Source organism: Nocardioides sp. LHG3406-4, assembly GCF_049897745.1.
Classification (GTDB): domain Bacteria; phylum Actinomycetota; class Actinomycetes; order Propionibacteriales; family Nocardioidaceae; genus Nocardioides.
Genome location: NZ_JAFCWV010000005.1, coordinates 54,576 through 167,262 on the forward strand (window position 1 = coordinate 54,576; position 112,687 = coordinate 167,262).

Consider the following 112,687-nt stretch of genomic DNA (forward strand, 5'->3'; position numbering starts at 1 on the left):
GCTCCCGGCCGCGCACGGTCGTGCGAGATGGTGGCGAGCACGTCGGGATTCTGGGTCAGCTCGATCGTCGGCGACGACCCGTCGGCGGCCTTCTTGATCTTGTGGTCGCTCGTCGCCGTGGGCCGGAAGTCGGCCGGGGCGGCGGCCATCACGACCGCGTCGGCCGTGGCCGCGCCGGCGACCACCGCGTCGCGCAGCTCGGCGGTCGTCCCGACCCGGGTGACCGTGACGCCGGCGGGGTCGGGCAGCGAGACGTTGGCGCTGACCAGCGTGACCTCTGCCCCGCGCGCGGCCGCGGCCCGGGCGAGCGCGTAGCCCTGCAGGCCCGACGACCGGTTGCCCAGGAAGCGCACGGGGTCGAGGTACTCGCGGGTGCCGCCGGCGGACACCACGACGTGCCGGCCGGTCAGGTCGGGTGCTGCGGCGCCGCGGGCCAGCACGTGGACCGCCAGCTCGAAGATCTCGTCGGGATCGGGCAGCCGGCCCTTGCCGGTGTCCTTGCCGGTGAGGCGCCCCTCGGCGGGCTCGACGACCACCAGGCCGCGTGAGCGCAGGGTCGCGACGTTGGCGACGGTGGCGGGGTGCTCCCACATCTCGGTGTGCATGGCGGGCGCGAAGACGACCGGGCAGCGGGCCGTCAGCAGCGTGTTGGAGAGCAGGTCGTCGGCCAGCCCGTGGGCGGCCTTGGCCAGCAGGTCGGCGGTGGCGGGTACGACGACGACCAGGTCGGCGCTCTGACCGATGCGCACGTGCGGGACCTGGTGCACGTCGGTCCAGACGTCGGCGGAGACCGGCTTGCCGGACAGCGCCGCCCAGGTCGGCGCGCCCACGAACTCCAGGGCGGCGGCCGTCGGCACCACCGTGACGTCGTACCCGGACTCGGTGAAGCGCCGCAGCACCTCACAGGCCTTGTAGGCGGCGATGCCGCCGGAGACGCCCAGCACGACCCTTCGAGCGGGTTGCTGGGCCACCTGCTCAGGAGAAACGCGAGGCCGCGCCCCGTGCTGGGACGCGGCCTCGTCGTCGGAGCCGGGCGGTGTGCTCGTGCTCAACGCGGCGATCGACTCACTCGCTGGAGCCGAAGGGGTCGGCGGCGCGCGCCTCGTCACGGGCGGCCTTGGCGGCTGCCTCCTCGGCGGCGAGCTCGGCGGGGTCGACGTCCTCGCAGGTCAGCAGGTCGCCGGCGATCTCGCGGAGCGCGATCGACAGCGGCTTCTCCTGGACGTGCGTGTCGACCAGCGGGCCGACGTACTCGAGGAGGCCCTCACCGAGCTGGGAGTAGTAGGCGTTGATCTGCCGGGCACGCTTGGCGCTGTAGAGAACCAGCTTGTACTTGCTGTCGGTCTTGGTGAGCAGGTCGTCGATCGGGGGGTTGGTAACGCCCACCGCGGCGATGTTGGGTGAAGACACGCGTCAGCCTCGCAGATTGTCGGTAGATTCACGCTCGATCAATGGTCGAACGGGTGTTCGTCGTCGAGCACCATCAAGGCTACCAACTCCTCGGCTGCAGCGTGAACTTCGTGGTTGACGATGGTGACGTCGAACTCGTCCCGGGCGGCCAGCTCCTGCCGCGCGGTGTCGAGGCGCTGCTCCCTCTCCTCGTCGGTCTCGGTGCCGCGACCGACCAGTCGGCGGATCAGCTCGTCCCACGACGGCGGCATCAGGAACACGAACAGCGCGCCCGGCATCGTGTCGCGCACCTGCCGCGCACCCTGCAGGTCGATCTCGAGCAGCGCCGGCCAGCCCTGCGCCAGAGCCTCCTCGACCGGGCGCCGGGGCGTGCCGTAGCGGGCGCTCTTGTGCACCACCGCCCACTCGAGCAGCTCGCCGCGCTCGATCATCGTGTCGAACTCCGCGTCCGAGACGAACCAGTAGTGGACGCCGTGCCGCTCGCCGGGCCGCGGCGGCCGGGTGGTCGCCGAGACGGAGATCCAGACCTCCGGGTGGCGCTTGCGTACGTCGGCTGCCACCGTGCCCTTGCCGACGGCCGTGGGCCCGGCGAGGACGACGAGCCGCGACGGCTTGACGGACGCTTCGGGGACCGTGGGTCCGGGGTCGGTCACTCGCCCGGGGCGAACTCGCGCTCCAGCGCGGCTACCTGCTTGGTGCCGAGCCCACGCACCCGGCGGCTCTCGGCGATGCCGAGTCGCTCCATTGTCTGGCGTGCGCGCACCTTGCCCAGGCCGGGCATCGACTGGAGCAGGTCCACGACGCGCATCTTGCCGATCACGTCGTTCTTCTGGCCCTCGCTCAGGACGTCGGCGATGGAGGCGCCGGAGTTCTTCAGCCGGTTCTTGACCTCCGCGCGCTCCCGGCGGGAGGCGGCGGCCTTCTCCAGCGCCGCCTGGCGCTGTTCGGGTGTGAGCGGGGGCAGGGCCACTGGTGTCCTCGTTCTCTTCGGGGGCGCGCGCAAGGGGCGGCGGTCCGGGAGCCGCTCAATTTAGTCAGGGGCGAGGTCGACTAGCAACGGCGGGTGGCTATTGGGTGAGCGGCGTGTGGCACACGTCAAGTGCCTGCTGCTCGAGCTCGCCCATCGCCCCGACCGTCGTGTCGCTGCCCACCTCGCGTGCGGCTCCCTCGATCGCTGCGCGGTGGTCGGCGTCCAGCCCGGCGGGCGGACTGTCGGGGTCGTAGGTCTCCGGGTCGACGTCAGCGTCCTCGAGGGCCTCCTCGAGCGCCTCGAGCCGGCCGACGACCCGGTCCCACTCGTCCTCGATGTCATCGGGCGCCGCCGCCCGCAGGTCGCGGTAGGCCGCGAGCACCTTGAAGGAGGCACCCGGGCCACCCGCGGACGTGATGTCGGCCAGCTCGGTCTGGTGGTCCGCGACCACCTCGCAGTACGACGGGTGCGTGCGGTCCCAGACCACCCAGCCGGCGCCCACGACCATGCCGACCAGGACGCCGAGGACGAGGAGTCGGCGTCTGGTCACGCCGAGCCCAGGTCGGCGACCGCCTCGTTGCCGCGGAGGGCCGCGTCCCGCAGCGCCGCCGAGTCGGGCCCGGCGGCCAGCACCTCGCGCGACGACGACGGCAGCACGTGGCGGGCGGCCGAGCCGAAGATCCGGCGCAGGTCTGCCGGGGTGCCGCCCTGGGCGCCGTACCCCGGCGCGAGGATCGGCCCGTTGAACGCCAGGTCCTCGCCGGTCTCGCCGATGGTGGCGCCGATGACCGCACCCAGGTCACCGAGCGGCTCGGCATCGGCGTTCAGGCGGCGCAGGTGGCCGAGCACGGTGCCGGCCACGGTGGCCCCGCCGGTGCGGGCGTGCTGGACCTCGGCGCCCTCCTTGTTGGAGGTGAGGGCGAGCACGAAGACGCCCGCCCCGTGCCGGCGGGCGGTCTCGAGCATCGGGTCGAGCGAGCCGAACCCGAGGTAGGGGCTGGCGGTGATCGCGTCGCTGGCCAGCGGTGAGGAGGAGTCGAGGTAGGCGTCGGCGTAGGCCTGGCTGGTCGACCCGATGTCGCCGCGCTTGACGTCGAGGAGCACCAGCGCGCCGGCCGCCCTGGACTCCTGGATGACCCGTTCGAGGACGGCGACGCCACGACTGCCGAAGCGCTCGAAGAACGCGCTCTGGGGCTTCACCACGCCGACCACGGGCGCCACGGCCTCCACCACGGTCAGGGCGAAGCGCTCGAGCCCGGCGACGTCGTCGTCGAGCCCCCAGTCGCGCAGCAGCGCGACATGGGGGTCGATGCCCACGCAGAATCGGCCCCGCTCCTCGATGGCGCGGTGCAGGCGTCGGCCGAACGGCTCGAGCGGCGCTGGGTTCACTGGTCCTCCTGGAGGTCGGCCACCAGCCGGGTGGCGGTCGTGGGGTCTCGGAGCAGGGCGGTGCCGACCTGCACCGCGACGGCCCCCGCGCCCAGCAGGGCGCGCGCGCCGGCGGCCTCGGCGACGCCGCCACAGCCGATCACGGTGACGTCGGGGAGCCGGCCGCAGACCTCGCTCACGCAGCGCAGGGCGATGGGGGCGATCGCCGGGCCGGACAGGCCGGCCGGCCGCCCGTCGGGCATCGCCGCAGGCACCGCGTTGCCCACCACGACGGCGGTGGCGCCGGCCTCGACGACCGCGCGGGCCGCCTCGACCACCCGGCTGACGTCGGGTCGCAGCTTGGCCAGGACGGGCAGGTCGGACGGCGTCTCGCGGCGTACGGCGGCCACCGCGCTGGCCGCATGGAACGGCTCGCGGGCCTCGAAGATGCCGGCCCCGCCCGGGTCGGGCAACGACACGTTGACCTCGATGCCGGCGACCCCCGGGGCACGGCCGATGAGCCGGGCGAGCTCGGCGTACTCCCCCAGCGTCGCCCCGGCCACCGACACGAAGACCTGCGCGCCGGCACCGACCAGCCAGGGCAGCTCCTCGTCGAGGAAGTGTGCGAGCCCCGGGTTGTGCACGCCGAGGGTGTTGAGCAGGCCGCTGGGCGCCTCTGCCATCCGGGACGCGGTGGTGCCCACGCGCGGGTCCCGGCTCAGCGTGCGGGTGACGAAGGCGAAGCCGTCGAGGTCGAGGTACGGCGCGAGCTCGCGGCCGGTCCCGCCACAGCCCGAGGCGATCATCACCGGGTGGTTCAGGCGCAGGGTCACCGAGCATCCTCCATCAGGGAGTCCCAGTCGACCCGGTCGCCCGGCAGCACCGGACCCTCCATGCAGGCGCGCACCCGGTGGGGCTCGCCGTCGGCGTCCCGGACCGCGATGACGCAGCCCCGGCACAGGCCGGTGCCGCACGGGAGCGGCTGCTCGAGCGCGACCTGGCTCCGCACCCCCGCCTGCGCCGCCGCCCCGGCCACGGCACGCAGCGTCGCGGTCGGGCCGGCGGCGTACACCACGGCCGCCTCGGAGGACTCCATCGCGCCCAGGAGGACCGACAGCACGTCACCGCGGGTCCCGACCGAGCCGTCGGCGGTGACGACGTGCACGGCGCGGGACATCCGCCGGGCCTCGCGCGGCTCGAACAGGTGCGACTCGTCGGCCCCCGCGAGCACGAACGTCACGGCGGCCTGGCGCTCGCGCAGCCGCTCGGCCAGCGGGAAGAGCGCTGCGGCGGCATACCCCTCACCGACCAGCAGGCACGGCACCGGCTCGCGCGGGATGGTGAACGGCCGCCCCAGCGGTCCGGTGAGCTCGATGCGGGAGCCGACGGTCAGCTCGGCCAGCCAGCGGCCACCGACACCGCGCGGCTCGACCACCACGTCGAGCGTGGGCCCGAAGGCGCCGGTCGCCGAGACCCGGTGGATCCACAGGGCGCGGCGGGTCAGCTGCGTGCGCGCGACCGACGCTGCCACGAAGGTGCCGGGACGGAACCGCTCCGCGATGCCGCGCGCGGCCAGGGTGAGGTGCCGGTAGGCACCCGCCCTCCTGATGGCCAGCACCTCGGCCACGACGTGGCGCGGGTCGCGCTCACCCACGAGCCAGTCCGGCGACGATGCGCCGCGGCCAGGCCGGGCCCTCGTAGACGAACGCCGAGTAGCCCTGCAGCAGCGTCGCGCCGGAGTCGAGCCGGGCCCGCGCGTCGTCGACGGTGGTGATGCCGCCGACGCCGACCAGGGTCAGGTCGTCGCCCACGCGGCCCTTGAGCAGCCGGAGCACCTCGAGGGCGCGCGCGGTCAGCGGCCGGCCGGAGAGACCGCCGGCGCCGACGCCGGCCACGTCGCCCGCATCGGTGACCAGGCCGTCGCGACTGATGGTGGTGTTGGTCGCGGAGATGCCGTCGAGGCCGAGCGCCAGCGCCAGGTCGGCCACCGCGAGCACGTCGTCGTCGTCGAGGTCGGGGGCGATCTTGACCACGAGCGGCACCCGCCGGCCGGTGGTGGCGTCGGCCTCCTCACGCACCGCGCGCAGCAGGGGCTCGAGCTTCTCGACCGCCTGCAGGTTGCGGAGGCCCGGGGTGTTCGGGGAGGAGACGTTGACCACCAGGTAGTCGGCGTACGGCGTCAGCAGCCGGGTGCTGGTGCGGTAGTCCGCCTCGACGGCCGCCGCGTCGTCGTCGGGCACCACCTTCGACTTGCCGATGTTCACCCCGACGACGGTCCCGGAGCGCGCGCCCCTGGCCTGGCGCTGGGCGAGACGGAGCGCGACCACGGCGGCGCCGTCGTTGTTGAAGCCCATCCGGTTGACCACGGCGCCGTCGCCCGGCAGCCGGAAGAGCCGCGGCTTCGGGTTGCCGGGCTGCGGCCGCGCGGTCACGGTGCCGATCTCGACGTGGCCGAAGCCCAGGGCGGCGAGCGCGTCGATGCCGACGGCGTTCTTGTCGAAGCCGGCCGCCAGTCCCAGCGGGTGCCGGAACGTCAGCCCGAGCGCCTCGACCGGCAGGGCGACCTGCGGCGCCACGCGGCGGGCCACCGGCTCGACCCTGCGGATCGCGGTGAACGCCGCCTGGTGCGCCCTCTCCGCGTCGACGCGGGTGAGGGCGTGGTCGAAGAGCAGGCGGTAGGGCCTGGTCGTGCGGCGTGACATCAGGGCCGCACCTCCCCCGCCGCGGCAGCGGCCATAGCGTTCCACTCCTGGAGGCTGCGTACGCCGACCTCGCCCCTGCTGAGCGCCTCGATGCCCTGCACGGCCGCGCCGAGCCCGGGCACCGTCGTGATGCAGGGGATGTTGGCGAGCACCGCGGCGGTGCGGATCTCGTAGCCGTCGAGGCGGCCGGACTTCCCCGTGGAGTACGGCGTGTTGACGACCAGGTCGACGGCGCCGTCGTTGATCAGCTGGACGCTGGTGCGCTCGCCGTCGGGGCCCGCACCCTCGTGGTGCTTGCGCACCGTAGTGACCTTGATGCCGTTGCGGCGCAGCACCTCGGCGGTGCCCTGCGTGGCCATGATCTCGAAGCCACGCTCGGCCAGCACCTTGATCGGGAAGATCATGTTGCGCTTGTCGCGGTTGGCGACCGAGACGAAGATCCGGCCCGTGGTCGGCAACGACCCGTAGGCGGCCGTCTGGGCCTTGGCGAAGGCCGTGCCGAAGTCGGCGTCGAAGCCCATCACCTCCCCGGTCGACTTCATCTCCGGGCCCAGCACGGTGTCGACGTTGCGGCCGTCGGCCGTCTTGAAGCGGTTGAACGGCATCACCGCCTCCTTCACCGCGATGGGTGCGTCGGAGGGCAGCAGGCCGCCGTCGCCGGAGGCCGGCAGCACACCGGCGGTGCGCAGGTCGGCGATCGACTCGCCGAGCATCACTCGCGCCGCGGCCTTGGCCAGCGGTGTCGCGGTCGCCTTGGAGACGAACGGGACGGTGCGCGACGCGCGGGGGTTGGCCTCGAGCACGTAGAGGACGTCGGCGGCCAGGGCGAACTGGATGTTGAGGAGCCCGAGCACGCCCACTCCCCGGGCGATCGCCTCGGTGGCGTGCCGGATGCGGTCGATCTCGGAGGCGCCGAGAGTGATCGGCGGCAGCGCGCACGACGAGTCGCCCGAGTGCACCCCGGCCTCCTCGATGTGCTCCATCACGCCGCCGAGGAAGAGCTCCTCGCCGTCGAAGATGGCGTCCACGTCGATCTCGACCGCGTCGTCGATGAAGCGGTCGACGAGCACCGGGTGCTCGGGGCTGATCTCGGTGGCCCGGTCGATGTAGCCGCGCAGCGAGTCGTCGTCGTACACGATCTCCATGCCGCGCCCGCCCAGGACGTACGACGGTCGCACCAGCACGGGGTAGCCGATGCTCGCGGCGATGCGCCGGGCGTCGGCCCAGGAGGTGGCCATGCCGAACTTCGGCGCCGGCAGCCCGGCCTCCTGCAGCACCCGGCCGAAGGCGCCGCGGTCCTCGGCAAGGTCGATCGCCTCCGGCGCGGTGCCGACGATGGGCACGCCGGCCTCTTCCAGGCCGCGAGCCAGCCCGAGCGGCGTCTGCCCGCCGAGCTGGCAGATGACGCCCGCGACCGGTCCGGCCTGCTGCTCGGCGTGCACGACCTCGAGGACGTCCTCGAGGGTGAGCGGCTCGAAGTAGAGCCGGTCTGAGGTGTCGTAGTCGGTGGAGACGGTCTCGGGGTTGCAGTTGACCATGATCGTGTCGTAGCCGGCCTCGCTCAGTGCGAGCGACGCGTGCACGCACGAGTAGTCGAACTCGATGCCCTGCCCGATCCGGTTGGGGCCACTGCCCAGGATGATGACGGCCTCCCGCTTCCGCGGCGCGACCTCGGACTCCTCGTCGTAGGAGGAGTAGTGGTACGGCGTCGCCGCGGCGAACTCCGCCGCGCACGTGTCGACGGTCTTGAACACCGGGCGCAGGCCGAGCGCGTGGCGTACGCCGCGGACGACGTCCTCGCGCATGCCGCGGATGCGGCCGATCTGGGCGTCGGAGAAGCCGTGCCGCTTGGCCTGTCGGAGCGTCTCGCGGTCCAGCTGCGGGGCCGCCGCGATGTCGTCGGCGACCTCCTTGATGAGGAACAGCTGGTCGACGAACCAGGGGTCGATCCTGGTCGCGTCGTTGACCTGCTCGGGCGTGGCTCCGGCGAGGATGGAGTCCATCACGGTGCGGAGGCGGCCGTCGGTCGGGATCTTCGACTTCTCCAGGAGCGCCTCCAGGTCGAGGGGCGCACCGGGAGCGAAGTCGAACACCGACCCGTCGCTCTCCAGCGAGCGCAGCGCCTTCTGCAGGGCCTCGGTGAAGCTGCGCCCGATCGACATCGCCTCGCCGACCGACTTCATGTGCGTCGTCAGCGTCTGGTCGGCCCCCGGGAACTTCTCGAACGCGAACCGCGGCACCTTCACCACGACGTAGTCGAGGGTCGGCTCGAACGCCGCGGGCGTGCTCGACCCATCCTCCCGGATCGTGATGTCGTTGGGGATCTCGTCGAGGGTGTAGCCGATGGCCACCTTCGCCGCGATCTTCGCGATCGGGAAGCCCGTCGCCTTCGAGGCGAGCGCGCTGGAGCGCGACACCCGCGGGTTCATCTCGATGACGATCAGGCGGCCGTCGGCCGGGTTGACGGCGTACTGGATGTTGCAGCCGCCGGTGTCGACGCCGACCGAGCGGATGATGCCGATCGCCAGGTCGCGCATGGCCTGGTACTCACGGTCGGTGAGGGTCATCGCGGGCGCCACGGTGATCGAGTCACCGGTGTGCACGCCCATCGGGTCGAGGTTCTCGATGGAGCAGACGATCACCACGTTGTCCTTGGTGTCGCGCATGACCTCGAGCTCGTACTCCTTCCAGCCGATGATCGACTCCTCGAGGAGCACCTCCGTGGTGGGGCTGGCGGCCAGCCCGCTGCCGCCGATGCGGCGCAGGTCGGCCTCGTTGTAGGCCATGCCGGAGCCGGTGCCGCCCATGGTGAACGACGGCCGCACGACCATCGGGTAGCCGAGGTCGTCCGCGGCCGCGAGCAGGTCGTCGATCGAGTGGCAGATCACGCTGCGGGCGCACTCGCCGCCGAGCTCCTCGACGATCTTCTTGAAGACCTGACGGTTCTCGCCACGGTCGATCGCCTCGATGGAGGCGCCGATCAGCTCCACGCCGTACTTCTCGAGGACGCCGGAGGCCGCGAGCGACATCGCGGCGTTGAGGGCGGTCTGCCCGCCGAGAGTGGCCAGCAGCGCGTCGGGCCGCTCCTTGGCGATCACCTTCTCGACGTACTCGGGGGTGATCGGCTCGATGTAGGTCGCGTCCGCGAACTCGGGGTCGGTCATGATCGTGGCCGGGTTGGAGTTGACCAGGATGACGCGCAGCCCCTCGGCTCGCAGCACCCGGCACGCCTGGGTGCCGGAGTAGTCGAACTCGCAGGCCTGGCCGATGATGATCGGTCCGGAGCCGATGACCATGACGCTCTGGATGTCGGTGCGCTTGGGCATCAGGCGTCGTCCTCCAGGAGGGTGATGAACCGGTCGAAGAGGTACGCCGCATCGTGCGGTCCTGCTGCGGCCTCCGGGTGGTACTGCACCGAGAATGATTTCAGGGCGCCGTCGGGTGAGCGCAGCTCGAGCCCCTCGATCACGTCGTCGTTGAGGCAGATGTGGCTGGCGCTCGCCACGCCGTACGGCGTCTCGACGCTGTCGTCGAGCGGCACGCCGTCGGGCCAGGCCACGGCGAAGCCGTGGTTGTGGGAGGTGACCTCGACCTTGCCCGTGGTGCGGTCCAGCACGGGCTGGTTGATCCCGCGGTGGCCGTACTTCAGCTTGTAGGTGTCGAGGCCGAGAGCCCGGCCGAAGAGCTGGTTGCCGAAGCAGATGCCGAAGTACGGGATGCCCTGCTGCAGGGCCTCGCGCAGCAGCTCGACCTGCGCGGTGGTGGCCGCCGGGTCGCCCGGGCCGTTGGAGAAGAACAGGCCGTCGGGCTGCACGGCGAGCACATCGTCGATCGACGACGTCGCCGGCAGCACGTGCACGTCGATGCCGCGCTCGCTCAACATCCTCGGGGTGTTGGCCTTGATGCCCAGGTCGACCGCGGCCACCGTGAAGCGCCGCTCGCCGACCGCGGGCACGACGTAGGCCTCGGCCGTCGACACCGCCTCCGACAGGTTGGCGCCGACCATCTCACCGGACGCGCGGACCCGCTCGAGCAGGGCCTCGACGGTGGTGTCTGCCGAGGAGATGCCGACCCGCATGGCACCGCGCTCGCGCAGGTGGCGGGTCAGGGCACGGGTGTCGATGTCGCTGATGCCCACGACGCCCTGCTCGCGCAGCGCGTCGTCGAGGCTGCGCGCCGACCGCCAGCTGGACGGCACCCGGGCCGGGTCGCGGACGACGTAGCCGGACACCCAGATGCGGCGGGACTCCGGGTCCTCGTCGTTCATGCCGGTGTTGCCGACGTGCGGCGCGGTCATCACGACGACCTGCCGGTGGTAGCTGGGATCGGTGAGTGTCTCCTGGTAGCCGGTCATGCCGGTGGAGAACACCGCCTCGCCGAACGTCTCGCCCTCGGCGCCGTAGGACCTTCCGTGGAAGGACCGGCCGTCTTCGAGGACCAGGATCGCTGGGGGGACTGCGGATGCATGCCGCGGCACGCCGTACCTCCTTCTCCGCCTCACAGGACGGATCGTTAAAGGATGTTCGAGCGACGCCGAGCCTACCTCACGCGGGCGTCGTCTCCGGCACCTGTCCGGCGATGGGATCGTCGGAGATCGCCGCCGGGCACGGCTCACCGGGTAGCCCCCCTAGCCCGTGCCCGGCGGCGATCAGGTCCTCGACTCGGCTGCTCGGCCAGTCGGCTGCTCCACGGGCGATGTTCATGTGTCCCCCTCGTTGTTCCCCACGGCGAGAGTGACACCGGCGAGCCCGTCGCGCTACGACTCCCCGACATGCGGACAGGTGGATCAGACCACCTGCCACGGCGCGGCTGGGCCGGTGAGGCCCCGGCACGACGTCAGGCGAGGGCTCCGTCGCGGACGGTGAGGCGCCCGGCGTACACCGTGTGCATCACAGCGCCCGTCAGCGAACGGCCGTGCCACGGGTTGTTGCGCGAGAGCGAGACCGACGCGTCCCGGTCGACCGTGACGGTCGCGGCAGGGTCGACGAGGGTGATGTGTGCGGGCTCGCCGACGGCCAGCCCGCCCCCCTGAGCGGACAGTCCGGCGATGCGGGCCGGCGCCTGCGACATCACCCTGGCCAGGTCGGCCCAGGTGAAGGAGTCGTCCATGGCGGTGCGTACGACGGCCAGCGCGGACTCGAGGCCGAGCATGCCGAACGCCGCGTCGACGAACGCGTGCTCCTTGTCGTGGCGTGCGTGCGGAGCGTGGTCGGTGGCCACCGCGTCGATCGTGCCGTCGGCCAGGGCGGCGCGCAGCGCCGCGACGTCCTCGCTGGGCCGCAGTGGCGGGTTCACCTTGAACGTCGGGTCGTAGTCGGCGAGGAGGTCGGTGGTGAGCATCAGGTGGTGCGGGGTCACCTCGGCGGTGACGTCGATGCCCTGCTGCTTCGCCCAGCGGAGCACCTCGACCGACCCGGCCGTGCTGACGTGGGCGACGTGCACCCGAGAGCCGGTGTGCCGGGCCAGCATGACGTCGCGCGCCACGATGACCTCCTCGGCGATGCCCGGCCAGCCGGGCAGGCCGAGACGTCCGGAGAGCTCGCCCTCGTGGCAGCAGGCCGTCGGCCCCGCCAGGTCGGGGTCCTGGGCGTGCTGGCTGATGCGACCACCGAACGCCTTGACGTACTCCAGCGCTCGGCGCATCACCCGAGCGTCGTGCACGCACCTGCCGTCGTCGGAGAAGACGCGGACCCGGGCGCGGGAGCGCGCCATCAGGCCGAGCTCGGCGAGCTCCACGCCGTCCAGGCCCCGCGTCACGGCACCGACCGGCTGTACGTCGACCAGGCCCGCCGCGCGGCCGAGGTCGAGGACCCGCTCGGCGGCCTCGGCGGTGTCGGTGACCGGGCTGGTGTTGGCCATGGCCAAGATGGCGGTGAAGCCACCGACGGCCGCGGCGCGGGAGCCGGTGAGCACGGTCTCGGCGTCCTCGCGGCCCGGCTCGCGCAGATGGGTGTGCAGGTCGACGAGCCCGGGCAGGGCGACGAGGCCGTCGGCGTCGATGGTCTCGACGCCGCTCGACGCCGACACGGAGCCGACCTCCCGGACGACCCCATCCGCGACGAGCAGGTCGGCACGCTCGCCGCCCAGCAGCGCGGCGCCCCTGATCAGCAGGCTCACGTGATCACTCACCGGGTCATTCCCTGCGTCACTCACTGGGTCACTCACTGGGCTTCCTCTCCGGCGAGCAGGTGGTAGAGCAGCGACATCCGCACGGCCACGCCGGCCGACACCTGGTCGAGCACGACCGACTGGGCCGCGTCGGCGGCGTCGGCGGCGATCTCGAGCCCGCGGTTCATCGGGCCCGGGTGGCAGATGGGCGCGTCGGGCTTGAGGTGACCGAGCCGCTCGCGGGTGAGCCCGTAGCCGACGGTGTACTCGCGCGGGCTCGGGAAGTAGCCGCCGGCCATCCGTTCGCGCTGCACCCGCAGCATCATCACGGCGTCGGCGCCGGGCAGCACCTCGTCCAGGTCGTACGACGTGGCGAAGCCGGCCTCCTTGGACCAGGCGTCGATCCCGCTCGGCATCAGGGTGGGGGGCGCCACGACGGTGAGGCGGGCGCCCAGCCTCGTCAGGGACTTCACGTTGCTGCGGAAGACCCGGCTGTGGGTGAGGTCCCCGACCATCACGACGTGGCGGCCCTCGAGCGAGCCGAGCCGCTGGCGCAGCGTGTAGGCGTCGAGCAGGGCCTGGGAGGGGTGCTCGTGCGTGCCGTCGCCGGCGTTGATCACCACGGCGTCGACCCACTGCGAGACCTGCAGGGCCGCGCCGCTCGCGGAGTGGCGCATGACCAGCGCGTCGACCCCCATCGCGCAGATGGTGCGGACGGTGTCGCGGAGGCTCTCCCCCTTGGAGGCCGACGATCCCTTGCCGGTGATGTTGATGGTGTCGGCCGAGAGCCACTTCCCGGCGATCTCGAAGCTGGAGCGGGTGCGGGTGGAGTCCTCGAAGAAGAGGTTGATGACCGTGCGCCCACGCAACGCGGGGAGCTTCTTGACCTCACGCCGCTGCACGTCGTGCATCTCGGCGGCGGTCTCGAAGATGGTCGTCATCTCGTCGACCGTGAGGTCGTCTATCGACAGCAGGTGCTTCACGCGATCACCACCTCGTCGGTGCCGTCGATCTCGGCCAGGTGCACGCTGACCCGCTCGGCCAGTGCACTGGGCAGGTTCTTCCCGACGTGGTCGGCCCGGATCGGCAGCTCCCGGTGGCCCCGGTCGACGAGCACGGCCAGCCGCACGCTGGCGGGCCGGCCGAGGTCGTTGAGTGCGTCGAGGGCGGCCCGGATGGTGCGCCCGGAGAACAGCACGTCGTCGACGAGCACTACGACCTGGCCGTCGATCCCGCCGGGGACCGCCGTCTTGTGCGGGCTGCGGGTGGGGTGCGACCGCAGGTCGTCGCGGTACATCGTCACGTCGAGCGACCCGACGGGCACGTCGTGGCCCTCCACGGCGGCGATCTTCTCGCCGATCCGGTGTGCGAGGGGGACGCCGCGGGTGTGCAGCCCGAGCAGGTAGAGGTCCTGGCTGCCCTTGTTGCGCTCGAGGATCTCGTGCGAGATGCGGGTCAGCGCCCGGTTGATGTCACGGGCATCGAGAACAGTTCTTCCGGCGGCGGGGCGTCCGGGAACGGGTGGTCCGGTGGGAGACATGGGTCCCCGACCTCCTTCTCCGCCTCACGGGACGGCTCGTTAAAGGATGTCGATCGTGGGCGACCCTATCAGTCGCTACTGCTATCAGTCGCTAGCGCTTGAGGTGACGGGCGCGGGCGAAGCAGAAGAGTCCGTAGCAGCCGATGCCGACGGCGATGAGGCCGAGCAGGTACGGGCCGTAGTCCTGCCTGAGCACGGTGTGCAGGGCCTGGTCCAGCCCACCGCCCTTGTCGGCGTCGTGGGTGATCGCGGCGTACACGAAGAGACCGCCCACCAGGGCGACGGCGACGCCCTTGGCGATGTAGCCGAACTTGCCGAACATCCGGTACGCCGCCCCGTCGCGGCCCGAGCGGCCGTCGAAGTCGAGGTGCTCGAGGAACCTCTCGCTCCAGCCGCGCCACGCCGTGAAGCCGCCGTACCCGATGATCGCGACCCCGGCGAGGCCCACCAGCACCTGGCCGCCCGGCCAGCTCATCACCTTGGCGGTCATCGTGTCGGAGCCGCCACCGCCACCGCCGCCACCGGAGCCGAGGGCCACCTTGAGCGCGCTCACCGCGAGGGCGCCGTAGAGCACGGCCTTGAGCAGCGACATGACCTGCTTGCCGAGCTTCTCCTTGCCATCCTCCTGGCCGTGCCCGAAGGCGGCCTCGATGAGCCGCCACACGACGAGCAGCGCCAAGCCGACGGCAACGGCCCACAGCGCCGCTCCCCCGAAGGGCTGGCTGGCCAGCTCCTGCAGCGCGCCCGTGCTCGACGCCGACCGGCCGGTCTCACCGAAGGCGAGCTGGAGAGCGACCCAGGCGATCAGCAGGTGCACCACGCCGTAGGCCACCAGGCCGAACCGGACGACGTAGTCGAGCCACTCGCTGTTCTCGGCCTGGCGTCCGGCGCTCTTCAGTTCTCCCATGGGGCAGAGTCAACACGCTCGCGGGCACGCCCCGCCAACCGGTGTCACTTCTCAGGTCACTTCTCAGTGTCACGTCTCGGTGTCACTTCTCTAGGATCGCCACGACCCCCTGGCCGCCTGCGGCGCAGATCGAGATCAGGCCGCGGCCGGATCCCCTCTGGTCCAGCAGCTTGGCGAGCACCGGCAGGATCCGGCCGCCGGTGGCGGCGAACGGGTGGGCGGCTGCCAGCGACGAGCCGTTGACGTTCAGCTTGTCGCGGTCGATGGAGCCCAGCGGCGCGTCGAGGCCCAGCCGCTCCTTGCAGAACACCGGGTCCTCCCACGCCTTCAGGGTCGCGAGCACCTGCGAGGCGAAGGCCTCGTGGATCTCGTAGTAGTCGAAGTCCTGCAGCGTCAGTCCCTCGCGCTCGAGCATCCGCGCGACGGCGTACGCCGGGGCCATCAACAGGCCCTCGTGGCCGTGCACGTAGTCGACGGCCGCCGTCTCGTAGGCGGTGAGGTAGGCGAGCACCGGCAGCCCGCGTGCCGCGGCCCACTCCTCGGAGGCGAGCAGCACCGCGGACGCGCCGTCGGTCAGCGGCGTGGAGTTGCCGGCGGTCATCGTCGCCGCCTCCCCCTTGCCGAAGACCGGCTTGAGGGTGGCGAGCTTCTCGACGGTGGAGTCGGGCCGCAGGTTGGTGTCGCGCTCCACGCCGCGGAACGGCGTGACGAGGTCGTCGTGGAAGCCCTCGTCGTAGGAGCGGGCCAGGTTCTGGTGGGACCGGGCGGCCAGCGCGTCCTGCTCCTCGCGGCCGATCCGCCACTCCACCGCGGTCAGGGCGGCGTGCTCCCCCATCGACCTGCCGGTGCGCGGCTCGCTGTTCTGGGGTACGGCGAGCGAGATGTCGCCGGGACGGATCGCGGCGAGCGCGGCCAGCCGCCCTCTGGTGTCCTTCGCCTGACTGACCCTGATCAGCTTCTTGCGCAGCTTCTCGCCGACTGCCAGCGGAGCGTCGGACGTGGTGTCGGAGCCGCCGGCGATCCCGACCTCGATCTGCCCGAGCGCGATCTTGTTGCCGACCTGGATCGCGGCCTGGAGGCCGGTGCCGCACGCCTGCTGGATGTCGATGGCGGGGGTCTCGGCCGAGAGCCTCGACCCGAGCACGCACTCGCGGGTGAGGTTGAAGTCGCGGGAGTGCTTGAGCACCGCGCCGGCGACGACCTCTCCGAGCCGCTCGCCGTCGAGTCCGAACCGGGCCACGAGACCGTCGATGGCCGCGGTCAGCATCTCCTGGTTGGAGACGTCGCTGTACACGGAGTTGGAGCGGGCGAACGGGATCCGGTTGCCGCCGAGGATCGCGACCCTTCGAGTGTTCGAGTCCATGCTCCTATCCTTGCCGAGACCCCCTCGGCAGGGAATGCACTGAGGTTCACGTCACGAGAAGTGGACACCCAGTTACACAGGAAGTTACCTATCGACATGAGTGATCGCTACCAAGGCTTCGTGAGGTCCCCGCTCGGCAGGCTGCTGGTCAAGAACCTGGGCCTGCCCAACCCCGCCCCGCTGGAGCGGTACTCCGCCGGAGAGCCGCTGGTCAAGGGCGAGGTACTGGTCGGTGGCGGTGGACGACTCGCCGACTCCCTGGTCGGGAGGCTCGAGGGCCTGGACATCGCCGCCGTCGCCGGGGAGCCCGGCGACGACACCCGTTTCAAGGCACTGGTCTTCGACGCCACCGGCATCACGGAGTCGGCGGGGCTGGTCGCGCTCCAGGCGTTCTTCACCCCGCTCATGCGCCGCCTCGAGACCTGCCCGCGGGTCGTCGTACTCGGCACGGAGCCAGGCGAGGTGGAGGGTGCGCAACGCGTCGCGCAGCGTGCGCTCGAGGGCTTCACGCGCTCCCTCGGCAAGGAGATCGGCCGCGGCGGCACCGTCCAGCTCGTGTACGTCGCGCCCGGGGCCGAGTCGGCGCTCGACTCGACCCTGGCGTTCCTGCTCTCCCCCAAGTCGGCCTATGTCTCTGGACAGGTGGTGCGGATCGGCGCGCACGGCTCGACCGGCGCAGGCGAGGTGCTCGACTGGTCCCGGCCCCTCGCGGGCCGGATCGCCCTGGTGACCGGCGCGAGCCGCGGCATCGGCGAGCAGATCGCCCGGGTCCTGCACCGCGACGGAGCGACCGTCGTAGGCGTCGACGTGCCGCAGGCCGCCGGCGAGCTGGCGAGCCTCATGAGGGAGCTCGACGGCGACCACCTGGCCCTCGACATCACCCACTCCGACGCCGCCCAGCGCATCGCCCAACACCTGGCGCAGCAGCACGGCGGCGTCGACATCGTCGTCCACAACGCCGGGATCACCCGCGACAGGAGGCTCGCCAACATGGCGGCGGACCGCTGGGAGTCGGTGATCGCGGTCAACCTCACCGCTCCCGAGACCATCACCCGCGAGCTCCTCGCCCAGCGCGTCCTCAACGACAACGGCCGCATCGTCGGCGTGGCGTCCATCGCCGGCATCGCCGGCAACGTGGGCCAGACCAACTACGCCGCCTCGAAGGCCGGCGTCATCGGACTCGTCGACAGCCTCGCCGACGAGCTCGACCGTGGCATCACCGTGAACGCGGTCGCTCCTGGCTTCATCATCACGGCCATGACCGCGGCTGTTCCGTTCGCGACCCGCGAGGTCGGCCAGCGCCTCAACTCGCTGAGCCAGGGCGGACTGCCGGTCGACGTGGCCGAGACGGTCGCGTGGCTCGCCTCGCCAGGTTCGACAGCCGTCAACGGCAACGTCGTGCGGGTGTGCGGCCAGATGATGATGGGGGCCTGACATGGCCGGGATCGCCGGACTCGTGAGGGCGGCGCTGCCCGCAGTCCCCGGCGTCAACCAGCTGCCCGGCATCAAGAAGGCCCGGCCCGGCGACTTCACCGGGCTGAGCCGCTCGCGCCCAGGCGTCCCGGTCGACCGAGCCGACGTGGCGGCATACGCACGGGTGTGCGGGTTCCCGCCCAAGGACACCGCGCCGTTGCCCTACCCGCACCTGCTGGCGTTCCCGCTGCACCTGGAGATCATGAGCGACCCGGCGTTCCCCTGGCCGGCCATCGGCACCGTGCACATCGAGAACTCCATCACCTCGCAGCGGCCCGTCCGGCTCGGCGAGACGCTGGACGTCACCACGTCGGTGGGCACGCCCAGTCCGCACGCCAAGGGTGTCGTGCTCGACTTCGTCACCACCGTCACCGCAGCCGGCGACGCCACGGTGTGGGAGTCGACGTCGTCGTACCTGCGTCGGGGCCAGGGATCCGAGCCCGCGGCCGAGGGGCTGCGCCTCGACTCCACCCCACCCGGCACCATCGACTGGAGGCTGCCGGCCGACCTCGGGCGCAGGTACGCCCGGGTGTCGGGCGACCTCAACCCCATCCACCTCTATCCGCTGACCGCACGGGCTCTGGGCTTCAAGCGCCAGATCGCCCACGGCATGTGGAGCCTGGCCCGGTGTGTGGCCGCGATCGAGAACCGCCTGCCCGACGCGGTGCGGGTGGAGGCGGCCTTCAAGAAGCCGGTGTTCCTCCCGGGCACGGTGTCGTTCGGGCTCGAGCAGCAGCACGACGGCTGGGCCTTCGCGCTGACCAGCCCTCGTGACGAATCGCCGCACCTCGTCGGACGCAGCACCTCGCTCTGAGGTCCTGACCGTCCGGGGCAGGAGCGCGTCAGCGGCGCGGGTTGCCCCACTGCACCGACGTCACCGACCGCGCGACGCTGGTGGCCAGAGGCGCCTGGCGCTGCACAAATACCGCAGTCGACGGAGTCCAGGTGCCGACGTCGCTCGTGCCGTTGCCGTCCCAGTCGCCGATGACCGGCAGGTCGCCGACAGCGCCGAACGGGACCACCGCGGTCCACGGCGCGGCACCGGCCGCGGCGACGCGCAGCGTGAAGCTGGCGGTGGCCTGGTCGTAGACGCCCAGGTCGGAGATCCCGTCGCCGTTCCAGTCACCGGTGACCGGCAGGTCGTCGGTGTCGCCCAGCGGCACGGTGGATGTCGTGCCGTCGGCCTGGCGGAGGTAGAACGACGAGGTCGACGGACGGCGCACGCCCACGTCTGAGGTGCCGTCGCCGTTCCAGTCGCCGGCCACGGGGCGGTCGCCGCGGACGCCGTACTTGAGCCGCGTGATCCCGGCCGGGCCACTGAGCTTGAACATGCCGGTGCGTGGGGCGCGGACACCGAGGTCGTCGTAGCCGTCACCGTTCCAGTCGCCGAGCACCGGCTCGTCGCTGGGCACGCCGAAGGGCATCGAGCCACCGGCGTACCCGGCGGTGGGCTGGGCCTCGAAGCTGGACTTGCTCGTACGCCGGAAGACGAGGAGCTCGGCGACCCCGTCGCCGGCCAGGTTGGCGGCGATCGGGAGGTCGACGCAGTTGGTCGACGCGACGGTGCTGGCGCGCCAGTCGGCGCCCGCGAACACTGGACGCACCACCGAGCGACCGCTGCGCTCCTCGAAGTGCAGGTGCGGACCACTGGCGTTGCCGGACGAGCCGACGGCGCCGAGCAGCGCACCCTTGTCGACGGACTGCCCCGGGCGCACCATGACCGCCTTCAGGTGGGCGTAGAGCGAGCTCTCGCCGTTGCCGTGGTCGACGACCACGTAGCGTCCGTAGCCGCCCCGGTCGACGGTGACCGCGGTGGCCACCACCCCGGGCGCGGCAACCACGACGCCGCTGCCCTCGTCGCCCGGCCGGTTGAAGTCGATGGCGTTGCGGCTCGGGCTGTGCTTGGCACGGGTCCCGCCGCTCCACGTCTGGCCGCACGAGAACGGAAGGTCGTACGCCGTCGTGGGGGCGACGCCGGTGGTCGCTCCCGCGCTGACGACGGAGGTGGCGCTCACGAGCGCCGCACCGGCGACGGCGACAGCCGTCGCAGCAGGGACGAACGCGTGGGACCAGGTGAAGCTCACGGGGACCGCCTCGGAGAGTTCTGGAGTGACCACGTGTCACACCAACCACCCCCGTCACGGAGGCACTCAGACGACGACAGCGGCCACAGAAGCGCTCAAAGGTAACCACCGTTCGGCGTGTCGCGGGCGGAAATACTCCGAATTACATCGGTGTAGTGGTACACGCGCCGCTCATCAGCCCTCGCGGACCCGGATCAGCCCCTCCTGGGCCACGGTCGCGACCATGGTGCCGTCCTGGGTGAAGACCCGGGCCAACGCCAGCCCGCGTCCCCCCGAGGCCGACGGTGAGACCTGGTCGTAGAGCCACCACTGGTCCGCGCGGAACGGCCGGTGGAACCAGATGGTGTGGTCGAGGCTGGCCGCCTGGAGGCGCGGGTCGGTGATGTGGATGCCGTGCGGCACCAGGGCGGCGCCGAGCAGGGTGAGGTCGCTGGCATAGGTGAACGCCGCGAGCTGCGTGTGGGCGTCGTCGCCCAGGTCACCGTTGACCCGCACCCAGAGCCGGGCCTGCGCCGGGTGCGCCGGGTCGGGCGTGAGCCCCTGCGTGCTGGTGCCGAGGTGCCGGACGTCGAGGGCCGACCACTCCCGGTCCCAGTCGTCGCCCGCGCGGTCGGAGGCGCTGCGCGCCAGCTGCGACATCGGCAGGCCGTGGTCGGGGCCCGGCACGTCGGGCATGACGTCGTGGTGGTCCAGGCCCGCCTCGGGGCGCTGGTAGTTGGCGGTCAGGTAGTAGATCGCCCGACCGTGCTGGCGCGCGACCACGCGGCGGGTGGCGAAGCTGCGCCCGTCCCGGATGCGCTCCACGTCGTAGATGATCGGGACGGTGGTGTCACCCGGTCGCAGGAAGTAGGAGTGCAGCGAGTGGATCGCGTACTCCGGCTCCACGCTGCGCACGCCGGCCACCAGCGCCTGCGCGGCCACCTGCCCACCGAAGACGCGCTGCCGGGAGGTCTCCGGCTGGGTGCCCCGGTAGAGGTCCCGGTCGAGGTCCTCGAGCTGGAGGAGGCGCAGCAGGTCCGCCGCGGTGCCCGGCATCAGTCGCCCTGCCCGTCTCTGGGCCCGCCGGTCCCGGATGTCCCGTCCGGGCCGTCCAGCCCGGCGAGGAACTGCTCGAACTGCCGGCCGATCTCCTCCCCGGTCGGCATCGGCTCGTCATGCGCGAGAAGCGAGGATCCGCTCTCCTCGGACCGGCGGAACGCGTCGTACTGCTGCTCGAGGGCGGTGACCACCTCGTCGACCTCGTCGTTCGCGGAGAGGTAGCGGGCGATCTCGACCTCGCACGCCCGCGCCGCCTCGCGCATCGCGGTCAGGTCGATGGTGAGGTGGCCACCCAGCTCGAGGTGCTCGAGGAGCGCCAGCGAGGCGACGGGATAGTCCATCTGGGCGAGGTAGTGCGGGATGTGCGCCACGAACCCGAGGGCGTCGTGGCCCCACTCCCCCAGTCGCAGCTCCAGCAGCGCCTGCGCGCTCGACGGGATCCGCAGCTCGCTCTGCCACGGGCTCAAGGTGACCAGCAGCTCGGGCCGGTTGGCGTGCGGGGTGACGGCGATCGGCCGGGTGTGCGGCACCGCCATCGGCACGGCGCCCAGGCTGACCACGCGACGTACGCCGAAGCGCTCGACGACGTCGCGCACCCCGGCAGCGAAGCCCTCCCAGCGGGTGTCGGGCTCGGGGCCGCGCAGCAGGAGGAACGGCGTCCCACCGGTGTCGCGCACCAGTCGCACGGCCAGGCGCGGGGCGTCGAAGTCGGCGTAGTGGTCGCGCACGAACGACATCGGGGGCCGGCGGGCGCGGTAGTCGTGCAGCACGTCGACGTCGAACGTCGCCACGACCGGGCCCTCGGAGCCGTCCTGGAGGTACTGGGCGGTGTGGTCGGCCGCCTGCCCCGCGTCGAGGAAGCCGGTGAGGACCACGACCATCGTGAGGTCCTCGACCCCGTCGAGCTCGGGCACCTCGTCGACGATGTGCACGAGCCTGGACTCCTGGGACACGCGGTTCCTCCTGATACTGCCGAGACGGCCTGCGCCCACGATAGGGCGGCGCCCGGCTGAACGCGCAGGCCGGTAGGCCCATTCCCCCTGCGGCTCACGCCAGCGAACCTTTCCGGCCCGCGACCGCGTCAGGGAGCACGTACGCACCCATCGCTCGGAAGGCACCTCAAATGGCCCGACGCGATCCGGGCCTTCGCCGAGTTCGTCGCCGCACGTTCGCGCTCCCTGCACCGGGCGGCGTACCTCATGGTGAGCGATGCCCAGCTCGCCCAGGACCTCGTCCAGGAGGCGCTGACCAAGACGTACGTCGCGTGGCCACGGCTGCGGGAGCCCCGGGCCGCGGAGGCCTACACCCGCAAGGATCACGACGACGGCGATCTCGTGGTTCCGCAAGAAGGGATGGGGCAGCGAGCGTCCGACCGAGACGCTGCCCGACAGCGGCCGGCCCGGCCACGCCGACGACATCGCGCGCAACGACTGGCTCTGGACGTCGCTGCAGACGTTGCCCGCCCGACAGCGCGCGGCGATCGTGCTGCGCTTCTACGAGGACCTCACCGAGGCCTAGACCGCCGAGGCGATGGGCTGCGCCGTCGGCACCGTGAAGAGCCAGGTCTCGGCAGGGCTCGCCAAGCTGCGCAGGCAGCTGGAGGCAACCGGAGCCGGCGACGACGTCGACGTCGAGCTCCTCCCGCTCGAGCTGATGGTGGTGAACCCGTGACCGGACTCCTGAACGACCTCATGCACGACCGCGCCGACTCCCTACGACACCACGCCGCTCGACCTGTCACCTGCGACGTCAGAGGCCCGTGCACCGTGACCGCCAAGGCGATCGGCTCGCTGGAGGGCGGGTCGTCATCCCCGCCGGCGAGTCGATGTCCTGAGCGGCCTCAGGCGGTGGGCTCCCGCGCACCGGCCTCCGCGGCGCGCAGCCCGACCCTGCTGTGCCGGCGCGAGTAGCCGAAGTAGACGACGAAGCCGAGCGCCATCCAGATGAGGAACCGCACCCAGGTCTCGCCGATGAGGTTCAGCATCAGGTAGACGCACAGCAGCACCGACAGGCTGGCCACGAGCCCCACGGCGGGCGTGCGGAAGGCGCGCGGCAGGTCCGGTCGCGTACGACGCAGCACGAGCACGCCGATCGAGACCAGCACGAACGCGAACAGCGTGCCGATGCTGACAAGGTCGCCCAGCGTCTCGAAGTCGACGAACCCGGACATGATCGCGACGCCGACACCGGTGATGGCCGTGATGACGTGCGGCGTGCCGTACCTGGGGTGGACCTTCGCCAGGGCTGGAGGCAGCAGTCCGTCGCGGGCCATCGCGAACGCGACGCGCGTCTGGCCCATCATCAAGATGAGGACCACGACCGTGAGCCCGATGGTGGCGCCCACGGCGATGATGTTGCCGATCCACTCGACACCCGCGGCGTCGAACGCGGTGGCCAGGGGCGCGGAGTCCTCCGGGTCGATGTCGGTGTAGCTCTGCATGCCGGTCACGACGAGCGACACCGCGATGTAGAGCACGGTCACGATGGCCAGCGACGACAGGATGCCGATCGGCACGTTCTTCTGCGGGTTGCGCGTCTCCTCGGCGGTCGTGGCGACGACGTCGAAGCCGATGAAGGCGAAGAAGACGATCGCCGCACCGGCGATGACCCCGCCGATGCCGTAGACCGCCGGGTCCAGGCCGAAGAGGCTCGAGATCAGCGGCGTCTTCCAGAAGGAGTCCTCGCCACCCGACGGCGGCCTGCTCTCGGGGATGAACGGCGAGTAGTTCGCGGTCTTGATGTAGGCGATGCCGACGACGATGACCAGACCGACCACCGTGAGCTTGATGGCCACCACGATCTGGTTGACCCGGCTCGACAGCTTGATGCCGCCGATCAGCACACCGGCGACCAGCAGCGAGATGAGGACGGCAGGCAGGTTGACCACGCCGTCGGACGCCGAGCCCAAGGAGGCCGGGATCTCCAGCGGGGTGCCGTCGAGCACGTTCTGCAGGTACCCCGAGAACCCTGCCGCGAGGGCGGAGGCGCCCACCGTGAACTCGAGCACCAGGTCCCAGCCGATGATCCAGGCGATCAGCTCACCGAACGTGGCGTAGCTGAACGTGTAGGCGCTGCCCGCGACGGGCACGGTGGACGCGAACTCGGCGTAGCAGAGGGCCGCGAGGGCGCACGCGAGGCCCGCGATGGCGAACGAGATCGCGATCGCCGGGCCGGAGTTCGTGGCGGCCACCTGGCCGGTGTAGACGAAGATGCCGGCGCCGATGATGACGCCGACACCGAAGATCGTCAGGTCCAGGGCTCCCAGGTTCTTCTTCAGCTGGTGCGCGGGCTCCTCGGTCTCGGCGATGGACTGCTCGACCGACTTCGTGCGAAACAGGCTCATGGCGCGACAACCTACGACGTGCGCTCGAGTTCGTCACCCATCAGCCCGGCGTGCCGGTGGTCGTACCGCTGCCGAAGACCTCAGGCGGGCGTCGGCTGGGACTTCTCCGAACCGGAGGTCGTGTCGTCGTCCTCGGCGGTCAGCGGTCTGGCGACGTTCTCCAGCGTCTCCTGCTCGGCGTGCACACCCAGGAAGATCGCGACGATGCCGCCGACGACCATCAGCGCGGCCCCCACGAAGTAGCCGGGTGCGATGCCGACGATGTCGCCGGACTCGGTGGCGCTGTCGATGAGGCTGCCGAAGTACAGCGGGCCGCTGATGCCACCGGCCGCCGTGCCGATCGCGTAGAAGAACGCGATGCAGAGCGCCCGCGTCTCCATCGGGAAGACCTCGCTGGCGGTGAGGTACGCCGCGCTGGCACCGGCCGAGGCGAAGAAGAAGATCACCATGCCGAAGATCGTCAGCTGGACGGCCGTCAGGTCGCCGAGCATGAGGCCGGCCACGGCGAGCAGGACTCCCGAGAGGATGTAGGTGCCCGCGATCATCTTGACCCGGCCGACCGTGTCGAACAGCGACCCCAAGATGAGCGCCCCCGCGAAGTTGCTGGCCGCGAAGGCCGCGATGTACCAGCCGGTCTGCTTCACGTCGAGGAAGGTCGAGAGGCTGTCGCCGTAGGTGAAGAAGAAGGCGTTGTAGAGGAACGCCTGGCCGACGAACAGCGCGAGGCAGAGCACGGTCCGCTTGGGGTAGAGCGTGAAGACCGTCTTGGCGATCGTGGTCAGCGGGATGGTCTTCCGCTGGCGGATCGTGAGCGTCTCCGAGACCCCGTCCAGGGTCGTCCCGGATTCGCGCTCGACGGTCTCCTCGATGTCACGGACGATCCTCTCCGCCTCCTCCTCGCGACCGTGGATGAAGAGCCAGCGCGGGCTCTCGGGCACGTTCCGGCGCACGATCAGGATGCCCACTGCGAGGATGGCGCCGAGGGCGAAGGCTGCGCGCCAGCCGATCTCCTGGTTGGTCACGACGTCCGGGTCGAGCAGCGGGACCGTGAGCATGGCCCCGAAGGCGGCACCGACCCAGAAGGAGCCGTTGATCGCGATGTCGATGCGGCCGCGGTACTTCGCCGGGATGAGCTCGTCGATCGCGGGGTTGATGGCGGCGTACTCCCCACCGATGCCGGCACCCGTGATGAAACGGCAGACGAAGTACCACAGCGGGTTCATGGAGAAGGCGGTGAGGACGGTGCCGACCAGGTACACGCCCAGCGTGAGCAGGAACAGCTTCTTGCGGCCGAACCGGTCGGTCAGCTGGCCGAACAGGAGGGCGCCGACGCAGGCGCCCGCGACGTAGACCGCACCAGCCAGGCCGATGTCGGAGCTGGAGAGGCCCAGGCCGGTGTCGTCGGCCTTGAGTGCGTCGGACAGCGACCCGAGATGGTGACCTCGAGCCCGTCGAGGATCCAGACCGTTCCGAGGCCGAGCACCACGATCCAGTGCCATCTGGCCCAGGGCAGGCGGTCCATTCGGGCTGGGATGTCGGTGGTGATGCGTCCTGCCTCGGCTCCCGACGACATACGGGTCTCCTTCCGTGAGAACTCGCTGGCGAGCCTTCGGCGGAAGGCATCCGGGACACGAGTACCCCGATCGCCGCAGGTCATGCCTGCAACTTGGCCCCGGTCAGTCCGGTGCGCCGTACTCCTCGAGCATCCGTCGCGCCGCCTCGTCGGCGAGGTCGTCGGGCGAGAGCTGCAGCGTCTTCAGCAGTACGTCGTCCCAACGGGCCTCGCCCGCCATCTCGTCGACCAGCCGCCACAGCATGGGTTCGCCGTAGAGGTCGACGATGGCCTCGCACGCCCACCAGGCCATGCTGTAGTTGGCCTCGGAGCCGGGACCGTTGAAGGTCTCCGCCGGTGGCAGCTCCGGGGACCCTGCGGTCGCCGCCGCCAGCGCCGACCGCGGGAGGGTGCGTTCGCCCTCGGGGATCGGCTGGACGGAGACGTACTCCGCCACACCCTCGCTCAGCCAGAGCGGCACATGGTCGTCGCGGCCGGCCACCGCGATGTGGGTGAGCTCGTGGCGGATCAGCCGGTCCCTCTGCACCGCCGACGCGGTCAGCATCCGAGGGTGCAGCACCAGGCGCGTCGACGCGGCCTCGTCGCCGCGCCGGCCCACGGGCAGGGACACCCCGTCGAGGCGCTCGGGATCTCCGCCCGGCAGGTCGGCGATGGACCGCAGCGCGCTGGAGCCTGACAGGGCGTAGACGACGACGTGCCGGTCCCACGAGTAGGGCACGGCCGCGTCGACCAGGTCGATGCCCGCGGCCACCGAGGCCAGCACGTCGTCGGCCCGCTTCGCGCTCGCTTGGTCGAAGATGCCGAGCACACCCGGCCGTTCGCGCACCACGATCGTTCGACGATCCCACGGCTGCTGGCCGGAGGGGTCCTCCTCCCGTCCCCTCGCGAGCACGTACGACGCCTCCTCGGGCCCCGGCACGAAGTGCTGCCGCTCCCGGCTGACCACCGGCCAACGGTCGAACCCCCAGAGCTGGAGCCGCACCTCGACCAGCGCGGTGTACGCGGCCCCGTCCCGGACCAGCGTCGCCGGGTCGAGTCGGTAGCGCAGCCGCGCGACCGGCAGCTGGGCCAGGTTCTGGAAGTACGTCCGCTGGCGGCGTACGAGCCGGGCATCGCCTGGGTCGACCGTGGCCAGGAAAGCGGCACCGTCACCCCGGCGCACCGCCCGGGCTCTCTCGTCGAGCGTGGCCGTCAGCGCCGCGGTGACCTGCGGCGACCCCGCCTGCCGCGGGCCGTCGCCGTCGAGCAGGCCGCACCCCGTCGGCGTGGTCAGCAGGACGCAGACCAGCAGACCGAGAACGACGCGGAGACTTCGGCCCATGACCTCGTGAACGACCGCGGCCGGAGTGCGGTTACGCGACGGGACGAAGGCTCACGACGGGTCGGCGTCGACCAGGGCATGCCCGTCGCGGACGGCCGTGACGTCCTCGACGATGCCACGCGCGATGGTCTGGGCCGAGAGGCCGATCCGTTCGAGGATGGCGGCGCGCTTGGCGTGGCCGAGGAACTCCTGGGGGATGCCGTGCAGCCTGAAGGGCGTGGTGACGCCCGCGTCGTTGAGGGTCTGCAGCAGTACGGCGCCGACGCCACCGATGCGGCCGTTGTCCTCGATGCTGACGACCAGCCGGTGCGCGCGGGCGAGGTCGACGAGCACGGGGTCCACCGGCTTGACCCAGCGCGGGTCGACGACGGTGACCCCGATGCCCTGCGCGACCAGCCGGTCGGCGATGTCGACGGCCACCTCGGCCATCGACCCGACGGCGACGACGAGCACGTCGCGGGTGCCGTTGCGCACGAGCACGTCGGCTCCCCCGGCCTTGCCGATCGTCGGGATGTCGGCCGGCGGTGGGCCCTTCGGGAACCGGACCACGGTGGGTGCGTCGTCGACCTCGACGGCCTCGTCGAGCAGCTCGCCGAGGCGGGTGACGTCGCGGGGGGCGGCCAGGCGCAGGCTCGGCACGACCTGCAGGATCGACATGTCCCACATGCCGTTGTGGCTGGCGCCGTCGTCCCCGGTGACCCCCGACCGGTCGAGCACGAAGGTCACCCCGCACTTGTGCAGGGCGACATCCATCAGCACCTGGTCGAACGCGCGGTTGAGGAACGTCGCGTAGAGCGCGAAGACCGGGTGCATGCCGCCCATCGCGAAGCCGGCGGCGGAGGTGACCGCGTGCTGCTCGGCGATCCCCACGTCGAAGGTGCGCTCGGGGAAGCGTCGGGCGAAGGCGTCCAGGCCGACGGGGTGCATCATCGCCGCGGTGATAGCCACGATGTCCTGGCGTCGCTCGCCGAGCGCCACCATCGCGTCGGAGAAGTGGTCGGTCCAGATCCGGCCCTTGGGCCTCTCGTCGCCGGTCTGCACGTCGAAGGGACCGGGCCCGTGGAACTGGTCGGCCTCGTGCCGCTCGGCCGGGTCGTAGCCGAAGCCCTTGCGCGTGAGGGCGTGCACGATCACCGGCCCGCCGAAGCGCTTGGCCCTCGCCAGCGCCTGCTCCATCGCGACCCGGTCGTGGCCGTCGATCGGGCCGACGTACTTGAGTCCGAGGTCCTCGAAGAGGCCCTGGGGCGCGAGCGCGTCCTTCATGCCCTTCTTGACGGCGTGGAGGGCGTCGTACGCCGCGTGCCCGACGCCCGGCACGGCGTTGAGCCGCTTCTTGACCAGGTCGAGGATCTGCTCGTAGCGCGGGTTGGTGCGCAGCGTGGTCAGTGCGGTGGCGAGGCCGCCGACGGTGGGGGTGTAGGAGCGCTCGTTGTCGTTGACGACGATCACGAGCCGGCTGTCCTGGGCGACCGCGATGTTGTTGAGGGCCTCCCAGGCCATGCCGCCGGTGAGGGCGCCGTCGCCGATCACGGCCACGACGTGCCGGTCCTCCCCGCGGATGCGGTAGGCCTTGGCCAGCCCGTCGGCGTACGACAGCGCAGTGGAGGCGTGGGAGTTCTCGACGATGTCGTGGTCGGACTCCGCCTGGCTGGGGTATCCGCTGACGCCGCCCTCCTGACGGAGCTTCTCGAACCCGGCCTTCCGGCCGGTGAGCAGCTTGTGGACGTAGGCCTGGTGGCCGGTGTCGAACACCACCCGGTCGCGCGGGGAGTCGAAGACGCGGTGGATGGCCATCGTCAGCTCGACGACCCCGAGGTTCGGGCCGATGTGGCCGCCGGTGCGGGCGCACGTGGAGATGAGGAAGTCGCGGATCTCGGCGGCCAGTGCGACGAGCTCAGCGTCGCCGAGGTCACGCAGGTCGCTCGGGGTCGAGATCGACTCGAGGTGCCCCATGTGACTCCTTACGGTTCGGCTCAGCTGGTGGCGCGGCGTGCAGCGTCCGAGTCTAGGCGATCCCGGCGTACAGGTCGGAGCTGAGCAGGTCCGGCAGGGCCAGCCTGGCGGACGTCGCCAGCGGCAGTCCGCCGGCCGCGCCGGGATCGACGAAGACCATCTGCCGGCCCTCGTGACACTCCACGTCGTCGTCGGTGAGGTCGACGTGCGCGACGTACAGCCCGCACGTGTCGTTCTCGCCGCACGACTCGCTGAAGAAGGTGAACTGGGAGTGCAGTCGGAGCGTGCCCGGGTCGAGGCGGATGCCGGTCTCCTCCTCCAGCTCCCGGTAGGCCGCGTCCTCGAAGGTCTCCCCCTCCTCGACGCCGCCCCCGGGGAAGCCCCAGCACTCGGGGTCGACGGGCGGGTGCTCGTCGCGCTCCTGGAGCAGGATCCAACCGCGCGTGTCGACGATCGCGACGCTCGAGAACCGATGCATACCGCCACCGTAGGACACGGCCCCGCATGCGGTTCAATGGCGTCATGTCCACCCTGGAGATGGTCGCCACCGGCACCCAGTCACTCATCCGCACCGTCGACGGACTGCCCGACGAGGCGTACGCCGCCCCCTCGTTGCTGCCCGGCTGGAGCCGCGGCCACGTGGTGGCCCACCTCGCACTGAACGCCGAGGGCCTCGCCGGCGTGCTGAACGGGCTGGTGACCGGCGAGGAGGTGCCGATGTACGCCTCGCCCGAGAGCCGCGACGCCGACATCGACGAGCTCGCTGAGGCCGACCCGGCCGCCCTGCGCGCGCGCCTGTTGGCTGCGACGACCGACTTCGCCGACGCCCTCGAACGGATGACCGACGAGGCGTGGGCCCACACGGTGCACCGCACCCCCGGGGGCCCGACGTTCCCCGCCTCGCAGATCCCCAACAAGCGCCTGTCCGAGGTGGAGATCCACCATGCCGACCTCGACGCGGGCTACGACCGGACGATGTGGCCGGTGGAGTTCGCCACCTCGTTGTTGAGCAACCTGTCGCCACGCCTCGACGGGCACGGACCCCTCACCCTGCGGGCCACGGACCTCGGCCGGACCTGGTCGGTCGGCGGCGAGGGCGGCCCGTGGATCGCCGGCCCGGTCGCCGACCTCGCGTGGTGGGTCACCGGACGCGACGGCGCGGGGCTGACGTCCGAGACCGGCACCCTTCCCGCCGCCGACAGCTGGTGAGCGCCGTGGCCTACACCGGAGCGGTGACCCCCGGCGGTCCGGCCGAGACCCGCACGGCGGGCGGCCTGAGCATCACCAAGCTCGCCGTCGACCCCAAGATGTCCAACAACTGCTACCTGCTGCGCTGCCACGACACCGGGGACCAGGTGCTCGTCGACGCGGCGGCCGAGCCCGACCGGTTGCTCGCGCTGGTTGGGAGCGACGGACTGCGGGCGGTCGTCACGACCCACCAGCACTGGGACCACCACCGCGCCCTGGCCGAGGTGGTCGCTGCCACCGGCGCCGCCGTAGTCGCCGGGCTGCCGGACGCCGACGCCATCACCGAGCAGACCGGCGTCGACGTCACCCGCCGCCTGGTGCAGGGCGACACCGTCGAGGTCGGCACCTGCTCACTGCGGGTCGTCGCGATCGCCGGCCACACACCCGGCTCGGTCTGCCTCGTGTACGACGACCCGCAGGGTCACCCGCACCTGTTCACCGGCGACTGCCTCTTCCCCGGCGGCGTCGGCTCCACGTTCGGTGACGCCGAAGCCTTCGCCCAGCTCATCGGCGAGGTCGAGAGCAAGCTCTTCGGCACGCTGCCGGACGACACGTGGTTCTACCCGGGCCACGGCGACGACGGCCGGCTCGGGGACGAGCGCCCGCACCTGGCCGAGTGGCGCGAGCGGGGCTGGTAGCCGAGGGACGTTCCGCCGGGGTGGTCGGTCGTTCGATCAAGGCGCAAGGATGACCGAACGCTTGATCAAGCGCGGGGACGAGCGCCCGCACCTGGCCGAGCGGCGCGAGCGGGACTGGTAGCCGAGGGACGTTCCGCCGGGGTGGTCGGTCGTTCGATCAGGGCGCAAGGATGACCGAACGCTTGATCAAGCGCGGGGACGAGCGCCCGCACCTGGCCGAGCGGCGCGAGCGGGGCTGGTAGCCGAGGGACGTTCCGCCGGGGTGATCAAGCGTTCGATCAAGGCACAAGGATGACCGAACGCTTGATCAAGCGCGGGGACGAGCGCCCGGAGGAGTAGCGCAGTGGCCCCGGTCCGGCACGCTTCGCCGGCTCAGAGGTCGGTCTCGTCGATGACGTGCATCGCGGCTTCCTCCGCGGTGGCGCCGGCGCCGTCGATGCCGACGTCGGAGCCGAACCGGTCGTCGCCGTCGGTGTCGGCCACCAGCCGACCGGAGCGCTCGTCTCCAGGAGGCTCCTCGGCCGACGAGTCGTCCGGGTCCCACTCCCCCGTCCACTCGTCGCTGGCGGACTCGGGCTCCTCCCAGCCGAGCTGCCGGTCGATGGAGGCACCTTCTCGCTGCTCGGCTGCCGTGTTGCCGTAGCCCTGCGCGCTCGACCAGCGCTCGCGGGTGACGACGCCCTCGTCGAGCACGTCGTCGACGCCGCGGTCGTCGAGCGTGTCCTCGGCCTGCAGCTGAGTCTCGTCGTCGACGCTGTACTCGCCGTTCTCCTCGTGACTGTCCATGGCCCCATCATGCTCCGGGTACCGTCGAGGTGTCCGAACTCGACCCCCCGCAGGAGAACCCGTGCCGCTGCTCGACCTGACCTCCGCCTCCTTCGAGCCGACCGTGACCGGTCACGACATCGTGCTCGTGGACTTCTGGGCAGCGTGGTGCGGTCCGTGCCGCCAGTTCGCGCCCGTCTACGAGAAGGCGGCGCAGGAGCACGACGACATCGTCTTCGGCAAGGTCGACACCGAGGCGCAGAAGGAGCTCGCCGCGGCGGCCCGGATCACGTCGATCCCGACGCTGATGGCCTTCCGCGAAGGGGTCCTCGTCTTCGCCCAGCCGGGTGCACTGCCCCCGGCCGGTCTGCAGCAGGTCATCGAGGCGGTCCGCGGCCTCGACATGGCCGACGTGCACCGCCAGGTCGCGCAGCAGCAGGCGCAGCCCGAAGAGCTCGACCTCGACACGTTCGCCGCCGAGCACGCCGGCGGCGGCTTCGTGCTCGACGTGCGGGAGGCCGACGAGTACGCCGCCGGGCATGTGCCGGGCGCCGTGCACATCCCGATGCGGGAGGTGCCGCTCCGCGTCGCGGAGCTGCCGGCCGGTCGGCGCGTGCTGGTGATCTGCGAGCACGGCTCACGCAGCAGGGCGATGGTCGACTTCCTCAAGGGCGAGGGCGTCGACGCGGTCAACGTGGCCGACGGCACCAGCGGGTGGGCGTCACGCGGCTGGCCGCTCGAGGGCTAGAGCATCCGGCCGAGCAGGCCGTCGCGGTCGACGAGCGTGTGCTTGGCCACGAGGCCCAGGTGCGCCGCGAGCGCGGCGAAGAAGACGACATGGCTCCCGACATGCAGCCACAGCAGGTCGTCGTCGCCGAGCAGCACCGAGATCCCCGTCAGTGGCATCAGCACCAGCATCGCGAGCAGCACCCGCTCGGTGACGTGGGCGAGACGTCGCTCGCGGTGCGAGAGGCCCTCGGCCCACGGTGGCAGGGCGTCGAGCTTGCGCCACGTCATCCGCAGCACCGCGAGCAGCAGGATCGTCAGACCGAGGACGACGTGCACCGCGACGAGCGGGTCGGAGAGCCGGTCGGCGATCCCGGTCAGCCCCTCGTCGTCGTCCCCGCCGCGCCCCCGGCCACGGCCGGAGTCCCCGCCCCGGCCACGCCCGCGACCGCGGCCGTGCCCGGAGTCGTCGACGTCCATGAAGTAGCCGACCGTGAACTGCACGCCGAGGGCGACCACCGTCGCCCAGTGCAGCACCTTGGTCACTGCCCCGTACCCGTGCTCACCGCTGCGCAGCCCCATGGCGCGCAGCCTAGAGGCCCTCACGCCGGGCACCCCGCACCTGGAGCCGACCGAGCGCCGGTCCTGAGCCGGTGAAGTAGCCTCCTCGGGTGCTGATCTCGCCGACCCTCAAGATGGTCTTCGTCCACGTCCCGAAGACCGGCGGCGTCTCGATCCAGCAGTTCCTCGACGCCCACGTCGACGACCCGATCACCGGGACAGTGCGGCACGCCCGGCTGGGCTACATCCTGCGCAACTACCCCGAGACGGTCGACTACTTCTCGTTCGGCTTCGTGCGCAACCCCTGGAAGCGGATGGTGTCCTGGTACTCCATGATGGAGGCCTGGAACCGCACCTGGGGACCGGCGTCGGGCAAGCCGCAGGTCGAGCGCGGCGGCATGAAGGACGGCAACGAGCAGTGGCGCACGGTCGCCCAGTACGCCGACTTCGAGGAGTTCGTGATGCGCGGACCCGACGAGCTCCCGCGGGTGCGACTCGCGCAGATCGACTACCTCACCGCCAAGCGCAGGAAGGTCGACTTCATCGGACGCACCGAGACCCTGGGCCGCGACCTGATGGTGGTCGCCGAGCGCCTCGGGCTGCCGGCCGAGGAGCCGCCGCACCGCAACAAGTCGAAGCACGGCAGCCACATCGACTACTACGACGATCGCACCCGTCAGCGGGTCGCCGAGGTGTACGCCAAGGACATCGAGGCCTTCGGCTACACGTTCGAGGACTGAGCCTGCGAGCTCAGTCCTCCAACCGGCGCTGGTAGAGCGAACCCTGCGCCAGCAGGCGGTAGCCCAGCCGCTCGTTGACGCCGATCATGTGCCCGTTGGACGCGGCGTTCCACGTGTCGACGTGCCCGAGCTGCGGCTCGACCTCGCGCAGCCAGCGCACCATGTCCGCCTTCAGCAGCTGACCGAGCCGGTGTCCGCGGTGGGCGGTGACCACCGAAGTGTCGTGCTGCTCCCCGTGCGTCGGCTGCTCGGGGTCGACCGCGACCACCGTGTGACCGGCCACCTCGCCGGAGTCGCGGTGGAGGGCGACGATCCGGTAGAAGCCCGGCCCGCGGGCCAGCTGGGCCTCCTCGTAGGCACGGATCCTTTCCGGGGGGAACTCGTCGTCCTCGACGTCGAGGTCGTCGAGCGGCGCGTCGTTGATGGCGGCGGTCGCCGTGGCGAGCCTCTCGATGAGGTCGTCCGGGGTGCGTCCGTGGATGCGCATCAGCTCGTAGTCGCCGGCGTGCGGGAGCGCCTCGGCGTACAGCTCCTCGGCGAGGCCGTCCGGCAACGCGGCGAGATCCTGACGACGACGGGCCGACACCATGACCCGCCGGAAGCCGTGCGCCGTGGCGAAGGCGTGCACCCCGTCGTCGTACCAGCCCTCGGCAGTGACGTTGAGGCGGTCCATCTCCCGGCAGACGTCCAGCACCGCCTCGAGGATCGCCGACCCGTGCCCGTGCCGGCGTACGGCGGGATCGACCAGCAGCCCCAGCCAGGCCAGGTCCGGGTTGTCGTACTCGGTGGTGTTCACCAGGACGAAGCCGACGGGGCCGTCGGCGGTGACGGCGAGCAGGTGCAGGCCCGGCTCGCCGTCCCAGCCGTGCCGGATGCCCATCTCCATCGAGTACGGCGTCGCCTCGGGCTCGAAGGGAGCGTCCACCAGCCGTGCGGCATTGGTGATGCGGACCAGCTCGGCGACGCCGTCGGCGTCATCGGCGGTGATCTCGCGCAGCTCCATGCTCGCAGCCTGCCTCACCGGCGGCGCGGACGCACCTGGATATAGCCGTCAGTCGCGACGGCTGGACCCGTAGCGACCGCGGTGGAAGGTGAGACCGTGCACGCCGTCGCCCAGCGCCAGGTCCCGGACGCGCCCGATCACCACGAAGTGGTCGCCGGCCTCGTGCACGGCGGCGATCGAGCAGTCCACGTAGGCGACCGCACCAGCCAGGCGCGGCGACCCGGTCGCCTCGCTCGGACGCCACGAGACGCCGGCGAACTTGTCGGCCCCCCGGCTGGCCATCACGTCGGAGAGTCGGGTCTGGTCGTCGGCCAGGATGTTGACGCAGAACGCCTCGGACCGCCAGATCAGCGGCCAGGCCCGGGAGGTCCGCGCCGGGCAGAAGAGCACCAGCGGCGGGTCGAGCGACACCGAGGTGAAGCTCTGGCAGGTGAGACCGACGGGCTCGTCGACGTTCATGCCGGTGACGACGGTGACACCGGAGGCGAAGCGGCCCAGCACCTCACGGAACTGCCGGGCCCGGGCCACCGCGTCCGGGTCGTCGACGTGCACCCCGCTCGCCTCGCCCGGGCGGTACTCGAAGTCCCGCCCGATCGGGTCGGCGGCGTCGCCGTCGTCGAAGGTGTAGTCCCCGAGCCAGCGGTGGATCCGGGCCTCGTCGGGTGGCACGTCACCTCGCGCTGCGCGTTCCGGACCGGCCATGACCCCATTGTGGCGGTGCGGTCCGCGCGGCCGTGACGCAGGTCGGAGCCCCAGGGTGTGGTGGGCGACGTCCGAGGGCACGCGGTCCGGCCGAAGTCGAGCTGGTAGCCGGAGGTGAGTCATGGACGGGCCAGGCGTGACGGCTCAGCCTCGACGGGAACCTCGCGTACTCCGGTTCGGAGGAGGCCGACGAGCACGAGCAGCAGCACGCCGCCGACCACCGCCCAGACGGCGAAGGCGACCTCGGTGCTCCGGGCGTCGGCCACCGACCCGAGGACCGGACGGGCAGCCGCGATCGCCAGGCCTGCCGCCGAGCTCACGACCGAGAGAGCCGTGGCCCGGTACGACGTCCGCGCCGAACCGGAGACGGTGGCCTCCGAGATCGTGAGTGCCCCGTAGTACCCGAGACCCATCAGCGGGACGAACAGCACCGCCGTCGGCCCTGATCCCAGGGCGACTCCGGCGGAGGCGACCACCATCAGGCCGAAACCGCCGGCCACGGCGGCGTTCCCCAGGGCACGCACCACCGCAGGAGCCACGAGGCCGGCGACCAGCCCGGCGGCCGCGAATCCCGTGAACATCCAGGCCGCAGCCTGCTCGTCCATGCCCTCGTCGAGCACAAGTGGCTGGAACAGCAGGGTGGCGCTCCAGCCGTAGAGGAGGACCAAGCCGGCCGCGATCATCCGCCGGACGAGGGCACGGTCCTCACCGATCTCACGCAGCGCCCCCCGCTGCCAGCGAGTCGAGTGCGACTGCTGCCTCGCTCGGAGCGAGGTCGTCACGCGCGGCAGGGTGGCGATCACGAGCAGGGCCGCCATGGCACACGCGGCGGTGACGAGGAACGGGAGGCGAGGGTCGACGCCGTACAGGACCCCGGCCGAGGCTAGCGACAGCGTGCCGGTGAGGCCCGCCGCAGCACGCACGACGCCGAAGGCCGGCACCACGCCCACCGAGGGGGCGTGCTCGCGCACCGCCTCCACCAGATAGGCCTGGCCCAGCCCCGAGGCCGCCGCCCACTGCACACCCCAGAGCAGCCACACCCCCATCAGCACGGGAGTGCTGCGCACCGTCGTGATCGCCACGAAGGTGAGCCCGGTGAGCGCCGACAACGCCAGGTAGGCCCCGCGCCGACCGACGCGGTCGGTGAGCATGCCCAGGGGGATCTCGCAGACCACGACGGTCAACCGAAAGAGCGCGTCGGCCAGGACGATGATCCCGAAGCTGAAGCCGAGATCACGTAGGAAGACGAACCAGATGGGGAACCAGAACTGGACCTGGAGCAGCAGCTCGGCCAGCGCGAAGCGCCGGACGACGGTGCTGCGGAGCGCAGTCCTCAACGTTGGTGGAACCGTCGGAAGTAGAAGTAGACCACCGCCAGCAGCATCGAGACACCGATCGACGCCATCACCAGGAGGTCGGCCGGCTGCCCGGCGAACCAGCCCATCAGTCCGCTCTGGCCGTTGTCGAAGCCCGCCATGCCGGGGTCGACTGCCATCGTGCGTCCGAACTCGGTCAGCGCGATGGTGGTGCCGAGGATGGAGGTGATGCCGATGCCCAGCAGGATCGTGTCGGTGAACACCGACGCCCGGGCGGTGCGCTTCTCAGCGAGCTCCCGCAGACGCCGCTCGCACGCCTCCACCTTCATGGTGACCGGCTCGACGACCACCTCGTCGAGCTCCCAGCACTCGAGGATCGCACCGAGCTCGGCCCGGACGCTGCGCGTCAGGTACTTCGAGACGTCCCGCATCTGCATCACGATGAACTGAGCCCGGCGTGAGCACTCCTCGAGCTCGGCCTGCAGCTGCGCCACGCTCACGACCGGGAGCGGCGCCAAGGAATAGGCCAGTACGCGCGTGAGCTGGGCGTCGACGTTCTCCAGGGCGGCGTAGAAGTACTGGGCAAGGCGCAGCGCGCTCCACTCGTCGGGGAAGACACCCTCGACGTCGTCGGCCGCAGACAGGTCGGGCCCTACGAAGAGGTAGTTCAGCCAGCGCACGACATGGGTCTGCACGCGACCGTCGACCGGTGCCAACCGCGCATCGAGGTCGACATCGCCGACGGCGTCCTTGATCCAGTAGCGGGCCAGCTCGGAGGCCAACGGCTCATCGGGCGACAGCAGAAGACTCCTGGTCACCCACAGCACACGGCCGTGCTCGGCCTTGTCGTCGACCAGCCGCTCTACCTTCGAGACCACCTCCGCGTGGGGGTCACCGGATCGCAGCAATCGCAGCAGGGGCGTCAGGTAGCGGTCGTGCACCTCGCACGCGAGGGCCTCCCCCCAGGTCACCGCGTCGTGCTGGAGCTGGTCGAGCAGGCCTGGCACCTCCCCCTCGTCGCAGTCGGGTGGGACCGTGACGTCGGCCTCGACCTCGAGGATGAAGACACCGTGGTCGTAGATGCGGCACTCGATGACGCTTGCAGCACCGGGGTGGATCGTCGGCGGTGCAGACGTGGCCAGGTGGTGGGGCTGGAACCGCAGCACGATGGCCTCGATCGGGCGCTCCAAGGTGTCGACGTCGATCTGCGTGTAGCGGTTGAACCGCCCGCGCACCTCCGACCGACGCACGAGCAGGGTCGGGCCGGGGCCGCCGGCAGCCCCGACCGCATCGGCCAGGACGGCCGCAGCACGGGCGGGCACGGCCTCCCAGTAACGGGCGTAGGCCGCAGGATCCTGGAAGGCGGCCCCCAGCGGCTCTCGGTAGCCGCCGAGCCCAGGAGCCAGGACGCGGATCCGGCTCATGACGGTCCCCGGAGCTGCAGGGACCGGGCGTCAACGGCAAGGATCCGCCCCGTGAGCGGCCCGCTGAGCACCTTCACCTGGATTCGGATGACCTCACGCGGTGGCCTGGGCGCCCCCTCGGTGAAGGCAGCAGGCCACGCCAAGACGCGGGCTCGCGTGCCGGTCGTGGTGACCACGTAGCGCCCCGCGCCGTCGCGGAGCACGACGTGGCCACCCGGCCTCCACGGCTGAAGGATGACCTCCTCGTCCGCGGTCTCACCCTCGACCTGCTGGACGACGCCGTCGTAGAACTCGCTGTCCCGCACCTCGGCCAGCAGCCGGTCGAACTCGGCTAGCAGCCGGCGGTTCTCGTCGGTCGGGGCGAGCATGAGGTGGAGAGACTCGGTGGAGCCTCGCAGGGGGTTGTCACCCACGTTGAGCGACTCGATCTCGTTGGAGTCGCCGACGAAGTCGCCGGAGGCCAGTACCGCATTTCCCGACAGCAGTCCTTCCGGCACGACGTCGACGTCACCGGCCGCGAGGGCGGCGAACGCGGCCTCCTTGGAGGCGTACTCGACGAACTGCGGGACGGCGGCCTCCAGCTCGGTCCAGTAGTCGTAGCCTGCGACGTGAGCTACGTCGAGGGCGCGGAGATCCTCGGGTTCGTCGATCTCCGAAGCTCGCTCACCGGTCCGGACGAACAGCACGTAGTCGACGTCGAGCAGCGGAGCGGAGAGGAGGAAGTCCTCACGACGCTCGTCGCTGCCCACGAACGGGAAGGTCCCGAGGACGACCGTGTCCGCGGTGCGCTGCAGCGCGAGTGGCCAGCTGGTGAACCCGATCTCAGGCGCATATCCCATGCGTTGCAGCACCTCGGTGACCAGACGGGTGACCGGGCCGCCGTCCGGGAGGTCCGGACCCACGAAGGGTTCCCAGTCCCCGCTGGCCACCAGCACCGGTTTGGCGGGGCGCGCCGGACCTGCGCTGAGCCGTGTTGCGACGACCGTGACGACGACGGCCACGAGAACCAGCAGCACCACCGACGGCCATACGAGACTCGCCCGACGGGCCCACCTGGCGCTCGACAACGATCTTCTCCCCGGGGCTGGACCTGCGTGAGCGGGGAACGTTACCGACGATGCCGCAACGACGCGGAGGAACGCCAAGCTTGGCGGCGCATGTCGACGAGGGAGTCGTCATCGTCGCCAGGCGGGAGGCGACCCGACGTGCCCACCCCGCGGATCGCGGAACGCCCCCGACGCGCTGCGAAGCAGCCCGCAATGCGAGGTGGGAACCCGAGTGCGACCCTGTCGTGTTCGAGCCTCGAAACCGGTGGAGCTCCAGTCGTCCCGTCGTCGCCCAGTAGCGTGCAGCCGTGACCGATCCACTCCCCCGCCTGCCCGACGGGCTGATGGCGCTGGTGCGAGCCACGAAGGGCTTCATGCCGGAGGACGAAGGGCTCCTCCTCCACCGGGTCGCCCTGGAGCGGCTGCCGCACGGGCCGGTGCTCGAGGTGGGCACCTACTGCGGCAAGTCGGCGCTGTACCTCGGTGCCGCGGCCCGCGCGGTCGGGGGCACGGTCTTCACCGTCGACCACCACCGCGGCAGCGAGGAGAACCAGGCCGGCTGGGAGCACCACGACCCCGACGTCGTCGACCCGGAGCTCGGCCGGATGGACACCCTGCCGTTCTTCCGCAGGGCCATCGCGCAGGCCGGGCTCGAGGATCACGTCGTCGCCGTGGTGGGCGCGTCCGCGACGGTCAGCCGGCACTGGCGTACGCCGCTGAGCCTGCTGTTCATCGACGGCGGGCACGCCGAGGTGCACGCGCACGGCGACTACGCCGGCTGGGCACCCTGGGTGATGAGCGGGGGCATGCTGGCGATCCACGACGTGTTCCCGGACCCCGCCGACGGCGGGCGGCCGCCGTACGACGTGTTCCTGCGCGCGCTGGGCAGCGGCTGCTTCGCGGAGGTGGGGGCGCAGGGCTCGATGCGGGTGCTGGAGCGGACCTCAGGAGACGCGGGCGACCCGCTGGACTGACTCGCAGCCGCACTCGAGCGCGAGCTCGGCGAACGGGGCCGGCAGCGACGTCCCCCGCATGACGCCGGACCCTCCGGTGCCGTGACCGAGCGCGTCCGCGGCCAGGATCACCGCGGCCGCGGTGTAGGTCGTGTGCTCGTCGGGCCAGTTGACGTCGTCGGGGAAGACGTAGCCGGTCCAGTAGCTGCCGTCGCGCTCACGCAGGTGCTGCATGTCGGCCAGCAGCAGCCGGGCTCTCCCGCGCTCGCCGGCGACGTCGAGGGCCAGCGCCAGCTCGCACGTCTCCGCGCCGGTGACCCAGGGGTTGGTCGAGACGCACCTGATGCCGAGGCCGGGCTCCACGAAGTCGTCCCAGCGGCTCTCCAGGCGCGCGCGGGCTGCGGCACCGGTGAGGGCACCGCCGAGCACGGGGTAGTACCAGTCCATCGAGAACCGGCTCTTGTCGAGGAACAGGTCCTCGTGGGCGCGGAGTGCGTGGCCCAGCCGGCCGCCCGCCAGCTCCCAGCCCGGCTGGGGGTCGTGGAGCAGCTCGGCGATCGCGACGCCGGCGCGCAGGGCCTGGTAGATGCTGGAGGAGCCGGCGACCAGGGCCTGCTCGTGGACCGGGCCGGGCCGGTCGTCGCGCCACTCCTGCGCCCAGGCGATGCCCCCGAAGGGCAGCTGCATCGAGCACACCCAGTCGAGGGCCCGGCGCACCGTCGGCCAGTAGCGTCGGACGAACGCCAGGTCGCCACGCACGAGCCAGTTGTGCCAGACCCCGACCGCGAGGTAGGCCGACATGTTGGTCTCCCCGCTCGCGTCCTCGACCGCACCCGCGACGATCCTCATCGGGAAGGAGCCGTCGGCACGCTGCATCGTGGGCACCCACGCGAAAGCCCGGTCGGACGCCTCGGGCTGGTCTCCGACGAGGAGGGCCATCGCCGCCTCGACGTGGTTCCACACGTCGGTGTGCTGGCCGACGGCCCACGGCACGGCACCGCTCGGCTCCTGCACGGCCGCGATCGACGCCGCCGTCGCGGCGACCGCCGCCGGGGCGAGCACGCCCTCGACGCCGGGGACCGAGGCACGCACCTCAGGCCGCACGGCTGCTCTCGGGCTTGGTGAAGTAGACCACCATGCTCTTGCCGATGACCGGGTCGAGCACCCTGCCGACCAGGCGCAGCACCCTGGGCTGCTTCATGATCTCCCACACCAGCAGGCGGTGGTAGGCCTTCGCGAGCGGGTGGTCGTCGTTGGTGACGCCGACGGCGCACTTGATCCACCAGTACGGCGAGTGCAGTCCGTGCGCGTAGCCGACTCCGTCGTACTCCAGCCCGGCCCGGGTGACCTTGTCGACGAGCTCCTTGTCGGTGTAGATGCGGATGTGCCCGCCCGGGACGTTGTGGTAGTCGGCGGAGAGCTTCCAGTTGATGATCTCGGGCAGCCAGCGCGGCACGCTGACCGCGAGGGTGCCGCCGGGGCGGAGCACGCGCACCAGCTCGGCGATCGCCGAGAGGTCGTCGGGGATGTGCTCGAGCACCTCCGCTGCCACCACCCGGTCGAACTCGCCGTCGGCGAAGGGCAGCTGCAGCGCGTCGCCCTCCTTGACGTCCGCCTCGGCGCCCGCGGGCACCTCGCCGGCCTCGCGCATCGCAGCGAAGAGCTCACGCACACCGGACAGCTCGTCGGCGTCCTGGTCGAAGGCGACCACGTCGGCGCCGCGGCGGTACATCTCGAACGCGTGGCGCCCGGCGCCACAGCCCATGTCGAGCACCCGCTCCCCCGCCCGCAGGCCCAGTCGGTCGAAGTCAACGGTCAGCACGGTGCGGTCCCCCCTGGTGGTAGTCGGCGATCACTTCGTCGTACGCCGCGGCGGTCGCGGCCGCGACGGCTCGCCAGCTGAACAGCTCCTGCACCCGCCGGCGACCGGCGCGGCCGAGTCGCTCGCGGCGCTCCGGGTCGTCGAGCAGCCCCTTGAGCGCGACCTCGAGCTCGCCCACGTCGCCCGGCGTGACGAGGTCGGCGCACTCGCCGTCTGGGCCGACGACCTCCGGGATCGCGCCCGCGCGCGACACGACCAGTGAAGTGGCACAGGCCATCAGCTCGGCGGTCGGCAGCGAGAAGCCCTCGTAGAGCGAGGGCACGCACGCCACCTCGGCGGAGCCCATGATCTCCACCAGCTCCGCGTCGGAGACGCCGTGCACGAAGCGCACGGAGTCGACGATGCCCAGGCTGTCGATGAGCTGCTCCGTGCGTCCGCCGGGCTCTGGTCGCGTCACGAGCACGAGCTCGACGTCGCGCTCGGTGCGCAGCTTGGCGAAGGCCTCGAGCAGCGTGGCGATGCCCTTCATCGGCGCGTCGGCGCTGGCCATCGCGAGGATGCGGCCGGGCACCCGCGGCGCGGTCGGCGGCACGAAGACGTCGTCGACCCCGAGCAGGACGACCTGCATCCGGGCCGGATCCACCCCGAAGTCGCGGGCGATGTCGCGGCGGGACGACTCCGACGGCGTGAGGATCCTGCGGGCCGCACGGGCGACCTTGCCCTGCATGCGCAGGAAGCCGTACCACCGGCGCAGCGCCAGCCGCTTGCGGAAGGTGGGCGCCGCGGCGAGGTCGATGCGGCGGTCGAACGTGATCGGGTGGTGCACCGTGGTGATGAGCGGCAGCCCCAGCCTCTCGATCCCGAGCATGCCGTAGCCGAGCACCTGGTTGTCGTGGACGACGTCGAAGTCGTCGACCCGGTCGGCCAGCAGGCGCAGGACGCGGGTGGAGAAGGTCTTCGGCTCCGGGAAGCCGGCCAGGCACATGGTGAGGAACTCCTCCACGTCCACGCGGTCGCGGAACTCCCGCAGCTTCGGCACCCGGAAGGGGTCCGGCTCGCGGTAGAGGTCGAGGGACGGGACCTTGGTCAGCGTGACGCCGGCGTCGAGGTCGGGGTAGGGCTGGCCCGAGAACACCTCGACCTGATGCCCCAGCGCCACCAGCTCACGGCTGAGGTGGCGGACGTAGACGCCCTGGCCGCCGCAGTGTGGCTTGCTCCGGTAGGACAGGAGTGCGACGCGCAACGGAGGACTCTCTTTCACCGGACAGGGACTGCGGCAAGGTTACCGGCCGGTTGTGTACGTCCTCACCGCGGCGGCCCAGCGGGTCGCCCCGGCCGCGTCAGGCCTCGCTGGAGTGCCCGGGGAAGACGTGCGCTGTCGGGTCGATGACCACCGCGGCGTTGTTGACGGCCGTGGCCGCCTCGCCGAAGCCGACCGCGATGAGCCGCACCTTGCCCGGGTACTCGGTGATGTCACCGGCCGCGAAGATCCTCGGCAGGCTGGTGCGCATCGCGGGGTCGACCACCACGTGGCGCTTCTCCACCTCGAGGCCCCACTGCTGGATGGCCCCGAGGTCGGCGATGAAGCCGAGCGCCGCCACCACGGCCTGGCACGGCCGCATGGTGGGCTCGGCGCCGTCGACGCTGATCTCGACCTCGCTCACGTGGCCGTCGCCGACCAGCTTGGTGACCTGCGCGTTGGTGATGATCTCGACGCTCGACGCACGGACCTCGGAGACCGTCCGCTGATGGGCCCGGAACGCCTCCCGACGGTGCACCAGCGTGACCGAGCGGGCCACCGGCTCCAGGTGCTGGGCCCAGTCGAACGCGCTGTCCCCGCCACCGACGATGACGACATCCTTGTCGGCGTACGGCGCGAAGCTGGGCACGAAGAACTCCATCCCGCGTCCGAGCCACCCCTCGCCGGCCGGCAGCGGTCGTGGGCTGAACTTGCCGATGCCGGCCGTGATCAGCACCGCCTTGGCCGTGACCAGGGTGCCGTTGTCGAGGCCGACCACGACCTGGGAGTCCGACTGCTCGAGCGTGCTCGCCGTACGGTCGAGGAAGTAGGTCGGGTCGGCAGTGGCCGCCTGCGAGACCAGCCCCTCGACCAGGTCGCGACCCTTGACGCTGGGGAACCCGGCCACGTCGAGGATCTGCTTCTCGGGGTACATCGCCGTGATCTGGCCCCCCAGCTCCGGCAGCGAGTCGACGACCGCCACCCGGAGCCCACGGAAGCCCGCGTAGTAGGCGGCGAACAGGCCCGTCGGGCCCGCTCCGATGACGAGGAGGTCGGTGTCGTGCTCGTTGGCGGTCACGGCCGCGATCCTTGCGTGCGAGCGGTCGACACTCAAGAGCCGTTCCGAAAGCGGGCCCCTAGACTCGCGCCGTGAAGCGACACTGGACCTGGCTCGTGCGGCACCCGTCGGCGGTGCTCCTGGCCGGCCAGCTCGTCTCCGTGCTCATCTATCCCTTCCTCGACGACTACGAGGTGGGCCGCGCGATCCTCGGCGTCTTCGGCATGGGCCTGGTGCTGACGGCCATCTGGGCGGTCCGGCTCACCCCCGTGCTGCGGTGGGTGGCGGTCCTCCTCGGCGCCCCCGCGATGGTGCTGACGGTCCTGGAGGCCCTCGCGCCATCGACCGACTGGATCGTGCTGACCTCGGCGCTGTGGCACGCCCCGTTCTACTTCTACGTCTCCTACGCGATGATCCAGTACCTCTTCGACGACGACCGGGTCACCCGCGACGAGCTGTTCGCCACGGGAGCCGCGTTCACGGTCGTCGCCTGGGGCTTCGCCTACGTCTTCTCCGGCGTCCAGGTCGTGTGGCCCGACTCGTTCACGGCGGCCACCGACGTGGGGTGGTACGAGCTGCTCTTCCTCAGCTTCTCCAACCTCACCAGCGTCGGCCTCTCCGACGTGCTGCCCGTGCTGCGGCACGCACGCGCGGTCGTCATGGTGGAGCAGGTCGTGGGCGTGCTCTACGTCGCGCTCGTCGTCGCCCGGCTCGTCGGCCTCACCGTGGCTCGCGCCGCGGGACACGACCGGCACGACTCCTGACCGACCGGTTGGGCTAGCGCCCCGGTGAGTCCGACGGAGGCCCGCCCTGGGCGCTCCCGTCGTCGGGCACGGCCTGCTGGTGGGGTGCCCCCGGGGTACGCCGGTCCTCCTTCATCTCGGCCTCGAACAGGTGCCGCCGGCCGCCGACGAGCTGGTCGCGGGCCTCCTGCTCGAGTGCGCGGAAGGCCGACCAGTAGGCGTCGTCGTACTCCTCGACGACCTGGAAGCTCCAGCGGCCGCGGAGGACGTTGCGACCGATGAGCTCGTGCGCGATCCGGTCGGCGAGCTCGTCGTGCCCGGCGGCGCGGAGCTCGTCGACCGCCTCGCCCAGGGTCAGGTCAGCGGTGCCGCAGCGACGGTGGAAGGCGTAGAGGTGCCCCCGCGCCTCCTCGACGACCTCGAGCGCCTCCGACAGCTTGCCCAGCGCCGACACGGTCCGGTCGGACACACCTTCGGGACGCCGGTGCTCGGGCGTCTGCCGGTCGGGTGCCCCGTCGCTCACTCCTCGTCGTCCCCGTCCCCGTCGTCGTCGAGCAGGCCCTCGCGACGCGCCGCGGCGACGAGCCTGCGCACGTTGTCGATGGAGCCGCAGTCCTGGGCAACCTGCTCGTTGCGCTCGCGGGCGAACGCCTCCCCCAGCGTGTCGCGGACCTGCTGGGAGACGTCCTCGCGCGCCGGGTTGAGGATGGTCAGCTCCTCCTCGGTGAGGTGGTGGTTGACCACCTTGGCGAGCTCCTCGACGGCGTCGTCGAAGGCCTGCGTGTCGGTGCCCTTGAGCTCCAGGACGGCCAGGAGCGCCTCGTTGCCCTCGGCGTGCTCCTCCTCCCCGTGCTCCTGCTCGCCCTTGTCGATGGCGTGCTTGCGTCGCAGGTTGGGGTAGACCTCACGCTCCTCGGCCACCGCGTGGGCCACGTGCAGGGTGGCGAAGGCGTGACGTACGGCGTCGCGGTCGGAGCTGCTGTCGCGCAGGTCGCGCAGCAACGTCTCGAACCGTCGGTGGTCGTCGAGGATCAGCTCCACCACGTCGCCGGAGACCGGCATGCCAAGGTCGATGGGAGTACTCATACGGTCAGCCTAGGGCGTCCCGCAGTGCTGAGACGGCGGTCCGCCAGGAGCAGCGCGGCAGCGACCGCGGCGAGGAGCAGCGCCACGAGGGCGCAGTTTACCGTGGTCCGCCACGCTCCCAGGTCGTCGGCGTCGAGGAACGGGTAGGGGTACCAGCCCGTGATGCCGCCACGCACCAGCGTGTAGACCAGCCACGCCGTCGGCCAGACGAGCGCGCCGCCCACGCGGCCCCAGCCGCCCAGTCCGTGCGGACCCACCAGCAGCCAGGCGGCGACGGCAGCCAGCGGCACCGCGACGTGCACCAGCTTGTCGGCGACGTAGGGGCCGCCGGACAGGTCGAGGATCGGCCGCAGGGCGAACCAGTGCACGACCGCAGTGACGGTGATGCCGGTGAGCGCGGACAGCCGCACCGCGCGCCAACCGCCGCGCGACACGTCGGTCCCCCACGCCACTGCCGCTGAGGTGACCAGGACCAGCAGGTTGGCCTGGATGGTGAAGTAGGAGAAGAACCGGACGATCCTGGTGCCCAGCTCCGGTCGGGCCGCCCCCTCCGCCAGGATCGCGGTGCCGTGGACGACCAGCCAGAGCTGGTAGACGAGAGCGACGAAGGTCAGCAGTGCGACGGCGGCGTGCAGCCGCCTGGTCAGGTCCGGCCGCTGTGACATGGCGGCAGCCTAGGGCCCGGTGGTCAGTCGAGGCAGAACTCGTTGCCCTCCGGGTCGGCCATCACGATGAAGCCGTGGCTCATCGGAGGGGCAGGCTCGTGGCGCTCGAGACGCGCCGCGCCCAGCGCGACCAGGCGCTCGCACTCGGCCTCGAGCGCCGACATCCGCTTGTCGCCCGTGAGCCCGGGCGCGGCCCGGACGTCGAGGTGGACACGGTTCTTGGCGGACTTGCCCTCCGGCACCCGCTGGAAGAACACTCGCGGACCGGAGCCGTCGGGGTCGTGGCAGGCCGACGCGTCGTTGCGCCGGTCGGGTGGCACCCCGAACGACTCGAGCGCGGCGTCCCACGTGTCGAACCCCGGCGGGGGTGCGTCGATCTCGTAGCCGAGGACCGCGCACCAGAACGCGCACAGCGCACCCGGGTCGCCGGCGTCGAAGGTCACTTGGAACTCGCGACGCGCGTGGTCGGCGTTCGTCCTCACTTCGTCGCCTCCATCATCTGCCTCAGCTCCTTCTTCAGGTCCGAGATCTCGTCACGCAGCCGTGCGGCCACCTCGAACTGCAGCTCGCCCGCGGCGTTCTTCATCTGGGTGGTGAGCTCCTGGATCAGGTCGGCCAGGTCGCTGGTCGGGATCCCCGCGGTGTCGGGCGCGTCGTGGTGCAGCTTGGAGAGGCCGGGCACCGGCTGCTTGCCCGGCTTCGCGCCGCCCGCACGGCCCTTCACCCCGACGTCGGCCCAGGTCTGGAGGAGCGCCTGGGTGTTCTCGTCCTCGCGGGCGAGCATCTCGGTGATGTCGGCGATCTTCTTCCGCAGCGGCTGCGGGTCCAGCCCGCGCTCGGTGTTGTAGGCCACCTGCTTGGCACGGCGCCGGTTGGTCTCGTCGATCGCCGATGCCATCGACGGCGTGATCTTGTCGGCGTACATGTGCACCTGGCCCGACACGTTGCGCGCGGCTCGGCCGATCGTCTGGATCAGGGACTTGTCGGAGCGCAGGAAGCCCTCCTTGTCGGCGTCGAGGATCGCGACCAGCGAGACCTCGGGCAGGTCGAGGCCCTCGCGCAGCAGGTTGATGCCGACCAAGACGTCGTACTCGCCCATCCGCAGCTCGCGCAGCAGCTCGATGCGTCGCAGGGTGTCGACCTCGGAGTGGAGGTAGCGGGTGCGGATGCCGGCGTCGAGGAGGTAGTCGGTGAGGTCCTCCGACATCTTCTTCGTGAGCGTCGTGACCAGCACCCGCTCGGACTTCTCGGCGCGGATCCGGATCTCGTGGATGAGGTCGTCGATCTGCCCCTTGGTCGGCTTGACGACGACCTCGGGGTCGATCAGGCCCGTCGGCCGGATGATCTGCTCGACGACGTCGGGCTCCCCGCCACCGGAGCTGACCTTGTCGAGCTCGTAGTTGCCCGGGGTCGCCGAGAGGTAGATCGTCTGGCCGATGCGGTCGAGGAACTCCTCGAACTTCAGCGGGCGGTTGTCCATCGCGCTGGGCAGCCGGAAGCCGTGGTCGACGAGGTTGCGCTTGCGCGACATGTCGCCTTCGTACATGCCACCGATCTGCGGCACCGCGACGTGCGACTCGTCGACGACGAGGACGAAGTCCTCGGGAAAGTAGTCGAGCAGGCAGTTCGGCGCGGAGCCGGGACGACGGCCGTCGATGTGCATGGAGTAGTTCTCGATGCCGGAGCAGGAGCCGACCTGCCGCATCATCTCGACGTCGTAGGTGGTGCGCATCCGCAGCCGCTGGGCCTCGAGCAGCTTCCCCTGGCGCTCGAACGTCGCCAGCTGGTCCTCCAGCTCGAGCTCGATGCCCTTGACCGCGCGCTCCATCCGCTCCGGGCCGGCGACGTAGTGGGTGGCCGGGAAGACGTGGAGCTCGGAGTCCTCGGTGAGCACCTCGCCGGTGATCGGGTGGAGCGTCATCAGACGCTCGATCTCGTCGCCGAAGAACTCGATGCGCACGGCGAGCTCCTCGTAGACCGGGAAGATCTCGAGGGTGTCACCGCGGACCCGGAACGTGCCGCGGGTGAACGACATGTCGTTGCGGGTGTACTGGATCTCGACCAGGCGGCGCAGGATCGAGTCGCGGTCGTGCTCCTCGCCGACCTTGAGCCGGAGCATCCGGTCGACGTACTCCTGCGGGGTGCCGAGGCCGTAGATGCACGAGACGGTGGAGACCACGATGACGTCGCGCCGGGTGAGAAGGGAGTTGGTCGCCGAGTGCCGCAGCCGCTCGACCTCCTCGTTGATGGAGGAGTCCTTCTCGATGTAGGTGTCGGTCTGCGGGACGTAGGCCTCGGGCTGGTAGTAGTCGTAGTAGGAGACGAAGTACTCGATCGCGTTGTGCGGGAAGAGCTGGCGGAGCTCGTTGGCGAACTGCGCGGCGAGCGTCTTGTTGGGCTGCATCACGAGCATCGGCCGCTGGACCTGCTCCGCCACCCACGCCACGGTCGCCGTCTTGCCGGTGCCCGTGGCACCCAGCAGCACGACGTCCTGGGTGCCGGCGTTGATGCGCTCGGTGATCTCCTTGATCGCGGCGGGCTGGTCGCCCGACGGCTGGTAGTCGGAGACGACCTTGAACGGCGCCACCCGGCGCTCGAGATCGGTGACTGGTCGCATGCCTGCGAGCCTAGACGGGGCCACCGACAGTCCGAAGGGACCGTGACCCCCGCCTCATCAGGTGCGACCGCAGTTGCGCACCTGACCGGTCGACCCCACCAGGCCGAAGACCTTCAGATCGCGCAGCACCCGGGCGGGCGCGAGGTCGCGCCAGTAGGAGCACTCCCCGATCCCGCCGCCCTGCCAGCCGACGACACGGAACCGGTGCGTGCCCGGCTTGCGCTTCAGCAGGACACCCGAGAAGCCGTCGGTCGCGACGTCGGCCCACGCGAAGCGCGTGTTGGGCGTCGAGACCCGGGCCCCGATGAACTTGCAGGTGTCCTGGCCGCACGCCTTCAAGGCCTGGGCGCGGATCGAGCGGACTTCAGCGAGGCTGGGCGCTCGGTCTGCGGCGACCGCCGGGACCGGCGCGAGCAGGGCGAGGACGAGGAAGGCGAGGGCCGGGACGCGCATCGACATGCGCAGGACCCTAGCCGGTGCCGCGTGCCCGAGGTCGCACTAGATTGACCGCGTGAGCCGACCGCCGACCCCGACCGAGCGCGTGCTGCGGATCCTGCGGCGCACGCTCTTCACGTTCCTGGGGGTCCAGCTCGCCCTCGCGGTCGGGATGTCCCTGGTCGACTCCTACCGGCGCCGCGGCAAGAAGCCCAAGCCGTTCCCGACCACCGCACCGAAGACGGTCGCGATCGGCGACGGCACCGTGACGACGTACACCTACGGCCAGGACCTGTACGACGACATGCTCGCGGCGATCGACGCAGCGAGGAAGCAGGTCCTGTTCGAGACCTACATCTGGAAGGGCGACGAGATCGGCGAGGCGTTCAAGCAGGCGCTGGCCTCGGCGGCCGACCGCGGGGTGGAGGTCTACTGCATCTACGACGCCTTCGCCAACCTCGTCGTGTCCCCGCGCTTCAAGCACTTCCCCTCCTCCATCAAGGTGCTCCGCTACCCGGTGTACGCCGCGGGCCTGCGCTTCTGGGAGCTGCGGCGCTACGGCCGCGACCACCGCAAGATCCTCGTCGTGGACGAGGAGGTCGGCTTCGTGGGCGGCTACAACATCGGGACGCCGTACGCCACGGAGTGGCGCGACACGCACGTGCGCATCACGGGCCAGGGGGTCTGGGACCTCAAGCGCGCGTTCGCGGACATGTGGAACCTCAACCGGCGGCGCCGGATCGGCCACTCCGGGCGGCCGCTGCTCCTGGAGACGGCCTCCCAGTGGGAGCCCCGGATCCGCTTCGCCCGCAACGTGCCGCGGCTGTGGATGTTCCCGATCCGGTCGATGTACCTCGAGGCGATCAACCGGGCCACCGGCAACATCTGGATGACGCACGCCTACTTCCTGCCCGACCAGGACTTCGTCGACTCCCTCAAGGACGCGGCCCGGCGCGGGGTCGACGTACGCCTGCTGCTGCCGCTGAAGTCCAACCACATCGTCGCCGACTGGATCTCCCGCGGCTACTTCTCGCAGCTGCTCGAGGCCGGCGTGCGCATCTTCCGCTTCCGCGACGCGATGGTGCACGCCAAGACGTCGACCATCGACGGCAGCTGGTCGACCGTCGGCACCGCGAACATCGACCGCCTGAGCCTGCAGGGCAACTACGAGATCAACGTCGAGATCATCGATCCCGACATGGCCAGCGCGCTCGAGCAGATCTTCCTGACCGACCAGGACAACTGCCTCGAGCTCACCATCGGCGAGTGGGAGGCACGCGACCTCCACCGCAAGTTCACCGAGAGCTTCCTGGCCCCGCTGCGGCCGCTGCTCTGATCAGCGCGCCCGGCGGTGACCGGGCGTACGTGCGGGCAGGTGGGTACGCGGGGCCATCCGCGGCCCGTGGCGCGGCCTCGACAGCCGGGCCATCCCGAGCAGCGCGGGCACCCGGCCACGGTGGGGTCGCCACGGCTCGAGGAACTCCTCGAGCTGGGCGTCGTCGAACTCCGCGCCGGTCAGCACGTGGCCCACGTCCTTCGCCACGTGGTAGTCGCCGAAGCTGACCGCGTCGGCGTCGCCGCACGCGTGCTGGCGCACCTCGGCGCTGCTCCACACCCCGACGCCCGGAAGCGAGCGCAGGCGCCTGTCGACCTCGGCGCAGTCCAGCCCGGCGAGGCGCTCGATCGACCCGGCCACCCGGGCGGCCTGCACGATCGTCCTCGAACGGGCCGGGTCGATGTGCGCCTGCAGCCAGGCCCAGCTGGGGATCGCCCGCAGCACCTCGGCGCTGGGCTGCACGCGCAGGCCCAGGTCCGCGCCGGGGCCGGGGGCGTGCTCGCCGAAGCGCTGCACCAGCATCCGGAACCCTGAGAACGCCTCCTGGCCGGTCACCCGCTGCTCGACGATCGTGGGCACCAGTGCCTCCATCACGAGCCCGGAGCGGCCCAACCGCCAGTGCGGGTGCCGGCGCCAGGCCTCCGCGACGACGGGGTGCCGGGGCTCGAAGCCGGCGACGTCGTCGGCGGCGCCCAGCAGGTCGGGTACGCCGTGGAGGGCCCACGCGGCCCCGGGGCCCCACGCCTCGGCGTACACCTCGGCGGCGGCGGGGCGTGGCTCGATGCAGAGGGTGGCCGGGCCCTCGGGCGTCCCGATGCCGCGCCAGTGCCGGCCGGCCGCGTCGATGCGGTAGGTCGGGTCGTGGGGGCCGCGGCGCTGCTGCAGCAGGATCTGGCCCGCCGGGCACGCCCACCCGGGCCGCCAGGTCCGCGTGGCTCCCATCACCTGCCCGACGCTAGTCGTTGCCCCCGACAGGAGTCCCGGCGGTAGGTTCGCACCCATGGGCGAGGAGAAGAGCCACCGCGAGCTCGAAGAGGGCATCCAGCGCGACTTCAGCCGCGACATGTCCTACGGCGACTACCTGCGGCTCGACCTCCTGCTCTCGGCCCAGGAGCCGCAGTCGGAGCCGCCGCAGCACGACGAGCTGCTGTTCATCATCCAGCACCAGACCTCCGAGCTCTGGCTCAAGCTGATGGTCCACGAGCTGCGCTCGGCTCGTGACCTGCTGCGCGGCGACGACCTGTCCCCCGCCCTCAAGCGGCTCGCCCGGGTCAAGCACATCCAGCACACGCTCACCGACCAGTGGTCGGTGCTGGCCACGTTGACCCCCAGCGAGTACGCCGAGATCCGGCCCTTCCTGGCCACGTCGTCGGGCTTCCAGTCGGCGCAGTACCGCGAGGTCGAGTTCCTGCTCGGCAACAAGAACGCCGACATGGTGAAGGTCTTCGCCCACGACCCCACCGCCCGGGCCGAGCTGCAGACGCTGCTGCACGAGCGCTCGCTCTACGACGAGTACCTCGCCCTGCTCGCCCGCCGCGGGTACGCCGTCCCCGCCGAGCTGCTCGACCGCGACTGGTCCCAGCCCTACCGCTCGAACCCGCAGCTCGTCGACGTCTTCGCCCGCGTCTACGCGGCTCCCCACGAGCACTGGGGCATCTACGAGACCTGCGAGGAGCTGGTCGACCTCGAGGACAACTTCCAGCTGTGGCGCTTCCGGCACCTCCAGGTGGTGTCGCGCACCATCGGCCACAAGATTGGCACGGGGGGCTCCTCGGGAGTCGACTTCCTGCGCCGGGCCCTCGACCTCACCTTCTTCCCCGAGCTGTTCGAGGTGCGCACGCGCGTCGGCGACTGACGCGCAGGCGTTGTCGGCGGGGCGCGGTTGAATGGCGCCATGCTGCTGCACGACGTGGTCGAGACCTCCCGCACCGTGGCTGCCACCCGCTCGCGCAAGGCCAAGGTGGAGGCACTGTCCGCGACGCTGGCACGCGTCGACCACGACGACCCCGACGAGGTCGAGACGGTCGCGGCCTATCTCTCGGGCAGTCTCCGGCAGCGGCGCACGGGCCTGGGGTGGCGTGGCCTGCAGTCCCTGCCCGAGCCCGCCCCCGAGCCGACCCTGACCGTCGGCGAGGTGCACAGCGCCTTCGAGGCGCTCTCGGTCATCGCCGGTGCCGGGTCCCAGGCCGCCCGCGCGGGCGCCGTCGCCGAGCTCTTCGGTCGCGCGACGGCCGAGGAGCAGTCGTGGCTCCGCTCCCTCGTCACCGGGGAGGTCCGCCAGGGCGCCCTCGACGCACTCCTCCAGGACGCGGTGGCGGCGGCCGCCGGGCTGCCCGTGACGCAGGTGCGACGCGCGGCCATGATGGCCGGCGCCACCGTGCCCGTGGTGCGCGCCGCGCTCACCGGCGGGGCCGAGGCGCTCGACGCCTTCACCCTCACCGTGGGCCGGCCCGTGCTGCCGATGCTCGCCTCCAGCGCCCCCGACGTCGAGGCGGCGATGGCCAAGGCCGCGCCGGGCCTGGCGGTCGCCATCGACACCAAGCTCGACGGCATCCGCATCCAGGTGCACCGCGACGGCGACGAGATCATCGCCGTCACCCGCTCGCTCGACGACATCACGGCTCGGCTGCCCGAGGTGGTCACCGTGGCGAGGTCGCTGCCGGCGCGGCGCTTCATCCTCGACGGGGAGGTGCTGCGCCTCGACGAGCAGGGCCGACCGCACGCCTTCCAGGACACCGCGTCCCGCACCGCCAGCAGCGAGGGCGAGGCGCTCACGCCGTACTTCTTCGACCTGCTCCACCTCGACGGGCGCGACCTCGTCGACGAGGCGGCCGAGACCCGCCTCAGGCTCCTCGACGAGCTGGTGCCCGAGGCCCACCGCACCCGCCGGCTGGTCACCGACGACGCCGACGCCGCCGCCGTGTTCGTGGCCGGCGTGCTGGCCGACGGCCACGAGGGGGTCGTCGTCAAGGACCTCCGCGCGCCGTACGACGCCGGGCGGCGCGGCTCCTCGTGGGTGAAGGTGAAGCCCGTGCACACCCTCGACCTGGTCGTCCTCGCGGTCGAGTGGGGCTCCGGGCGACGCCGGGGCTGGCTCTCCAACATCCACATGGGCGCCCGGGACCCCGAGTCCGGTGACCTCGTGATGGTGGGCAAGACGTTCAAGGGGATGACGGACGAGATGCTGGCGTGGCAGACCACGCGCTTCCAGGAGCTCGAGACCGGACGCTCAGACCACGTGGTGACGGTGCGTCCCGAGCAGGTCGTCGAGATCGCGCTCGACGGCGTGCAGCGCTCGACCCGCTACCCCGGCGGCGTCGCGCTCCGGTTCGCCCGCGTCGTGCGCTACCGCGACGACAAGCGGCCCGACGAGGCAGACACCATCGAGACGGTGCGCGCGATGCTGCCCGGTCAGGTGGTCGACGAGGCCTGACCAAGCCTGAGGGGACGCTGTCACACGCGTGTCACGCCTGTGCCACACGGTGTTGCACAACACCTACACTCGGGTCATGGCCATCACCGCGGCTCGGGAGGGCGGCACCGACGGACGCCGGTCGGCGGCAGCCGCCCGACGTCGCCAGCGGGAGCGCGAGATCCTCGCAGCCACGCGGGCCCTCTTCGACGAGCGCGGCGTCCGCGACGCGCAGATCGAGGACATCGCGCGTGCGGTCGGCATCAACCGCGCGATCGTCTACCGCCACTTCACCGGCAAGGAGGAGCTCTTCGCGCTCACCCTGGTCGGATACCTCGACGAGCTCCGCCGCCAGCTGGTGCGTGCCGCGGAGTCCCCCGGCACCCCCACCGATCGCCTCGCGGCCCTGGTGTCGGCGTTCGTCGACTACGGCATCGCCCACCCCGCGTTCGTCGACTGCGCCCAGTCCCTGATGCGCCGCACCGGTCCCGAGCTCCTCCAGGAGATCAGCGAGGGAGCGATGTACCGGCTGGGCCGCAGCATGTCCGGCTGCCTGGCCGTGCTGTCGACCCAGCTCCAGGCGGGCGTCGCCTCGGGCGAGTTCACGGTGAAGGACCCGGTCGTGCTGGCGAACATGCTCTACGCCAGCGGGCTGGGCACGCTGCAGCTCGCCCGCGTCGGCATCCTGGTGATGGAGGCCGCGCCCGGGGTGCCGACCATCGCCTCCAGCTCACCGGACCAGGTCAGGGAATTTCTCGTGGCGTCGGCGCTCGCACTGGCCACCCACAGAAGCTGAGGAGGCGTCATGAGCCGCACGCACACCCTTGCGCCCTACGGGGCGGTGCCCGGGACGCGGCCCTTCGATGGGATAAAGTCCACAACGCATCGATGGCAGCGAACGGGGCGTGTCCTCTGCGCTGGGGGCCGACTAGGGGAACGTGTGTGATGACCTCACAGGAAGTATCCGCTCCGACCGGGTCGACCTCGAGCGACGCGGCATCCGACACCGAGTCGAACGTCGACCGCGCCCGGCACCTCAGCCGCCTGCTCGCCGACCGGATCATCGCGATCGCCAACCCAGAGACGGTCCTGGTCGTCGGCTGCGGCCGGGGCCTGCTGGTGCAGGCACTCGCGGACAAGGGCGTCGACGCGCACGGCATCGACGAGTCCGACGACAAGATCTCCGCGGCCCCCGTCGACGTACGCCCCCGGCTCGAGGTCGCCTCGCCCACCAAGCCTCTCGGCGGCCGCTACGACGTGGTCACCTGCCTCGACGTGCTCGCCGCCCTCGACCCGGCCGATGCCCAGGCCGGCCTCGACTCGATCTGCGCGGCGACCGACCGCATCGTCTTCGCCGCCACCCCCGGTGCCGGCTCGGCGCACGCCAGCCTGTTCGCGCCGTCCGACTGGATGGCGGCGTTCGCGGAGCGGGGGTTCTTCCGTCGTACCGACGTCACCCTCGACTTCTGGACCCCGTGGACGACGCTCTTCGAGCGGGCCGACCTGCAGCCGCGCGACATCGTCCACCGCTACGAGATGTCGCTGGGCTCGCTGGAGGCCGAGGTGCGGGAGAAGCGCGCCGCGCTGGCCGCCGCCGACGGCCAGACCAGCCAGCGGCACGCCGACCTCACCGACCAGCTCACCCGGGCCCAGCACCAGGTGCTGACCACGCGAGACCACATCATCGGCCTGGAGGCGGAGGCCGCCCAGCTGCAGTCCCAGGTGGAGCGGCTCAACAAGCGGCTGATCGCGACCCAGGAGCGCTCGAAGAAGCTCCGCGACCGCCTGCACACGACGCGGCGACGCGCGACCCGCGCCGAGCGCAAGCTCGCCGCGATGACCGGGTCGCGAGCCTGGAGGATCGGCACCTTGCTGACCGGTTCCCGGCGCGCCAAGCGGTGACCCGATGACCGACGCCCCGCTGTTCTCGATCATCACGCCCGTCTACAACCCGCCGCTCGACGTGCTCACCGACACCATCGAGTCGGTGCTGGACCAGGAGTACGACGGCTGGGAGCTCATCCTGGTCGACGACTGCTCGCCCGACCCCGGTGTCCGCGAGCTGCTGCGCGCCTACGCTGCGAAGGACCCGCGGATCCGCGTGATCGAGCGCGAGACCAACGGGCACATCGTCGCCGCGAGCAACGACGCGGTCGCGGCCGCGCGCGGCACCTTCCTGGCGATGCTCGACCACGACGACCTGCTCACGCCCACGGCGCTGGCCCGCAACGCCGAGCGCATCGCCGACCACGACGACGTCGACTACCTGTACTCCGACGAGGACAAGATCGACGACGAGGGCACGTTCTACGACACGTTCCTGAAGCCGACGTGGTCACCCGAGCGACTGCGCGGCCAGATGTACACCTCGCACCTCTCCGTGGCCCGCACCGCCCTGGTGCGCGAGGTCGGCGGGTTCCGCGAGGGGTACGACGGCTCGCAGGACCACGACCTCATCCTGCGCGTGACCGAGAGGGCGCGCCGCGTCGTACACATCCCGGAGATCCTCTACCACTGGCGGATCATCCCCGGGTCGGCCGCGGAGAGCGCCGACGCGAAGCCCTACGCCTGGGTCGCCGGCAAGCAGGCCGTGCAGGACCACCTCGACCGGCTCGGCCTCGCCGCCACCGCCGGCTTCGGGGAGCACCCCGGTCTCTACACCCTGCACCGCGACCTCGACCCGGACCTGACGGTCAGCCTGGTCATCCCCACCATCGGCAAGAGCGGGATGATCTGGGGCGCCGAGCGCGTGTTCGTGCTCGAGGCCGTGCGCACCGTGATGGAGAAGACCCGCCATCCCAGCTTCGAGATCGTCGTCGTCTACGACCCGCCCACCCCCGAGTCGGTGCTGCGCGACCTGCGCGAGGTCGCCGGCGACCGGCTCCGGCTGGTGAAGTTCACCGAGCCGTTCAACTACAGCCGCAAGATGAACCTCGGCGTCCTCGCGGCCACGGGCCAGCGGCTGGTGTTCCTCAACGACGACGTGTCCGTGCGCTCCGACCGCTGGCTCGAGGACCTGGTCGGGCCGCTCGACGAGCCCGACGTGGGCATGACCGGCGCCAAGCTGTACTTCAGCAACACCACGATCCAGCACGCCGGGCACTCCTACAACGTGGGCCAGTACCTCCACCCGTTCATCGGGGAGCCCGGCGCGTCAGCCGGGCGTTTCGGCGCGCTGAAGATCAACCGCGAGGCCAGCGGGGTCACCGCCGCCTGCTCGGCCATGCGCCGTGAGACGTTCTTCGAGGTGGGCGGCTTCGCCGAGTCGCTGCCGCTGAACTTCAACGACGTCGACCTCTGCTACAAGACGCGCAGCCTGGGCTACCGCATCGTGTGGGTGGCCACGGCCGAGCTCTTCCACTTCGAGTCGCGCACCCGGGAGCGGGTCGTCGAGGCCTGGGAGAAGGCTGCCGCCGTAGCCCGGTGGGGCAACCCCTCACACGACCCCTACCTGCCCGCGAGCCGGCCGGTGCCGATCACCGGGGTGGCGACCGGCAAGGTCGGCCGCAGCGGCGTCGACGCCCGGGTCGGGGTTCGCGTCGCGGGCGCGGAGCGTGGTCCACGGCTCACGGGCCGCCAGGCCGGTCGCAAGCCGGCGAAGCGCCGCGCCTGACCGGCAGCCGCCTGATCAGGCGAGGGTGGCCTTGTTGCGCATCAGGTTGCCGAGGATGCCGTTCACGAAGGCCGGCGACTCGTCGGTCGACAGGTCGCGCACCAGGGCCATCGCCTCGGAGACGGCCACCGCGTCGGGCACGTCGTCGGCGTACAGAAGCTCGTAGAGGCCCACCCGCAGCACGTTGCGGTCGACGGCCGGCATCCGGTCGAGCGTCCACCCCTCGGAGTAGGCGCTCAGCAGCTCGTCGATGCGGGCCTGGTGTGCCACGACCCCGCGCACTAGCAGGGAGGTGTAGTCGTTGGTGGGGCCCTCACCCTCGGCGATCGCACCGTCGAGCGCCGCCACCGGGTCCTGCGAGCGCAGCTCGGAGGCGAACAGGATGTCGAGGGCCCGCTTGCGGGCCTTGGAGCGGGCTGCCATCGATCAGGACTTGACGCGGCCGAGGTACGAGGAGTCGCGGGTGTCGACCTTGACCTTCTCGCCGCCGGTGATGAAGAGCGGCACCTGGATGATGTGTCCGGTCTCGAGGGTGGCGGGCTTGGTGCCGCCGGTGGACCGGTCGCCCTGCAGGCCCGGCTCGGTCTCGGCGATGAGCAGCTCCACGGCCGCGGGGAGCTCGATGTAGAGGACGCGTCCCTCGTTGGTCGCCACGATGGCGTCCTGGTTCTCGAGCATGAAGTTCTTGGCGTCGCCGACGATCTCCGGCGGGACCTCGAGCTGGTCGTAGGTCTGGGTGTCCATGAAGACGTACGACGTGCCGTCGTTGTAGAGGTACTGCATCGTGCGCTTGTCGACGCTCGCCGTCTCGACTTTGGTGCCGGCGTTGAAGGTCTTGTCGACCGTCTTGCCGGACTCGACGTTCTTGAGCTTGGTGCGCACGAACGCGGGGCCCTTGCCCGGCTTGACGTGCTGGAACTCCACGACGGACCACAGCTGGCCGTCCAGGTTGAGCACCAGGCCGTTCTTGAGGTCGTTGGTCGATGCCATGCGCGCGAGTCAGCCTTCTGGTCGAGGTCGGGGACTGCCCGCTCGATCGAGGCGATCGTCGCCGGCAGGAGGATGGAGTCTATCGGTCGTGGTGGTGGCGCCGAAATTGCCCGGGAATCTCGGCGACCGACGTAACAACGGGCGTGGCCGGCGACATGTACGGGGTGCAGTGCCACCGACGGCGCGGCTGCGTGACGTCCGTCCCCCCGAGGCGTCACGGTGGCGGCCGTCGTCGGTGCCAACGCACGGGCGCAGCGCCCCGACGGTCGTCAACCCCCGAGACGCCGTCGGGGCGCTCGCTCCCCGGAGGGTTGCCGTAGCCTGTGGCCAGCCCCGCACCGGAGAGGCCGATGATCGACCACCGACCCCACCCCGACCCGTTCGGTCTGCGGATCGACGTCGCCCCCCGCGAGATCGACCCCGAGCTCCTGAGCCAGCTGGTCAGCGTCTCGAGGGAGCGCGCCGAGTCTCCCGTCTCCGCAGCCTCGTGGTGGCGGCTCCTGGCCGTCGCTGCGGCCGTGGCGCTGATGGTGTCCGGCGGTGGCTACCTGGCTGCTCGTCAGGTCGAGCGCGATCTCGCGCCGGCCCCGGCGAGCCCCGTGGTTCCACCGCCGGCACAGTCCCGCGACAGCCGGGAGGTGCTCTCCCGGGACCACGAGAGGTCGCCGGCGAGCACTCCGGGCGGAGAGCGTCGGGAGCGGACCGAGCAGCACGAGCCCGTCGCGCGCGGCACGGGCACGGATACCGGCGCCGGCACGACCGGCACCACCGGCTCCGAGGACGGCGCCCGCACCAGCGACCAGGACCGCCGCAGGGGGCACGGGGACCGGGACGACAAGGGCAAGAACGGTCGCGAGAAGCAGCACAAGAGCAAGGACAAGCACGCCGACAAGCACGCCGACAAGCACGCCGACAGGAACCGTGGCCGGAACGGCCATAGCCATGGTCACCAACAAGGTCACCAGCACGGTCACCAGCATCAGGGCAAGCGGTGAGCGGGTCGGAGGTAGAGCGCGCCCGCCTCGGCGACGGCGAGGGCTGGCGTCAGCTGTACGCCGCCCACGCGAGCCGCCTGGTGCTGTGGCTGCAGACGTCGGCGAGCGGCGACGTCGTCGACTCGGCCGAGGACATCGCCGCGGAGTCCTGGCTGGTCGCAGCCGAGAAGATCACGGCCTTCCGGGGCGACGACGACGACTTCGCGGGCTGGCTCTTCGGCATCGCGCGCAATCTCGCCACCAACGCCCGTCGGCGTACCCGTCGTCGCGACACGCACCCCACCGATCCCCACCACCACTCCCTGCACGGCGAACCCGCCCGCACCGGCATCCCGGGGGCGCTCGACCACGCCCGGAGCCTGCTCGACGAGCTGCCCACCCGCGAGCGCGAGGTGGTGGCGTGCCTCGAGGTCGTCGGCCTCGACATCGACACCACCGCCCGCGCGCTGGGCATCAGCCAGACGGCCGTGCGGGTGGCTCGACACCGCGGCCTGTCCAGGCTGAGGCGCGCCAACCTGGTGCTGGTCGCTACCTAGGAGTCTCCGCCAGCAGGAGCAGCGCGTCGCGGTAGCCCTGGATGCCGCGGCCGGCGATCGTCGCGACGGCATGCGGCTCGACCACCGACGTGTGCCGGAACGTCTCGGGCCGCTGCTTCGGGTCGGAGATGTGCACCTCGACGAGCGGCGCCTCCAGCTGGGCGCACGCGTCGAAGAGGGCGAGGGAGTAGTGCGTCCACGCGCCGGCGTTCAGGACGACCGGGATCCGTTGGTCGGCGGCGTCGTTGAGCCAGTCGAGCAGCTCACCCTCGTGGTTGGTCTGCCGCAGCTCGACCACGAGGCCGACCTCAGCGCCCCAGACCCGGCACGCCTCGGCGAGCTCGGCGTGCGTCGTGTCGCCGTAGATCTCGGGCTGTCGACGGCCGAGGCGGCCGAGGTTCGGCCCGTTCAGCACGAGCACGTTCATCGGCCGGCTCCCGTCATCGTGTCGTACGCCGCCCGCATCGCGTCCTCCGGCGGCCCGGGGAGGATCCGGGGCCGGGCGAGGTCGTCGAGCACCACGAACCGCAGCTGCGACCCGCGCGACTTCTTGTCGATCCGCATCGCGTCGAGGAGCTCCTCGAACGTCGCCCCCGACCAGGTGGTCGGCAGGCCGACGCGGGCGAACGCCGTGCGGTGCCGCTGAGCCACCGCGTCGTCGAGCGAGCCGGCCCGGCGCGCCAGCTCGGCGACGTAGACGCAGCCGATCGCGACCGCCTCGCCGTGACGCACGGCGTAGCCCGACGCCCGCTCGATGGCGTGCGCCATCGTGTGGCCGTAGTTGAGGACCTCGCGGCCCGGGTGCCCGTCGGCTCCGCCGGTCTCGCGGAGGTCGTCGACGACGACGTCGATCTTCACCGTGATCGCGCGCTCGACGAGCTCGCGCAGCACCGGGCTGTCGGCTGTGAGCGACTCCGGGTCCGTGGCCTCGACCAGGTCGAGGATCGCCGGGTCCGCGACGAAGCCGCACTTGATGACCTCGCCGAGCCCGGCCACCAGCTCGTCACGCGGGAGGGTCCGGAGGAGGGCCAGGTCGCACAGCACGCCGGCGGGCTCGTGGAAGGCCCCGACCAGGTTCTTGCCCGCGCTCGTGTTGATGCCGGTCTTGCCGCCGACCGCGGCGTCGACCATGCTCAGCAGCGTGGTCGGCAGGTGGATCACCGGCACGCCTCGCAGCCAGGTGGCCGCGATGAAGCCACCGAGGTCCGTGGTGGCTCCCCCGCCGAACGTGACGACGGTGTCGGACCGGGTGAAGCCGGCCGAGCCGAGCGCCTCCCAGCAGTCGTTGACCACCTCGGCGCGCTTGCCCTGCTCGCCCGGTGGCAGACCGAGGGCGAGCACGTCGTAGCGCTCGACCAGCGAGTCCACGACCGGCTGGGCCAGCTCGCCCAGCGTGCCGTCGTACAGCACGGCGACGCGCTGCGACTCCCCCAGCATGTCCGGCAGGCGACCGGCGAGGTCGTGGCCGACCACCACGTCGTACGGCGCGGCTCCGCGCACCGGCAGGACCGTCTCGCTCACGGGACCGGCTCCCCGATGACCTGGGCGACCTCGTGGGCCACCTCCTCGGGGGTGCGTCCGTCGGTGTCGACCGAGTGGGAGGAGACCGACTCGTAGACCGGGGTGCGCTCCTCGAGCTGCTGCTTGATGCGGCCGCGGACGTTGCCCAGCAGGAGCGGGCGACCGACACCCAGCCCCACCCGGGAAGCGGCGTCGGCCAGACCGACGCGGAGGAAGACGACGGTGTGCCCGGCGAGGAGGGCACGGGTCGCCCGGTCGAGCACGGCGCCTCCCCCGAGCGCCAGCACCCCGTCGTGGGTCGCCAGCGCCGCCGCCACCGCGCTGGCCTCGAGCTTGCGGAAGTAGGCCTCGCCAGAGTCGACGAAGATGTCCGCGACCGTGCGTCCCTGCTCGCGCTCGACGTCCTCGTCGGTGTCGCGGACGGCCACTCCCCAGGCCGCCGCGAGCAGGTTCGCGACCGTCGTCTTGCCGGCGCCCATGGGCCCGACGAGCACGACCCTGGGTCGGGTCACCGGAACCTCAGCGTGTCGAGGTAGCTCTCCGCGTTGCGCCGGGTCTCACGCACCGAGTCGCCGCCGAACTTCTCGATCACGGCGTCGGCCAGCACCAGCGCGACCATCGCCTCGGCGACGATCCCTGCCGCAGGCACGGCGCACACGTCGCTGCGCTGGTTGTGGGCGACCGCGGCGTCGCCGGTGGCGACGTCGACGGTGCGCAGGGCCCGCGGCACCGTGGCGATCGGCTTCATGGCGGCGCGCACCCGCAGCACCTCGCCGGTGCTCATCCCGCCCTCGGTGCCGCCTGAGCGTCCCGACGTACGCCGCAGCCCGTCGTCGGTGGGCACGATCTCGTCGTGCGCGAGCGAGCCGGGAGTGCCGGCCAGCGCGAAGCCGTCACCCACCTCGACGCCCTTGATCGCCTGGATGCCCATCAGGGCGCCGGCCAGCCGCGCGTCGAGGCGGCGGTCCCAGTGCGCGTGCGAGCCCAGACCGGGCGGCATCCCGTGAACGGTCACCTCGATGATGCCGCCGAGCGTGTCGCCGTCCTTGTGGGCCTGGTCGATCTCGGCGACCATCGCCGTCGAGGCGTCGGGGTCCAGGCAGCGCACCGGGTCGGCGTCGAGTCGCTCGACGTCGTCGGGCATCGGGATCAATCCGTCCGGGGCAGTCACCGTGCCGATGCGGACGACGTGGGAGACGATCTCCGCGTCGACGGCCTGGCGCAGGAAGTTGGCGGCGACGCGGCCCAGGGCCACCCGGGCGGCGGTCTCGCGGGCGGACGCGCGCTCGAGGATGGGCCGGGCCTCGTCGAAGTCGTACTTCTGCATGCCGACCAGGTCGGCGTGACCCGGCCGGGGCCGCGTCAGCGCGGCGTTGCGAGCCAGTGCGGCCAGCTCGACCGGGTCGACGGGGTCGGCGGACATCACCTTCTCCCACTTGGGCCACTCGGTGTTGCCGATGGAGATCGCGACCGGTCCGCCGATCGTCTCCCCGTGCCGGACACCGCCGAGGATGGTCAGCTCGTCCTGCTCGAACTTCATCCGGGCGCCGCGGCCGTAGCCGAGGCGACGACGGGCCAGGGAGTCGGAGATGTCGGCGGTCGTCACCCGCACATGGGCGGGGAGGCCTTCGAGGATCGCGACCAGGGAAGGACCGTGGGACTCGCCCGCAGTGAGCCAACGCAGCATGCACGCAGTCTTTCACGCAGCAGTGGGGTCCCCGCCCCGACGTAGCAGTTCGCGGACAGCGATGCCCAGGAGACTCTGCGCCCGCTGCACCGGCATCGGCGCGACGGGCGCGCAGACCGCGGTTCGGAGACCCTCGATCGTCGCCAGGGCGAGGTCGAGCCGATCGCGCTCGAGGCGGAAGTCGAGCGCCCACGCGAGCAGCCGCCGCTCGTGGTCGCGGCCCTCGGTCACGACGTACTCGAGCGCGTCGTCGCTGCGCCAGAGCTCGAGCCAGCCCAGCCACGCCCGGGTTGCGAGCACATCGTCGTCGTCGACGGGCACGAAGGCGCCCACGCCCTCGGTCCTCACTCGACTCTCGATCCGCTCCAGGCGGGCTCTCGACACGATCGAGGCCGACACCCGCATCAGCCGTTCCCGGTTGGTCAGGTGACTCGAGAGCGCCGCCGGACTGCGGCCCACGAGTGCTGCGATGTTGCGGAGGGTCACTGCTGCCAGGCCACCGGTCACGAGGAGATGGTCGACGGCCTGGGCGGTCTCGTGAGCACGGCCGGGCACGCACCGACACTTTGCGCCGGCCGACGACGGTTGTGCACAGGCCATGCCTGCTGCTCAGCCAGAAGGAGCCTTCCCCGTTGGCCGACCGTTCGACCACCCGGCGCCTTGGTCGAACGATTGATCAACGCCCGGCACCGTGCTCGGGTCAGCGGAGCCGGCTGAGGAGGAGACGGCCTGGACGGTCTCGTGAGCACGGCCGGGCACGCACCGACACTTTGCGCCGGCCGACGACGGTTGCGCACAGGCCATGCCTGCTGCTCAGCCAGAAGGAGCCCTCCCCGTTGGCCGACCGTTCGACCACCCGGCGCCTTGGTCGAACGATTGATCAACGCCGGGCACTGTGCTCGGGTCAGCGGAGCCGGCTGGGGAGGAGACGGCCTGGGCGGTCTCGTGAGCACGGCCGGGCACGCACCGACACTTTGCGCCGTCCGACGACGGTTGCGCACAGGCCATGCCAGCTGCTCAGCCAGAAGGAGCCTTCCCCGTTGGCCGACCGTTCGACCACCCGGCGCCTTGGTCGAACGATTGATCAACGCCGGGCACTGTGCACGGGTCAGAGCGTGAAGTACGCCGCCGCCGCCTGCCCCGCGACCAGCCCGAGGACGGCGCCGGCCAGCATGAACGGGCCGAACGGGTAGTCCTTCCGCTCGACGATCCGGAGCCGGCTGAGGAGGAGTCCGCCGACGCCGCCGATCAGGAACCCGGAGTACACCCCGATGGCCAGCTCCCCCCACCCGGCGTGACCCAGGGCGAGACCCAGCACCCCCGACAGGCGCACGTCGCCATAGCCCAGGCCGCGGGGATGCACGAACCAGAGCAGGAAGAACAGCCCGCCGGCGATCAACCAGCCCAGGGCGGCTCGGGTCAGGTCACCGGTGCCGCCCGTGATCGCCCAGACGACGAGCACGCAGACGATCACCAGGGCGTACGTCGGCGCGATGATGCGAGTCGGCAGCAGCCGGGTGCGCCAGTCGACCAGCGCGAGGGCGACGCCGATCGGCACCAACGGCAGCACCACCAGCAGCTGCCAGGTCATCCCGACCGCTGCCGCCACGACGCCGCCGACGATGGCCGCCGCGGTGGCTGACTTCCACGCGAGGCCCGGCAGGGCCGCGATGTCGGCGTAGAGCTCCTTGGCCCCGCCGTCCTGAGGTGGCTCCGGCACCGCACGGATCAGCGCTGGTACGCCGAGCCCCGCTGCGCCACAGGCCAGCACCCCGATCAGCACCGCCACCAGCACGTCGCTCACGTGACACCCCGGTCAGCGAGGGCCTGCTCCCCCGCCGTGCGCATCGCCGTCAACGGTGCGTCGAGACCGGTGAAGAGGGTGAACTGGAGCGCAGCCTGGTGCACCAGCAGGTCGAGACCGGAGACGAGCACGCGGTCACCGGCGGCCAAGGCGAGCGGGGTCGGCCAGGGGTGGTAGAGCACGTCGAAGACGACCGGCACCCGCGCGCACCGCGCGACGAGGCCAGGATCCTGGGCCTCGGCGGGGATGGTCGACACCGCCACGTCCCCGATCACGTCGTCGACCAGACCGGCCACGACCACCTCGGGCCTGCCTGGGTGAGCACGCAGCGCCGTGACCGTCTCCGTGGCCCGGTCGGCAGAGCGCACCAGGAGGCGGATCTCTCGCGCGCCCAGGTCGCACAGCGCGAGGCCGGTCGACGTCGCCGTCGAGCCGCCACCCAGGATCGTCGCCGACTCCACCGAGGTGGCACCGCGCTCAGCCAAGGCCGCCCGCGCACCGCCGATGTCGGTGTTGTCGGCGCGCCATGTCAGGTCGTCGTCGCGGACGAGGGTGTTCGCCGCCCCGGCGAGGGCCGCCGCCGGCGAGACGCCTCCCGCCAGCGACATCACCTCCCGCTTCAGCGGCATGGTCAGCGACAGGCCGCGCCACTCCTCACCGAGCGAGCCGAGGAAGTCCGCCAGCGTGCCCGCCGGCACCTGGTGCGCGTCGTACTCCCAGTCGAGCCCCGTCACGGCGTAGCCGGTCCGGTGCAGCACGGGCGAGAGCGAGTGCCCGATGGGGTCCCCGAGGACACCGCACCGACGACGTGCCGGCATCAGCAGGCTTCGGACTCGTTGGCGCAGTACTCGGTGTACTCGGCCTTGTACTGCAGGAACTCGTCGTAGGTCTCGGCGAACTTGGTCTCTCCGGTGGCCAGGTTGACGGTGACGTAGTAGTACCAGCCGCCCTCGGCCGGTGCGGCCGCCGCGGCCAGTGCCTCGTCACCCGGGGCCTCGATCGGGGTCGGCGGGAGCCCGACGTTCTGGTAGGTGTTGTACGGCGTGTCCACCGCCTTCTGCTCGTCGGTGAGCGTCACGCCCAGCTTCTGGTCGAGGCCGTAGTTCACCGACGCGTCGATCTGCAGCAGACCGTTGGTGCCGCCCTTGTCGCCGGGGCCGTCGAGACGGTTGTAGATGACCCGCGCGATCTTCGGCATGTCCTCGCCTCGGCCCTCGGCCTCCACCAGCGAGGCGATGGTCATCAGCTCGGCGGGAGTGCGACCGAGCTCGCTCGCCGCATCCTCCAGGCCGACCTGCTCGGCCGCCTGGCGCCACCGGTCGACCATCGCCTTGAGCACCGACTTCGCGGTGGCGTTGGGCGGGATCTCGTAGGTGGCCGGGAAGAGGTACCCCTCGGGGTTGCCCTCGGCGTAGTCGGGAAGCCCCAGCGCGGCCGGGTTCTCGAGCACCTTCTCGTAGGCGCTCCTCTTGATGGGGGTGTCCTTGGCCAGGATGTCGAGTACGTCGACCACCCGCAGGCCCTCGGGCACCGTGACCGTGCTCTTCACCTGGTTGGCCGGGTCGATGAGCACCTCGACCGCGTCGGCGGCCGGCATCTCCTTCCGCAGCGTGTAGAACCCCACCTGGATGCCTTGCGAGTCGGGCTCCTCGTTCGCCGCGTCGATGAAGGCCTGCACCGAGGCGACGATGCCGTCGGCCTTGAGCGCCCGACCCATCTCGGCGATCGTGTCGCCCTCGGAGACCTCGAACGTCACCTCGCCGCTGCCCGGCCCGGAGAAGTCCCTGGCCGAGGAGAACTGGTCGGAGAGGAAGTCCACGCCCTTGGTGATCACCACGTAGAACCCGCCCGCGAGCACGGCGAGCGCGACGATGACCGCCAGGCATCCCGAGAAGCTGCGCCGCTTCTTGCGACTGCCACCGACGGGCACGTACCTGTCTCCGGGATCCCCAGGCGCATCCACTGGCGCATCCACTGGCGCATCCACTGGCGGATCCAGTGGCGGTTCGGGGCGGACCTGGTCGTCACTCATCGCTGACCTCGACGATCTCTCCGGGCGCGGCTCCCGAGCTTCGCTCGGTGTCCAGCGCGTGTTGCAGGATCACGACGGCGGCGGCCTGATCGACCACGGCACGTCGCTTGCTGCCGGTACGGCCACGTTCGCGGAGCATGGCCTCCGCGGACACCGTGGTCATCCGTTCATCACACAGCCTCACGGGCACGGGAGCAACCTGCCGCGCCAGCGTCGCGGCGAACTCCCGCACCTTGGCGGCGGCCGGGCCCTCGCGCCCTGAGAGCGACCTGGGCAGCCCGACGACCACCTCGACCGCCCCCTCCTCGGCCAGGATGGCCTTCAGCCTGCGCAGGTCGCCGCGACCCCGGCGTACGGTCTCGACCGGCGTGGCCAGGAACCCCGACGGGTCGCTGCGCGCCACGCCGATGCGGGCATCACCGGGGTCGATGCCGAGCCGAACGCCTGCACGCACGCTCAGGCACCAGCCGCACGAGCTACCTCTGTGGCAACCAGCGCCAGCGCCTCGTCGACGCGCGAGGCGTCACTGCCACCACCCTGCGCCACGTCGTCCTTGCCACCGCCCCGGCCGCCGACCAGCTGGCCGACCGCGCGCACGAGGTCGTTGGCCGACACGCCACGCGCGCGACCGGCGTCGTTGACCGCGGCGACGACCGAAACCTTGCCGTCGGCCACGCCGGCGATCACGACCGCGCCCGGCCGGGACGCGTCGAGGCGACCTCGTACGTCGAGTGCGAGGGTGCGCACGTCGCCACCGGCGGCACCGTCGACGCGGTGGGCGACCACCGCCACCCCGGCCACGTCGACCGCCGCTGCGGCCAGCCCGCCGCCACCGGCGAGCAGCTGCGCCTGCCTCGCCCGCTCGAGCTCCTTCTCCGCGGCGCGGAGCCGCTCGACCATGTCCTGCACCCGGCCGACGACACCGTCCGGCTGCACCTTGAGCAACCCGGTCAGCTGGGCCACCAGGTCGCGCTCGCGGGCAAGGTGGGCGAAGCCCTCGACGCCGGTCAGCGCCTCGATGCGCCGGTTGCCCGAGCCGACGGACGCCTCGGAGGTCACCACGACCGTGCCGATCTGCGAGGCGTGGTCGACGTGCGTGCCGCCGCAGAGCTCCCGCGACCAGGGGCCACCGATCTCGACGACCCGGACCTTCGAGTCGTCGTAGGTCTCGCCGAACAGCGCGATCGCGCCCCACTCCTTGGCCTCGGAGAGAGTCATGTACTGCCAGCCCACGGGCAGGTCGGCCCGCAGTGCCTGGTTGGACACCGTCTCGATGTCGCGCACCTGCTCCTGGCTCAGACCCGTGGTCCAGCCGAAGTCGAGGCGCAGGTAGCCGGGCCGGTTGTAGGAGCCCGACTGCAGCGCCGAGGGGCCTAGCACCTCGCGCAGCGCAGCGTGCACGACGTGGGTGCCGGAGTGGGCCTGGCGGGCGCCCGTGCGCCAGTCGGGGTCGACGCGGGCGTGCAGGTCGCCCCGCGGAGCGAACTCGCCCTCGAGCACACGCACCTGGTGCACGACGAGCCCGCGCACGGGACGCTGTACGTCGACGACCTCCAGTACGCCGCCGTCGAAGGCGATGGTGCCGGCATCGGCCACCTGGCCACCCGACTCGGCGTAGAAGGGCGTCCGGTCGAGCACTAGCTCGCCGATCTCGCCGGCCGCCAGTGCGGTCGCGGGCCGGCCTTCCTGCAGCAGGGCGAGTGGTCGCGACTCGGTCTCGAGGGTCTCGTAGGCGAGCCACTCGGTGGGGCCGTTGGCGTCGAGGATGCCGCGGTAGACAGAGGTGTCGGCGTGCTGGCCCTTCTTCGACCTCGCGTCGGCCTTGGCGCGCTGACGCTGCTCGCCCATCAGCCCCCGGAAGCCCTCCTCGTCCACGGTGAGGCCCTGCTCGGCCGCCATCTCGAGGGTCAGGTCGATCGGGAATCCGTAGGTGTCGTGCAGCGCGAAGGCCTGGTCACCCGACAGCCGGGTGCCGCCACGTCCGACGACGTCGCGGGCGGCGAGGTCGAAGATCTGGGTGCCCGCCTGCAGCGTCTTGCGGAACGTCTCCTCCTCCGCGAACGCAACCCGGGCGATGCGCTCCCAGTCGCGCACCAGGTCTACGTAGGTCTCCCCCATCTTGTCGCGACTGAGCGGCATCAGCTCGGGGAGCGCCGGAGAGTCGTACCCCAGCAGCCGCATGGAGCGTACGGCGCGCCGCAGCAGGCGTCGCAGCACGTAGCCGCGGGCCTCGTTGCCCGGCGTGACGCCGTCACCGATCAGCATCATCGAGCTGCGCACGTGGTCGGCGACCACGCGGAAGCGGACGTCGTCCTCGTGGTTGGCGCCGTATCGTCGGCCGGTCAGCTCCTCGGCGCGCTGGATCACGGGGAACATCACGTCGATCTCGTACATGTTCTGCTTGCCCTGGAGCAGGAAGGCGACCCGCTCGAGGCCCATGCCCGTGTCGATGTTCTTGCGCGGCAGCGAGCCGGAGATGTCGAAGTCCTCCTTGGACCGCACCGCGCTGAGCTCGTCCTGCATGAAGACGAGATTCCAGATCTCGAGGTAGCGGTCCTCCAGCTCGACCGGCATCGCCGTGCGCGTGGTGGTCGCGAACTCACCGTCCGGGCCGTACTCGGGCCCGCGGTCGTACAGCAGCTCCGAGCACGGGCCGCCGGGCCCGGGCACGCCCATCGACCAGTAGTTCTCCTTGGGGCCGAGCCTGACGATCCGCTCGGCCGGCAGGCCGGTCACCTTCATCCACAGCTTCAGCGCCTCGTCGTCCCCCTGCAGGATGGAGGGCCAGAGGCGGCTCTCCTCCAGGCCCCAACCGCCGTCGACGACCGGCTTGGTGACGAGGTCCCAGGCCAGCTCGATGGCGCGTTCCTTGAAGTAGTCGCCGAACGAGAAGTTGCCGCACATCTCGAAGAACGTGCCGTGCCGGGTGGTCTTGCCGACGTCCTCGATGTCGGGGGTGCGCACGCACTTCTGGACACTCACGGCCCGGTCGTACGGCGGCGTCTCCTGACCCAGGAAGTAGGGCTTGAACGGCACCATGCCGGCGTTGACGAACAGCAGGTTCGGGTCGTCGAGAAGCAGGGGCGCCGACGGCACCGCGGTGTGACCGGCGTCCTCGAAGTGCGCGAGGAAGCGGCGGCGGATGTCAGCGGTGTCCATCAGTGTTGCCTTCCGGTTCTTCGGTGGTCGAGGTGTGGAGGCGCCCTGGGGCCTGAGCCTCGAACCCACCTGCTGTCAGCTCGGGGAGGCCATGAGGCACCAGGCCGAGCCGCTCCCGCAACTGGGTTTCGGACTCGTGCTGTCCGGCCCGGACCTCGTCGCGGAACAGCCGGGCCCCCACGACGAGCGCGCCGAGGCGGTCGCGCAGCCCCTCGCTGGTGAGGGCCTCGGCGACCCGGCGGGCGCGGGAGACGGCATAGACCCCAGCCCCCGCACCTGCCACGAACCAGATGCTTCGGCTCATGCAGCGTCCTCCGACCCCAGCTTCGAGTCCGGTCCGCCCTCGCGCTGCCGGGCGCGGTGGGCGCGCAGCGCCTCCTGCACCTCGGCCCGGCGCGACTTTCGCGACCGCTTCAGCTCGCGGCGCATCTCGAACGCGATGCGGTTGCGGTTCTCGGGCGACAGCGCCCGGCGTACGCCGTGGGCCCAGGAAGCCGCCTTGACGACCGACTCACGCAGCACCAGGTCGGCGAACAGCCGGCCCTCGATGGGCGCAGGCCCTGCCAGCGAACGCGGGAGGTCGAACGAGGTCGAGACCACGACGGGCTCGATGGCCCCGTCCTTGGCCCCGTCGTCGTGTCGGGTCGCGATGGTGCGCTCGAGCTCCTCGAGACGCCGCCGCAGCTGGGCGGCCTCGGCCCGCGCGGAGGCGACCTCACGGCGTGTGGTGGCCCGCACCCAGGCGAGAACGATCGCGCACAGGGCAGCCAGCAGCGCGCACGCGCCGACCACCACCCACGCGGAACCGTCCCACTCATTCACACTGCCGAACCCTACCCGCCGCGGATGATCCGGCGAATACGCTCCCAGCGCTCCTTGACCGCCGCTTCGGCGCCGAGGGATGTCGGCCGGTAGTACTCCGCGTCAGCGACGACATCGGGGGCGTACTGCTGCTCGGCGATGCCGTAGGGCTCGTCGTGGCTGTAGGTGTAGGTCTTGCCGTGCCCGAGCTTCTTGGCGCCGGAGTAGTGCGCGTCCCGCAGGTGCGGGGGCACGCTGCCGATCTTGCCCGCTCGCACGTCGGCGCTCGCCGCGCCGATCGCCGTCGTGACGGCGTTCGACTTGGGCGCGACCGCCAGCGCGATGGTGGCCTGCGCGAGGTTGAGCCCGGCCTCCGGCATTCCGATCAGCTGCACGGCCTGCGCCGCGGCCACGGCCGTCGTGAGGGCTGTCGGGTCGGCCAGCCCGATGTCCTCGCTGGCGAGGATGACCAGGCGCCGAGCGATGAAGCGCGGGTCCTCACCCGCCTCCATCATCCGCGCGAGGTAGTGCAGGGCGGCATCCGCGTCGGATCCGCGCACCGACTTGATGAAGGCGCTCGTCACGTCGTAGTGCTGGTCACCCTGGCGGTCGTAGCGCACGGCCGCCTGGTCGACGGCGGTCTCGGCCGTCGCCAGGTCGATCTCGTCGAGCCCCTTGTCGCGGGCCGCACCGGCCGCCGCCTCCAGGTAGGTCAACGAGCGCCGGGCGTCTCCCCCGGCCAGGCGGACCAGGTGGTCACGGGCATCGTCGGCCAGCCTCACCTCACCCGCGAGCCCACGCTCGTCGGTGAGGGCCGACTCGATGACCCGACGCACGTCGTCGTCGGTCAGCGACTCCAGGCGCAGCAGCAGGCTGCGCGAAAGCAGCGGCGAGATCACCGAGAAGAAGGGGTTCTCGGTCGTGGCCGCGACCAGCGTCACCCAGCGGTTCTCGACACCGGGCAGCAGAGCGTCCTGCTGAGCCTTGCTGAAGCGGTGCACCTCGTCGACGAACAGCACGGTCTCGGAGCCGCCGCGGGCGAGCTCGCGGCGGGCGGCATCGATCGCAGCCCGAACCTCCTTGACCCCGGCGGCGACCGCCGAGATCTCCACGAAGCGCCGGTCGGTCTGCTGGCTCAGGATCGAGGCGATCGTGGTCTTGCCGGTCCCCGGTGGACCCCACAGGAGCAGGGACATCGGCTGGTCACCCTCGACCAGCCGCCGCAGCGGCGATCCCTCCGCGCGCAACTGGGCCTGGCCCACCAGTTCGTCCAGTGTGCGCGGCCGCATGCGCACGGCCAGCGGTGCGGACGCGTGCGAGACCCCGGTCAGGGAGCCGCTGGACAGTCCTCCCCGTGGCGGATCGTTCCCCGGAGAGGTCTCGAACAGGGCCTCAGGCTCGTCCAAACGTCTTCTTGTCCAGGTCGAACCAGGTGTCGCGGTAGCCGGGGGTGCTGGTCAGCTCCGCCGAGGGGCTGGCGCCGGGGTCGGCGTTGCCCTGGTCGTCGGTGCCGAGCAGGCCAGCCGTGACCGGGCTGCTCGGGTGCTTGCCGATCTCACCGGCGAAGTGACAGGCGGCCTTGTGGCGGGGGCCGATCTGGAGCAGCGGCGGCTCGTGCTTGGCGCAGATCTCCTGCGCCAGCGGGCACCGCGTGCGGAAGCGGCAGCCCGAGGGCGGGTTGATCGGCGAGGGTACGTCGCCCTCGAGGCGGATCCGCTCGCGACGGCCGCCGATGACCGCCTGCTTCACGTCGGGCACCGCCGACAGCAGTGCCTGTGTGTAGGGGTGGTTGGCGTGGGCGTAGATGCTGTCGCGGTCGCCGATCTCGACGATCTTGCCGAGGTACATCACCGCGACCTCGGGACAGAAGTGCCGCACCACGGCCAGGTCGTGGGCGATGAACAGGTAGGCGACGTCGAACTCGTTCTGGATGTCCTGGAGCAGGTTGACCACCTGTGCCTGGATCGAGACGTCGAGAGCCGAGACCGGCTCGTCGGCCACCAGGAGCTTCGGGTTCAAGGTGAGCGCCCGGGCGATGCCGATGCGCTGACGCTGCCCGCCGGAGAACTCGTTGGGGTAGCGGTTGTAGTGCTCGGGGTTCAGGCCGACCACCTCGAGCAGCTCCTGCACGCGGCTCAGGATCTGCTTCTTCGGCACGATGTCGTGCACCGCGAGCGGGGCGCCGACGATCGCACCGACCGTGTGCCGCGGGTTCAACGAGGTGTAGGGGTCCTGGAAGATCATCTGGATGTCACGCCGCAGCGGCTTCATCTGCCGTTGCGAGAGCTTCGCGATGTCCTGTCCCTCGAACATCATCGACCCGCCGGTCGGGTTGTAGAGCCGAGTGATCAGCCGACCCGTGGTCGACTTCCCACAGCCCGACTCGCCCACCAGGCCCAGCGAACCGCCATGCGGGACCTGGAACGAGATCCCGTCGACCGCCTGGACCTGACCGATGGTGCGGCGGACCAGGCCGGCGGACTTCACCGGGAAGTACATCTTCAGGTTCTCGACCTCGAGCACCGGCTTCGCATCCGGGTCCAGCACCGAGGCCGTGTGACCGTGCTGGGCCAGCTCACCGAAGGTCTCGTAGCTGACCTGGACCTTGTCGACGTCCTGGTTCCGCTCGTCGGTCGCGGCGACCTCCGACCCGTCGGGCAGCGGGGCAGCGAGCTGCTCGTCCGGGTCGTCGGCGTGGCGGCCGCCGGTCCGGCGGGGGGCGTCGGTGTCTTCGGGGGCGGACATCAGTTCTCCTCGACCAGGTCGGGTGCGATCTCGGGCAGCACTTCGGTCTGGTAGATCGCGTCGGGGTCGGGCAGATGACAGCGTTTGACGTGTGCGGTGCCGTTGGAAGCGGGGGTGAGCTCGGGCAGCTGGGTGGCGCACAGGTTGCCCGGGACCTTGTCACGGTGGGCGCACCGGGGGTGGAAAGAGCACCCCGAGGGCGGGTTGAGCAGGCTCGGCGGATTGCCCGGGATCGGGATCAGCCGGGCGTCGGTGTCGGACTGGACGTCGGGGATGCTGGAGAGCAGTCCCCAGGTGTAGGGCATCTCGGGGTGGGAGAGGATCTGCTTGGTGGAGCCGTACTCCACCGCCCGGCCGGCGTACATCACGAGCACGTCGTCGGCCATCTCAGCCACCACCCCGAGGTCGTGGGTGATGATGATGACCGCGGAGTTGAACTCGCGCTGCAGGTCCTGGAGCAGGTCGAGGATCTGCGCCTGCACCGTCACGTCCAAGGCGGTGGTCGGCTCGTCGGCGATGAGAAGCGAGGGGTCGTTGATCAGGCCCATCGCGATCATCGCGCGCTGCCGCATGCCCCCGGAGAACTGGTGCGGGAAGTCGTCGACGCGCTTGTCGGGCTGCGGGATGCCGACCCGGTCGAGCATCTCGATGGCCTTGCGCCGCGCGTCACGCTTGGACGACTTGGTGTGGTGGACCTGGTAGGCCTCGGCGAGCTGGGACCCGACCCGGTAGAACGGGTGCAGGGCCGCCAGAGCGTCCTGGAAGATCATCGAGACCGCGTTGCCGCGCAGCTTGCGCATGCCGGACTCGCTGAGCCCAACGACCTCCTTCTCGCCGATCCTGATGGAGCCGGTGATCTTGGTGAGCTTGGCGTCGTGCAGGCCGAGCACAGCCATGCTCGAGACCGACTTGCCAGATCCGGACTCCCCCACGATCCCAAGCGTCTGACCCATCCCAACCGTGTAGGACAGGCCGTTGACCGCCCGCACGGGACCGTCGGGGGTCGGGAACTCGACCGTGAGGTTCTCCACCGCGAGGTAGGCGCCCGCCTCGGACATGCTGTGGGTGCTAGACCCGGCCACGGGCGTGGCCGCGGAATCGGTCCTGCTCTCGGTCATGAAACCCTCACTCGGGGGTCGAGGATGCCGTAGACGACGTCGACGGCGATGTTGCTGACGATGATCACGACGGCACCGAACAGGGCGGTCGCGGAGATGACCGGCAGGTCCAGGGCAATCACCGCGCGCAGGCCCCACAGGCCGATGCCCTGGATCTCGAAGATCCGCTCGGTGAAGATCGTGCCCGCCAGGAGGAGGCCGAGGTCGATGCCGAAGATGGTCACGACCGGCACCAGGGCAGAGCGCAGGCCGTGCCTGTAGACCACGGTGCGCGCCGGCAGGCCCTTGGCCTTCGCGGTGCGGATGTAGTCCTCGCCCAGCGACTCGACCATCGCACCGCGCGTGTATCGGGTGTAGGCGGTGCAGTTGAAGATGCCCAGGCACAGCCAGGGCAGCAACAGCCCGGCGAACCACTTGGCGGGGTTGTCGAACAAAGGTGTATAGCCACTGTCGCCCAGCACCGGCAGGTCCCAGATCAGCGTGCAGTAGAGCCACGCCACGAGGGCGAAGAGGTAGTAGGGGATCGAGCTGACCAACAGGAAGCTGGACACCAGCAGCTTGTCGCCGAGGGTGCCGCGCCGCCGGGCCGCCGCGATGCCGATCGGGATGCCCAGCAAGAGATAGAGCGCCGCGCCACCTGCGGCCACCGACATGGTGGCAGGCAGGCGGTCAATCAGCTCGTCCCAGACCAGGTTGCGGGTGCGGAAGGAGAACCCGAAGCACGGGGCATCGCAGTCCACCACGGCATCGCTGCCGAGCTTGATCTCCCGGCCGAACACGACACCCTTGGCGAACTTGCCGTACTCGGAGTAGACCGGGTTGTCGTACCCCATCGACTTCTCGAAGTTAGCTAGCCGCTCGGGCGTGCACCGACCGCTCGTCTCCTGGTTGCAGATCGGCCGCGCCGGGCTCTCGGGCCCGAACCACAGCAGAGCGAAGATGCCCATCGACACCAGGACGAGCACCACCACGCCGGTCAACAGCCTCTTGACGATGTAGGCGAACATGCTTGCCTTCCCTCCGGTCTTCCCCGCGGACACCGGCGACGGCACCGCAGGCGCGCCCGGGACGGGCGCCGCTGACGGGCGGAGTGGGGGCCAGGCAACCGCCCGGCCCCCACCGCACCTACTAGTTGAGCACTACATGGTCAGTTCGTCACTGCTTGACGAACAGGTCCTTGTAGTTGATCGCACTCATCGCCCCGTCACCGGTGAAGCCACCGATGTTGGCGCCCGCACCGAACAGGTCGTTGCGGTAGGCGGTGACGATGTTCGGCAGGTACTTCGTGCCGATCTCCTCGTCGAGGTCGCCCCAGGCAGCGGGCTGGTCCTCAACCGGAAGCGTCGCGATCTCGTCCATGCGCGCGTCGACCTCCGGGTTGGAGAAGTACGACGTGTTGTAGGCCTGGTCCGTGCCCACGAGCGGCGGGAGCATGGTCGAGCCGGCCGGCCAGTCCGAGCACCAGTTGGCCATACGCAGGTTCAGCTTCTTGTTGATCGGGTTGTCGGCGTCGTCGAACAGGGCGTAGAAGTCCTCCTGGTAGGGGATCATCTCGACGGTGAAGCCGGCCTGCTCGTAGCCCGCCTTCTCCGCCTCGGCGCCGGCCTTGAGCTCGGCGTCGGAGTCGTCGTAGACGAACGTCAGCTTGAAGCCGGGCTCGCCGGCCTCCTCGAGGAGTGCCTTGGCCTTGTCCGGGTCGAACTTGAACTGCTCACCCGCCGGGAAGAACTTCTTGTAACCCGACATGCCGGGGGGCATGAGGCCCTGGGCCGGGATGCGCGTCACGCCGGGGATGTTGCCACTGGCGAGCTGCACGTTGTCGAAGTCGAACGCCCAGCCGATCGCCTGACGGACCTTCAGGTCGGGAATCTTGTTGACGTCCGGGGTGCGGGTGCTGATGCACTGACCGGTCTGCTGGATGTAGTTCGAGCCCAGTGCCGCCTTCAGCTCGTTGGCGTTGGTCGCCCCGAGCGAGTTGGCCACCGTGGTGGCCGAGTCGGCGTTGGCCGACAGCAGGATCTGGTCGGTCTTCTCCTGGTCCTGGTCGAACTTGAAGACCCACTCGTCGGCGTACTGGTGGCGAGCCGGGTCAGAGGCCGGGTCCCACTGGTCGTTCTTGACCAGGGTCAGCGACTCGTTGACGCGGAACTCCTTGATCTTGTACGGGCCGGTCGAGAGCGGCTTGCGGCCGTACGCCGGGAACGTGGAGTTCTCCATCGGGATCGGACCGATCGCCATGAAGGTGGACCAGAAGTTGTAGTCCGGGAACGGCTTGCTCGTGCGGATCGTGAGCTTCTGGCCGTCGGCCTTGACCGCGTCGCAGTCGCCGCTCTTGTCGGGGCCGGCGTAGTCCTCGGGGCAGTCGACCCAGCCGACGGTGTAGGCCTGGCCGGGGCCGGACGTGAAGGTGTCGGTGTCGAACGAGCGCAGGATGCCGTTCTTGACCTCCTCAGCGGTCACCGGGTCGCCGGTCTCCCACTTGGCGTCGTCCTTGATCGTGAACTCCCACTCGGTGAAGTCCTTGTTGGGCGTGCCGAGGTCGGTGGCGAGGTCGGGCACGAGCTCCATCTCACCGGACTCGGGGTTGCGGCGGTACTGCGTCAGCGACCGGTTGGTGAGGGCCTGCTGGATCGAGTTGCCGAGCACCGACCAGCCGTTGGTGGGGTCGAGGTCCTCGGGACCTGGGTCACTGGGGATCAGCACGGTGATGGTGCCACCGGTGGCAGCGCCCTCGACCTCGGGCGCGGGGCCCTGAGCGTCCGCAACCTGCTCGAAGCCGGAACCGGCCTCCTTGAACGTGTCCTTGCTCGTGGAACCGGAATCTCCTCCGTCACCACCGTCTCCACCACAGGCCGCAAGCGTGACCATGGCGAAGCCGACGACAACGGCAAGCGACTTGGTGCGCTTCATGTTGTCCAGCCTTTCTTTCTTCCGTGCCACGAGACGGGCGCTCGCGACAACATTCCTGGGGACTGCCGAGCTCGGCAGATGGGGCCGTTCAGCGCCGGGTCTTGGGGTCGACGGCGTCGCGGATCGCGTCACCGAGCAGGTTGAGAGCCACCACCAGGATCACGATGCCCAGCAGGGGCTCCCAGAGGTAGAGGGGGTACTTCTCGAAGTAGGGGCTCGCCTGCAGGATCGTCTGGCCCCACGAGGCGCCCTGGGTGACGCCGACCCCGAGGAAGGCCAGGCCGGCCTCGGCGGCGATGAAGGCCGGCAGCATCAGCGAGACGGCGACCACGATCGGGGCGACCAGGTTGGGCAGCAGCTCCTTGAACAGGATGCGGCGGGTGGGCATGCCGATCACCCGGGAGGCCTGGATGAACTCGCGCTCGCGCAGGGACATCGTCTCGCCGCGCACCAGGCGGCACACGCCCATCCAGCCGAACATCACCAAGATGGCGACCAGGCTCCACTTCTGGAGCGTCGGGTACGCCGGGTCGTCGGCGAACCGGGAGTTGATGATCGGCGCGATGACCAGGGCCATCAGCAGGAACGGCAGCGTGAGGAACAGGTCGGTGACGAACGAGATGACCTTGTCGAGCACGCCGCCCGCAAAACCGGCGACCAGGCCCATCACGACACCGATGAGCGTGGCGAACAAGGTCGCGGTCGAGGCGATGGTCAGGGAGGTGCGGCAGCCGTAGAGCCAGTAGGCGAGGTTGTCGACGGCCGTCTTGGGCGCGACACCGAACGGGTGCTCGGGGTCGAAGCTGTAGTTGGGCGGGCCCTTGAGCGGCATGCCGTCACCGAGGAAGTCGAGCTGCTGGGCCGGGTTGCCCGGCCCCAGGGCGACGTCGAAGAAGCCGGCGATCACGCCGGCGAAGATCGCGATGAGGACGAAGACGGCCACGATCGCGAGACACACCATCGCCACGGTGTCCTGGCGGAGCCGGCCTACCGCGATCCTCAGCGGTGAGCGTCCGGTCGTCGACTCTCTGGGAGCGGTCGCGTCCTCGACGACCGAGTCCTCCGAGTGCGTGGTCATGACCTCGCCCGCGCCGGGAATCGACATACTCACCTCGTTCGGACGGGCAAGCCGTCTTCAGTCCGTGCCGGGGACTCGTCCCGGTGACGCCGTCGGCGCCGAACGGGACTCTATGTGACACAGACCGCACGAGCGATCACCTGAGCGTAACGATCTGGTCTCGACCTGTTGTCCTGCGCGTCATCCCTCTGACGGGACGTCCTTCGACGCGACTGCGTCGACACCGGCCTCCTTGCGCTGCTCAGCCGTGATCGGTGCAGGGGCGGCGGTCAGCGGGTCGTACCCGCCACCCGACTTCGGGAACGCGATCACCTCGCGGATCGAGTCGGCCCCGGCGAGCAGGGCCACGATGCGGTCCCAGCCGAACGCGATGCCGCCGTGCGGGGGCGCGCCGTACTTGAAGGCCTCCAGGAGGAACCCGAACTTCTCCTGCGCCTCGTCCTCCCCGAGGCCCATCACCGCGAAGACGCGCCGCTGGATGTCGTCGCGGTGGATACGGATGGAGCCGCCGCCGATCTCGTTGCCGTTGCAGACGATGTCGTAGGCCCAGGCCAGCGCGCTACCGGGCTCGGAGTCGAACGTCTCGAGGTCCTTGGGCGAGGTGAAGGCGTGGTGTACGGCGGTCCAGGCGCCGCCGCCGACGGCCACGTCGCCCGCGGCGGTCGCGTCACCGGCCGGCTCGAAGAGCGGTGCGTCGACGACCCACAGGAAGCTCCACGCGCTCTCGTCGATGAGGCCGCCGCGGCGACCGATCTCGAGGCGGGCGGCGCCGAGCAGCGCCCGGCTGGTCTTGACCGGGCCGGCGGCGAAGAAGACGCAGTCACCGGGCTCCGCACCGACGTGGGCGGCGAGACCGGCCTTCTCCTCGTCGCTGAGGTTCTTGGCGACCGGGCCGCCCAGCTCGCCGTCGTCCTGGACGAGGACGTAGGCCAGCCCCTTGGCACCGCGCTGCTTGGCCCACTCCTGCCACGCGTCGAGCTGCTTGCGCGGCTGGCTCGCGCCGCCTGGCATCACGACCGCACCGACGTAGTCGGCCTGGAACACCCGGAACGGGGTGTTCTTGAAGTAGTCGGTGCACTCGACGAGCTCCAGCCCCATCCGCAGGTCGGGCTTGTCGGACCCGAAGCGCGCCATCGCCTCGGCGTACGTCATCCGGGGCAGCGGCGTCGGCACGTCGTACCCGACGAGCTTCCACAGCGCCGACAGCACCTCCTCGGCGATCGCGAGGACGTCGTCCTGCTCGACGAAGCTCATCTCGAGGTCGAGCTGGGTGAACTCCGGCTGCCGGTCGGCGCGGAAGTCCTCGTCGCGGTAGCAGCGCGCGATCTGGTAGTAGCGCTCCATGCCGGCGACCATCAGCAGCTGCTTGAACAGCTGCGGGCTCTGCGGCAGGGCGTACCAGCTGCCGGGCTGGAGCCGGGCGGGCACCAGGAAGTCACGGGCGCCCTCGGGCGTGCTCCGCGTCAAGGTGGGCGTCTCGATCTCGACGAAGTCGTGGGCGTCGAGGACGTCGCGTGCGGCTTTGTTGACCTTGCTGCGCAGGCGGAGGGCCTTGCTCGGAGCGGTACGGCGCAGGTCGAGGTAGCGGTGCTTGAGCCGGGCCTCCTCCCCCACGTCGCCCCCCTTGTGGGAGGCGGTGTCGTCGACGGGGAACGGTAGCGGGGCCGACGTGCTGAGCACCTCGAGGTCGGTGGCGATGACCTCGATGTCACCCGAGGGCAGGCTCGGGTTGGCGTTGCCCTCGGGACGCAGGGACACCTCGCCGGTCACCTTCAGGCAGAACTCGCTGCGCAGGCTGTGCGCGACGGCCTCGTCGCGGACGACGACCTGGACCACGCCGCTGGCCTCGCGGAGGTCGAGGAAGGCCACGCCGCCGTGGTCGCGGCGACGCGCCACCCAGCCGGCGAGGGTGACGGTCTGTCCGACGTGCTCGGCGCGCAGGGCGCCGGCGTCATGGGTGCGGATCACAGCTCTTGCTCCTTCATGACGACCCGCGGGCGCAGGTCCTCGGTGGGTGGGGTCCAGGCCGCCGGGTCAGCGGCCACCTGCTCCCCCGTGCGGATGTCCTTGACCTCGTGGCTGCCGTCGGCGCTCGGGAACCACACGAACGGGATGCCACGACGCTCAGCGGTGCGGATCTGCTTGCCGAACTTCTGGGGATGCGCGACCACCTCGCAGGGGATTCCGCGGGCGCGCAGCTGCTGCGCGACGGCGAGGCTGTGGCCGCGGGAGTCCTCGTCCACCAGCGCGACCAGCACCGCGCTCGGCACCGGGCGGCTGCCGTCGAGCACGCCGTCGGCCAGCAGCGGGATCAGGGTGCGGGAGACACCGAACGAGACGCCGACGCCGGGGTACGTCGTCCGGCCGTCGCTCGCGAGGGCGTCGTACCGTCCGCCGCCGCCGACCGACTTCAGCCGCTCATAGCCGTCCATGAAGACCTCCAGGACGGTGCCGGTGTAGTAGTCGAGGCCCCGCGCGATGCGCAGGTTGGCCTCGACCCGGACGTGGTCGTTGACCGCGGAGGCGCAGCCGTCGATGACGGCCGCCAGCTCGGTGAGGCCCTGGTCGAGCAGCTCGTCGCCGACTCCGAGCTCCCGGACCTGCTGGACGAACGACGTGTCGGCGACGCGGATGCCGGCGAGCTCGAGGCAGCGCTGGGCCTGCTCCGGCGTCGCTCCCGCCTGCTCGACCAGCAGCCTGGCGACCTCGTCGGACGGCAGCTTGTCGAGCTTGTCGATCGCCTTGATCGCCGCGGTGACATCGGGGATGCCGAGCCCGCGGTAGAAGCCCTGGATCAGCTTGCGGTTGTTGACCTGGAACGACAGCCCGGGCAGCGGCAGCGCGTCGAGCGCCTCGACCATCACCCGCACGACCTCCACGTCGTGGTGGAAGCCGAGCTCGTCGCGGCCGACGATGTCGATGTCGGCCTGGGTGAACTGCCGGTAGCGGCCCTCCTGCGGACGCTCGCCGCGCCAGGCCGGCTGGATCTGGAAGCGCCGGAAGGGGAACTCCAGCTTGCCGGCGTGCTCCAGCACGTAGCGCGCGAAGGGCACGGTGAGGTCGAAGTGCAGGCCCAACATGTTGCCGCCGGAGTCGACGTCTGAATCCTCGGCCTGGAGCCGGCGCAGCACGTAGATCTCCTTGTCGATCTCGCCGCCCTTGGCGAGCCGCTCCAGTGGCTCGACGACGCGGGTCTCGATGTTCGCGAAGCCGTGCAGCTCGAAGGTGCGCGACAGCGAGGCGACGATCTCGCGCTCGACGACCCGCTGCGCGGGCAGAAGCTCGGGGAACCCGCTCAGCGGGCTTGGCTTGCTCATGTCTTCTTCACAGTCCTCGGGTGGTCCGCCCCGCGGAGCCGCTGTCGAGCAGCTCCTGCAGGAAGGGGTTGGTGGCGCGTTCGCGACCGATCGAGGTCTGCTCCCCGTGGCCCGGGAGCACGACGACGTCGTCGGGCAGCGGCAGCACCTTGTCGGTCAGGCTGCGCAGCATCGTCGGATGGTCGCCTCCGGGCAGGTCGGTGCGCCCGATCGAGCCGGCGAACAGCAGGTCACCCGAGAACATCAGCTGCGAGACGTCCTGCTCGTCGTACGGCGTACGGAACGTCACCGAGCCCGCGGTGTGACCAGGTGTGTGGTCGACCACGAAGCTCACCCCAGCCAGCTCCAGGCCCTGCGCGTCGGCAAGCTCGCGTACGTCGTCGGGCTCGGCCCACTCGTAGCTGCCGCCGAGGAACATCTGGGCCGTGTCGGCCGAGACGCCGGCCATCGGGTCGGTCAGGAGGTGCCGGTCGCTGGGGTGGATGAACGCCGTGGCGTCGTAGCTGCCGGCCACGGGGGCGACGCACCACATGTGGTCGACGTGCCCGTGGGTGACCAGGACGGCGACGGGCTTGAGCCTGTGCTCGCGCACGACCTGGTCGACGCCTGCGGCGGCGTCCTTGCCCGGGTCGACGACCACGCACTCCGCACCGGGGCCGGTCGCGACGACGTAGCAGTTGGTCCCCCAGGGGCCGGCAGGGAAGCCTGCGATGAACACGGCATGGGTCCTAGCGCTCGGATGGAGGTGTCGTCGATCGGTGGGCCAGCCTACCGAGCGGCGGATCGGCATTGCATCGGCCGGTCCCGGCAATGGCTCGCCATTGACTAGCCATTGACTAGCATGGCCACCCATGAGCGCGCAGCAGCAGTCCGAGTGGGGCCGGGTGGCCGAGGACGGCACCGTATTCGTCAAGACCGCCGAGGGCGAACGTGCCGTCGGCCAGTACACCGAGGGCACACCCGAGGAAGCGCTCACCTTCTTCACCGAGCGGTACGCCGCGCTCGAGTTCGAGGTCGGCCTGCTGACCCAACGCATCGCCTCCGGCGTACTCAGCCCCGAGGAGGCCTCGGCGTCCGTCAAGACGGTGCGTGAGCAGGTCGTAGGGGCACACGCGGTCGGTGATCTCGACGCGCTCACCGCCAAGCTCGACTCCATGGGCCCGGTCATCGCCACCCAGCGGGAGGCGCGCAAGGCGGAGCGCGCGCAGAAGGCGGCGGAGTCCAAGCAGGAGAAGGAGAAGCTCGTCGCCGAGGCCGAGCGGCTGGCCGACAGCAACGACTGGCGCAACGGCGCCAACCGGCTGCGCGAGCTGCTCGACCAGTGGAAGGCGCTCCCCCGCCTCGACAAGGCCACCGACGACTCTCTGTGGCGCCGGTTCTCCACCGCCCGCACCGCCTACACGCGGCGCCGCAAGGCGCACTTCGCCGAGCAGCACGAGAAGCGCGACAGCGCACGAGTCGTCAAGGAGCGGCTGGCATCCGAGGCCGAGACGCTCGCCGACTCCACCGACTGGGGCCCGACCGCGGGCCGCTTCCGCGACCTGATGCGCGAGTGGAAGGCCGCGGGGCCGGCCCCCCGCGAGGTCGACGAGAGGCTCTGGCGACGCTTCCGTGGTGCGCAGGACAGCTTCTTCGGTGCCCGCGACGCCGCCAGCGCCGAGCTCGACCAGGAGTTCGCCGCCAACGCCGAGGTCAAGGAGGCGATCCTGGCCGAGGCCGAGGCCCTGCTGCCGGTCACCGACCTCGAGGCCGCCAAGCGGGCCTTCCGGGACCTCTCCGACCGCTGGGACGCCGCCGGCAAGGTGCCCCGCGACCGGATCAAGGACCTCGAGGCCCGCATCCGCAAGGTCGAGCAGGCCATTCGCGGTGTCGAGGACGACAAGTGGAAGCGCACCGACCCCGAGAAGTCGGCCCGCGCCGACGACATGGTCGCCAAGCTCGAGGCCGCCATCGCCGACATCGAGGCCGAGCTGGAGCGGGCCAGCGCCGAGGGCAACGAGAAGGCCGTGAAGTCGCTGGAGGAGAACCTCACCTCCCGCCGCGCCTTCCTCGACATGGCCAAGCGGGCGTCGAGCGAGTTCGGCGGCTGACCCCGCCGCTGGCCATCAGCCGACCATGGTCGGCTGATGGCCAGACTCGAGCCCCACGATTGCTCACAAACCGCAGGTGTCCTACCCGATTTCATGCGGTTTGTGACCAATCGTGGGGGTGTGGTTGATGAGCCAGCGCGCGCGGGCCCGCACGCCCCAACCGGGACGAGGCTGGGCGCCTACTGGGTGACGCGGTAGGCGTCGAAGACGCCCGGCACACCGCGTACGGCGCGGAGCACGTTGTCGAGGTGCTTGGCGTCGGCCATCTCGAAGGTGAAGCGGCTCTTGGCGACGCGGTCGCGGGTGGTCGACAGGGTGGCGCTGAGGATGTTCACGTGGGTGTCCGACAGGGCCATGGTGATGTCGGAGAGCAGGCGGGCCCGATCGAGCGCTTCGACCTGGATGTTGACGAGGAAGGTCGACTGCGACGTCGGTGCCCACTCCACCGGCAGCAGCCGCTCGGGCTGCCGCTCCAGGCTGGAGGCGTTGGTGCAGTCGCGCCGGTGCACCGACACGCCGCCGCCCTTGGTGACGAACCCCAGGATCGGGTCGGGCGGCACCGGCGTGCAGCACTTCGCGAGCTTGACCCAGACATCGTCGACGCCCTGGACGACGACCCCGCTGTCCCCGCCGCTCGAGGTCTTCGTGCGGCCCCGGGTGCCGGTGATGGTCACGCCCTCGGCCAGGTCCTCCGCGGCACCTTCGTCGCCGCCGTGCAGGTCGATGACGCGGCGTACGACGGCCTGGGCCGACAGGTTGCCCTCGCCGACCGCGGCGTAGAGCGCGGAGACGTCGGCCAGCTTGAAGTGCACCGCCGCCAGCATCAGCGACTCGTGGGAGAGCAGCCGCTTGAGGGGCAGGCCCTCCTTGCGCATCAGCCGGGCGATCTGCTCCTTGCCCCGGTCGATCGCCTCCTCGCGGCGCTCCTTGGTGAACCACTGGCGGATCTTCGAGCGAGCCCGCGGCGACTTCACGAACCCGAGCCAGTCGAGTGAGGGAGCGGCGGTGGCGGCCTTGCTGGTGAACACCTCGACCACGTCGCCGTTGTCGAGGGTCGACTCCAGCGGCACGAGCCGACCGTTCACCCGGGCGCCGATGGTGTGGTGCCCGACCTCGGTGTGCACGGCGTACGCGAAGTCGACCGGGCTGGCCCCGACCGGCAGGGCCATGACGTCGCCGCGCGGGGTGAAGACGTAGACCTCGGCCCGGTTGATCTCGAAGCGCAGCGACTCCAGGAACTCGCCCGGATCCTCGACCTCGCTCTGCCAGTCCATCAGCTGGCGCAGCCAGGTCATGTCGTCCATGTCGCCGGACCGGTCGGTGTCGACGCCGGCGCGGCCGTTCTCCTTGTACTTCCAGTGCGCGGCCACGCCGTACTCGGCGCGTCGGTGCATCCCGAACGTGCGGATCTGCAGCTCGACGGGCTTGCCCTGGGGCCCCATCACCGTGGTGTGGAGCGACTGGTACATGTTGAACTTCGGCATCGCGACGTAGTCCTTGAACCGGCCGAGCACCGGGTTCCACCGGGAGTGCAGGACGCCCAGGACGGAGTAGCAGTCGCGGTCCTCCTCGACGAGCACGCGGATGCCGACCAGGTCGTAGATGTCGGAGAATTCGCGGCCGCCGACGATCATCTTCTGGTAGATCGAGTAGTAGTGCTTGGGCCGGCCGGTGACCTTCGCCTTGATCTTCGCCTCTTTGAGGTCCTCGTCGACCTTGGCGATCACCTCGGCCAGGAACTGGTCGCGCGACGGGGCACGCTCGGCGACCAGCCGCACGATCTCGTCGTAGATCTTGGGGTGCAGGGTCGCGAACGCCAGGTCCTCGAGCTCCCACTTGAGGGTGTTCATCCCGAGCCGGTGGGCCAGCGGGGCGTAGATGTCGAGCGTCTCGCGCGCGGTGCGCTCCTGCGAGGTCTGCGGCACGTAGCGCAGCGTGCGCATGTTGTGGAGGCGGTCGGCGAGCTTGATGACCAGCACGCGGATGTCGCGAGACATCGCCACGATCATCTTGCGGATCGTCTCGGCCTGGGCGGTCTCGCCGTACTTCACCTTGTCGAGCTTGGTGACGCCGTCGACCAGGTGGGCGACCTCGTCGCCGAAGTCGGCCCGCAGCTCGTCGAGGGTGTACGGCGTGTCCTCGACGGTGTCGTGGAGCAGCGCGGCGACGAGCGTCGGCTCGGTCATGCCGATGTCGGCGAGGATCGTCGTCACCGCGAGCGGGTGGGTGATGTAGGGGTCACCGCTCTTGCGCATCTGGCTGGCGTGCATCTTCTCGGCGACGAGATAGGCGCGCTCGAGCAGGGCCAGGTCGGCCTTGGGGTGGTTGGCGCGTACTGCGCGGAAGAGCGGCTCGAGCACGGCGTGGCCGGGCTGGCTGCGGGTGCCGATCCGGGCCAGCCGGGCTCGCATGCCGCGACCGGACTGGGCGACCGGGGCGGCGGGCGCCGCCGACGGGGCAGCAGGTGTCTCGGGTGGCGCCTCGGGCCCCTGGGGCGCACCCTCCCGCGTCTGCGGGGCGGTGACGTCGTCGGGCATGTGTTCGAGTCTAATGACGTGCGCCAGTGGCCTCCCGGCGCGACCCGGTGTCAGACCGACATCAGCACCGTGAGCGGGAGGTCCCCGACCGCCTCGCGGCCGGGCAGGAACGTCAGCTCCATCAGCATCGCCACGCCGACCACCTCGCCACCGCACGCCTCGACGAGCTCACGCGCGGCGGCGACCGTGCCGCCGGTGGCCAGCACGTCGTCGACCAGCAGCACCCGCTCGCCCGGCGCCACCGCGTCGCGGTGGATCTCCAGGGTCGCGGAGCCGTACTCGAGGTCGAAGGTCACCGCGTGCACCTGGCCGGGCAGCTTGCCGGCCTTGCGCACCGGCACGAACCCGGCGCGCAGGGCCAGCGCGACGGGCGCCGCGACGATGAAGCCGCGGGCCTCCATGCCGATGACCTTGTCGACCGTGGTGACCCCGTCGGCGTCCCGCCCGGCCGCTGCCAGCGCGTCCACGACCGCCTCGAAGGCCTCGTGGTCGGCGAGCAGCGGGGTGATGTCCTTGAACATCACGCCGGGTAGCGGGAAGTCGGGTACGTCGCGGACCAGTCGTGCCGTCGCCTCGCGGGCGTCGATCACGGCTTGCCGCGCTTGGACCGCGGCTTCCGGCTGGGCTGGTTGCGGCCTCCTGAGCTGGCGCTGGGCTGCACCGGACCGCGGGCCGCGGGAGCCACCCGGCCGCGGCCGGTCGCCTCCTGCTGCCGGCGTGGCGCCGTCCGGGCCGGAGCGGCGGCCGGCACGGCACCGTCGACGGGATCGTGGTCCGGGTCGACCACCGGAGTGTCCTCGGCGAGGGTCGTCGGGACCGCGGCGTACTTGTCGGCGGCAGCCCTGGCCCGGGCCTTGGCCCGCTTCTCGGCGAGAACGACCTCGGTCTCGTTGGACTTCAGGTGCACGAGCACGCGGGGTGCCAGGAAGATGGACGAGTAGACGCCGACCGCCATGCCGACGAACTGCGACAGGGCGAGGTCTTGCAACGAGCTGGAGCCGAGCTGGACGGCGCTGACGTAGAGGATCGCACCGATCGGGATCAAGGCGACGATGCCGGTGTTGATCGAGCGCACCAGGGTCTGGTTGACCGCGAGGTTGGCCGCTTCCGCATACGTCTGGCGGCTCTGCCGCATCTGGTGGGTGTTCTCCTTGATCTTGTCGAACACCACGACGGTGTCGTACAGGGAGAAGCCCAGGATCGCGAGGAGGCCGGTGACCGCCGACGGCGTCACCTGGAAGCCCGACAGCGCATAGACGCCGATGGTGATCGCGATGTCGTGGAACAGCGCGACGAAGGCGGCGATCGACATCTTCCACTCGCGGAAGTAGATGCCGATGAAGAGCATCACCAAGACGATGAAGACGGCGACACCGAGGGCCGCCCGCTGGGCGACCTCCTCGCCCCAGCTGGCGCTGATCTCGTCCTGGGAGATGTCCTGGACGCCGTCCATCGACCCCTCGATGGCGGTCGTGATCTTGTCGCTCTCCGCCTGGGTGAGCTCCTCGACCTGGACCAGGACGGCCTCGCCGGCGGTCGTCACGATCGGCGCCTCGGCCTCGGCCACCCCGGCCCCGGCCACCGCCTCACGGATGGTGTCGGCACTGGTCTGGTTCACCTGGCTGGCGGGCAGCGACACCTTGTACTGGGTGCCGCCGGTGAACTCGATGCCGAAGTTGAGGCCGCGCAGCAGCACGACCGCGATCGCGGCGGTCACCAGGACGATCGAGACGAGGTACCAGAGGGTCTTCTTGTGGACGAAGTCGTAGGACTTGCGGCCGCCGTACAGCTCGTTGCCGAGTCGCGAGAACTTGCCCATCAGGCCTTACCTCCCACGGGTGCCGGGTCCATGCCGAGTGTCTCGGTGCTGAGGCCGGACAGCCGGTGTCCACTGTTGAAGAACCTGAATCGGGCCAGCCACGACACCATCGGCTTCGTGAACCAGAAGAGGATCGCGAGGTCGACGATCGTGGTGAGGCCGAGCGCGAACCCGAACCCCTTCACCACGCCGGTGGCGAAGATGTAGAGCACCGCCGCGGAGAGCAGCGAGACCACCTGGGCGGCCAGGCGGGTGACCTTGGCGCGCTTCCAGCCGGTCTCCACGGCGACCCGCATCGACTTGCCCTCACGCATCTCGTCGCGTATTCGCTCGAAGAAGATGATGAACGAGTCGGCCGTGATGCCGACGGCGATGATCAGTCCCGCGATGCCCGGCAGGGTCAGCGTGAACCCGGCCGTCTTGCTGAGCAGCAGGACCAGGGCGTACGTCGTCGCGGCGGCGACCAGCAGGGACGCGACCACGACCAGACCGAGCCCGCGGTAGTAGAGCAGGCAGTAGATCAGCACCAGGCCGAGGCCGACGGCGCCTGCGGTCAGGCCGGCGGTGAGCTGGTCACCGGCGAGCGACGGGCCGATCGTCTCGGTCGAGGGGTCCTCGAAGGAGATGGGCAGGGCGCCGAACTTCAGGCTGGTCGCGAGGCTGTCGGCGCTCGTCTGGGTGAAGTCGCCGCTGATCTCCGCCTGGCCGTCGGTGATGAGGCCGTTCATCGTGGGTGCGGAGATCACGTTGCCGTCGAGCACGATCGCGAACTGCTTCTGGGTGTTGAACAGGGTCTGGCTGATGGTCGTGAACGTCTTGGTGCCGGGACCGTCGAACTGGAGCTGCACGCGCCACTGGGTGTTCGACTGGTCCGGGGGTGCCGTGTTGGCGTCGTCGAGGGCGGTGCCCTCGATCATCGCCTTCGACAGCAGGAACTTCTGACCCGACTCGTCGCAGGTGATGAGCGGCTTGGCCGGGTTGTCGTCGACGACCGGGATGGCCCCACCGGGCGGGCAGGTGAACTCGTTGAACTTCTGGGTCCACTGCTGGCCGGGGTTGTTCATCCACTGCAGCGGGTCGTCGACCGACGCCTCGCCGCCGCCGCCGGTCGCACCGTCGCTCGGCACGACGACGGTCGAGTCGTCGGACGGGGTGGCCGGAGGATCGCTGGGCGTCGGGGACTCCCCGTCGGCCCAGGCGTAGGGAACCCGGTTCTTGGGGGTGGCCGTCGGCTCCCCGCCGGGCTCGTCGCCCGACTGGCTGCCAGTCTTGCCGTCTCCCGGCTTGGTGCTCGGCGTCGGCTTCGGCGGCGCGAGCACGCCGTCGCCCGGGGTGTCGGGAGTGGTGGGATCGGTCGGCTGGGCACCGACGCCCTGGGCGCTCAGGGCCACGAGCCGGAAGCGCAGCTGTGCCTGGCGCTCCACGGTCTCCACGAGGTCGCGCCGGTTCTCGCCGGGGATCTCCACGACGATGATCCCGCTGCCCTCGGTGACGACCTCGGCCTCGCTGACACCGGAGCCGTTGACCCGCTGGTCGATGATCTTGCGGGCCTCCTCGAGGTTGGCCGCGTCCGGGTTGCCCTTGGCGATCAGCGTGATCCGGGTGCCGCCCTGGAGGTCGAGTCCGAGCTCGGGCTTCCAGGCGCCCCCGAGCGCGACCAGCCCGAACAGGATGGCGAGCCCGGCGAAGTACGCCACGAGGGTGCGCCCGGGCCGGTAGCCCTTGGTCCGGGTCGCCATGTCAGGCCTCGCCCGCGGTCGGCGGGGCGGTCGGGTCGTCGGAGCCGGACGCGTCGTCGGAGGCGTCGATCCGGTCGACCGCGGCGACGGCGGCACGCGCCACCTCGACGACGACGCCGTCGGCGATCTGCACGTGCACGCGGTCGTCGGTGGCGGCCGTGATGACGCCGTAGATGCCGGCGCTGAGCATCACCTTGTCACCGGTGTCGAGCCCGGACTGGAGACGGGCGACCTCCTTCTGGCGGCGCGACGCAGGGCGCACTATCAGCAACCAGAAGATCAGGGCAATGGCCACGATGGGCAGAAGGGAGGCGAGCTCCGGCACAGCAGTTCCTCGCGATCACGACATGGAGTGGCGGCCACCGATTGGCGGGGTTTTCCCCACACAGGCCGACCAACGACGGAGTGTACGCCGCGACACCTTGCGGCGCGGAACCTAGGGCGTGTCCAGCTCCTCGAACAGCGTGGCATCGCCGATCCCGGCGCCTGCGGGCACGGCGAGCCCGAGGTGGCGCCACGCAGCGGCCGTGGCCACCCGGCCCCGCGGGGTGCGGGCGAGGTAGCCGCAGCGCACCAGGAACGGCTCGGCCACCTCCTCGACCGTCTCGCGCTCCTCCCCGACCGCCACCGCGAGCGTGGAGACGCCGACCGGTCCGCCGCCGAACCGGCGGCACAGCACGTCGAGCACGCCCCGGTCGAGGCGGTCGAGCCCGGCCTCGTCGACCTCGTAGAGCTCGAGCGCCGCGCGCGCCACGTCAAGGGTCACCACACCGTCGGCGCGCACCTGCGCGAAGTCACGGACCCGGCGCAGCAGCCGGTTGGCGATGCGTGGCGTGCCGCGCGAGCGCGAGGCGATCTCGCTGGTGCCGTCGGGCCGGACGTCGACGTCGAGCAGACCGGCCGAGCGCTGGACGATGCGGTCGAGCTCGTGCGGCTCGTAGAACTCCAGGTGCGCGGTGAAGCCGAACCTGTCACGCAGCGGGCCGGGCAGCAGGCCGGCCCGGGTGGTGGCGCCGACCAGGGTGAACGACGGGATGTCCAGCGGGATCGCCGTGGCACCGGGCCCCTTGCCGATGACGACGTCGACGCGGAAGTCCTCCATCGCCATGTAGAGCATCTCCTCGGCGGGCCGGGACATCCGGTGGATCTCGTCGACGAAGAGCACGTCTCCCTCGTTGAGTCCGGAGAGGATCGCGGCGAGGTCGCCGGCGTGCGTGATGGCCGGGCCGCTGGTCAGCCGCAGGGGCGTGGACATCTCCGCGGCGATGATCATCGCCAGCGTCGTCTTGCCGAGCCCTGGTGGCCCGGAGAGGAGCACGTGATCGGGAGCGCGGCCGCGCTGCCGGGCTGCCTCGAGCACGAGCCCGAGCTGGTTGCGCACCCGCACCTGCCCGACGACCTCGTCGAGGCTGCGCGGCCGCAGGGCCGCCTCGACCGCGCGCTCGTCGCCGTCGGCCTCGGCGACGGTGAGCGAGCGGAGGTGCTCCTCCTCGGCGGCGCCCAGCTGGTCGTCGTACATCTCGGGCTCGCTCCTCATGCCTTGCTCAGGGTGCGGAGGGCGGCGCGCAGCAGAGCACCGACGTCGGGGGTGTCGCCGGCCACGTCAGCCTGGTCGGCCACGGCGTCGACGGCCTGGTCGGCCTCCTTCGCCGACCAGCCCAGGCCGACCAGTCCCTGTTGCACCTGGTCGCGCCACGTGGCGGCCGGGACCGCGCTTCCGGCGTGCACGGCCGCAGCGGGCGCCCCGAGGCGGTCGCGCAGCTCGAGGATGATCCGCTGGGCACCCTTCTGGCCGATGCCGGGGACCTTGGTGAGCGTCGCGACGTCCTCGGACGCCACGGCGCGCCGCAGGTCGTCGGGAGGGAGTACGGCGACCATCGCCTGGGCGAGCTTGGGCCCGACCCCCGACGCGGTCTGCACGAGCTCGAAGGTCGACTTCTCGTCGTCGTCGAGGAAGCCGAAGAGGGTCAGCGAGTCCTCGCGCACCACCATGCTGGTGGGCAGCGTCGCGCGCTGGCCGGTGCGGAGGGTGGCGAGGGTGGCGGGCGTGCACATCAGCTCGAGGCCGATCCCGCCGACCTCGACGACCGCCGAGCTCAACGTGACGGCGGCTACCTCTCCACGGACGAACGCGATCATCGGCGGCTGCTCCTCTGGTGTGCGGCGAGCGCGAGCTGCTGGCGAGCCATAGCGGCGTCGATGCGGGCCTGCGCGCCCCCTCGCCAGATGTGGGTGATGGCCAGGGCCAGCGCGTCGGCGGCGTCGGCCGGCTTCGGCGGCGCATCGAGTCGCAGGATGCGGGTGACCATGGCCGTGACCTGGGCCTTGTCGGCACGCCCGCTGCCGGAGACGGCGGCCTTGACCTCCGACGGGGTGTGCAGCGCGATCGGCAGCCCGCGACGGGCGGCGGCGACCATGGCGATGCCGCTGGCCTGCGCGGTCCCCATGATCGTGCTCGAGTCGGAGCGGGCGAAGACGCGCTCCACGGCCACCGCGTCGGGCGCGTAGTCGTCGAGCCAAGCGTCGATGCCCTTCTCGATCGTGACGAGTCGCTCGGCGACGGGACGATCGGCGGAGGTGCGGATCACGTTGACGTCGACGAGCGTGAGGGGACGACCGACCTCACCGTCCACGACGCCGATGCCGCACCTGGTCAGGCCGGGATCGATCCCGAGCACCCGCATGCGCGTCTCCTCCACCTGCCGAACCGTCCGGCATGTCCGAACGTGTGTTCGGGAGACACGCTAACCCGGCCGACGCGGCGTACGCCGGACGACACGCGTGCGGGAGGCCGACCCGCCGGTCAGGCGTCGAGCTCGGCCATCACGGCGTCGGGCACGTCGAAGTTGGCGAAGACGTTCTGCACGTCGTCGAGGTCCTCGAGGGCGTCGACAAGGCGGAACACCTTGGCCGCGCCGTCCTTGTCGAGCTCGACCTGCAGGTCGGGCACGAACGACGCCTCGGCGGAGTCGTAGTCGACCCCGGCCGCCTGCAGGGCCGTGCGCACGGCCACCAGGTCGGTGGGCTCGGAGACGACCTCGAAGGACTCACCCAGGTCGTTGACCGCGTCGGCGCCCGCCTCGAGCGTCGCCTCCAGGACGTCGTCCTCAGTGACCTGCCTGCCCTCCTGCTCGACCGGCACGAGCACGACGCCCTTGCGGTTGAAGAGGAAGGACACCGAACCGGGGTCGGCCAGCGAGCCGCCGTTGCGGGTCATGGCGGTGCGGACCTCCATCGCCGCCCGGTTGCGGTTGTCGGTGAGGCACTCGATGAGCATCGCGACGCCGGACGGGCCGTAGCCCTCGTACATGATCGTCTGGTACTCGGCGCCGCCCGTCTCCGCACCGGATCCGCGCTTGACCGCGCGGTCGATGTTGTCGTTGGGGACCGAGGACTTCTTGGCCTTCTGGATGGCGTCGTACAGCGTCGGGTTGCCGGCCGGGTCTCCCCCGCCCATCCGGGCGGCGACCTCGATGTTCTTGATCATCTTCGCGAAGAGCTTGCCGCGCTTGGCGTCGACGACCGCCTTCTTGTGCTTGGTCGTCGCCCACTTGGAGTGGCCTGACATCGGGTGTTCCCTTCCTACGACTGCGTGACGAGGTGCACGAAGGAGCGGTGGACGCGATCGTCCGTGGCCACCTCGGGGTGGAAGGACGTGGCCATCAGGTGCCCTTCGCGGACCGCCACGATCCTACCCATCGCGGGTCCGGCCGGGACGGTGGCAAGGACCTGCACGCCGGGGCCCGCCTCCTCCACCCACGGCGCCCGGATGAACACCGCCTGGACGGGTGCGTCGAGCCCGGCGAACTCGAGCCCGCCCTCGAACGAGTCCACCTGCCGTCCGAACGCGTTGCGGCGCACGGTCACGTCGAGGCCGCCCAGGGTCTCCTGGCCCGCGATGCCGTCGAGGATGCGGTCGGCGAGCAGGATCATGCCCGCGCACGTGCCGAAGGTCGGCATCCCGCCGGCGATCCGCTCGCGGAGCGGCTCGACCAGGTCGAACGTGCGCGCGAGCTTGACCATGGTGGTGGACTCACCGCCCGGGAGGACCAGGCCGTGGCAGGCCGCCAGCTCGGACGGGCGGCGTACGCCGACGGCGCGAGCGCCGAGATCCGTCAGCACGCGGAGGTGTTCGCGGACGTCGCCCTGGAGCGCGAAGACGCCGATGGTGGGGGCAGGCACCCGGGGATCGTAGTCGTCAGACGCAGAGGCTCAGCACCGCAACCGTGTAGCCGTGCGTCTGCGACGGGGCCGAGGTCCAGGTCGTCGAGCCGTAGCTCCGGTTCGCCTCCACCCAAGCGGTCCCGCCGTCGAGCGCCGAGTTCAGGGTGATGGTCGTGCCCGTGACGGTCTGCGTCTGGTCGCCCCCGAGGCCGGAGTGGACGGTGTAGCTCGTTGCTCCCGGCACCGCGGTCCAGTTGAAGCGTACGGACAAGAAGCCGAGCGTGCCGCAGGTGAAGCTGGCAGGCGGTGGCACGCTCGTCGTCGCAAACGCGCCACCGGGTGCCCCGGCGCTGTCGGTGAACGCCGCGAACGTCCCGTCGACACGGCTGGCACCAGCCCCTCCCACCACAGTGAAAAGGGTGACCGCGAGCAGGGTGGCGGCCGGTCCGGACGTGCGACGGCGGCGCGGAGCGCCCGGGCCGCGCCGAAAGGCCAACATCACCAACAGCACGGCCAGTCCGCCACCGACGAACGCTGCGGCCGGGCTCGACAGCCAGGCGACGGCGTAGCCCAGTCCATCGACATGGAAGAAGACCAGGTCCACTCGCTCCACGACGTACGGCGTGGCGTCGGCCAGCTCGTTGGCATCCCCACGCAGCGTCAACTGGGTGCGCCCCCCGAGACTGCCGGGCTCCACGATGGTGACCCGATGACTGATCCGGGTGCCCTCTCTGGGCACGCTCACGACGTCGCCGACCTTGACGTCGGTGGCGGGGATGTCGCGGGCCAGCGCAAGCGACCCGGTCGGGATCGTGGGTGCCATCGAGCCCGAACGGAAGACGAGCGGCGTCACCCCGAACGCCAATGCAGCCACCGTCGCGAGCACACACACCACTCCCAGGACAGCTCCCACGGTGAGCAACACCTCTCGGGCGATGTGGGTCGGTCGGATCATGGTCGCGCTCTCCTGGACGGTCGTGGCTCAGCTGGTGGTGGCGATGAGGGTGATGGTCACGATGCTCGTCGTGTCTTGCAGCGCCGAGACCGCGGTCGCCGGCAGGGTGGCCTGGAAGCACAGGTCCCGAGTCGCGCCGTCCGCGAGTGCAGGTTGCGCTGGCAGGAGCGGACCGTTGGCGGGGCCGTCGGGCACGATCGCAGCCCCCGTGCACGCACCGGCGCTGCTGCTGGGGTACACCGCAAGCCGCAGGGCCGAGCCCAGCTGGTCGGCGCCTCCTCCGCTGTTCGTCGCCGCACTGGAGGCGGTGAACGTGAACGGCAGACTGCCGGAGTTGACAACGCGCAACACGGCGTCCTTCGACGATCCGGGCGCCATGTCTGCCATCGAGAAGACGGTGGAGAACTCGGGCGGATTGTCGTCCACGGCCGGGTCACCTAGCTTGAGGTCGAGCGTCCCGGTGACGAAGGCTCCCGAGGTGGCGGAGGCGTCGTCGGTCCAAGCGGCCATCGTGCTCGTGGCGCCGAGGCCGAGCAGGACACCGAGTGAGAGCAGCGCCCGGATCCGCTGGCTGGTGGTGGGACCGGCGGTCAACCTGCCCTCAGCCGGCGTGCGATCGGTCGGGGTGCGATCAGTCATGGTGCGGACCTTTCCGATGACGAGCAATCAGGGCGAGCCCTACTCCAAGGCTCAGCGCGCCCAACAGCACCAGCCCGCGGACCGCAGGCGCCCCTGTGCCGGGCAGGGAATCGGAGTTCCCTCCGCCGGCATCGCGATCCTCGGCATCCCTGGCATCGGCATCACCGTCGTCCGGGCTGCTGTCGCCTGGGTTGCCCGGCGTTCCGGTGGTGGAGCCGCCCGCGTCGGCTTTCTGCTGGGTCAGCTGGGCGCCGAGGTTGAGCAGGGTGGTGCGTCTCTGCGAGAGGTTCGTCGACGTGCCGGCGATCGCCACGGCAAGGTCGACACGGACGGGAGCCCCGCCGGCGACCCGGCCGAGATCGACCAGCCGGCTCCTTCCGTCTTCGCGGACCTTTACCGATCGACCACGCACGGTCGCGACGAGGCTGGTCTCCCCTGCGCCGAACAGTGCGCCCGACCCGCGGGTGGTCAAGGTGATGGTGAGCGCGGCATCGTGGTGGGTTTGGTTGCGCACCCATAGCGATGCGGTGAGCCGGTCACCGGGAACCCATCGATGGGCGGCGGGGAACAGCGGGCGATCGAGGTGTGCGGTCCAGGTCTGGCCGTCCAGGCTCAGGCCGATCTCGCCATCCGCATACGACGGCGCGGCGCTCAGCAGTACGACAGCACCTACGACGGCGGTGACCAGAGGGGTGACCACGGAAGGACCGTGGCGTCTCATGGCTGGCCCTTGCCTTCCCCGGCCGCACCGTCCGTGGCGTCATCGCCATCACGAAGCCTGCCGAAGGCCGCGCTGGCGAACATGTAGGCGGCATACAGCGCAAGCCCACCCGCGACCATGAGCACGAGCGCCTGGTGCTGGCTGCCGTTCAGGGCGGAGTTCAGGTAGCCGACGTAGGGCAGGGCATACCAGACCCTTCCCCTGATCTGCACCGGTCGCACCGGCTCGGGGTCGTTGGCGTTGTTGGCGTCCCCCCGGGTGACGTAATGCATCTCCCCGTCGGAGTTCTGCTGCACCTGCACGATCCGGTGCGTGACCACGGCGGGTTGGCCGGAGTCAAGTTGATACGTGATCGGCACACCGACGCCCAGCTCCGACGGGTCGGCCGGCTTCGCCACGACCAGGGTGCCCGGGGGGTAGGTCGGCGTCATCGAACCGGTGAGCACGGTGTACGGCGTGGCTCCGGCGAGTCTCGGCACCAGCACCATCGCGGTGAGCAGTGCCGCGCACGCCAGAATCACCAGCCATGCGAGAAGCCGCCCGAGCCACCTTCCGGCAGCGGTTGCGTCCTGACCGGGACCGATGCTGATCTGAGTTGCGGTCACAGGTCCTGCTCGGCATACCACTCGAAGGACACCGTGCCGGACATGGCCGTTTGCGGGGTCGCGTTGGGGAGCGTCATCCGGATGCACAGCGTCTCGGACGCGTCCGCCCCCAGGGGGCGCAGGGTCGCGGGCGCGACCGGAGCCCCGGGTTGGGCGCCTGTGGTCGGGCAGTCCGCCGCGCTCGGCACCACGGTGACGGTCAGCTCGAGGTGCGCTCGCAGGTCGGGGCTGGTCGAGGTCCAGCCGGCAAGGCGGTATCGCAGGTCGGCGGTGCCTGCGTTGGCCATGCTGAGAGGTGCCTGCGCGAAGTCCCCCGGTCCCATCTCGGTGTTGGAGAGGGCGGTGAATCCGAAGGTGTTGACCTCGTTGCCCTCGTCCCCGTTGAGCAGGATCAGGTTCCCGGTCCGTACAGCGCCGGCATCGAGGCTCTGTCGGTCGCGCCAGGACGCTCCGGTGGTCCCCCACGTCGCTAGAACGCCGAGGCCCACCAGGACGACCATGAGCACGAGAATTCGGCTCATAGCCTGGTGGCTCAGTTGCCCTGCGCGGCGCCTTGGCTCTGATCGAGGTTGATGGTGAGCGAGGACAGGTCGAGGCCGTCGTCGTCCCCGGCGTTGACGCCGCCGTTGGCGACCTTGCCGGGCGTCGCCGGGTCGAAGGCCACGTCTACCAGCACTGTGATGGTGGCGCCGTCGTCGGCGCTGGTGACCACAGCGGGGGCGGCGGTGCCGGAGGTGCTGACCGTCGAGCTCACCCAGGCGGCGAGGTCGGATGCCGGCGGCGTCAACGCGCTCGTGGAGAGCCCGGCCGTGAGGTTGTCGCCTTCAGCGTCGATGGTGAAGGTGCGGGCGTACTGCAGGGTGTCACCCGGCGCCATGTTGAAGGCCGCCAGGTCGCTGATCGCGGCCGAGCCACCGTCCGTGATGTCGGTCCACGTGCCCGTGTCGCCCGGTACGGCGACCATGCTGAGGTGACCGGTGCTGATCGACCCGGCGTCGACGTCTTGGCTGTCGGTCCAGAAGGCGAGCGTGCCCGCTCCACCCAGCAGAAGCACGGCCGCGACGACGGCTGCGAGGGCGCCCTTGGTGATCTTGTTCATGGGTGGTCCTACTCATGGTGGATTAAGGCACATTCACCCGAGATGACGACTCACCATCGACCCGACTACCGCAGACGCGCGAACGCGTAGTCATCGGTGGCCCGAACGGGCCAGGTGCGAGTAGCCCGAACGGACTACTGACCTGGCCCTCTGGCCAGTCACCTCGCGGCGCGCCACAGGTCCTTCCCGCGTCACAAATGGGTCGCCGGGCTCGCTACCGGGGCAGCGCGCCGCACGCGAGCTATCTCGCCAGCGGAGACGTCACCAACCGCGCTCGGCGAGCCGGTGCGGCTGAGGGATGTCCTCGACGTTGATGCCGACCATCGCCTCACCCAGACCACGGCTCACCTTCGCGACGACGTCGGGGTCGTCGTGGAAGGTCGTGGCCGCGACGATCGCCGCGGCACGCTGCTCGGGGTTACCGGCCTTGAAGATGCCCGATCCGACGAACACGCCCTCGGCGCCGAGCTGCATCATCATCGCTGCGTCGGCCGGCGTCGCGATGCCGCCCGCGGTGAAGAGCACCACCGGGAGCTTGCCCGCCTCGGCGACCTCCTTGACCAGGTCGTACGGCGCCTGCAGCTCCTTCGCGGCGACGTAGAGCTCGTCGGGCTCGAGGCCCTGGAGCCGGCGCAGCTCGGCCCGGATGGTGCGCATGTGGGTCACGGCGTTGGAGACGTCGCCCGTGCCGGCCTCACCCTTGGAGCGGATCATCGCGGCGCCCTCGGTGATGCGCCGCAGCGCCTCGCCGAGGTTGGTCGCGCCGCACACGAACGGCACGGTGAACTGCCACTTGTCGATGTGGTTGGCGTAGTCGGCCGGGGTCAGCACCTCGGACTCATCGATGTAGTCGACGCCCAGGCTCTGCAGGATCTGCGCCTCGGCGAAGTGGCCGATGCGCGCCTTGGCCATCACCGGGATCGACACCGTCTCGATGATCGAGTCGATCATGTCGGGGTCGCTCATCCGGCTGACGCCGCCCTGCGCGCGGATGTCGGCCGGCACGCGCTCGAGTGCCATCACCGCCACGGCCCCGGCGTCCTCGGCGATCTTGGCCTGCTCGGCGGTGACGACGTCCATGATCACGCCGCCCTTGAGCATCTCTGCCATGCCGCGCTTCACGCGGGAGGTGCCGGTCGTCGGGGTCTGCTCGGGGGTGCTGTCTGCCATGGTCGAATCGTACGGCGAGCGGTGCCGCACCCCGACGCCGGGATCAGCCCTCGGACCCCGTCGGGGCGAGCGCCTGCCTGCGGACGAGCAGCACGCGCTGCACCACGGTGACCGTGCTGGCGACGGCGAGCGCCCACAGGGTCACCTCGTAGAGGATGGGCAGGTCCAGCACGTCGCCGAAGAAGGTCAGTACGAGGATGGCCACGAGCCGGTCGGCGCGCTCGGCGATGCCGGTCTTGGCGTTGAAGCCCAGCCCCTCGCCGCGCGAGCGGGCGTACGACGTCACGCCGCCCATGACCAGGCACACCAGCGAGAGCGCGAGGTAGAGCCGGTCGTCGGCGACCCAGGCGAAGTAGAGCGCGAGTCCGCCGAAGACCGCTCCGTCGGCGATCCGGTCGAGCGTGGAGTCGAGGAACGCGCCGAACTTGTCGGTGCGGCCGAGGGTGCGGGCCATCTGCCCGTCGACCAGGTCGCTGAAGACGAACGCGGTGATGAACAGCACGCCCTGCCAGAGCATCCCCTGCGGGAAGAAGATGAGCGCGCCGGCGCACACCCCGAGGGTGCCGACGAGCGTGACGGCATCGGGGCTGATCCCCAGCTTGATGAAGAGCTTGACGAACGGCGCGAGCATGACGCTCTGCCAGAAGCCCTTGAACCTGTCCAGCACGGGCCGCACGCTACCCGGACTTGAGCGCCGCGCAGACCTCGGCCACCGCGGTGGGCGCGCCGGCGACGTACCACTCGACCCCGGCGGCGGTCGTGCGACGGGCCTCGCCGCCGAGGGCACGGATGATCGCCTCGCCGGGCAGCCGGTCCCAGTCGGCGACGGAGTGCTGGAACGTGACCCCCAGGTGCCCCTGCGCCACCGCCATCGCGTCGAGGGTGCCGGAGCCGAGCATCCGCAGGGTCGCCAGGCCGCCGACGACCCGGGCGAAGGCAGCTCCCCGCTCGTCGTCGATGGGCGGGTGCAGGTAGGTCGCCGCGCAGGTCTCCGCCAGCGCGACGTCGCGGATCGGGGCCATGGGCTCGCCGTTGCGGGTGGTCGGGAGGCCCGGCCCGCCGACGTACACGATTCCGGCCGCGGGGTGGGCCACGGCGCCGAGCACGACCTCGTCGCCGTCGCAGAGCGCGATCGCCGAGCACCACCAGTCGAGGCCGTGGGCGAAGTTGTACGTGCCGTCGACGGGGTCGACGACCCAGGTCCGCCCGCTGGTGCCGGCGTGGTCGGCGCCCTCCTCCCCCACGATCGAGTCGTGCGGGCGCTCGACTCGGAGCCGGTCGACCACCAGCCGCTCCGCCGCCCGGTCGGCGGCCGTGACGACGTCGGAGACCGACGTCTTGCGCTCGGTGTCGAGTCCGGCGGCGAGCATCCGCAGCGCCAGGGCACCCGCCTCGCGGACCAGATCGGCGGCCAGCTGCGCATCATCCACGGCCGGCACGCTACCGGGACGGGGCGACCGCGCCGTGTCCGGCCGGTTGCCGGGCGGCGTACTGTGACGGCACGGAGCCATTCAGGCTTCCAACCAGGGAGCCGCTATGAGCGACAAGTCGCCACGGCAGGGCATGACCAAGAAGTCAGGCAAGTCCATCAAGGAGAAGCGTGCCGACAAGCACGCGAAGGCCTCCGGCGCCAACACCGCTGTCGAGAGCCTCAGCACCAAGAAGAAGTGAGTCTCCTCAGCCTGGGCGTGGTGGGCACGTCCTCGAAGGAGAACGAGCACCGGCTCCCGCTGCACCCCGAGCACCTGGGGCGCATCGACCCGCACATCGCGGCCCGCATCACCCTCGAGCACGGGTACGGCGAGCGCTTCGGCCGCAGTGACGCGGACCTGGCGGGGCAGGTGGCCGGGTTCGCCTCGCGCGACGAGATCATCGCGACCTCCGACGTGGTGGTGCTGCCCAAGCCTCAGCACGAGGACGTCGCCGCGATGCACGCCGGCCAGGTCCTATGGGGCTGGCCGCACTGCGTGCAGGACACCGAGATGACCCAGCTCGCGATCGACCGGGAGCTGACGCTGATCGCCTTCGAGGCGATGAACCACTGGACCGCCGACGGCTACGTCGGGCTGCACGTCTTCCACAAGAACAACGAGCTCGCGGGCTACTGCTCGGTGCTCCAGGCCATGGAGCTGGCGGGCATCACCGGCGACTACGGCCGCCGGCTGAGCGCCGTCGTGATCGGCTTCGGCGCGACTGCGCGCGGCGCCGTGACGGCACTGAAGGCCCACGGAGTCCACGACGTCGCCGTACTCACGACCCGCGGTGTCGCGGCGGTCGGCTCCCCCATCCACTCGGTGCGGATCCGCCAGTTCGACCACGACCCCGACGAGCCGTGCGCGAGCCACGTCATCACCGAGCGTGGCCGCATGCCGTTGGCGCCGTACCTGGCGGAGAACGACATCATCGTCAACTGCACGCTCCAGGACACCGCCGCGCCTCTCACCTACCTGCAGACGGCCGACCTCGACGCGTTCCGCAAGGGCAGCCTCATCGTGGACGTGTCGTGTGACGAGGCCATGGGCTTCGAGTGGGCAACGCCCACGACGTTCGACGAGCCGATGTTCACCGTCGGCGACCAGGTGCACTACTACGCGGTCGACCACAGCCCGTCGTACCTCTGGAACTCCGCGACGTGGGAGAACAGCGAGGCGCTGCTCCCCTTCATCGAGACGGTGCTGTCCGGACCCGACGCCTGGTCGGCGAACGAGACCGTCTGCCGCGCCATCGAGATCCGGGACGGCCAGATCATGAACCCGGCCATCCTGTCGTTCCAGGGCCGCCCAGAGAAGCACCCCTACCCCATCGGCTGATGCCGGCGCCGGCGCCTACCAGGCGTCGGCGAGCAGGGCGCGGCTGTCACCCAGCAGCTCCGGCAGGGTGCGCGTGCGACCGATGATCGGCATGAAGTTCTGGTCGCCCGGCCAGCGTGGCACGACGTGCTGGTGCAGGTGCGCCGAGATGCCGGCGCCGGCGACGGCGCCCTGGTTCATCCCGACGTTGAACCCCGCCGCACCCGACACCGCGCGGATCGTCGCCATCGCCCGCTTGGTCAAGGTGGCGATCTCGGCCGCCTCGGCGTCGCTGGTGTCGGTGTAGTCGGCCACGTGACGGTAGGGGCACACCATCAGGTGGCCCGGGGAGTACGGGTAGAGGTTGAGCACGACGTAGGCCAGGTCGCCCCGGTGCACCACCAGCCCCGCTTCGTCGTCCAGCGTCGGCACCCTGCAGAACGGACACTGCCCTGACGTGTCGTCGAGAGGCTTGTTCTCGCCGCGGATGTAGGCCATCCGGTACGGCGTCCACAGACGCTCGAGCTCGTCGGGCACGCCCGCCCCGTCCTGGTGCGCGGCATCGTCGGACATGACGGTCACTCTAGGAGGAGCTCGCGGCGCGTCAGGCAAGGGTCGGGAAAGCGGACTGTGCGGTCGCTGGGTGTCACCCGGTGACACCGCAGGACCGCACAGCGCATCGGGGACACGGGGTCGTGACGCCCGACCAGCCACCCGCCTGCAGTAGTCGCCCGACCTTCTCCGCCGTCTCGCATGGCTTGCCGAACACCTGTCCCCAGCCGAGGCGCACCGTCGTGCGTCCCGTGAGGGCCGCGTCGAGATCGCGACCCAGGTCGCGATCGCGGGATCGAGCGTTGTCGTGGAACAGCCGGCCGTCCAGCTCGACGACCAGTCCGAACGACGCGTAGCCGACGTCGCGGAGGACTGGCTGCGGCGAGGCGACGCGCAGCTGGCGCACCGGCTTGGGGAGACCGTGAGCGCGCTCGACCCAGTGCAGGTACCCGTGCTCCAACGCCGAGCAGGTGCCCTCACTCACGTCGTGCAGCACACTCAGCAGCAGCGGCCTGCGAGCGATCCGGGCACGCCCCTCCAGCGTGTCGAGCAGACGAGCCGGGCGTCGTGCGGCGTGCCTGCACCGCGTCGGCCACCGCGGCGATCGCAGCCATCTCGTCGAGCGCGGAAGCCGCCACGTCCAGCACCGCCTCCTCGATCCGCACCCGGGGTGGGCTCAGGTGCCACTGCACTCGCTCGTCGAGGTGAGCCAATCGGTGCAGGCGCACACCCGGGGGCGCTGCTGGTGAACGGTCGCGATCGATCGCGATGTGCAGAACGTCGTCGCCGCGTCGACCCGGTCCGTCGCCTGCCCGCAGCGCCGAGTCGTGGCTCAACGCCGACGGCCAGAGCGCCAGCACCCCGGCCCACGCCCGCTGCAGCCAGGTCAGCGGACCCGTGTGGTCGACGTAGACGCCCTGTTGGACCTTGACCAGGTCCCGGCGCCGCAGCAGGCGGCGTACGGCGAACGCCGGCAGGCCGAGCTCCACGAGCTGGTGGCGCGCAACGACGCCCGCCTAGCGTTCGAGCAGAGCGTCGAGATCCCCCATGACCGGGCATCCTGCCCCTGCATAGCCTGCGGCTGCGGGGTCCCGGACCCGACCTGTGGATGACCGCGGTAGGTGGGTGTCACCCGGTGACACCCGAGTACCGCACTAGACCTGGACGCGCCCCGCGACCGCCTCGGCGACGCGGGCGATGGCCTCCTCGACGGGGACGCCGTTGTCCTGGCGACCGTCGCGGTAGCGGAACGACACGGCGCCCGCCTCGATGTCGTCGTTGCCAGCGATCATCATGAAGGGCACCTTCTGGAGCTGCGCGTTGCGGATCTTCTTCTGCATCCGGTCGTCGGAGTCGTCGACCTCGACGCGCAGGCCCTGCGCCTTCATCCGCCGTGCGATGTCGAAGAGGTAGTCGGCGTGCACGTCGGCGATCGGGATCGCCTGCACCTGCACGGGCGCGAGCCAGGGCGGGAACGCGCCGGCGTAGTGCTCGACGAGGACGCCGATGAAGCGCTCGATCGACCCGAACTTGGCCGAGTGGATCATCACGGGCTGCTGGCGCGTGCCGTCGGCCGCCTGGTACTGCAGGTCGAAGCCCTTGGGCTGGTTGAAGTCGTACTGGATCGTCGACATCTGCCAGGTGCGGCCGATCGCGTCGCGCGCCTGCACCGAGATCTTCGGGCCGTAGTACGCCGCGCCACCCGGGTCGGGGACCAGCTCGAGGCCGGACGCGGTGGCGACGTCGGCGAGCACCTGGGTGGCGACCGCCCAGTCCTCGTCGGAGCCCACGAACTTGTCCTTCTTCGAGTCGTCGCGCGTCGAGAGCTCGAGGTAGAAGTCGTCGAGGCCGAAGTCCTTGAAGAGGCCCAGGCAGAAGTCGAGCAGGTGCTTGATCTCGTCGGGCGCCTGCTCCTTGGTGACGTAGGAGTGGGAGTCGTCCTGGGTCATGCCGCGCACACGGGTGAGGCCGTGCACGACGCCGGACTTCTCGTAGCGGTAGACCCCGCCGAACTCGAAGAGTCGCAGCGGCAGCTCACGGTAGGAGCGCCCGCGCGAGCGGTAGATCAGGTTGTGCATCGGGCAGTTCATCGCCTTGACGTAGTAGTTCGATCCCTCGAACTCCATGGGCGGGAACATGCCGTCGGCGTAGTACGGCAGGTGGCCGGAGAGGTGGAACAGCCCCTCCTTCGAGATGTGCGGCGTGCCGACGTACTCGAAGCCCTCCTCGATGTGCCGCTGCCGGACGTAGTCCTCCATCACCCGCTTGATCACGCCTCCGCGCGGGTGGAAGACGACCATGCCGGAGCCGATCTCGTCGGGGAACGAGTAGAGGTCCAGGTCTCGGCCGAGCTTGCGGTGGTCGCGGCGCTCTGCCTCCTCGATGCGGTGCAGGTGCTCCTCGAGTGCCTCCTTCGACTCCCAGGCGGTGCCGTAGATGCGTTGGAGCTGCTTGTTCTTCTCGTCGCCGCGCCAGTACGCCGCCGCTGAGCGCATCAGCTTGAAGGCCGGGATCCGCTTGGTGGTGGGCAGGTGCGGGCCGCGGCACAGGTCGCTCCAGGCGACGTCGCCGTTGCGGCGTACGTTGTCGTAGATCGTCAGCTCGCCGGCACCGACCTCGACCGAGGCGCCCTCCGCGATCTCCTGCGCACCGCTGGAGCCGCCCTTGAGCCCGATCAGCTCCAGCTTGTAGGGCTCGTCCTTGAGCTCGTCGAGGGCGTCGGCGTCGGTGGTGACCCGGCGGTCGAACTTCTGCCCCTCCTTGATGATCTTGCGCATCGCGGTCTCGATCTTCGCGAGGTCCTCGGGCACGAACGGGGTCTCGACGTCGAAGTCGTAGTAGAAGCCGTTCTCGATCGGCGGACCGATGCCCAGTCGCGCCTCGGGCCACAGCTGCTGCACGGCCTGCGCCATCACGTGAGCGGTGGAGTGGCGCAGGATGTCGCGCCCGTCGGGGCTGTCGATGGCCACGCCCTCGACCTCGTCGCCGTCCGCCAGCACATACGCCAGGTCCTTGAGCTGTCCGCCCACCCGGGCGGCGACGACCTCGCCGTCGTCGGCGAACAGCTCCCACGCCTTCGTGCCCTCCCCGAGAGTCAGAGTCGTGGTGGTCCGCTCCTGACGCTCACCGGCGCGGACGCGGACGACCTTGATCTCGGACACGGCAGTGCTCCCTGATGGGTGGTTTGTGGATCGGACTGGTTGATCGTATCGGCGCGGCCCCGGTTGGCTCGCATGGGTTTCCGGGCCGCCTCGCCCGATGCCCGGGCCCGACCGGCAATGTAGTTTCTTGAGGAGAGCCCGTCCTGTCGAGAGGACAATACGCCGGCCCGCAGCCCACCTGCCGATCCTTCTCACAGCAGGGCGGAACGTTCTCGTCCGAATCGGGTCGTGTCGGTCTTGACTGTCCCGTCCTAAGGATCTAACGTCTTCTCCCAAGGACAATTCAGACAGGTTGGTTCATGAAGCTCTCCTCGCAGTTCGACCTCCCCGCCCCGCCCGCCAAGGTCGTGGCCCTCTTCTTCGATCCCGTCACCATGCGCGACTGCCTGCCCGGCTGTGAAGAGCTGGAGCAGGTGGATGAGAAGACCTATCGCGGTGTGCTCACCAACGAGATCGCGCACGTCAAGTTCAAGGCCGGCTTCTCCGCGGTCATCACCTCCGTCGAGGAGCCTGCTGACAGCAGCAGCCCCACGATCGTGAACGCGGTGCTCAAGGGCGAGGACCGCCGCCTCGGCAGCACCATCAAGGTCGACGCCAAGATGACCATCGCCCCCGTGGGCGAGGAGTCCCGCGTGACCTACGAGCTCGAGCTGGCCATGTGGGGCAAGCTCGGCCGGCTCGGCGAGTCCGTGATCCGCCGCCGCAGCGTCGAGGTCGAGCGCCAGTTCTCCGAGAACTTGGCCGCGGTCTGCGCGGGCAAGCCGCTCCCGCACGGCGGGCCGAAGGCCTCGAAGGCCCAGAAGCTCCAGCAGGCCGTCTCGGCCGTGCCCTCCGCCGGCACCGCCCAGGCGACCCAGGCAGGCCAGGCTGGTCAGCCCGTCGGCGCCGGCAACTCGGTGGTCGAGGTCGTCTCGGCCCCGAGCCGGACCCAGGACCTGCCCTTCCTCATCGCCGTCGCGGCTGCCGCCTTCGCCTACGGCGTCATCCTCGGTGGCCGGAAGCGCGGCCGCTGATGGCGACCTTCCACGTTCCCGAGACCCTCGACGAGGCCCTCAGCCTGCTGGCCGAGCTCGAGGACACGATGGTGTACGGCGGCGGCACGGCCATCCAGATCCTGCTCAAGCAGGGCATCCTCTTCACCGAGCACTTCATCGACATCAGCCGGGTGCCCGGCCTGCGCGAGATCTCGGCCGACTCCGACGGTGTGGCGGTCGGACCGCTGGTGACCCTGCGCCAGATGGAGACCGACGCCCGCGTCCGGTCGGTCGCGCCGCTCGCGTCGTCGACGTACGCCGAGGTCGCCAACCCGCGGGTGCGCAACACCGCGAGCGTGGCCGGCAACATCGCCCACGGCGACTACCGGCTCGACCCGCCGACCGCCCTGGTCGTGCTGGACGCCACCGTGCAGCTCAGCTCGGTGCGCGGACAGCGTGAGGTCTCGGCGCGCGAGTTCTTCGTCGACTTCCAGGTCACCGAGGTCCAGCACGACGAGATGATCACCGGGATCCGGATCCCGAAGCAGCCGTCGACGGCCGGGGCCTTCGTGAAGTACAGCAGCCTCGCCGAGAACGACTGGCCCTGCGCCTCCGCCGCCGTGCTCGCCGTCCCCGGCGACGCGAGCGGTGAGCCGACCGAGGTCCGGATCGGGTTGGGCGCCCTCGCGCCCACGACCCGCTACCTGGCGATCGACATCGACCCGGGCACCACGGACCAGGACGCCGTCGACGCAGCCATCGACATCGCCAACACGGCGATCGACCCCATCGAGGACATCCGCGGCAGCGCGACGTACAAGGCCCACCTCGGCCGCGTCGCCGTCGAGGAAGCCGTCCGTGCAGTGATGAAGGAGCTCCAGGATGCTTGAGGTCGACACCGCGACGAAGAAGTCCAAGCCCGCGCCGTCATCCGACGAGCCCACTGACGCCGCCGACGCGCCGAACGGTGTCGGGACGCGCCGCCGCCGCTTCGACGCCGTGGGCCGGGTGCGAGGCACCATCCGCTACACCGGCGACGAGGCGGTCGCCGTAGGCACCGCGCACGTCGCGATCCACCGCAGCACCCAGCCGCACGCCCGGATCGTCTCCGTCGACACGGAGGCGGCCGCCGCGATGGACGGCGTCATCGCCGTGGTCACCGGAGCGGACCTGTTCGCCGAGTACGGCGACCGCTTCCTCACCGGTCCCGCCTTCGCCGACCAGCCCTCGCTGGCGTTCGACAAGGTGCGCTACGTCGGTGAGCCCGTGGCCGCCGTGCTAGCCCGGGACCTGGCCACGGCCCACGCGGCCGCCGACACCATCGCCGTCGAGTACGACGAGCTGACGCCGGTCTACGACCTCGACACAGCGCTGCGCGGCGAGACGTTCGTGCACGACGAGCTGCGCCCGTCCTCGGTCTTCGCCGACCTGGCGCACCTCTCGGGCGTCCGCGACACCAACGTCAACTACGAGTACCACCAGATCAACGGCGATGCCCCCGCGGCCCACCAGCGCGCCGCCACCACCGTGGAGGCCACGGTGGTCGCCCCGCCGACGCACCACGTCACGATCGAGCTGCCGGTGACCACGGCCTGGGTCGACAGCGGACGGCTCGAGATCTTCACCACGACGCAGACTCCCTCCTACGTCCGGCAGATGGCCGCCGACCTGCTCGACCTTCCGCTCTCCCGGGTTCGCGTGCGCACCCGGGTCCTGGGTGGGGGCTTCGGCGCCAAGATGTACGACCGGCTCGAGCCGCTGGCCGCGGCGCTGGCCTGGAAGTTCCAGTGCCGGGTCCGCATCCCCACCACGCGTGAGGAGGCCTTCCAGTTGACCACCCGCCACGGTGCCGAGGTGATCGGCTCGCTCTCCGCGGACGCCGACGGCAATCTGATCGCGTCCACGGCGGACGTGCGCTACGACACCGGCGCGTTCGCCGACGTCGGGCCCCGCATCGCCGCCAAGTCGGGCATGGTCGTGGCGGGCCCGTACCGCATCGAGAACGTGGACGTGCGCTCGCGCTGCATCTACACCAACAAGGTCTCGGCCGGCCCCTTCCGCGGCTTCGGTGTCCCGCAGGTCACCTGGTCGCACGAGACCCTCATCGACGAGCTGGCGCACAAGCTGTCGGAGGACCCCTACGAGTTCCGGCGCCGGCACCTGCTGCGCGAGGGCGACGTGGCGAGCATGGGGACCGTCATGCACAGTGCCGACTTCGTCGGCTGCCTGGACGCCGTCGCGGACGCGATCGGCTGGTCCGACCCGACCCCCGCCAGCGATGGACGGATCCGCTACGGCAAGGGCATCGCCGTCGGCATGAAGGCGGTGCTGACCCCCACGGTCGCCAACGCGACGTTGAACCTCAACCAGGACGCCTCGGCCACGCTGCTGATCAGCACGGTCGACATGGGGCAGGGTTCCGACACGATGATGGCGCAGATCGCCGGCGAGGTGCTGCACCTCGACTCGACCCGCATCCACGTCGTCCAGACGGACACCGACGCCACGCCGTACGACACCATCACCGCCGGCAGCCGCTCGACCTACCACACCGGCAACGCGGTGCGGCTGGTCGCCGAGGAGATGCGCGACCGGCTGATCGCCATCGCCGCCGAGCAGCTCGGCGAGGATGCGGCCGGGCTCGAGCTCACTGCCGCCGGGGTGTGCCGCGACGGGCGACCGCTCGTGACCGTCCAGGAGGTCGTGCACCGCAAGTTCGGCGCTCGCGGGGCCACGGTGACCTCGACCGCGAACTTCACCAGCTGGTGGCACCCCTACGACAAGGTGACCGGGCTCTCGGAGAAGGTCACCGAGCACTGGTTCGCCGGTGCGATCGCGGTCCGGATCGGGGTGGACACGATGACCGGCCGGATCCAGACGCAGCACCTGGCGATCGCCGGGGACGTCGGCAAGGCCATCAACCCGATCCTGGTGGAGCAGCAGCTCACGGGTGCCGCCATCATGGGCATCGGGCACGCGCTCTTCGACCAGCTCGTCTTCGACCACGGGCAGATGGTCAACGCCACACTGCTCGACTACCAGCTGCCCTCGATGAGGGACATGCCGGAGAAGATGACGCCGATCATCATCGAGGATCCTCACCGTGACGGGCCCTTCGGCGCCAAGGGCGTCGGGGAGACCGGCATCCTCGGCATCGCGCCCGCCTACGCCAACGCGCTCCGCGATGCCTGCGGTGTCCGCATGACCACGCTCCCGCTGACCCCGGAATCGGTCCTGGCAGCGATCCAGTCAGGAGTTACGCCGTGAAGTCGATCAACCTGAAGGTGAACGGGACCGCCCACCCGGTGCAGGTGGCAGACGACGAGCTCCTGCTCGACGCGCTGCGCCAGCGGGTTGGCGTCACCTCCGCCCGCGAGGGCTGTGGCGTCGGCGCCTGCGGTGCCTGCACCGTGCTCGCCGACGGCAAGAGCGTCTCGTCCTGCCTGGCCAACGCCGCCAGGTACGACGACGCCGAGCTGACCACGGCCGACGGCCTGCCGACCGACGACGTCGTGGTGACCGCGTTCGTCGAGAGCAACGCGATGCAGTGCGGCTACTGCATCCCCGGCTTCGTCATGATGACCAAGGAGCTCCTCGCGGAGAACCCGAACCCCTCTGACACCGAGATCGCCGAGCACCTCGAGGGCAACATCTGCCGGTGCGGCACCTACCCCGAGCTGATCAAGGCGGTCCGCCTCGCGGCCAGTCGGAGCCGGGCATGAGGATCGAGACCTCCTGGGGCACGCTGTCCGCCATCGACGAGGGCAGCGGCCCCGTCGTCGTCCTGCTCCACCCGCTGGCGCAGGCCGGCGAGGTCTGGCGGCCGCTGATCGACGAGCTGTCCCCGCACTTCCGGGTGCTCGCCCCGGACGCCCGCGGCCACGGGCAGTCGACCTGGGACGGCGAGCCGTTCACCATCGAGGACCTGGCCGCCGATGCGGCGACCCTCATCGAGGAGGTCGGCGGCCCGGCTGCCGTGCTGGGGATGTCGATGGGCGGATGCACCGCCATCGCCCTCGCCGTACGGCGACCCGAGCTGGTCTCCCGGCTCGTGCTCGCGGACACCACCGCCGACTACGGGCCCGACAAGCAGAGCGCCTGGGCGGCCCGGGCGGAGACCGCGTCCAACACGCCGCGCGAGAAGCAGCTCGGCTTCCAGCACGACCGCTGGTTCTCGCCGTCGTTCCTCGAGTCCGACCCCGCCGAGGTGGACCGCGTCTCGCAGGTCTTCCTGGCGACCGACTCGCGGGCGCACGCCGCCGCGTCACTGGCCATGGGGGCCTACGACGACAGCGGCAGGCTGGCCGAGGTGCAGGCGCCCACGCTGATCCTCGTCGGCGACGAGGACTACGCCACTCCTCCGGCCATGGCGCAGGCCCTGCACGCGGGCATCGCGAGCTCCACGCTGACAGTGCTGCCCGAGACCCGCCACCTGAGCCTCCTGCAGAATCGCACCACGTGGCCGAGCATCATCGAGCACATCCAGGGCAGCAGCCAGACCGCCTCCGCCTAGGGAGAGCACCGTGTCAGTCGATCCGTTCATCCAGGGCTACGACGAGCTCCGCGAGCAGTACGCCGCCACCGGTCTCGGCGGCCGGATGGGGTTCGGTGCTCGTCCGGCGATCGTCGTCGTCGACCTGATCAAGGGCTTCACGAGTGCGACGTCGCCCTTCGGGAGC

The 112,687-nt window shown here is 70.9% G+C and carries 115 protein-coding genes and 2 pseudogenes (2 of these 117 only partly in view); 28 read left to right on the top strand and 89 right to left on the bottom strand.

What is annotated here, in order from left to right; all coding sequences use genetic code 11:
* From coaBC to ACP7BP_RS17155, 17 genes are all read right to left on the bottom strand, one after another.
* A protein-coding gene (gene coaBC / locus ACP7BP_RS17075; protein WP_426246314.1) for a bifunctional phosphopantothenoylcysteine decarboxylase/phosphopantothenate--cysteine ligase CoaBC crosses the window boundary here: on the bottom strand, positions 1-971 show its 5' portion. 253 nt of this gene lie to the left of the window's left edge; the window shows 971 of its 1,224 coding nt (coding positions 1-971); it begins with the start codon at positions 969-971; its stop codon lies beyond the left edge, outside the window.
* Between the two features lie 94 nt (positions 972-1,065).
* Positions 1,066-1,410, bottom strand: coding sequence for a DNA-directed RNA polymerase subunit omega (rpoZ, locus tag ACP7BP_RS17080; RefSeq protein WP_426246316.1), 345 nt, complete (start codon positions 1,408-1,410; stop codon positions 1,066-1,068).
* 38 nt (positions 1,411-1,448) lie between these two features.
* Positions 1,449-2,063, bottom strand: a complete 615-nt coding sequence (gene gmk / locus ACP7BP_RS17085; protein WP_426246317.1) for a guanylate kinase — start codon at positions 2,061-2,063, stop codon at positions 1,449-1,451.
* Complete coding sequence (mihF, locus tag ACP7BP_RS17090; protein ID WP_426246318.1) at positions 2,060-2,380, bottom strand: integration host factor, actinobacterial type; 321 nt, start codon at positions 2,378-2,380, stop codon at positions 2,060-2,062. The genes gmk and mihF overlap by 4 nt, the downstream gene beginning before the upstream one ends.
* A 97-nt stretch (positions 2,381-2,477) precedes the next feature.
* Positions 2,478-2,930, bottom strand: coding sequence for a hypothetical protein (locus tag ACP7BP_RS17095; protein ID WP_426246319.1), 453 nt, complete (start codon positions 2,928-2,930; stop codon positions 2,478-2,480).
* A complete protein-coding gene (gene pyrF, locus ACP7BP_RS17100; RefSeq protein WP_426246321.1) occupies positions 2,927-3,769 on the bottom strand; it encodes an orotidine-5'-phosphate decarboxylase in 843 nt (280 codons plus the stop codon). The genes ACP7BP_RS17095 and pyrF overlap by 4 nt, the downstream gene beginning before the upstream one ends.
* Positions 3,766-4,581: a tRNA-dihydrouridine synthase gene (locus ACP7BP_RS17105; protein WP_426246323.1), complete on the bottom strand. Its 816-nt coding sequence runs from the start codon at positions 4,579-4,581 to the stop codon at positions 3,766-3,768. The genes pyrF and ACP7BP_RS17105 overlap by 4 nt, the downstream gene beginning before the upstream one ends.
* Positions 4,578-5,402, bottom strand: a complete 825-nt coding sequence (locus ACP7BP_RS17110; RefSeq protein ID WP_426246325.1) for a hypothetical protein — start codon at positions 5,400-5,402, stop codon at positions 4,578-4,580. The genes ACP7BP_RS17105 and ACP7BP_RS17110 overlap by 4 nt, the downstream gene beginning before the upstream one ends.
* Positions 5,395-6,450, bottom strand: a complete 1,056-nt coding sequence (locus tag ACP7BP_RS17115) for a quinone-dependent dihydroorotate dehydrogenase (protein WP_426246327.1) — start codon at positions 6,448-6,450, stop codon at positions 5,395-5,397. The genes ACP7BP_RS17110 and ACP7BP_RS17115 overlap by 8 nt, the downstream gene beginning before the upstream one ends.
* A complete protein-coding gene (carB, locus tag ACP7BP_RS17120; protein WP_426246328.1) occupies positions 6,450-9,776 on the bottom strand; it encodes a carbamoyl-phosphate synthase large subunit in 3,327 nt (1,108 codons plus the stop codon). Before carB ends, ACP7BP_RS17115 begins: the two co-directional genes overlap by 1 nt.
* Complete coding sequence (gene carA, locus ACP7BP_RS17125; RefSeq protein WP_426246329.1) at positions 9,776-10,927, bottom strand: glutamine-hydrolyzing carbamoyl-phosphate synthase small subunit; 1,152 nt, start codon at positions 10,925-10,927, stop codon at positions 9,776-9,778. Before carA ends, carB begins: the two co-directional genes overlap by 1 nt.
* 67 nt (positions 10,928-10,994) lie before the next feature.
* Positions 10,995-11,153, bottom strand: a complete 159-nt coding sequence (locus tag ACP7BP_RS17130; RefSeq protein WP_426246330.1) for a hypothetical protein — start codon at positions 11,151-11,153, stop codon at positions 10,995-10,997.
* Positions 11,154-11,286: 133 nt separating this feature from the next.
* Positions 11,287-12,579, bottom strand: a complete 1,293-nt coding sequence (locus ACP7BP_RS17135) for a dihydroorotase (RefSeq protein ID WP_426246331.1) — start codon at positions 12,577-12,579, stop codon at positions 11,287-11,289.
* A gap of 32 nt (positions 12,580-12,611) precedes the next feature.
* Positions 12,612-13,541, bottom strand: a complete 930-nt coding sequence (locus ACP7BP_RS17140) for an aspartate carbamoyltransferase catalytic subunit (protein ID WP_426246332.1) — start codon at positions 13,539-13,541, stop codon at positions 12,612-12,614.
* Positions 13,538-14,098: a bifunctional pyr operon transcriptional regulator/uracil phosphoribosyltransferase PyrR gene (pyrR, locus tag ACP7BP_RS17145; RefSeq protein ID WP_426246333.1), complete on the bottom strand. Its 561-nt coding sequence runs from the start codon at positions 14,096-14,098 to the stop codon at positions 13,538-13,540. The genes ACP7BP_RS17140 and pyrR overlap by 4 nt, the downstream gene beginning before the upstream one ends.
* Before the next feature lie 91 nt (positions 14,099-14,189).
* Entirely contained in the window at positions 14,190-15,005 is an 816-nt protein-coding gene (locus tag ACP7BP_RS17150) for a DUF1206 domain-containing protein (RefSeq protein ID WP_426246334.1), read from the bottom strand.
* An 82-nt stretch (positions 15,006-15,087) separates the two neighbouring features.
* A complete protein-coding gene (locus ACP7BP_RS17155) occupies positions 15,088-16,368 on the bottom strand; it encodes an acetyl-CoA C-acetyltransferase (RefSeq protein WP_426246335.1) in 1,281 nt (426 codons plus the stop codon).
* A gap of 96 nt (positions 16,369-16,464) precedes the next feature.
* On the opposite strand from ACP7BP_RS17155, the gene ACP7BP_RS17160 reads away from it, so the two are divergent.
* Positions 16,465-17,802: a 3-oxoacyl-ACP reductase gene (locus ACP7BP_RS17160; protein ID WP_426246336.1), complete on the top strand. Its 1,338-nt coding sequence runs from the start codon at positions 16,465-16,467 to the stop codon at positions 17,800-17,802.
* Between the two features lies 1 nt (position 17,803).
* Positions 17,804-18,655, top strand: a complete 852-nt coding sequence (locus ACP7BP_RS17165; RefSeq protein ID WP_426246338.1) for a MaoC/PaaZ C-terminal domain-containing protein — start codon at positions 17,804-17,806, stop codon at positions 18,653-18,655.
* A gap of 28 nt (positions 18,656-18,683) precedes the next feature.
* On the opposite strand, the gene ACP7BP_RS17170 is transcribed toward ACP7BP_RS17165, so the two are convergent.
* The 3 genes from ACP7BP_RS17170 to ACP7BP_RS17180 all read right to left on the bottom strand — a co-directional run bounded on the left by ACP7BP_RS17170 (position 18,684) and on the right by ACP7BP_RS17180 (position 21,916).
* The gene (locus tag ACP7BP_RS17170) at positions 18,684-19,925 is read right to left on the bottom strand and encodes a peptidoglycan DD-metalloendopeptidase family protein (RefSeq protein ID WP_426246340.1); all 1,242 of its coding nucleotides are present in this window, start codon (positions 19,923-19,925) and stop codon (positions 18,684-18,686) included.
* A gap of 174 nt (positions 19,926-20,099) precedes the next feature.
* Complete coding sequence (locus ACP7BP_RS17175) at positions 20,100-20,960, bottom strand: acyl-CoA thioesterase (protein ID WP_426246342.1); 861 nt, start codon at positions 20,958-20,960, stop codon at positions 20,100-20,102.
* Positions 20,960-21,916, bottom strand: coding sequence for a proteasome assembly chaperone family protein (locus tag ACP7BP_RS17180; protein ID WP_426246343.1), 957 nt, complete (start codon positions 21,914-21,916; stop codon positions 20,960-20,962). Before ACP7BP_RS17180 ends, ACP7BP_RS17175 begins: the two co-directional genes overlap by 1 nt.
* Before the next feature lie 246 nt (positions 21,917-22,162).
* Between ACP7BP_RS17180 and ACP7BP_RS17185 the strand changes: the two are divergent.
* Both ACP7BP_RS17185 and ACP7BP_RS17190 read left to right on the top strand, forming a co-directional pair.
* Positions 22,163-22,207, top strand: a pseudogene (locus ACP7BP_RS17185) (hypothetical protein); the annotation flags it as partial.
* Between the two features lie 286 nt (positions 22,208-22,493).
* Positions 22,494-22,634 carry a hypothetical protein gene (locus ACP7BP_RS17190; protein ID WP_426246775.1) on the top strand — a complete coding sequence of 47 codons (141 nt, stop codon included), beginning with the start codon at positions 22,494-22,496 and terminating at the stop codon, positions 22,632-22,634.
* Between the two features lie 169 nt (positions 22,635-22,803).
* Here ACP7BP_RS17190 and ACP7BP_RS17195 read toward each other — a convergent pair whose 3' ends face one another.
* The 5 genes from ACP7BP_RS17195 to ACP7BP_RS17215 all read right to left on the bottom strand — a co-directional run bounded on the left by ACP7BP_RS17195 (position 22,804) and on the right by ACP7BP_RS17215 (position 29,631).
* On the bottom strand, positions 22,804-24,306 hold the full coding sequence (locus ACP7BP_RS17195; protein ID WP_426246344.1) for an amino acid permease: 1,503 nt from the start codon (positions 24,304-24,306) through the stop codon (positions 22,804-22,806).
* An 80-nt stretch (positions 24,307-24,386) separates the two neighbouring features.
* The gene (locus ACP7BP_RS17200; RefSeq protein WP_426246346.1) at positions 24,387-25,805 is read right to left on the bottom strand and encodes an MFS transporter; all 1,419 of its coding nucleotides are present in this window, start codon (positions 25,803-25,805) and stop codon (positions 24,387-24,389) included.
* A 177-nt stretch (positions 25,806-25,982) separates the two neighbouring features.
* Positions 25,983-27,200, bottom strand: coding sequence for a hypothetical protein (locus tag ACP7BP_RS17205; protein WP_426246348.1), 1,218 nt, complete (start codon positions 27,198-27,200; stop codon positions 25,983-25,985).
* Positions 27,201-27,251: 51 nt separating this feature from the next.
* Entirely contained in the window at positions 27,252-29,153 is a 1,902-nt protein-coding gene (gene dxs, locus ACP7BP_RS17210; RefSeq protein WP_426246350.1) for a 1-deoxy-D-xylulose-5-phosphate synthase, read from the bottom strand.
* 52 nt (positions 29,154-29,205) lie between these two features.
* Positions 29,206-29,631: an NUDIX domain-containing protein gene (locus tag ACP7BP_RS17215; protein WP_426246351.1), complete on the bottom strand. Its 426-nt coding sequence runs from the start codon at positions 29,629-29,631 to the stop codon at positions 29,206-29,208.
* A gap of 44 nt (positions 29,632-29,675) precedes the next feature.
* Between ACP7BP_RS17215 and ACP7BP_RS17220 the strand changes: the two genes are divergently transcribed.
* Positions 29,676-30,362 (top strand): maleylpyruvate isomerase family mycothiol-dependent enzyme, encoded by a 687-nt coding sequence (locus ACP7BP_RS17220; RefSeq protein ID WP_426246352.1) that lies wholly within the window; start codon positions 29,676-29,678, stop codon positions 30,360-30,362.
* Positions 30,363-30,367: 5 nt separating this feature from the next.
* Complete coding sequence (locus ACP7BP_RS17225) at positions 30,368-31,039, top strand: MBL fold metallo-hydrolase (RefSeq protein WP_426246354.1); 672 nt, start codon at positions 30,368-30,370, stop codon at positions 31,037-31,039.
* A gap of 372 nt (positions 31,040-31,411) precedes the next feature.
* Here ACP7BP_RS17225 and ACP7BP_RS17230 read toward each other — a convergent pair whose 3' ends face one another.
* Positions 31,412-31,825, bottom strand: a complete 414-nt coding sequence (locus ACP7BP_RS17230) for a DUF5709 domain-containing protein (RefSeq protein ID WP_426246355.1) — start codon at positions 31,823-31,825, stop codon at positions 31,412-31,414.
* A 61-nt stretch (positions 31,826-31,886) separates the two neighbouring features.
* Between ACP7BP_RS17230 and trxA the strand changes: the two are divergent.
* A pseudogene (gene trxA / locus ACP7BP_RS17235) lies at positions 31,887-32,240 on the top strand (thioredoxin); the annotation flags it as partial.
* Between the two features lie 63 nt (positions 32,241-32,303).
* The gene (locus tag ACP7BP_RS17240) at positions 32,304-32,552 is read left to right on the top strand and encodes a rhodanese-like domain-containing protein (RefSeq protein WP_426246762.1); all 249 of its coding nucleotides are present in this window, start codon (positions 32,304-32,306) and stop codon (positions 32,550-32,552) included.
* Here the strand turns inward: ACP7BP_RS17240 and ACP7BP_RS17245 are convergent.
* A complete protein-coding gene (locus ACP7BP_RS17245; RefSeq protein ID WP_426246357.1) occupies positions 32,549-33,112 on the bottom strand; it encodes a cytochrome b in 564 nt (187 codons plus the stop codon). The two genes, ACP7BP_RS17240 and ACP7BP_RS17245, sit on opposite strands and share 4 nt — an antisense overlap.
* A gap of 89 nt (positions 33,113-33,201) precedes the next feature.
* Between ACP7BP_RS17245 and ACP7BP_RS17250 the strand changes: the two genes are divergently transcribed.
* Positions 33,202-33,831 (top strand): sulfotransferase family 2 domain-containing protein, encoded by a 630-nt coding sequence (locus tag ACP7BP_RS17250; protein WP_426246358.1) that lies wholly within the window; start codon positions 33,202-33,204, stop codon positions 33,829-33,831.
* A gap of 10 nt (positions 33,832-33,841) precedes the next feature.
* Here ACP7BP_RS17250 and ACP7BP_RS17255 read toward each other — a convergent pair whose 3' ends face one another.
* The 5 genes from ACP7BP_RS17255 to ACP7BP_RS17275 all read right to left on the bottom strand — a co-directional run bounded on the left by ACP7BP_RS17255 (position 33,842) and on the right by ACP7BP_RS17275 (position 39,295).
* A complete protein-coding gene (locus ACP7BP_RS17255; protein WP_426246360.1) occupies positions 33,842-34,834 on the bottom strand; it encodes a GNAT family N-acetyltransferase in 993 nt (330 codons plus the stop codon).
* Between the two features lie 48 nt (positions 34,835-34,882).
* Entirely contained in the window at positions 34,883-35,536 is a 654-nt protein-coding gene (locus ACP7BP_RS17260; protein WP_426246362.1) for a flavin reductase family protein, read from the bottom strand.
* A 119-nt stretch (positions 35,537-35,655) separates the two neighbouring features.
* Complete coding sequence (locus ACP7BP_RS17265; RefSeq protein WP_426246364.1) at positions 35,656-36,873, bottom strand: MFS transporter; 1,218 nt, start codon at positions 36,871-36,873, stop codon at positions 35,656-35,658.
* The gene (locus ACP7BP_RS17270) at positions 36,870-38,276 is read right to left on the bottom strand and encodes a hypothetical protein (protein WP_426246366.1); all 1,407 of its coding nucleotides are present in this window, start codon (positions 38,274-38,276) and stop codon (positions 36,870-36,872) included. Before ACP7BP_RS17270 ends, ACP7BP_RS17265 begins: the two co-directional genes overlap by 4 nt.
* The gene (locus ACP7BP_RS17275; protein ID WP_426246367.1) at positions 38,273-39,295 is read right to left on the bottom strand and encodes a substrate-binding periplasmic protein; all 1,023 of its coding nucleotides are present in this window, start codon (positions 39,293-39,295) and stop codon (positions 38,273-38,275) included. The genes ACP7BP_RS17270 and ACP7BP_RS17275 overlap by 4 nt, the downstream gene beginning before the upstream one ends.
* A gap of 335 nt (positions 39,296-39,630) precedes the next feature.
* Here ACP7BP_RS17275 and ACP7BP_RS17280 point away from each other — a divergent pair, with 335 nt between their 5' ends.
* Positions 39,631-40,296 (top strand): class I SAM-dependent methyltransferase, encoded by a 666-nt coding sequence (locus ACP7BP_RS17280; protein WP_426246369.1) that lies wholly within the window; start codon positions 39,631-39,633, stop codon positions 40,294-40,296.
* On the opposite strand, the gene ACP7BP_RS17285 is transcribed toward ACP7BP_RS17280, so the two are convergent.
* The 4 genes from ACP7BP_RS17285 to ACP7BP_RS17300 form a co-directional block, all read right to left on the bottom strand.
* Positions 40,267-41,367, bottom strand: coding sequence for a prenyltransferase (locus ACP7BP_RS17285; protein WP_426246371.1), 1,101 nt, complete (start codon positions 41,365-41,367; stop codon positions 40,267-40,269). The two genes, ACP7BP_RS17280 and ACP7BP_RS17285, sit on opposite strands and share 30 nt — an antisense overlap.
* Position 41,368: 1 nt before the next feature.
* On the bottom strand, positions 41,369-42,097 hold the full coding sequence (locus ACP7BP_RS17290) for a class I SAM-dependent methyltransferase (RefSeq protein ID WP_426246372.1): 729 nt from the start codon (positions 42,095-42,097) through the stop codon (positions 41,369-41,371).
* Positions 42,084-43,340 carry a glycosyltransferase family 4 protein gene (locus tag ACP7BP_RS17295; RefSeq protein WP_426246373.1) on the bottom strand — a complete coding sequence of 419 codons (1,257 nt, stop codon included), beginning with the start codon at positions 43,338-43,340 and terminating at the stop codon, positions 42,084-42,086. The genes ACP7BP_RS17290 and ACP7BP_RS17295 overlap by 14 nt, the downstream gene beginning before the upstream one ends.
* Positions 43,341-43,437: 97 nt before the next feature.
* The gene (locus tag ACP7BP_RS17300; RefSeq protein WP_426246374.1) at positions 43,438-44,415 is read right to left on the bottom strand and encodes an NAD(P)/FAD-dependent oxidoreductase; all 978 of its coding nucleotides are present in this window, start codon (positions 44,413-44,415) and stop codon (positions 43,438-43,440) included.
* Positions 44,416-44,486: 71 nt separating this feature from the next.
* Here ACP7BP_RS17300 and ACP7BP_RS17305 point away from each other — a divergent pair, with 71 nt between their 5' ends.
* A complete protein-coding gene (locus tag ACP7BP_RS17305) occupies positions 44,487-45,158 on the top strand; it encodes an ion channel (RefSeq protein WP_426246376.1) in 672 nt (223 codons plus the stop codon).
* 13 nt (positions 45,159-45,171) lie between these two features.
* Here the strand turns inward: ACP7BP_RS17305 and ACP7BP_RS17310 are convergent, their stop codons facing one another.
* From ACP7BP_RS17310 to ACP7BP_RS17335, 6 genes are read right to left on the bottom strand one after another with little or no spacing between them, the layout of a single operon-like run.
* Positions 45,172-45,660, bottom strand: a complete 489-nt coding sequence (locus ACP7BP_RS17310) for a hypothetical protein (RefSeq protein ID WP_426246377.1) — start codon at positions 45,658-45,660, stop codon at positions 45,172-45,174.
* Positions 45,657-46,223: a hemerythrin domain-containing protein gene (locus ACP7BP_RS17315; RefSeq protein WP_426246379.1), complete on the bottom strand. Its 567-nt coding sequence runs from the start codon at positions 46,221-46,223 to the stop codon at positions 45,657-45,659. The genes ACP7BP_RS17310 and ACP7BP_RS17315 overlap by 4 nt, the downstream gene beginning before the upstream one ends.
* On the bottom strand, positions 46,220-46,888 hold the full coding sequence (locus tag ACP7BP_RS17320; protein WP_426246381.1) for a Pr6Pr family membrane protein: 669 nt from the start codon (positions 46,886-46,888) through the stop codon (positions 46,220-46,222). The genes ACP7BP_RS17315 and ACP7BP_RS17320 overlap by 4 nt, the downstream gene beginning before the upstream one ends.
* Before the next feature lie 23 nt (positions 46,889-46,911).
* Positions 46,912-47,370 carry a VOC family protein gene (locus ACP7BP_RS17325; protein ID WP_426246383.1) on the bottom strand — a complete coding sequence of 153 codons (459 nt, stop codon included), beginning with the start codon at positions 47,368-47,370 and terminating at the stop codon, positions 46,912-46,914.
* A complete protein-coding gene (gene uvrB / locus ACP7BP_RS17330) occupies positions 47,367-49,505 on the bottom strand; it encodes an excinuclease ABC subunit UvrB (protein ID WP_426246384.1) in 2,139 nt (712 codons plus the stop codon). The genes ACP7BP_RS17325 and uvrB overlap by 4 nt, the downstream gene beginning before the upstream one ends.
* 57 nt (positions 49,506-49,562) lie before the next feature.
* Positions 49,563-49,964, bottom strand: a complete 402-nt coding sequence (locus ACP7BP_RS17335) for a hypothetical protein (RefSeq protein WP_426246386.1) — start codon at positions 49,962-49,964, stop codon at positions 49,563-49,565.
* A 52-nt stretch (positions 49,965-50,016) separates the two neighbouring features.
* Between ACP7BP_RS17335 and ACP7BP_RS17340 the strand changes: the two genes are divergently transcribed.
* Positions 50,017-51,276, top strand: a complete 1,260-nt coding sequence (locus ACP7BP_RS17340; RefSeq protein ID WP_426246387.1) for a phospholipase D-like domain-containing protein — start codon at positions 50,017-50,019, stop codon at positions 51,274-51,276.
* On the opposite strand, the gene ACP7BP_RS17345 is transcribed toward ACP7BP_RS17340, so the two are convergent.
* On the bottom strand, positions 51,277-52,218 hold the full coding sequence (locus ACP7BP_RS17345) for a DNA-3-methyladenine glycosylase family protein (protein ID WP_426246763.1): 942 nt from the start codon (positions 52,216-52,218) through the stop codon (positions 51,277-51,279). It lies immediately after the preceding gene.
* Positions 52,219-52,276: 58 nt separating this feature from the next.
* Here ACP7BP_RS17345 and kynA point away from each other — a divergent pair, with 58 nt between their 5' ends.
* From kynA to ACP7BP_RS17370, 5 genes are all read left to right on the top strand, one after another.
* Positions 52,277-53,131, top strand: a complete 855-nt coding sequence (gene kynA / locus ACP7BP_RS17350; RefSeq protein ID WP_426246388.1) for a tryptophan 2,3-dioxygenase — start codon at positions 52,277-52,279, stop codon at positions 53,129-53,131.
* A 39-nt stretch (positions 53,132-53,170) separates the two neighbouring features.
* Positions 53,171-54,709 (top strand): ATP-dependent DNA ligase, encoded by a 1,539-nt coding sequence (locus ACP7BP_RS17355; protein WP_426246390.1) that lies wholly within the window; start codon positions 53,171-53,173, stop codon positions 54,707-54,709.
* A 76-nt stretch (positions 54,710-54,785) separates the two neighbouring features.
* Positions 54,786-55,484 carry a TetR/AcrR family transcriptional regulator gene (locus ACP7BP_RS17360; protein ID WP_426246392.1) on the top strand — a complete coding sequence of 233 codons (699 nt, stop codon included), beginning with the start codon at positions 54,786-54,788 and terminating at the stop codon, positions 55,482-55,484.
* Positions 55,485-55,633: 149 nt separating this feature from the next.
* Positions 55,634-56,590, top strand: coding sequence for a methyltransferase domain-containing protein (locus ACP7BP_RS17365; RefSeq protein ID WP_426246393.1), 957 nt, complete (start codon positions 55,634-55,636; stop codon positions 56,588-56,590).
* Positions 56,591-56,594: 4 nt separating this feature from the next.
* Positions 56,595-58,301: a glycosyltransferase family 2 protein gene (locus tag ACP7BP_RS17370; protein WP_426246394.1), complete on the top strand. Its 1,707-nt coding sequence runs from the start codon at positions 56,595-56,597 to the stop codon at positions 58,299-58,301.
* 15 nt (positions 58,302-58,316) lie between these two features.
* Here the strand turns inward: ACP7BP_RS17370 and nusB are convergent, their stop codons facing one another.
* Entirely contained in the window at positions 58,317-58,724 is a 408-nt protein-coding gene (gene nusB / locus ACP7BP_RS17375; protein ID WP_426246395.1) for a transcription antitermination factor NusB, read from the bottom strand.
* Between the two features lie 3 nt (positions 58,725-58,727).
* Positions 58,728-59,291 (bottom strand): elongation factor P, encoded by a 564-nt coding sequence (gene efp / locus ACP7BP_RS17380; RefSeq protein WP_426246396.1) that lies wholly within the window; start codon positions 59,289-59,291, stop codon positions 58,728-58,730.
* A 350-nt stretch (positions 59,292-59,641) separates the two neighbouring features.
* Here efp and ACP7BP_RS17385 point away from each other — a divergent pair, with 350 nt between their 5' ends.
* A complete protein-coding gene (locus ACP7BP_RS17385; RefSeq protein WP_426246397.1) occupies positions 59,642-60,286 on the top strand; it encodes a hypothetical protein in 645 nt (214 codons plus the stop codon).
* A complete protein-coding gene (locus ACP7BP_RS17390; protein ID WP_426246398.1) occupies positions 60,283-60,822 on the top strand; it encodes an RNA polymerase sigma factor in 540 nt (179 codons plus the stop codon). Before ACP7BP_RS17385 ends, ACP7BP_RS17390 begins: the two co-directional genes overlap by 4 nt.
* On the opposite strand, the gene ACP7BP_RS17395 is transcribed toward ACP7BP_RS17390, so the two are convergent.
* The 21 genes from ACP7BP_RS17395 to ACP7BP_RS17495 form a co-directional block, all read right to left on the bottom strand.
* Positions 60,815-61,249, bottom strand: a complete 435-nt coding sequence (locus ACP7BP_RS17395; RefSeq protein ID WP_426246399.1) for a type II 3-dehydroquinate dehydratase — start codon at positions 61,247-61,249, stop codon at positions 60,815-60,817. The two genes, ACP7BP_RS17390 and ACP7BP_RS17395, sit on opposite strands and share 8 nt — an antisense overlap.
* A complete protein-coding gene (gene aroB / locus ACP7BP_RS17400) occupies positions 61,246-62,343 on the bottom strand; it encodes a 3-dehydroquinate synthase (RefSeq protein ID WP_426246401.1) in 1,098 nt (365 codons plus the stop codon). The genes ACP7BP_RS17395 and aroB overlap by 4 nt, the downstream gene beginning before the upstream one ends.
* The gene (locus ACP7BP_RS17405; RefSeq protein ID WP_426246402.1) at positions 62,340-62,855 is read right to left on the bottom strand and encodes a shikimate kinase; all 516 of its coding nucleotides are present in this window, start codon (positions 62,853-62,855) and stop codon (positions 62,340-62,342) included. The genes aroB and ACP7BP_RS17405 overlap by 4 nt, the downstream gene beginning before the upstream one ends.
* Positions 62,852-64,030 (bottom strand): chorismate synthase, encoded by a 1,179-nt coding sequence (aroC, locus tag ACP7BP_RS17410; protein ID WP_426246404.1) that lies wholly within the window; start codon positions 64,028-64,030, stop codon positions 62,852-62,854. The genes ACP7BP_RS17405 and aroC overlap by 4 nt, the downstream gene beginning before the upstream one ends.
* A 12-nt stretch (positions 64,031-64,042) precedes the next feature.
* Positions 64,043-64,585, bottom strand: coding sequence for a hypothetical protein (locus ACP7BP_RS17415; RefSeq protein WP_426246405.1), 543 nt, complete (start codon positions 64,583-64,585; stop codon positions 64,043-64,045).
* Positions 64,586-65,138: 553 nt separating this feature from the next.
* A complete protein-coding gene (locus tag ACP7BP_RS17420) occupies positions 65,139-65,834 on the bottom strand; it encodes a prepilin peptidase (protein WP_426246406.1) in 696 nt (231 codons plus the stop codon).
* Positions 65,831-66,652 carry a shikimate dehydrogenase gene (locus ACP7BP_RS17425; RefSeq protein WP_426246407.1) on the bottom strand — a complete coding sequence of 274 codons (822 nt, stop codon included), beginning with the start codon at positions 66,650-66,652 and terminating at the stop codon, positions 65,831-65,833. Before ACP7BP_RS17425 ends, ACP7BP_RS17420 begins: the two co-directional genes overlap by 4 nt.
* A complete protein-coding gene (gene mltG, locus ACP7BP_RS17430) occupies positions 66,652-67,797 on the bottom strand; it encodes an endolytic transglycosylase MltG (protein ID WP_426246409.1) in 1,146 nt (381 codons plus the stop codon). Before mltG ends, ACP7BP_RS17425 begins: the two co-directional genes overlap by 1 nt.
* A 61-nt stretch (positions 67,798-67,858) precedes the next feature.
* Positions 67,859-68,320 carry a Holliday junction resolvase RuvX gene (gene ruvX, locus ACP7BP_RS17435; protein ID WP_426246411.1) on the bottom strand — a complete coding sequence of 154 codons (462 nt, stop codon included), beginning with the start codon at positions 68,318-68,320 and terminating at the stop codon, positions 67,859-67,861.
* 2 nt (positions 68,321-68,322) lie between these two features.
* The gene (gene alaS / locus ACP7BP_RS17440; protein WP_426246413.1) at positions 68,323-71,025 is read right to left on the bottom strand and encodes an alanine--tRNA ligase; all 2,703 of its coding nucleotides are present in this window, start codon (positions 71,023-71,025) and stop codon (positions 68,323-68,325) included.
* Positions 71,012-71,329: a DUF6167 family protein gene (locus tag ACP7BP_RS17445; RefSeq protein ID WP_426246415.1), complete on the bottom strand. Its 318-nt coding sequence runs from the start codon at positions 71,327-71,329 to the stop codon at positions 71,012-71,014. The genes alaS and ACP7BP_RS17445 overlap by 14 nt, the downstream gene beginning before the upstream one ends.
* Entirely contained in the window at positions 71,326-71,847 is a 522-nt protein-coding gene (locus ACP7BP_RS17450) for a hypothetical protein (RefSeq protein WP_426246417.1), read from the bottom strand. The genes ACP7BP_RS17445 and ACP7BP_RS17450 overlap by 4 nt, the downstream gene beginning before the upstream one ends.
* Positions 71,848-71,858: 11 nt before the next feature.
* Positions 71,859-73,232 carry a replication-associated recombination protein A gene (locus ACP7BP_RS17455; RefSeq protein ID WP_426246419.1) on the bottom strand — a complete coding sequence of 458 codons (1,374 nt, stop codon included), beginning with the start codon at positions 73,230-73,232 and terminating at the stop codon, positions 71,859-71,861.
* Entirely contained in the window at positions 73,219-74,325 is a 1,107-nt protein-coding gene (locus tag ACP7BP_RS17460) for an ABC transporter ATP-binding protein (protein ID WP_426246764.1), read from the bottom strand. Before ACP7BP_RS17460 ends, ACP7BP_RS17455 begins: the two co-directional genes overlap by 14 nt.
* A gap of 245 nt (positions 74,326-74,570) precedes the next feature.
* Complete coding sequence (locus ACP7BP_RS17465) at positions 74,571-75,689, bottom strand: ABC transporter ATP-binding protein (protein ID WP_426246421.1); 1,119 nt, start codon at positions 75,687-75,689, stop codon at positions 74,571-74,573.
* On the bottom strand, positions 75,686-76,696 hold the full coding sequence (locus tag ACP7BP_RS17470) for an ABC transporter permease (RefSeq protein ID WP_426246422.1): 1,011 nt from the start codon (positions 76,694-76,696) through the stop codon (positions 75,686-75,688). The genes ACP7BP_RS17465 and ACP7BP_RS17470 overlap by 4 nt, the downstream gene beginning before the upstream one ends.
* A gap of 148 nt (positions 76,697-76,844) precedes the next feature.
* Positions 76,845-78,599 carry an ABC transporter substrate-binding protein gene (locus tag ACP7BP_RS17475; RefSeq protein ID WP_426246424.1) on the bottom strand — a complete coding sequence of 585 codons (1,755 nt, stop codon included), beginning with the start codon at positions 78,597-78,599 and terminating at the stop codon, positions 76,845-76,847.
* A gap of 88 nt (positions 78,600-78,687) precedes the next feature.
* Positions 78,688-79,704 (bottom strand): ABC transporter permease, encoded by a 1,017-nt coding sequence (locus tag ACP7BP_RS17480; protein WP_426246426.1) that lies wholly within the window; start codon positions 79,702-79,704, stop codon positions 78,688-78,690.
* A 153-nt stretch (positions 79,705-79,857) separates the two neighbouring features.
* Positions 79,858-81,645 (bottom strand): aspartate--tRNA ligase, encoded by a 1,788-nt coding sequence (aspS, locus tag ACP7BP_RS17485; protein ID WP_426246427.1) that lies wholly within the window; start codon positions 81,643-81,645, stop codon positions 79,858-79,860.
* Positions 81,642-82,994: a histidine--tRNA ligase gene (hisS, locus tag ACP7BP_RS17490; protein ID WP_426246429.1), complete on the bottom strand. Its 1,353-nt coding sequence runs from the start codon at positions 82,992-82,994 to the stop codon at positions 81,642-81,644. Before hisS ends, aspS begins: the two co-directional genes overlap by 4 nt.
* 7 nt (positions 82,995-83,001) lie before the next feature.
* Positions 83,002-83,712: an MBL fold metallo-hydrolase gene (locus tag ACP7BP_RS17495; RefSeq protein ID WP_426246430.1), complete on the bottom strand. Its 711-nt coding sequence runs from the start codon at positions 83,710-83,712 to the stop codon at positions 83,002-83,004.
* 133 nt (positions 83,713-83,845) lie between these two features.
* Here ACP7BP_RS17495 and ACP7BP_RS17500 point away from each other — a divergent pair, with 133 nt between their 5' ends.
* Positions 83,846-85,084: a DUF349 domain-containing protein gene (locus ACP7BP_RS17500; RefSeq protein WP_426246432.1), complete on the top strand. Its 1,239-nt coding sequence runs from the start codon at positions 83,846-83,848 to the stop codon at positions 85,082-85,084.
* 179 nt (positions 85,085-85,263) lie between these two features.
* Here the strand turns inward: ACP7BP_RS17500 and ACP7BP_RS17505 are convergent, their stop codons facing one another.
* From ACP7BP_RS17505 to ACP7BP_RS17595, 19 genes are all read right to left on the bottom strand, one after another.
* The gene (locus ACP7BP_RS17505) at positions 85,264-87,495 is read right to left on the bottom strand and encodes a RelA/SpoT family protein (RefSeq protein WP_426246766.1); all 2,232 of its coding nucleotides are present in this window, start codon (positions 87,493-87,495) and stop codon (positions 85,264-85,266) included.
* A 176-nt stretch (positions 87,496-87,671) separates the two neighbouring features.
* The gene (locus ACP7BP_RS17510) at positions 87,672-88,142 is read right to left on the bottom strand and encodes an adenine phosphoribosyltransferase (protein ID WP_426246768.1); all 471 of its coding nucleotides are present in this window, start codon (positions 88,140-88,142) and stop codon (positions 87,672-87,674) included.
* Positions 88,143-88,207: 65 nt separating this feature from the next.
* Complete coding sequence (secF, locus tag ACP7BP_RS17515) at positions 88,208-89,440, bottom strand: protein translocase subunit SecF (protein ID WP_426246434.1); 1,233 nt, start codon at positions 89,438-89,440, stop codon at positions 88,208-88,210.
* Entirely contained in the window at positions 89,440-91,179 is a 1,740-nt protein-coding gene (secD, locus tag ACP7BP_RS17520; protein WP_426246435.1) for a protein translocase subunit SecD, read from the bottom strand. Before secD ends, secF begins: the two co-directional genes overlap by 1 nt.
* 1 nt (position 91,180) lies before the next feature.
* Positions 91,181-91,504, bottom strand: a complete 324-nt coding sequence (yajC, locus tag ACP7BP_RS17525) for a preprotein translocase subunit YajC (protein ID WP_426246437.1) — start codon at positions 91,502-91,504, stop codon at positions 91,181-91,183.
* 111 nt (positions 91,505-91,615) lie between these two features.
* Positions 91,616-92,716 carry a Holliday junction branch migration DNA helicase RuvB gene (gene ruvB / locus ACP7BP_RS17530; RefSeq protein ID WP_426246439.1) on the bottom strand — a complete coding sequence of 367 codons (1,101 nt, stop codon included), beginning with the start codon at positions 92,714-92,716 and terminating at the stop codon, positions 91,616-91,618.
* The gene (gene ruvA, locus ACP7BP_RS17535) at positions 92,713-93,318 is read right to left on the bottom strand and encodes a Holliday junction branch migration protein RuvA (protein WP_426246441.1); all 606 of its coding nucleotides are present in this window, start codon (positions 93,316-93,318) and stop codon (positions 92,713-92,715) included. Before ruvA ends, ruvB begins: the two co-directional genes overlap by 4 nt.
* Positions 93,315-93,863 carry a crossover junction endodeoxyribonuclease RuvC gene (gene ruvC / locus ACP7BP_RS17540; RefSeq protein ID WP_426246443.1) on the bottom strand — a complete coding sequence of 183 codons (549 nt, stop codon included), beginning with the start codon at positions 93,861-93,863 and terminating at the stop codon, positions 93,315-93,317. The genes ruvA and ruvC overlap by 4 nt, the downstream gene beginning before the upstream one ends.
* A 119-nt stretch (positions 93,864-93,982) precedes the next feature.
* Positions 93,983-94,747 carry a YebC/PmpR family DNA-binding transcriptional regulator gene (locus ACP7BP_RS17545; protein WP_426246444.1) on the bottom strand — a complete coding sequence of 255 codons (765 nt, stop codon included), beginning with the start codon at positions 94,745-94,747 and terminating at the stop codon, positions 93,983-93,985.
* 14 nt (positions 94,748-94,761) lie between these two features.
* Positions 94,762-95,361, bottom strand: a complete 600-nt coding sequence (gene pdxT / locus ACP7BP_RS17550) for a pyridoxal 5'-phosphate synthase glutaminase subunit PdxT (RefSeq protein ID WP_426246445.1) — start codon at positions 95,359-95,361, stop codon at positions 94,762-94,764.
* 16 nt (positions 95,362-95,377) lie between these two features.
* On the bottom strand, positions 95,378-96,298 hold the full coding sequence (locus tag ACP7BP_RS17555; RefSeq protein ID WP_426246446.1) for a signal peptidase I: 921 nt from the start codon (positions 96,296-96,298) through the stop codon (positions 95,378-95,380).
* Positions 96,299-96,325: 27 nt separating this feature from the next.
* Positions 96,326-96,937 carry a SipW-dependent-type signal peptide-containing protein gene (locus ACP7BP_RS17560; protein WP_426246448.1) on the bottom strand — a complete coding sequence of 204 codons (612 nt, stop codon included), beginning with the start codon at positions 96,935-96,937 and terminating at the stop codon, positions 96,326-96,328.
* Positions 96,930-97,637, bottom strand: a complete 708-nt coding sequence (locus tag ACP7BP_RS17565; protein WP_426246449.1) for a hypothetical protein — start codon at positions 97,635-97,637, stop codon at positions 96,930-96,932. Before ACP7BP_RS17565 ends, ACP7BP_RS17560 begins: the two co-directional genes overlap by 8 nt.
* A gap of 17 nt (positions 97,638-97,654) precedes the next feature.
* Entirely contained in the window at positions 97,655-98,179 is a 525-nt protein-coding gene (locus tag ACP7BP_RS17570) for a signal peptidase I (RefSeq protein ID WP_426246450.1), read from the bottom strand.
* An 80-nt stretch (positions 98,180-98,259) separates the two neighbouring features.
* Positions 98,260-98,784 carry a hypothetical protein gene (locus tag ACP7BP_RS17575; protein WP_426246451.1) on the bottom strand — a complete coding sequence of 175 codons (525 nt, stop codon included), beginning with the start codon at positions 98,782-98,784 and terminating at the stop codon, positions 98,260-98,262.
* Positions 98,785-98,795: 11 nt separating this feature from the next.
* Positions 98,796-99,362, bottom strand: a complete 567-nt coding sequence (locus tag ACP7BP_RS17580; RefSeq protein WP_426246453.1) for an alternate-type signal peptide domain-containing protein — start codon at positions 99,360-99,362, stop codon at positions 98,796-98,798.
* 261 nt (positions 99,363-99,623) lie between these two features.
* Positions 99,624-100,532, bottom strand: a complete 909-nt coding sequence (gene pdxS, locus ACP7BP_RS17585; RefSeq protein ID WP_426246455.1) for a pyridoxal 5'-phosphate synthase lyase subunit PdxS — start codon at positions 100,530-100,532, stop codon at positions 99,624-99,626.
* A gap of 43 nt (positions 100,533-100,575) precedes the next feature.
* On the bottom strand, positions 100,576-101,199 hold the full coding sequence (gene pgsA / locus ACP7BP_RS17590) for a phosphatidylinositol phosphate synthase (protein ID WP_426246456.1): 624 nt from the start codon (positions 101,197-101,199) through the stop codon (positions 100,576-100,578).
* 10 nt (positions 101,200-101,209) lie between these two features.
* On the bottom strand, positions 101,210-101,962 hold the full coding sequence (locus tag ACP7BP_RS17595) for an inositol monophosphatase family protein (RefSeq protein ID WP_426246458.1): 753 nt from the start codon (positions 101,960-101,962) through the stop codon (positions 101,210-101,212).
* Positions 101,963-102,068: 106 nt separating this feature from the next.
* Between ACP7BP_RS17595 and ACP7BP_RS17600 the strand changes: the two genes are divergently transcribed.
* Together ACP7BP_RS17600 and ACP7BP_RS17605 are read left to right on the top strand one after the other, a co-directional pair.
* On the top strand, positions 102,069-102,203 hold the full coding sequence (locus tag ACP7BP_RS17600) for a hypothetical protein (RefSeq protein WP_426246460.1): 135 nt from the start codon (positions 102,069-102,071) through the stop codon (positions 102,201-102,203).
* Positions 102,200-103,342: a N(5)-(carboxyethyl)ornithine synthase gene (locus ACP7BP_RS17605; RefSeq protein WP_426246462.1), complete on the top strand. Its 1,143-nt coding sequence runs from the start codon at positions 102,200-102,202 to the stop codon at positions 103,340-103,342. The genes ACP7BP_RS17600 and ACP7BP_RS17605 overlap by 4 nt, the downstream gene beginning before the upstream one ends.
* 15 nt (positions 103,343-103,357) lie before the next feature.
* Here the strand turns inward: ACP7BP_RS17605 and ACP7BP_RS17610 are convergent, their stop codons facing one another.
* From ACP7BP_RS17610 to thrS, 4 genes are all read right to left on the bottom strand, one after another.
* Complete coding sequence (locus ACP7BP_RS17610) at positions 103,358-103,894, bottom strand: HIT family protein (protein WP_426246463.1); 537 nt, start codon at positions 103,892-103,894, stop codon at positions 103,358-103,360.
* 73 nt (positions 103,895-103,967) lie between these two features.
* The gene (locus tag ACP7BP_RS17615; RefSeq protein WP_426246464.1) at positions 103,968-104,357 is read right to left on the bottom strand and encodes a hypothetical protein; all 390 of its coding nucleotides are present in this window, start codon (positions 104,355-104,357) and stop codon (positions 103,968-103,970) included.
* On the bottom strand, positions 104,350-104,862 hold the full coding sequence (locus tag ACP7BP_RS17620) for a hypothetical protein (protein ID WP_426246466.1): 513 nt from the start codon (positions 104,860-104,862) through the stop codon (positions 104,350-104,352). The genes ACP7BP_RS17615 and ACP7BP_RS17620 overlap by 8 nt, the downstream gene beginning before the upstream one ends.
* 165 nt (positions 104,863-105,027) lie before the next feature.
* Positions 105,028-107,034: a threonine--tRNA ligase gene (gene thrS / locus ACP7BP_RS17625; RefSeq protein ID WP_426246467.1), complete on the bottom strand. Its 2,007-nt coding sequence runs from the start codon at positions 107,032-107,034 to the stop codon at positions 105,028-105,030.
* Between the two features lie 299 nt (positions 107,035-107,333).
* Here thrS and ACP7BP_RS17630 point away from each other — a divergent pair, with 299 nt between their 5' ends.
* The 6 genes in view from ACP7BP_RS17630 to ACP7BP_RS17655 are tightly spaced (at most 10 nt apart) and all read left to right on the top strand, a layout consistent with a single transcriptional unit that may run on beyond the window.
* Entirely contained in the window at positions 107,334-108,047 is a 714-nt protein-coding gene (locus ACP7BP_RS17630) for a CoxG family protein (RefSeq protein WP_426246469.1), read from the top strand.
* Positions 108,047-108,898 carry an FAD binding domain-containing protein gene (locus ACP7BP_RS17635; protein ID WP_426246471.1) on the top strand — a complete coding sequence of 284 codons (852 nt, stop codon included), beginning with the start codon at positions 108,047-108,049 and terminating at the stop codon, positions 108,896-108,898. Before ACP7BP_RS17630 ends, ACP7BP_RS17635 begins: the two co-directional genes overlap by 1 nt.
* Complete coding sequence (locus tag ACP7BP_RS17640) at positions 108,891-111,275, top strand: xanthine dehydrogenase family protein molybdopterin-binding subunit (RefSeq protein ID WP_426246473.1); 2,385 nt, start codon at positions 108,891-108,893, stop codon at positions 111,273-111,275. Before ACP7BP_RS17635 ends, ACP7BP_RS17640 begins: the two co-directional genes overlap by 8 nt.
* The gene (locus ACP7BP_RS17645; protein ID WP_426246474.1) at positions 111,272-111,730 is read left to right on the top strand and encodes a (2Fe-2S)-binding protein; all 459 of its coding nucleotides are present in this window, start codon (positions 111,272-111,274) and stop codon (positions 111,728-111,730) included. Before ACP7BP_RS17640 ends, ACP7BP_RS17645 begins: the two co-directional genes overlap by 4 nt.
* Positions 111,727-112,521 carry an alpha/beta fold hydrolase gene (locus ACP7BP_RS17650; RefSeq protein WP_426246475.1) on the top strand — a complete coding sequence of 265 codons (795 nt, stop codon included), beginning with the start codon at positions 111,727-111,729 and terminating at the stop codon, positions 112,519-112,521. Before ACP7BP_RS17645 ends, ACP7BP_RS17650 begins: the two co-directional genes overlap by 4 nt.
* Before the next feature lie 10 nt (positions 112,522-112,531).
* A protein-coding gene (locus ACP7BP_RS17655; protein WP_426246476.1) for an isochorismatase family protein crosses the window boundary here: on the top strand, positions 112,532-112,687 show its start. Its footprint extends 564 nt past the window's final position; 156 of the gene's 720 nt are visible here — the first part of the coding sequence; the start codon lies at positions 112,532-112,534; the stop codon falls past the right edge of the window.

Coding starts and splice junctions, on each gene's coding strand:
- ACP7BP_RS17115 (WP_426246327.1), bottom strand. CDS start 6,450: ATGTCACGCCGCACGACCAGGCCCTACCGCCTGCTCTTCGACCACGCC.
- carB (WP_426246328.1), bottom strand. CDS start 9,776: ATGCCCAAGCGCACCGACATCCAGAGCGTCATGGTCATCGGCTCCGGA.
- ACP7BP_RS17130 (WP_426246330.1), bottom strand. CDS start 11,153: ATGAACATCGCCCGTGGAGCAGCCGACTGGCCGAGCAGCCGAGTCGAG.
- pyrR (WP_426246333.1), bottom strand. CDS start 14,098: ATGTCTCCCACCGGACCACCCGTTCCCGGACGCCCCGCCGCCGGAAGA.
- ACP7BP_RS17150 (WP_426246334.1), bottom strand. CDS start 15,005: ATGGGAGAACTGAAGAGCGCCGGACGCCAGGCCGAGAACAGCGAGTGG.
- ACP7BP_RS17155 (WP_426246335.1), bottom strand. CDS start 16,368: ATGGACTCGAACACTCGAAGGGTCGCGATCCTCGGCGGCAACCGGATC.
- ACP7BP_RS17160 (WP_426246336.1), top strand. CDS start 16,465: ATGAGTGATCGCTACCAAGGCTTCGTGAGGTCCCCGCTCGGCAGGCTG.
- ACP7BP_RS17165 (WP_426246338.1), top strand. CDS start 17,804: ATGGCCGGGATCGCCGGACTCGTGAGGGCGGCGCTGCCCGCAGTCCCC.
- ACP7BP_RS17175 (WP_426246342.1), bottom strand. CDS start 20,960: ATGCCGGGCACCGCGGCGGACCTGCTGCGCCTCCTCCAGCTCGAGGAC.
- ACP7BP_RS17190 (WP_426246775.1), top strand. CDS start 22,494: ATGGGCTGCGCCGTCGGCACCGTGAAGAGCCAGGTCTCGGCAGGGCTC.
- ACP7BP_RS17195 (WP_426246344.1), bottom strand. CDS start 24,306: ATGAGCCTGTTTCGCACGAAGTCGGTCGAGCAGTCCATCGCCGAGACC.
- ACP7BP_RS17200 (WP_426246346.1), bottom strand. CDS start 25,805: ATGGCACTGGATCGTGGTGCTCGGCCTCGGAACGGTCTGGATCCTCGA.
- ACP7BP_RS17205 (WP_426246348.1), bottom strand. CDS start 27,200: ATGGGCCGAAGTCTCCGCGTCGTTCTCGGTCTGCTGGTCTGCGTCCTG.
- dxs (WP_426246350.1), bottom strand. CDS start 29,153: ATGGGGCACCTCGAGTCGATCTCGACCCCGAGCGACCTGCGTGACCTC.
- ACP7BP_RS17215 (WP_426246351.1), bottom strand. CDS start 29,631: ATGCATCGGTTCTCGAGCGTCGCGATCGTCGACACGCGCGGTTGGATC.
- ACP7BP_RS17220 (WP_426246352.1), top strand. CDS start 29,676: ATGTCCACCCTGGAGATGGTCGCCACCGGCACCCAGTCACTCATCCGC.
- ACP7BP_RS17230 (WP_426246355.1), bottom strand. CDS start 31,825: ATGGACAGTCACGAGGAGAACGGCGAGTACAGCGTCGACGACGAGACT.
- ACP7BP_RS17245 (WP_426246357.1), bottom strand. CDS start 33,112: ATGGGGCTGCGCAGCGGTGAGCACGGGTACGGGGCAGTGACCAAGGTG.
- ACP7BP_RS17255 (WP_426246360.1), bottom strand. CDS start 34,834: ATGGAGCTGCGCGAGATCACCGCCGATGACGCCGACGGCGTCGCCGAG.
- ACP7BP_RS17260 (WP_426246362.1), bottom strand. CDS start 35,536: ATGGCCGGTCCGGAACGCGCAGCGCGAGGTGACGTGCCACCCGACGAG.
- ACP7BP_RS17270 (WP_426246366.1), bottom strand. CDS start 38,276: ATGAGCCGGATCCGCGTCCTGGCTCCTGGGCTCGGCGGCTACCGAGAG.
- ACP7BP_RS17315 (WP_426246379.1), bottom strand. CDS start 46,223: ATGAGTACTCCCATCGACCTTGGCATGCCGGTCTCCGGCGACGTGGTG.
- ACP7BP_RS17320 (WP_426246381.1), bottom strand. CDS start 46,888: ATGTCACAGCGGCCGGACCTGACCAGGCGGCTGCACGCCGCCGTCGCA.
- uvrB (WP_426246384.1), bottom strand. CDS start 49,505: ATGCGACCAGTCACCGATCTCGAGCGCCGGGTGGCGCCGTTCAAGGTC.
- ACP7BP_RS17335 (WP_426246386.1), bottom strand. CDS start 49,964: ATGTCGATGCGCGTCCCGGCCCTCGCCTTCCTCGTCCTCGCCCTGCTC.
- ACP7BP_RS17345 (WP_426246763.1), bottom strand. CDS start 52,218: ATGGGAGCCACGCGGACCTGGCGGCCCGGGTGGGCGTGCCCGGCGGGC.
- kynA (WP_426246388.1), top strand. CDS start 52,277: ATGGGCGAGGAGAAGAGCCACCGCGAGCTCGAAGAGGGCATCCAGCGC.
- ACP7BP_RS17355 (WP_426246390.1), top strand. CDS start 53,171: ATGCTGCTGCACGACGTGGTCGAGACCTCCCGCACCGTGGCTGCCACC.
- ACP7BP_RS17360 (WP_426246392.1), top strand. CDS start 54,786: ATGGCCATCACCGCGGCTCGGGAGGGCGGCACCGACGGACGCCGGTCG.
- ACP7BP_RS17365 (WP_426246393.1), top strand. CDS start 55,634: ATGACCTCACAGGAAGTATCCGCTCCGACCGGGTCGACCTCGAGCGAC.
- ACP7BP_RS17370 (WP_426246394.1), top strand. CDS start 56,595: ATGACCGACGCCCCGCTGTTCTCGATCATCACGCCCGTCTACAACCCG.
- nusB (WP_426246395.1), bottom strand. CDS start 58,724: ATGGCAGCCCGCTCCAAGGCCCGCAAGCGGGCCCTCGACATCCTGTTC.
- efp (WP_426246396.1), bottom strand. CDS start 59,291: ATGGCATCGACCAACGACCTCAAGAACGGCCTGGTGCTCAACCTGGAC.
- ACP7BP_RS17385 (WP_426246397.1), top strand. CDS start 59,642: ATGATCGACCACCGACCCCACCCCGACCCGTTCGGTCTGCGGATCGAC.
- ACP7BP_RS17395 (WP_426246399.1), bottom strand. CDS start 61,249: ATGAACGTGCTCGTGCTGAACGGGCCGAACCTCGGCCGCCTCGGCCGT.
- aroC (WP_426246404.1), bottom strand. CDS start 64,030: ATGCTGCGTTGGCTCACTGCGGGCGAGTCCCACGGTCCTTCCCTGGTC.
- ACP7BP_RS17425 (WP_426246407.1), bottom strand. CDS start 66,652: ATGCCGGCACGTCGTCGGTGCGGTGTCCTCGGGGACCCCATCGGGCAC.
- alaS (WP_426246413.1), bottom strand. CDS start 71,025: ATGGACACCGCTGACATCCGCCGCCGCTTCCTCGCGCACTTCGAGGAC.
- ACP7BP_RS17445 (WP_426246415.1), bottom strand. CDS start 71,329: ATGAGCCGAAGCATCTGGTTCGTGGCAGGTGCGGGGGCTGGGGTCTAT.
- ACP7BP_RS17460 (WP_426246764.1), bottom strand. CDS start 74,325: ATGTACTTCCCGGTGAAGTCCGCCGGCCTGGTCCGCCGCACCATCGGT.
- ACP7BP_RS17465 (WP_426246421.1), bottom strand. CDS start 75,689: ATGACCGAGAGCAGGACCGATTCCGCGGCCACGCCCGTGGCCGGGTCT.
- ACP7BP_RS17470 (WP_426246422.1), bottom strand. CDS start 76,696: ATGTTCGCCTACATCGTCAAGAGGCTGTTGACCGGCGTGGTGGTGCTC.
- ACP7BP_RS17475 (WP_426246424.1), bottom strand. CDS start 78,599: ATGAAGCGCACCAAGTCGCTTGCCGTTGTCGTCGGCTTCGCCATGGTC.
- ACP7BP_RS17480 (WP_426246426.1), bottom strand. CDS start 79,704: ATGTCGATTCCCGGCGCGGGCGAGGTCATGACCACGCACTCGGAGGAC.
- hisS (WP_426246429.1), bottom strand. CDS start 82,994: ATGAGCAAGCCAAGCCCGCTGAGCGGGTTCCCCGAGCTTCTGCCCGCG.
- ACP7BP_RS17500 (WP_426246432.1), top strand. CDS start 83,846: ATGAGCGCGCAGCAGCAGTCCGAGTGGGGCCGGGTGGCCGAGGACGGC.
- ACP7BP_RS17505 (WP_426246766.1), bottom strand. CDS start 87,495: ATGCGAGCCCGGCTGGCCCGGATCGGCACCCGCAGCCAGCCCGGCCAC.
- ACP7BP_RS17510 (WP_426246768.1), bottom strand. CDS start 88,142: ATGTTCAAGGACATCACCCCGCTGCTCGCCGACCACGAGGCCTTCGAG.
- secF (WP_426246434.1), bottom strand. CDS start 89,440: ATGGGCAAGTTCTCGCGACTCGGCAACGAGCTGTACGGCGGCCGCAAG.
- secD (WP_426246435.1), bottom strand. CDS start 91,179: ATGGCGACCCGGACCAAGGGCTACCGGCCCGGGCGCACCCTCGTGGCG.
- ruvB (WP_426246439.1), bottom strand. CDS start 92,716: ATGAGGAGCGAGCCCGAGATGTACGACGACCAGCTGGGCGCCGCCGAG.
- ruvA (WP_426246441.1), bottom strand. CDS start 93,318: ATGATCGCGTTCGTCCGTGGAGAGGTAGCCGCCGTCACGTTGAGCTCG.
- ruvC (WP_426246443.1), bottom strand. CDS start 93,863: ATGCGGGTGCTCGGGATCGATCCCGGCCTGACCAGGTGCGGCATCGGC.
- ACP7BP_RS17545 (WP_426246444.1), bottom strand. CDS start 94,747: ATGTCAGGCCACTCCAAGTGGGCGACGACCAAGCACAAGAAGGCGGTC.
- ACP7BP_RS17555 (WP_426246446.1), bottom strand. CDS start 96,298: ATGATCCGACCGACCCACATCGCCCGAGAGGTGTTGCTCACCGTGGGA.
- ACP7BP_RS17560 (WP_426246448.1), bottom strand. CDS start 96,937: ATGACTGATCGCACCCCGACCGATCGCACGCCGGCTGAGGGCAGGTTG.
- ACP7BP_RS17575 (WP_426246451.1), bottom strand. CDS start 98,784: ATGAGCCGAATTCTCGTGCTCATGGTCGTCCTGGTGGGCCTCGGCGTT.
- ACP7BP_RS17580 (WP_426246453.1), bottom strand. CDS start 99,362: ATGAACAAGATCACCAAGGGCGCCCTCGCAGCCGTCGTCGCGGCCGTG.
- pdxS (WP_426246455.1), bottom strand. CDS start 100,532: ATGGCAGACAGCACCCCCGAGCAGACCCCGACGACCGGCACCTCCCGC.
- ACP7BP_RS17600 (WP_426246460.1), top strand. CDS start 102,069: ATGAGCGACAAGTCGCCACGGCAGGGCATGACCAAGAAGTCAGGCAAG.
- ACP7BP_RS17610 (WP_426246463.1), bottom strand. CDS start 103,894: ATGTCCGACGATGCCGCGCACCAGGACGGGGCGGGCGTGCCCGACGAG.
- ACP7BP_RS17630 (WP_426246469.1), top strand. CDS start 107,334: ATGAAGCTCTCCTCGCAGTTCGACCTCCCCGCCCCGCCCGCCAAGGTC.
- ACP7BP_RS17635 (WP_426246471.1), top strand. CDS start 108,047: ATGGCGACCTTCCACGTTCCCGAGACCCTCGACGAGGCCCTCAGCCTG.
- ACP7BP_RS17640 (WP_426246473.1), top strand. CDS start 108,891: ATGCTTGAGGTCGACACCGCGACGAAGAAGTCCAAGCCCGCGCCGTCA.
- ACP7BP_RS17650 (WP_426246475.1), top strand. CDS start 111,727: ATGAGGATCGAGACCTCCTGGGGCACGCTGTCCGCCATCGACGAGGGC.